This window comes from Mycoplasma feriruminatoris, assembly GCF_000327395.2.
GTDB classification, from domain to species: Bacteria; Bacillota_I; Bacilli_A; order Mycoplasmatales; family Mycoplasmataceae; genus Mycoplasma; species Mycoplasma feriruminatoris.
Window position 1 is genome coordinate 692,060 of sequence record NZ_CP091032.1, and the last position, 115,343, is coordinate 807,402.

The following is a 115,343-nucleotide window of genomic DNA, read 5'->3' on the forward strand; positions in this document are numbered from 1 at the left end:
AATACTTTTATATATTATTACATAAAAGTATCAATGTCAATATTTTAGTATAATTATTTTCTAATTCCTAATTTTTCAATAATTTCTTTATATCTGTTAACATCTTTTTTAACTAGATAATCTAAAAAGTGTCTTCTTTGAGCAACTTTTTTTAATAAAGTTCTTCTTGTAGGAATATCTTTTTTATGCATTTTTAAATGTTCAGTTAGATTTGAAATTTCAGCAGTTAAAATAGCAATTTGAACTTCTGCTAATCCAGTGTTTTTTTCATCTCCACCAAATTCTTTAATTAATGCTAATTTTTGTTCTTTAGAAACCATGTTTTCTCCTTGTGTAGTGTTTAAATGTCTATCAAAGGCATATTTGAGAAAGAATAATGTCTCTGGTAAACTACTAACTTTTAAATATTATCATAAATCAATTAATTTGTCTTGATAATAAAATGTTTTTTAAAAAAAGATAAAACTTGCAAAAATACAAAATAATTTTGAGATTTTTATAAAATACATTTGGAAAGTTTAAATATAAAAATGAAAAAAGCTGCTATTTTTTTAATACCAACTTTATCATTATTATTAGTAGGCTGTAATCCAAATAGAACAACAACAAATAAAAATAAATCAAATATAACAGCTAATGATCATATTAATGATAAAAATAACTCAAACACTACTAATAAATCAGATACTAATTCAAATATAACTAATGTTATTTATCCAAAAATTACAAAAGATAAAAATCAAGCTGAAAATAATATTAATAAATCAGATACTAGTAAAAAACCTTTAGATAATAATAAAAAACCTGGATTTTCTAATCTATTAAATGACGATATTAATAACAATCATAATGAACCTAAAATAACAACCGAGCAAAACAATAAGTTTCAAGTTTCAAACACTTCTTATAACCTATCTAGTCTTATAAATTCAAAGTCACTTTCAAATAATAATATTAATTTAACTAATTATCAAGATATAAATTACATAGATTTAGATCAGTTTTTTGATTTACTTAAAGATATATTAGATATTAATGAAAAACCTTTAGATATAACTTATAACAATAACTCATACAAACTAACTAAACAACTAATAAAACAAGCTAATAAAAACATAATAACTATTAAATTAATTAATAATTATGAATCAAATAATAATTCTAAAGCTAATGATTTTAAATTAGAAGAATTTATTTCATTTGATTATTTTAATCAAAAAGTAACTATTTCTAGTGTTAATTTTTATAATTTAATAAACCCTTATTTTGATGAAGATAAATTACAATATCATATTTCTAAAAAACTAGAATCAAAACCTTTAGTTATTGATTTAAATAAATATAATATTTTTATTTTTAATAAAAACGATAATTTTTATTTACCTTTAATTGTTTTAAATCAAATCTTTTTAGCTGAAAGTGAAAGACAACTTTACTTTAATCAAAAAGAAGTATTTTTATTTGAATCTTATGATGTTTATGATTATCACAGTAATAACACTAAAACAAAACTAAAATCTAATAAACAATACACTGAAATACCAAAGAATCTAAAAGAGTTTCAATATAACTATTTATGATTTTTATTAGATAATTTTTATCCTATAAAACTAGAAAAAAATAAGTCTTATAAAACTTATTTAGATAAGTATAAAACTAATTTATTAAAAGATAATTTAGAGCATTTTAAAACAACTAATTTAATAATAAGAGATCTAAATGATATACATACTAAAGTTTTATTACAACCACCTATTTATGATCTAAAAACTAGTGATAGTGATCTATTAGTAGATGATTCAAATAGAACTGACAGAGTTGCTAAGTTTAGAGAATATGAAAGAGAATTAATTAGATTAAACGGTAATCTAACTGAACGAGATGTCAGATATACAAATGATAAAAAAACAGCAATTATTAAAATTGATATTTTTACAAGAGATACAATAAGTGGTGTTAAAAAACAACTTGAAGAAATTAAAAGTAAAAAAGAAGTTAAAAATGTTGTTTTTGATTTAACTTTAAATCGTGGTGGAAGTGTTCCAGCAACTTATATAATACTAGGATTTTTAACAGATCAAATTTTTAAATATCATAAATTATACCCAAATACTAACGATAAAGAAATACTTGATATTAAATCTAAAATAGGTAAATATAACTTTAAATACTATATATTAAATTCACCAATTAATTATTCAGCAGGTAACACTTTTGCTTCAATTAGTAAAACTAATAAACTAGCAAAAATTATTGGATATCAATCTGCTGGAGGAGCTAGTGAAGTTAGAGTAAGTATTTTACCAAATGGTATGATAATTAGAAAAAGTTCTTTATATACTTTAACTGATGATAAGTGAAATTCTTATGAATTTGGAGCTAAGCCTGATATAGAATTTGATAAAACTAAAGGCTATGATTTTAAAAAATTATTTGATTTAAACTACATTCAAACTATTATAAACAATGATCAAAAAACACAATAGGAGCTAATATGAAATTGTTTTTACCAACTTTATTTTTATTATCAAATTCAATAACTCCTAGTTTAGCAAATAGTGTAAATGTAGTCAATAGTCAAAGAACAAATCTTAGTACAAAAGAATATAAATTAAACATTTTAGCCAAAGGTTTAGAAAGTAAGAAAGACAAAATATCTTTACACACTCATAAAGATGTTGGTTATGTTTCTATAAAGGAATTTTTAGATAGTATAGCTCCAATTATTAAGCGTGATAATGTAAAACACGAATATAAAAATGACAAAGCAACTATAATTTTAAACTCTACTTCTTTTTCTAACTTAAAAGTTGATTTTGATTACAAAACTCAAGATATTATAGTTTCAGATAATAATATCTTTATGGAACTTTTAAAAGACAAAGAACGTGGTGAAGAAAAACTAAATCTTGAGTTTAAAGGAGTAGTAAACGAAAATCCGATTAAGCAATTTAAATTCCATTTAAAAGATTATGGTATTGAAATGCTAAAAGATCAAAAAGATATTTACTTACCTATAGTTTTACTAAATCAAATCTTTTTAAGTGATTCAAATATTCAAGTGTATTTCAACCAAGATGAAGTTAATATTTTTAGATTTGCTGATTCATTGAAAGATTTTATAAGCATAGCAAATCTTAAAATGTCTAAAGCAGGTATGCAAAATGAAATACCAAAGAATTTAAAAGAATTTCAATATAAATATTTTTCATTTTTATTTGATCATTATTATGGTATTAAATTAAATAATAAATCATACAAAGAGTTTTTTAAAAAATATGAATCTAAGATTTTAGGTGTAAATGATAATCATTATTTAGCAACAAGACAAATAATAAACGATCTTGATGATCCACATTCAGCTTATGTTTTAGATGGATATTATAAGAAAATGAAAGATATTGAAAAAGTTCCTCTTATGAAGGATCCAAATAAACTTAGACACGAAAATTGAGATCACACTCTTCATTTACTAGCTAAACTTGATCCAAATAAAATTGAATATCAAAATAAGTTTATTTCAGGTGATACTTCTGTAATTTCATTTAAAGAATTTGAAGAAAATAGTGCTAAATACATTAAAAAGAGCTTAGAAGAAGCTCAAAGTAGAGGCATTAAAAACATCATTTTTAATGTAACTCAAAATGGTGGTGGGTTTATTGGTGCTGCTTATGAGATTATGGGATTTTTAACTGATAAACCTTTTAAAGTTTATAATTATAATCCACTTTCAAAAGAACAAAAAGTTGAAACTATAAAATCTAAATATAATAAGTTTAATTTTAATTATTATATTTTAACTTCACCTTATTCATTTTCAGCAGGAAATATTTTTCCTCAAATAGCAAAAGATAATAAAGTTGCTAAATTAATTGGTTATAAAACTTTTGGTGGAGCTAGTTCAATTGGATATTTTATTTTACCAACTGGAGATATTATTCAATTAAGTACTAACAACGTATTTACAAGTTCTAAGTTTAGAAGTCTAGAATTTGGTGTAAAACCAGATGTAATGTTAGAAGGTAGTGTAGAAACTAATGCAAAAGATTTATATGATAACAATAAACTTTTAGATCTAATTAAAAAAGCAGATAAGATCCCATTTGGAAACGATCCAGATTCAACTATTATTCCAAGTCCGACTTTACCAATAAAACCTGATGATAAGCCAAATTATTCAATTAAACCACAACCTATTTTATCTAAACTTATAAAAAATAAAAATCTAAAAATTTCAAAAAATGATCCAACAACTTTATTAATAAAACTTTTTGAAGATAATCCTGATATTAATTTTGATCAAGAACTAAGAATTAGTTTAAAAGATCCAAATAAAGCTATTATTTATTTAGAAAATAATCCTGAAGATAAAATCACTATAAACTTTTCAGTAGTTAAAGAAATGAATAATAAGTTAAATAAAACCAATCAAACTAGATTAATTCTTATTTTAGTTTCTTCATCATTATTAGCTATTATTGTTTTAGTTTCAGCAATCATTATTATTAAAAAATATAAAAATAAAAAATAGTACATACTTAATAATAGTGTGTACTATTTTAATTTCAAATCTATTCCTAATAATTCTTGAGCTTGATCTACTAGATTTTCTTCTAGTAGTTTTTTTATTTTTGTTGAAGAAATATCATTATCTCTTTTAAAAATAATTACATTTTCTTTACTAAAAGTTTTGATTAAATCATCTATTTTTCCTTGAGATAAATAACCAAAACTAAAATCTTGTCCTTCAACTATTTTAACTACATTTAATTTATTAACTAAAACATCAATAAATTGGTCTTTTGTTGTTTTAATTAAATTATCATCAACTTTAACATCAATAAAATAATCTAAATCAATTAGTTTGTTGTTAATAAAATCAAGTTTTTGTGTTTTAGTAGCTAAGGTGTTAAAAGTTTTGTTGTCTTTAATTTTTTTATCAAAAGACATTACTATACTAGTTAGATTTTCTTGTTTTGCTATTGTTATTACTGTGTTTATAATTTTTTGATGAAAAATATGAAAACCATCAAAATTACCTATAGTAATAATTGCTTTTTTAGTATTTAGTTTTTTTAGTTTATTAAAGGAGTCATTAATATATATCATTATTTAATCCTCCTCTTTTAATTTTAAAGATATTATTATCATATTTTTGATAAACTGCTAGAACATTATTTTTATCATCACTAATAAATACTAAATCATCACAAATATTATCTAAAACAATCTTTTTACCTTGTAATACATCTAAACTATTTTGATACTTAACTACTTTAAAATCATTAGTTTTAATAGCATCATTAATTGAAATTAAATTCTCTCAACTAACATTTTCAACATTAATTGCATCATCTAATTTAAAATTACCAGATAAAGTTCTATTTAGTTCAACTACATATCCAATCGTATTTAAATCTTTACAAATATCAACAGCTAAACTTCTTATATAAGTTCCTTTACTACACTTAACATCTAAACAAATCTCATAATTATTTTGATCATAATCTATTAAACTAGTTTTATAAATAGTTATTTTTCTACTTTTAATTTCTACATTCATATTAGTTAAAGCATATTCATATAATTTTTTACCATCAACTTTAATTGATGAATAAATTGGTGGAATTTGATCATAAGTATAGTTATTATATTTATTAATTACTTTTTTAACTTCATCTAAACTAATATTAAAAGGAGTTTGAGTTTGTATAATATTTCCTTCAGCATCATAACTATCAGTTAATGTAAATAGTTTGATTTTAACTTGATAAGCTTTATTTGCATTTAATAAATAATCACTTATTTTAGTAGCATTATTAACTAAACAAATTACAACTCCTGTTGCTAGTAAATCTAAAGTACCACAATGTCCAACTTTTTTAATATTTAATTTCTTTTTAACTTGATTAATTAATTTATAAGTTGAAATATTACTAGGTTTGTTTAAAATAAAAATCCCTGATTTTTGCATAATCTATTTCTATTTAAAAATCCAAGTATAAACTTGGAAATTTAATATTATTTATTTTTTTCTTCTTTTAAAATTTTATCAATTTGATTAGCTCTATCTAAACTAGTATCATAAACAAATGTTAATTCTGGAACTGTTCTTCAATCTAGTTTGCTTGCTAAAATCATTCTAATTTCTTTTAATTTATTTTCTAATTCTTCTTCAATAGTTTGAATTGTTAAATCTTCAGGAATTGGAATGAATTGATAAAAGATTTTAACATGACTATTATCAGCAGATAATCTTGTTTCTACAACTGAAACTGATTTTAAAACTTCACTTTTAATTTCACGTTGTAAAATTAAGTTCAATTCTCTTAAAAGTAGTGATTCTTTTTTCTTTTGAGTTTTTATATTTGCCATAAAATCCTCCTTTTGTTATTTAAATTATAACATTTTGTAAAATTATAACTTTTATAAAATATAACCTAGTTTTATTTTATATAAGAATTTATCTATAATAATAAATTGGCGCTATTTGTATAATATTAAAAAATAAAAAACTTGTTTAGTTTATAATTTAATTAATGTGAAAGGGTATAGTTATGTTACAAAAACCTAGAGGAACTCAAGACTTTTTTTTAGATGAAACTAGATTATGAAACAAAGTTGAAACTAAATTAAAAGAGATTTTAGACAAATTTAATTATGATGAAATTAGAACTCCAATGTTTGAAGCAAAAGAACTTTTTATAAGAAGTATTGGTTCAACTAGTGATATAGTTTCAAAAGAAATGTATGAATTTGTTGATAAAAAAAATCGTAGTCTAGTTTTAAAACCAGAAGGAACAGCTGGTGTTGTTAGAGCTGTTGTTGAGAACAAATTATATGCTGAAGAATATCTTCCTTTAAAAGTCTATTATATTAGTCCAATGTTTAGATATGAAAGACCACAAAAAGGAAGATATCGTCAATTTCATCAACTAGGAATCGAGGTTTTTGGGAGTGATTCAATTCAACAAGACTATGAAGTTTTAAATATTGCAACGCAAATTATTAATGAATTTAAACTAAACAAAAACATTAAAATTTATACTAATTTTTTAATTACTGGATCAAATAGAGAAGAATATATTTTAGAGTTAAAAAAATATTTATCAGATTATAAATTATGTAGTGATTGTAATATTAGATTAGAAAAAAATCCTTTAAGAGTTTTAGATTGTAAAATTGATGAAAAACAATTTAAAAACGTACCTAGTATGTCAGATTTTTTATCAGAAGAACAAAAAACTAGATATGAACAAACATTAGATTTATTTAAACAAATGAATATTACAACTATTCATGATGATAAATTAGTTAGAGGATTAGATTATTACACTGGTTTTATTTTTGAAATTAAATATTTAAATAATAATAGTGAACAAACAGTTATTGCTGGTGGTAGATATAACAATTTAGTTAATGAAATTGGAAATGTTAATTTAACAGCTTGTGGTTTTGGAATGGGATTAGAAAGATTTATAGACATTATAAAAGATCAAAATTCTACTTTAGTTAATCAAAAACAAAATATTGATCTTTATACAATTTGTATCGATGATAAAGCCATTAAATTAAATCAACAAATTTTAGAATTAACTAGATCAATTGGTTTAAAAGCTGATAGTAATTATTATCATTTATCACTAAAATCTGCTTTAAAAAAAGCTGATAAATTAAATCCAAAATATTTAATTATACTTGGAGCAAATGAAGCTTTATCTAATGAATTTATTATCAAAAATCAAGTTGATAAAACACAGATTAAAACAACATTAGCTAAATTTATTACTGATTTAAAATAAGGAGGATATATGAAAAGAACACATACTTGTGGTGAATTAACAATTAATAATGTTAATCAAGAAGTTATTCTACAAGGTTGAGTAAAAAAAATTAGAAAACTAGGAGCTATGGTTTTTATTGATCTAAAAGATCGTTATGGAGTTACTCAATTAGTTGTTGATCAAAATCATATTGATTTAATTAATAATGTTAAAAGTGAATATGTTATTGAAGTTAAAGGAATAGTTGTTAAAAGAAAATCAGTTAATAATGAACTAGTTACTGGTGAAATTGAAGTTATAATTAATGACCTTTTAATAATCAATAAATCTGAACTAACTCCTTTTGTTTTAGAAAATGATGTTAATGTTAATGAAGATACTAGATTAACTTATAGATATTTAGATCTAAGAAGACCAGTAATGCAAAACAATCTAATTACAAGAGCAAAAATTAATCATATAATTAGAAACTTTTTAACTAATTTAAACTTTTTAGAAGTTGAAACTCCTTATTTTGCAAAATCAACTCCAGAAGGTGCGCGTGACTTTTTAGTACCATCAAGACTAAATAAAAACAAGTTTTATGCTTTACCTCAATCACCACAATTATTTAAACAATTATTAATGATTTCTGGAATTGATAGATATTATCAAATTGTTAGATGTTTTAGAGATGAAGATTTAAGAATTGATCGTCAACCTGAATTTACTCAACTTGATTTAGAAATGAGTTTTGCTACAAGTGAAGATGTAATGCAAGTTAGTGAAGCTTTAATAAAAGAAGTTTTAAAGCAAGTAAAAAATTTTGAAATTAAAGAACCTTTATTAAGATTAAGCTATAAAGATGCAATTGATTTATATGGTAGTGATAAACCTGATCTAAGATATGATTTAAAAATTCATACTTTAAATGATATTTTTAGAGATACTAATATTAAGTTTTTAAATAATTCAAACGAATTTATTAGAGCTATTTGTATAGATGAACTATTATCAAAAAAACAATTAGAAGAACTAAATCAAGTAGCAAAACAATTTCACTTTAATTCAATTGCTTTTATTAAATTTGAAAACAACAATTGATCTGGTAGTTTAGCAAGCCAATTAACTGAAATTGAAAAAGAACAATTAATTAAGGAATTTAATATTAAAAATAAAGCAACAATTGTTTTAAATATTGGAAAATATGATTTAATTTCTCAATTAATGGGAGCAATTAGAATTAGTTTAGCTAAAATGTTTAATTTAGAAACTAAAAATGATTTTAAAGTATTATGAGTTGTTGATTTTCCATTATTTGAATTTAGTGAACAAGAAAATAGATATGTAGCTGCTCACCATCCATTTACAAGTCCAAAAGAAGAATGCTTAGCTGATTTTGATACTAATAAAAAAGATGCTTTAGCTTGTGCTTATGACTTAGTAATGAATGGATTTGAGATTGGCGGAGGAAGTCAACGTATTACTAATCCAGAAATTCAACAAAGAATGTTTGATGCAGTTGAATTAACAGAACAACAAGTTCAAACTAACTTTGGTTGATTTATGAATGCTTATAAATATGGTGCTCCTTATCATTCAGGAATTGCTTGAGGATTAGATAGAATTAGTATGATTTTAACTGATTCAAATTCAATTAGAGATGTAATTGCCTTTCCTAAAAACTCACTAGGAATTGATATGATGAGTAATGCTCCTGATTTAGTAAGTGATAAACAATTAGATGAATTAAATATTAAAACTATAAAAGAACAAAAGTAGGGTTAAAACCCTACTTTTTTTCCTCTCATATATTCATCAAAATGTAAATCTCAATCAATTTGTTGCATTCTTTTTGCAACATACAATTTGTTTTTAAAATCAAAAATTCCAACGTTTAATAATTGATCAAATTCTAATATTTCAACAACTAAAATTGCATAATAAATAAAAGTTTGTGATTGAATGATAAATTTAATAAACTCATTAGCTTTATCTAATTGATTTTCTATATATCAAAATCCATCATCATCAATTTCATCAATACAATCACTTAAAGTTTCATCAATATCATAAACATATTCAACAAACATTTTATTAGTATCAGATAAAATAGCTTCACTAATTAGTTCAATTAAATCACTTTTCATATATTCTAATTTGTCTGATGGATCAATTTTAATAAGATCATCTAAAATTATTTGCAAATATGATCTTAATAAAAGTACAAAAGTTTCTCTAATGTTTAAATCAACACCATACTCATCACAAAAGTTCGGATTATGTTTGTCTAAAACATCATAAAATAAAGAGAAATTATCAAAAAAAGATAGTAATTTTTGAAGTCTAATTACAATAATTTCATAAAAATCGCTTTGAATAATTTTTTTTAAATCTGCAACTACAAAATCTTTAGTAGTTTTTGATTCAATTCTATTAATTCATTTTCTAAAAGATTTTAGATCAGGTTTATTAATTCATTGTTGAATTGCTTTTTTAGAAAACTCAGATATTTTTTCTCCTGATTGTTGAGAAATTAAATAAAGTTCTTCAACAAATATTTTTAAAAAATTATCTTCATATTTAAACATTTTGATATCCTCTAATTACTATAATTTTAATCATCTATTTTTAAAATAGCAACAAAGGCTTCTTGTGGAACTTCTACAGTTCCAATTTCTTTCATTTTTTTCTTACCTTCTTTTTGTTTTTCTAATAATTTCTTTCTTCTAGATTTATCAGCAGCGTGTAATTTTCAAGTAACATCTTTTCTATAAGCTTTTATAGTTTCTCTTGAAATTACTTTATTTCCAATTGTAGCTTGAACTGGAACTTCAAAGTTTTGTCTTGGTATTAGTTCTTTTAGTTTTAAAGTTAAAGCACTTCCTCTTTGATAAGCAAATTTTTGATTTACTATCATTGAAAACGCATCAACCATTTCACCATTTAATTTAATATCCATTCTTACTAATTTTGATTCTCTATAACCAATTAATTCATATTCAAATGAAGCATAACCTTTAGAAATAGATTTTAATTTATTAAAAAAGTCAAAAATAATTTCAGCTAATGGCATTTGATAAACTAGAATTCGTCTATTATTATCAATTACTTCCATATTTTTATAAATTCCAAGTTTGTTTTGGCATAAATTCATCAAATCACCTATATATTCACTTGGAGTAGCTATTTTAATTTCTACAAAAGGTTCTTCAATTTTTGCTATTTTTTGAGCTTCAGGTAATAAGGCTGGATTATCTAATTCTATAACTTGTTTATTTGTTAAATGTACTTTATAAACTACACTTGGAGCTGTTGCAATTAATTCAAGATTATATTCTCTTTCTAATCTTTCTTGAATTACTTCCATATGTAATAATCCTAAAAAACCACATCTAAAACCAAATCCTAAAGCTTGACTAGTTTCAGGTTCATAAACTAAAGAAGAATCAGATAATTCAATTTTTTCTAAAGCTTCTTTAAAATCTTGATATTTGTTTGTATCAATTGGATAAATTCCACAATATACCATTGGTTTTAATTTTTTATAACCTTCTAAAGGTTTACTAGCTGGATTTATAACACTTGTAATAGTATCTCCAACATTAACATCTTTAATAGTTTTAATTGAAGCTGCAACTCAACCTACTTCTCCTGCTTCTAAAAAGTCTTTTTTAACAATTTTTGGAGTTTTTATTCCTAAAGATGTGACTTCATATTCAGCATTAGTTGCCATTAATTTAATTTTGTCTCCAACTTTTAGCATTCCTTGTTTTAGTCTAACTGACATTACAACACCTAAATACTTATCATAATAAGAATCAAAAATTAAAGCTTTTAAAGGAGCATCATCAATCGCATCACTTGGTGATGGAATTTTATCAACAATTACTTGTAAAACATCTTCAACATTTAATCCAGTTTTTGCTGAAATCAAAGGAGCATTACTACAATCAAGTCCAATAATTTCTTCTATTTGTTGTTTAACATGTTCAACATCAGCACTAGGTAAATCAATTTTATTAATTACTGGAATTACTTCTAAATTACTATCAATTGCTAAATAAACATTAGCTAGAGTTTGAGCTTCAACACCTTGAGAAGCATCAACAACTAAAATAGCACCTTCACATGCAGCTAAACTTCTTGAAACTTCATAAGTAAAATCAACATGACCTGGAGTATCAATTAAATTAAAAATATAATCTTGATTATCTTTTGAATGATATTTTAATTGAACTGAGTTTAATTTGATTGTAATTCCTCTTTCTCTTTCAATATCCATTGAATCTAATAACTGATCTTGCATTTCTCTTTTTTCAACAGTATTTGTAAGTTCTAAAATACGATCAGCTAAAGTAGATTTACCGTGATCAATATGAGCAATAATACTAAAGTTTCTAATTTTAGATTTATCCATATAAACCTTTCTATTAAACATTTTGATGTTTATTAATAAAAGTAATTATTTGATTTTCTAACTGTTCGTTGCTAAACATTTTATTTTTTAGATCATTTATATAGTTTAATTGTACAAAATAATCTTTTTTTAAAAATAGCTTTAATAGTTTATGTGCTGATTTTAAATATTCTTTTTCTTCTTGATAATTATTATCATTAACAATTAATAAAATGGGTCGGTTTTTTCTAATTAAATTAATGTTTTTATTTGCATTAAAATACATTGTTTTATAAATATCTAATAAGCTAATAATTTCAAATTTTTTAGAAATAAAATCATCTTCTAAAAGATCTAAATATCTATTTAATTTATCTAATAAAAACTGGTTATCTTCATTATTAAATTCTTTTAAAAACTCTTGTGTGTAAGTATCTTGATATAAACTTAATGGTTTTTTATTTTTAGAAAATAACTTAATAAAAATTAGTTTAATCATTTGTTTAATAAGTTCTATTTTATTAAATTGAATATGATTAGATAAAATTAATCCATTAATAGTTTCAGAGTATTTAATACTATAAGCTTTACTAAAAACACAACCTGTTGAATGAGAAAACATAAAAATAGGTAACTTATATTGTTTTTTTATAAAATGATTTACTTCTTTAAGATCTTCAATAATAATTTTTGAATTATAATTAAAAATTGGTTTTTGATTTCTAATTGATAAAGAGTTTTGAATTGAATTACAAACAACTATAATTTGATGACTATTTAATAACTTAAAAAAACTTGCATAAAAATCAATTACATTTAAATTACTACTTATTATATGTAAAACAGCTATAGGTTTTTTTACTTTATCAAAAACATAAGTTTTTACTTGATGATTATCAATTGTTTGAATATCAATTTGTTTCATTTTAAACCTCTTTAAAAACAAATTCAAAACTAGCGTTTTTTGCTAACATATCAGCTAGATCATTATATTTATTATTAGTGTGTGATTTTACTCATTTAAATTCAACATCAACTTGGTTTTTATATTTATTAAAAAATTCTTTATATTCTTTTGTAAAGTCTAAATTAGCTTTTCATTGATCTAAAGCTCATTTACTTACTCCTTGATAATCATGACAAATAATAACTTTTGAAATTTTATTAGCTATACAAAACTTTATTGTTTGTTTAACTGCAATAACTTCACCAGCTACATTTCTTAAACTTGCTAGATCAGGATTATTAAATCTTTGACTTATATGAAACTCTCTATTTTTAAAAAAAATAACAACACCATATGAAAAAGTATTATCTGAAACATTAAAACTTCCATCAGTATAAGCTATACAACTATTTTTATCATCACTAATATTTAATAAATCATTATTATCATTTAAAAAATCTTTAGCTTCTTTTAAAGTAGAAAATGATTTATAAACAGCATTAGAATAATTTTCAACTTGAGCTTTTGCTTCAGATCAAGTTTTATAAATACCTGGTTTTAAACCTTTTTTAACAGCATAATACTTTTTTATCATATTAACCTTTTCTAATAAGCTCTTGCAAATAATACTTGTAAACAAGTATCTTTTTTACAATTAAAACATTTTCCTTGTACTTGTTTTTGATCAAAAGGAATACATCTTGAATTAGTTGCAGTTTTTGTTTTAATATCTTCTTCACATTCAATTCTTCCACAAAACGGAACTAAAACAAATCCTTGGTTTTGTTTTAAAATTTCTATATATTCTTCAATACTATTAGCTTTAAAAGTTCTATTTTTTCTATTTTCTAAAGCATTATTATAAAGTGTTTGATCATATTCTTTAATCATTTGATCAACAACTTTTTTTACATCATTATAATTAATTTTAATTTTATTTTCTTGTTGATCTCTTCTTGAAATAGTGATTTGATTATTTTCTAAATCACGTGGTCCTATTTCAATTCTAATTGGTATACCTTTAATTTCAGCTTCACTAATTTTAAATCCAAAAGTTTTATCAGAATTATCTACATTTATTCTATAATCAGATAATTGATCTTTAATAACATCAACAACTTGATCAATTTGTTCAGTGTTTTTAATTTGAATAATTTGAATTTGAATTGGAGCAATTTTGCTTGGTAAAACTAACCCATTATCATCACTATGAGTCATAATAATTGCACCAATTAATCTTGTTGAAACCCCTCAACTTGTTGAATAAGCATGCTCTAATTTATTTTCTTTATTTTGGAATTTAATATCATAAACTTTAGTAAAATTATTACCAAAAAAATGAGATGTTCCACATTGTAAAGCTTGTCCATCAAACATTAAAGATTCAATAGTATAAGTATCTTGTGCTCCTGCAAATTTTTCTTTTTCAGTTTTTTTACCACAAATTACAGGTAATAATAAAACTTCTTTTGCAAACTTTTCATACACATTTAAAATCTTTAAACAAAAGTCTTCAGCTTCATTATAAGAACTATGAACTGTATGTCCTTCTTGTCATAAAAACTCACTAGTTCTTAAAAAAGGACGAGTGGTTTTTTCTCATCTCATTACATTACATCATTGGTTATAAATTAAAGGTAAATCACGATAAGAATTAACTTCATTACTAAAATAATCCATCATCAAAACTTCACTAGTTGGTCTTATAAATAAATTTTCTTCTAATTTTTTATCACCAACTTTTGTAACTGTTGCAATTTCTGGAGAAAATCCATCAATATGTTCTTTTTCTTTATTAAATAATGATTCAGGAATTAATAATGGAAAATAAACATTATCAACGTTTAGTTTTTTAAATTCTTCATCTAAATATTTTTGAATTAATTCTCAAATTCTATATCCATAAGGTCTAAAAATCATAGTACCTTTTACAGCACCATAACTAGCTAATTTTGTATTTATAACAATATCTGTATATCATTGTGAAAAGTCAATATTTCGTGGAGTTATTTTATCTAGTTGCTTTTTCATTATCGTTATTACTTTCTATTTGTTCAACTTTACTATCGTTTTTATAATATATTCTAATTGAATCGTTTAATAATGTTTTTCTAAGATATTCTTCTGCTTTTTTATATAATTCATAATCTCTAAACAAGATTCATTCAATACATTCTATTTGAATAGCTTCATTAATAAATACCATAGATAAAGATTTATCAAAAACTCAGTCTTTTTTAGTTCTTGTATATAAAGTATTTGGATTAATAGCTATTGTTAAAAATTCTTCACTTTTAACATCTGTATCTTTAATTCATTTTCAAAATTGTGCTCTTGATGAAGCATCAAATTCTAAACCAATTGAATAGTCTTTTTGTTGATATGATCAAACATAATATTTTTCATTTGCTTTTAATTTAATGTGTTTTGCTGGACAAATTCCATATTGTAAAATATTTAGTCAATTTTTTGAATTTGTATAAAATAAAAAATATTGAATGTCTTGTTTTTTTATAAGGTCTAAAACGTTTTTCTTTTCGTTTTCTTTAGTAATAAAAAAAGGATATAAAATATTTTCAAAATAATTTTGTTGAATTAAATCTTTATCAGATTTTCAAAACATTAATTTTGATCAAAAAGGTTTTTTTTCTTTTGATTTGTTATTAATATTTTTATCTACTTTTTTATTCATTACTACTCCAATTTATTATCTTTATATATTATATATTGTTTTAAATTGTTTAAATTAAAAGTTAAATCATCAAGTATTAAAACAAAAATAAAAAAGACTACCTAAGTAGTCTGTTAATTTCAAATGGCGGGTTAAGAGGGACTCGAACCCTCGCGCCGGAGACCGACCTAACACCTTAGCAGGGTGTCCTCTTCACCAACTTGAGTATTAACCCATAAGTAATACTTTTTAATTATACACAAAAATATAAATAAATTGAATTAGATTTACTAAACCAATAATTTTTTACAAATAAAAAAACTACTTATCAAATATAAATAGACAATAAAAGAAAATAGCTGTTTGATAAGTTAGTTTAATTAATGTTTATTTTTATATTAATATTTAGTATTACTTTGTTTTTAGTTTTTAGCAGCTCCAACTAGTAGTAAAATACCTGGAATTAATCCTGCTCAAAATAAAGCAAATATACCAGTTGCAATCACTAGTCCTTTATTATTTCTTAAACTTGGTACTAAACATAAAATTGAAAGAATAAAAGTAGCAATTGTTGCTGGAATTGTTAGATAGAATAAAAATCAAACATAAATAATTAAAATAGGAAATACTACAATAATTCCAATAATTGATAAAATAGCACCAACTAAAACTAATGTATTTGTTTTTTGGTTCATAATTTTCTCCTTTCTATTTGCTAGATATTTACAACCAAATATCTAAATTTATATTTCGATTATAAAAAAAAAAAAAAACTATACTTTGCGTGCACGTTGAAATTTTTTAAAAATTTGCTTATACAAAATTTTTTAAAAAATTAGATTACTTATTTAAAATTTTTTTCTATTTATTATATGAAAGTAAATTTGTTAAACTAGTAATCTTAGAAAGTAAAAGAATAAAATTAAGATAATAGAAGGGAGATATAATGGATAATATTTTTAAAAAAGATTACATTTTTTTAAATGTTGATCTTAAAACTAAGCAAGAAGTATTTGAATTTATTGGATCAAAAGCTAAAGAATTAGAAATAGTTACTAGCAAAAAAGCTTTAGTTGATGGTTTTAAATTACGTGAAAAAGAAGGCACAACTGGTTTTGAAGACGGATTTGCAATACCTCATCCAAAAGACGTTAAGCAAATTAAAAAAGCTGCTGTATTTGTTTTAAAATTCAAAAATCCTATCGAATGAAATTCATTAGATAATCAACCAATTCAAATTGCTATAGCTTTATTAACACCAAGTTCAACTGAACAAAATAATTCACATTTAACTTTATTAAGTAAAGTTGCTGTTAAATTAACTGATCAAGAATTTAAAATTAAATTAAAACAAGCAAAAACTGAAAAAGAAATACTAGATATTTTAAATTTTGAAAAACAATCTAATCAAATAAAACAAGAAACTATTGATAAACAAATTGATCAAGAATCTAATAATAAATTAAAAATAGTTGCCATTACTTCATGTACTGTAGGTATTGCTCATACTTATATGGCTGAAGAAAAATTACTACAAATTGCACCAAAATTAAACTATGAAATTAGAGTTGAAACTCAAGGTTCAAAAGGAATCGGAACTCCTTTAACTAGTAAAGAAATTAAAGAAGCAGATGTAGTTTTAATTGCAACTGATACAGCTGTTGATTTAACTAGATTTATTGGTAAGAAAATTTATAAAACTAAGGTATCTAATGCTATTAAAGATCCAGAAAAAACTATTAATGATGCATTAAAACTAGGTGTTATTCATAATTCTTCAAATCAAGAATTTGAAACAAAAAATGTTAAAAATCAAGATAAAGTTGGAGTATTACAACATATATTAGCTGGTATTTCATATATGGTTCCAATTATTATACTTGGTGGTATTTGTTTAGCTGTTTCACTAGGTTTAGCAAAAGCAATTTATGGAGCTGATGCCGCACCTAAAGGATTTTTAAAATATCTTGAAGCAATTGGTGGAGCTTCATTTACTTTAATGATTGCAATACTAGGAGGATTTATAGCAAATTCAATTGGTGGAAGAGCAGCTATTGCTCCTGCTATGGTTGGTTCATTTATTGGAAACGATCCAAAAAACTTTGCTAATTGAATTCCAGGACTAGGTCAAATTCAAACTCCAATGGGATTTATTGGAGCTATCATTGCAGGATTAGTTGTTGGTTATTTTGTAAGATGAGTTAATACTTGAAAAGTACCAAAAACTTTAGCTCCAGCTATGCCAATATTTTTCATTCCTTTAGTTGGTGGTATTGGAATTTCATTTATCTTTATTTTTGTACTGGGTGCTCCAATTGGATTTATAATGAATCATGTTTCAACATGAATTAAAAACGTTTATACTAGTCAAACTAGTATATGAATTGGATTAGCTTTAGGAATCATACTTGGAGCTATGGCTGGATTTGATATGGGAGGACCAATTAATAAAATTGCCTTTGTAACTTGTTCAGCATTAATTACTGAAAAAATTTATGAACCAATGGGAGCAATGGCTGCTGCTATTCCAGTTGCTCCATTAGGTATGGGATTAACAACTTTATTATTTAAAAAATTCTTTAATTCAACTGAAAGACAACTAGGAGTTGCTGCTCTGATTATGGGAAGTATTGGAATTTCAGAGGGTGCTATTCCATTTGCAATAAGAGATCCAAGACGTGCAATTTTATGTAATGTTTTAGGTTCAGCTGTTGCTGGTGGAGTTGCTGGAGCTTTAAAAGTTCAAGACTTTGCAGCTCATGGTGGACCTATTGTTTGAGTTTTAGGAGCTGTTCCTTATGGTATTCAATCATTTTATTTCTTTATAGCTGTTCTAATAGGAGTAATTGTTACAACTTTAGTTTATGGATTTTGAATGATTCAAGAAAGTGGGAAACTTGGTTCAGTTAGAGAAGCTTATGTTTGAAGTTTAATCGAAACTAAAAAAGCTAAAAATGAGTTTATATCTGATAAAAAACAAGAAATTAATATTATTAAAAACAATACTAAAAATAAAAATCTAACACAAGAACAATTAGATCAAATTCAAAATATTAATAATCAAATAACTACTTATATTAGTGAATACAAAAACAAATTAAAACAACTAAAAGAAAGTTATTTAAAACTAAATAAAGAAGAAAAAGTCTTTATGAATAATAAAAAATCAGAAATTAATAACTATAAAAAGCAAACTCATACTAAATATAGTCAACAAATTTCTGATTTAAAACAAAATACTAATTTAGAAGCAAAACAACTTCATAAAAATATTAAGGACTTAAAAACTAAAGAAAAACAAGATATTATCGATTATTCAAAAACACTAAGAAGTGAATTTAGTAATAAGTTTAAAATAATAAACAGTTTATAGAAAATAATGAGAAAAAGACTTTTATTTTGAAAGTCTTTTTTAGTTCTTAAAGTGAATTTAGGAAATTTCAAATGTTAGTCTCTTCTTTTTCATAATTAGTTACCACTTTATCATATTCATTAAATAAATCTTCATCTTCTGATTTAACTTTATCTTTTGATTGCAAATCAGATAAACTTGAATATTTTGCTATACTACTATATAAAGCTGTTACTCTTCTAATTAATGATGACAATTCACTCTGATCTCCAGAATTTAGTTTATTTAGTTTTTCTACATTAGAATAAAAGAACCCATAAAGTTTTTCACCATACTTTTTAATAGCATTGAAATTTGTATTTTTATCTCTTTTAGGTATGTATTTAACTTTTTCTTTTGTTTCTCCACCCAACATCATTTTTTCTTGGTTTTTTTGTTTTATCTGTCCGTGTTCACTTTTATTTTCACCATTTACTTTATTTCCATTTTTTGATTCATTAGATCCTTCAATTGTTTGATTTTCTATTTTTTTATTTTTTGTTATATTATCTTTATTATTTTTAGATTCAAGACTATTAGATTTTTCTGATCTACTATTCATTTGAATAGATGTTTTGCACGCAATTACTAAAAAACTAGTTGTAGTAATTAAACTAATAGAACCTATTATACTCATTATTTTTTTCATATAATATCCTTCTGTTGTTTTAGTTATTAAAAATAAATATTTTAGAATATATTAAGAATTTTAAAATAACTAATTCAATTTATTTATACTTTTTAAAAAGTTATGTTTTTACATAATTAAATAGATACTAGTTCACTTTTTTGCAGTTGATACAAAAAACTTCCTATAAATAGGGAGTTTCTAATTGCTATTAAATCTTTTATTATTACTTTAACAATTTTAAAATTTTATCCTTTGCTCTTTCATAATCATTGACTATTTTATCTCACTGTTGTTCTAATTTACTAATAAAATCAGAATCTAAAGTTCCTTTTTTTTCTTCTTTTAATTTAGCTTCAAATTCATTAAAGCTTGAAAATTGTTTTAATTGCCCATATGCCTTTAGTAACTCAGTAGCAGGAGCTAAAATATTAGCATTTTCTTCACTATCATTTTCTTGTAGTTTATCCATAGATGATTCCAAAATATTTGTTAATTCTTCTCCATATTTTTTAATTAATTCAATATTCTCTTCACTTTTTCTTTTTGCTTGTTTTTCATCTTGCCCAGGTTCATCACCTTGTGGTTGCTCATCTATTGAACTAGAAACATCGCTTTCATTGCTTTTGTTTCTTCCGTTATTTTCAACATTATCGCGCTCTAAAGAATTATCATTTTTAGATTCATCACTTTGCATTTTAGGTTCATGATTTTCCTTATATTTTGCGTTATCTTTATCATAATTTTGTGTTTCAGGTTGTTTTTCTTCTTTAGACTCTACTTCAGGTTGCTTTTCAGTATTAGACTTCTCTTCTTTAGGCTCTTCTAATTTCTGTTTTAATTCAATCGGCATTTTACATGCAACTACAGTAATCCCAGTTGTAGCAATTAATCCAATAGAACCTAGAATGGTTACTAACTTTTTCATTTTTCTCCTATTTTTTAATTTTTATAATCTAATGCAACAATGTTTGAAATTTTTCAATAAGAATTATTTTCATCATTTGTTAGTGTTACTTCAAAACGGTTTCCAACTTTTTTGCTAATCTCATTTTCTGAAGTTAAATTTCTAATTAGATGATATTTAATTTCTTTATCACTGCTTTTAATTAATTGAGTTTTTCAAGAATCTTTTTTATAATAAACTCCTGCTTTTTGATATTCTAAGTTTTTTAAAATAGATACTTGGTTTTGTAAAGTAAAGTTTATAATTGCAAAAATTGTAATTACTGCATCTCTATTTTCGTTAGCTAAATTATAATTTTCATCATTTATAGTTATTCCACCAACTAAAGTACCTAAAGCATATCCAATAGTATTTTTAATATATTGAACTTTATTTAAATCAATACCTAGTAATAAGTGTAATGGTGAATATGAAAAATCATTTTTAATTAGGTTTAGATCAATCTCTTTTTCAATACCATCACCAAGTTTTAAAACAACTGATTTTCAGTTATAAAATGAATCTTCAGGTCTATTTCTAGGATTTTCATCATTATTATGATTAAAAGAATCTAAATCATCATATAAAGCTTTTATTAGGTTTTTATTTTCTTCTTTTTTACCATTTGAATAAGTTATATCAACTTTAGAACTTAGTGCTTTTAAAAAGTATCCAATTGAATATAAATCAAAAGTTAATGATTTATTAGGATTATGTTTATTAAATTCATTAATATATTTACTAATAATTTGTAATAATTCTAAAATAGTTAAATTTTCTAAGTTTTCTATACCTAAGTGTTTTAAAACAACATCAGGAAGTTTGATTTTAAGATTTTTAATATCGTTAAGACTTTTAAATAATGAATCTTTAGAAATAATCTTTTCTGAATAATTAGCAAGTGCACTTTTTATTTGATCAACACTTCTTATTTTATTTTCTTTATCAAATCTAACTAATCTAATTACTGGAAGTAATAATTCATTATCATTTGCTTGATTATTTTTTGGAAATAAGAACTCAGCTAATCTAGTTGTAAACTCCTTCATAAAGTTGGTTTTACTAGTATCTTGTAAGTAAAGATTTGAAATTAAATCATAGTTTAGTTGAGTATTAACACTTTGATATTTTTTAGGTAAATATGTAGTTAATTTTTTAATGTAATCATCAAATTCTTTTAAAAAGTTTTTGGTGTTTTTAATAAAACCAAATTCTTTTAATAAATCTAAAATATTTTGTAAAGGTTTAACCCCATCTTCTACATTTTTAATAAATCTACCTAATCCAAAAGAATTTAATAAATTTTTTAAAGGATCTAATTGGTTTGGTAAATTGATAATTCCATATATACCTTTAATGTTTGCTATATGCTTTAAGAAAGTAACTCTTAAATCAATGTTTAACAATTTTTCATCACTAAAAATTTCATGACCAAATTTTATAAGTTTTGAAATTTCATCAAAATTATCTTTAAATCCAATCTTAGAATCTATATCTCTACGTAGAATATGTTTTAAAAAATTAAAGCTATCAGAACTAGTAGCAGAAATAGAATTTCCTATTTGCTTAAATAAATCAAAAATTCTTCCAACTAATCCATTTTTACCAAAAATATAAATGTTAGCATCTACATAATAAAAATTTGTAATTCATCCTGCTGTATAAATTTGTACATTTAATTTATTGTAGTCTTCAGTGTTGTGAATATAGCCAAAATGAACAGAGTTAGAAAATTTATTAACATTTTTATTCAGGAATGACTTAATGTAATTAGTTATTTTATTTCTTAATTCATACATATTATCTTTTATGTATGTTTCTAATCCTTCAATTGCTTCTCTAATTAATGTATTTGCTCTTAGAATCGTTCTTTGTAAAGCATTAATAATATCTAAAATAAGACTACTTGTTCCAATGTTATTTGGTAACGTTTTATGATCGAAATATACTTTTGTTTTATCTGCTCTTTTAAATAAGAAATCTAATAATCTAGTTGCATATTTTTGATTTTCTAAAACTTTAGTAAATCCATTAATTAATAAAGAAAAATCTAATTTATTATTAACTAAAGCACTAAATTTTTTATTTTCAATTTTTTGATTTAATAACTCACTTGGATCTTTTAGTTCTTCATTAACTACATAATACATTGCAAAATATAGTTCTGATTGAATATATCTAAATAAGTTATCAGCGATTTTTAAATAATCAAATTTAAATAACTCATCTTTTACTTTAGTAAAAATAGTTTTAAACTTATCTATTATTTCAATTTTAGAATCATTTTTAACTTTTTGTCATTCATCTAAAACTGTAGTTTTAACTTTTTGTATAAAAAATTCACTTACATCATTTGCAAAATGATCTTCATTATGATGACTATGATATTCACCAGTTAGACTACTTGATATCAAGTTAATGTTTTTATTAAAAGCTTGTTTAATTGTTAAATTTTTATAATAATCTTTTTCTACTTTTTTAGTTGAAAAAATCTTTGATAAAAGATTAATTAAAGATTGATTATTATTAATAAAATTAACAACACCTTTTAAAATATTATTATCTTTTATTTGCTTTAAGTTATTTTCATTTTTTAAAACTTGAGATTGAAATAAAGATAAACCTAAAGAAGCAAAACTTGGAGAAAATCCATTTAAAAAATCTTCTGAAGACTTAGTTAAAGCAGTAATTTTATCAATATTTTTTGGAACAAATTCTCCGTTTTTTAAATCAGTAATATCAACTAAATTCTTTTTATTATCTCTATATTGTAGTTTTAAATCTTTTTCAATAACATCAATTGATTTACCAAAATAAGTTCTATAAATATCTGAAATTTTGCTTTTTAAAGTTGTATTAGTTTTATCTGGTTTTCAAATAAAATCTTTTCCAAATTCTTGTTCTAAATATTGTTCACTTAATTTTTGATTAACATAATCTTCATTTAAATCTTCAACATTTTTTAAAATTTTACTTTTAGCTAAATAAGAACTAGCATCAATATAACTTTGAATTTTATTTAAATAATTTTGTTTTGAAGAATCAACATAAGACTTAACAAAAAATAAAAATCCGCTAATAAATGCAAAAACCACTATTAAACCAATTACTCACGGCTTTGCTTTTTTAACAGATTTTTTCATACAACCTCAATACAAAAAGTGCTTTTTGTTGATATTTTATTAATAAACATTTTTTTATCAATACTTGACTTTTAAATTATTTATATTTATACTTATTACCTTTTATTTTTTGTTTTTATTTTTAATTAAAAAAATCATTTTTGGTATTTTCATTTCTAAAAAATATCTATAAAATTTAGTCGATATAAATAAATTAGGTATGGAACAAATAGATGAGTAATTTATTTTTAATGCTTAAACAGGGTTTAAAATGAATCTTAAAATTTAAATTACAATTAATTATTATTATTTTTTTAACTTTTATAGCTTCAAGTATTTTAACAATTTCTTTTACAACTAATAAACGTTTAAAAACAACATATGACCAAATAGTTAACAATTCTAAAATTAAAAAATTTGATTCAACTTATCAAATTGTAGTTGGAAATAAAGCAAAACCTGAAAATGGTGATCCTTTATTTGTTCCAATTTTTGATTTTATAGATAAACAGTTTACTGGGTTTAATGATGATGGTTTTAATAACTTTAATTTGTATTTTAATAAGTTTTATGGTTCTGAAACTTTACTAACTAAAGTTATACAATCAGATGAATTTAAAAAAATCTGAACTGATAATAAAAACTTATTTTTAAAAGATCAAAAAGATGAAGAAGTTTCTAAAACTCAAGAAAACTTTGATTTTAATATTAATGACTTATTATTTAGTACAATGGTTGATTTATTAACTAAAAATGATAAAGCAATTAGTAATACAGTTATTAGTAAATATACTAAAACTAATCCTAATTGATACAAACACTTTTTAAAAGATAATAAACCTTATACTTGATTAGAATTTCTAAAAAATAAAGAACTAATTAATAAATTAGAAAAACAACATCCTGAAGAACTAAAAACATACTATTATTCTTATTATGCTTTTGAGTCTTTTTCTCAATATTTATTTAAAACAATTAGAACTTTTATAAGACACGAAAAGTGAGAAAAACACAAAGATAATATAGCTAAAATAGTTTATGAATTTTTATTTGGAATTAAATTTGAAGATACTTTAACTTATGATTTAAGAAATAATTATTTAACTTCAGATCAAAATAAATACACTACTCATTTTAATAAAACAGTTTCAAAAGCTGAGTTTGATAAAATGATATTTTTAAATCAAAATAAAGAAGATAGTTTTTATAACGATATTATTGAAAAAGGTTTTAAGGGAATTTTAAGACCTTTAATCGTTTATACAAATCAAGAAAATAACAATGTTAATATTGAAAAAGTACTTCAATATAGTGAAACAAATGAATTAAGAGGATTTTTATCAGGTTCTAATGTTTATACTCAAGATGTTGAAAAATTACCTGAAATTTTTAAAAACAATGAGTTTGTTGATTTATTAGTTTTAAATACAAATCCTTTTTTAAATATTTCAAATAAAGCTTCTGGTTTTTTTACTAATAATACTGATATTAGTAAATCTACAACTACAGATTTTATGATAACTGCTGCTTTTTTAACTCATCATAAATTAGTTGCTTCTGCTAATGGGTATGATTTATATATAAGACCTGAAGTTATTTTTAATGATCCAATTACTAAAAAAACTTTTAGAATAGTTAATATTTCAGATCAAAATCATACTAATTATTTAGTTTTAAATGGTAATAATTCAATAAATGCAAGTCAAGTTACTATTAGTAGACAATTTGCTAAAGCTAATAAAATTAAAATTGGATCAAGTCTTAATTTAGGTCAAGCTGTTGGTTTAGTAGTTTCAGGATATGCTGTTGATACTTATTCATTTTTCCCAACTTCAGATCCAAATGTACCTTTACCAAAATCTGATTCTGGTGGATTAATTTATGCTAATAATAAAACAATTAATCAAATAATTGGACAACAAACTGATCCAAGTAATAATGACCAAACTACAATTTATAACTTCTTTTTAATTAAAAAAGATAAGAATGCTAATTTAAATAACCTTTATTTAGATCACTTTTCAAAATCAAATAAAATTAGAGAAAACATTCAAGCTTATAATAATCAAAATAAAGCTAATACTTTTTATAAAACATTAAGTTTTAATGAATCTTGATATTCTTTAAACTGAACTTTATATCAAAAAATTACATTTTATTATTCACTAGCTACTTTTTTAACAGCTGGTTTAATTGCTATGATCTCAGCATTAGCTGTATTTGTTGGTGTAATTAAATCAATTCAATCAAATGCAAAACAAATCGGGATTTTAAAAGCTAATGGAGTGTTTAATAAAACTATTGCTATTTCATATATTTGATATGCAATAATTTTAGTTTTAATTCCAATTCCAATAGGTTGAATGTTTGGAACAATGCTTCAAGTACCTTTTGTAAATATTTTTAAAGATTATTTTAGTTTACAAGTTGAACAAATTGCTTTTGATTGAATTTCAATTTTAATTAGTATTTTTATATTTGGAATTTTAATTGGATTATTTTCATTTATTGTTGCTTTATTTAATATTAATAAACCAGTATTAGAAGTAATTAATCATACTAAAAAATGATCAAAACCTAAAGTTACTGACTGATTAAAAAAACATTTATTTAAAAAGATTAAGTTTAATACTTTATTAATGTTAAAACTAACTGAATCTGGTAAAAAACCGTTTAGTTTATTATTAGTTTTATTATTTATAGCTACTTTATTTGTTTCTATTGGAATTGCTATTCCTTCAATTGCTATTCATACTAAAAATACTTATTTTAAAAACATTAATTATAATAACGAGTATCAAATTTTTAATAATGTTACAAATACTCCACTAGGAAAAGACACAATCAATCTTTGAAATGGACATGAAAATTTAGATTCTACTTATAAAACCATAAAAACTAGTCATCAAGATATTAGTTATTATGATGATCCAAATAGTTATACTTTATCAGTTTCAAATTCTTCAATTCTACCAACTTTAATTTATAAAATAAATGATAATAAAGCTGAAATTCTAACTCCTTATAAGTCATTTGTTAAAAGTTATATAAATAGTGGAATTTCTGATTTATATACTAATTTATTAGATTGAACTGTTTATCAGTTAAGTATTGCAAATAGTAGAAGTATTTCAATTGGAACTATTGAACAATTATATGCTTATATTTTAAATGATGCAGATCTAAACAAACACTTTCAAACTGATAAAGCAAAACTTGATTTTTTAAATATTACAACTCAACCTTTAACTCAATTTGTTTCAAGAATTTTAGAAGTTGTTTTTGATAATAAAGTTCAAAAAAATACTCAATGAAAAGAAAAAATTTTAAATTTAGTTTTAGGTTATGCACCTTCATTTATTAAATCTTATCTAACAACTGATTCAAGAAAAACGCAACTAGCTTTTGGGTTTCAATCTCAAAATGTTATTAGTCAAAAAGACCAACTAGCAACTGTGTTTAGTCCTTATTCTAATAACAATAAAACTAATTATCAAATTTTAGGATTAGATAAAACTCAAAACACTTTTAAAATAGATGATAGTTTAAAAAACCAAGTGTTTTTATCAAATAGTGATATTCAAAATATTTATCAAATAATTAATTCACCATATACAAATAAAGGTTCTGATTTAAAGTCAAGTATAAATAATAAAACACTTTATAATAGAAAAACAAATACATTAATTATTCCAACTATTTTAAATCAAACATTAAATAATAATATAAAAAATAATTCAAATATTTTAAATAATATTAGTTCTTATAATTCTCAATTAATGTATAAAACTAAATCAAATGATTTTAAAGTTTTACCAAAACAAGCTTGATTATATGATGATACTGATTATTTACAAACTAAATATGTAACTAAACATTCTAATTGAATAGACAAACCAATAAGAAGTATTAATGATCAAAATAATTATTCTTCTTATAATTATGAAGTAGTTGAAAATAATAATACTAAACATTATTATTTAAATCCTTACAATTTAGATGTTAATAACTTTACTCAAAAACAAGTAATAGATTTATGATCTGATAAATTAGAAAATAGTAACGATTTAAGTATTGAAAAACAAGTTGATAATATTGTTGAAAATTCTCCAATATTTGGTGATTTTGTAATTAATAAAAATGGAGAAATTATTAAATCATTTTTAAGACCTTATTATCAATTAAGAAACTTAAAACTATTTATTCCAATTTCAAATGAAATTAGTTGAGAAGATTTTGCAAAATATGCTTTAGGTTGAGGAAATAACAAAGAACCAAATGATGATTGAAAAGATAATTTAGATAAAACTGATGAAAAAACTAGAGAATACATTCAACCAGCATTAAAAAAACTAAAAATAGAACAAGTTCCACTTTCAGTTAGAAATGCTTGAAACTCGGTTTTATCAGATCAAAATATTAAAGAATATTTAGAAATTAGACCATATGATTTTTCAATTGAACAAGAAAGAAGAATTGACAGACGTCATGTGTATTTCCAATTTACACCAGGTTATGAAAAAATTAAAGGTGTTATAAAATCATCACCAACAACAGCTTTAAATGATTTAATTTTAAATGGTAGTGCTTTATTTTATAGAAGAGCATTAGGTAAAAGACAAAATGTACCAGCTATTTTAAAATCAGAAAATAGTAAAGTTAGTTATGTTAATAAAGATTTAAAAATAAAACTAGAAAATATTGCAACTAGTGATATTTATGGAAAATCTTATGCAATTATTGATTCAGATATAGCTAATATGATTTATGGATATGATATTAGTAGATCAATAAATTATGATTACAAACCTTTTGATACTTCTAAAATTATTACTAAAAATCAATTATTTAACACTTATAACACTACAACTTGACAAAAACATAACACTATTGATCCTTGAAGAAATAGTTATTTAAAAACTAAAAATGTTTTTGATTATTCACCACATTATTATTACAATACGATTTTTTCAAACACTTCTGAACCTTTAACAATCACAAGTTCAGTTTCAATTATTCCTGAAAAAAGACTAGGTTTAGCAATTATTGATTTATTGAATTTAAGTGATTATAAAACAGCAATTTCTAATGTTAATTTTATAAATCAAACTAAACAATTAATTGATCAATTAACTAAAACTTCAATTTATATTGCAATTATTATAATTACAGCAATCAGTTTATCTGCTTCACTTTTAATTATGTTAATTACTGGTATTTATATAGGTCAGTATGAATCATTTATGATTATGTTAAGAAGTATGGGATATACTAATAGTCGAACTGTTTGATATGTTTTAGGAATTACTAAAATCTTTAATATTCTAGTAATACTATTAACAATATGTAGTATTTTTCTACCAATTATGCTTTTAAATAAACTTCTTGTAGTTAATAATATTTCTATACCAATATCAGTGCAATGGTGAGCTTTATTAATTTGTATAACTTTAGTTTTATTTTCATTTTTTGTTTCAATTTGAATTTCAACTAAAAAAGTTAGAAACACTAAATTAAGTGAAATTTTAAATAATTCAGAATAATAAAAACAAGATGAATTTCATCTTGTTTTTTTATATTAAATAAAACTTTTAATATATAAAGGATTTAATTGATTATCATCATTAATTTTAATAAAGTGATTTTTTAAATCTAAATAGTGTTTTATATAGTCAAATTCATATTCTTTTATTAAACTAAAATCTTGATATTGATTAATTAAATTATTAATTTGATCTTGATCAATTAAACTAATATCTACTAATTGTTTAGCATTATTATAAACACTTACATAATACTTATTACTTCTTGCATCAATACATGAAATTATTTTATTTAATCCAGCTTGATATAATAAAGAATTTATAATAAATACATCAAAATTATTATTTAGAACTTTTAAAGTTTTAACTATAGTTAATCCAACTCTAACTCCAGTATAACTACCAGGACCAATAGTTAAATAAAAAGCCTTAAGATCATTTATAGTTAAATTGTTTTTTTCTAAAAATTCTTTTAGTTTTAAAATAGCAATATCTGAAAGTTTTTTATTATTTAAAATAATTAAAGAATCAATAATTTGATTATTCTTTTCTAAAATATAAATTAGTTTTCAATTAGTAGTATCTATAAATAAGTTCATTTTATTCTCCTATAAAAAATAAACGTTGGTTTTCATCTATAATTTTAATTTCAATAATTAACTTATTTATAGTATTTAGGTCTAAATCTAAATTTTCATATCATTCAATAATATTTAAACCATCTAAAAACTCATCTAAATACATTTCAATTTCACTATCATTATTTAATCTATAAGCATCCATATGATTAATTTTTAGATCATCTATAAAATATTGATTCATAATTACAAAACTAGGAGAAGTGATATTTTCTTTTATATCAAATTGTTCTAGTAAAGCTTTTGTAAAAGTAGTTTTACCTGCTCCTAAATCTCCTTTTAATAAAATATAAAAAGGAATTTTTTGGTTTTGAATGACTTTTTTAATCTTTTTTGCTAATTTATAGGTTTGTTCTAAATTATTGACTTTGACTTTCATATAAAACCTCATTTATTTTAATTATAAAACTGTTTTTTAAAACAATTATTAGTAATTATCTATTATATTGGTTATTTTGTAAAACTTTTTTCTAATACTTTAATAGGAGATGATAAAAATGTTTTTAGCTTTATTAGCAAGTATGAATTTAACTAATATAGAACATAATTTACAACCTTATAATAGAATACAAAATTTTAGATCTGAATTTAATGCAATTGAACAAATTAATTTAAATAAAACAATAATTGCATCAGATAACCCTAATACAAATAGCGATCATAATTTTTATGTATGTAGAAATTCAGCTAATTTTTATAATGAAAGTGTAAAAAGCCATATTTTTAAAGGTTTTAATTTTAAATTATCAGATGAATATATTTCATTTATTAAAGATGGATTAAAACTAGAAATTAGTTTAACTATAAACTTAGAATTTATAAATAATAAAGATGAAATTTTTAATAATAAATATGATCTAGTTTTTTATTTATCAAATAATAGTTTTACAAATCAAAGTTCAAAAGATGTTGTTTGAAAAAATGTAAGATATCAAAATAAAGATAAAACTATTACAGATTATATTGATACTAGAAATCATTGAGAATTTACTTTTAATAATCATTCATATTGATTTGACATAAAACATGTTTTTAATAAAAAGCATAATTTTAGATTCACTGATTTTAAAAGTTTAAATAGTTTTCATTCACTAAAATATAGTATTGATAAAATGAAATATCGTTTTTATACTCCAATTTCTTTATATGAACCAATAAAAAATCTTAACTTTAATATTAATAAAGATGATGTAAGTATTGATGATATTAAAAAACAAATTTATTTACAACAAACTAATTTAAAAAACTCTGAATTCTATAAGAAAAACAAAGTTTTATGAGATGGATTATATGATAATTTAAAACTAGAAATTCAAGAAGAAAAGAAATTTAAACGTTTTGTTTGAGATGATAAAATCAATGTTAAAATCAGTTTGCCTGTAAAACAAAAGTATAAAAAATATTTAAAAGATATTTATTTTATAGCTAATTATAATAAAAAATATGATCTAAATTGATTGATTGAAATAGATGAATTAGAAATTAATAAAACTGATTTAAAAAATATTAGTAGACACTTTGGTGATTTAAACTTATTATTTTTAACAGCACTTGATACTGAAATTAAAGATAACATATTAACTATTAAACCTAAAAAAGAATATGAACATAAATTTTATAATCAAAAACAAGTTGTTTTAAAATTTAAAGATAAAAATACTGATTTAACAAATTCTAATAATAATTCAAGTTCTAATAACCAAATAAATTCAAATACAATTAATCAAAATCAACAAATACAATCTCAAAATAATACTACTAATCAAATAAATAATTCTATTACAAATAATCTAATTTATAAGAATCCTTATTTGTATATAAGTATTGCTATAGGCTCAATTTTTCTAATTTGTTTATTGTTTTTATTAAATAAAATTATGATAAAACGTTTGAATAAGCAAAGAAAAAGTAGTTAGGTGATAAAATAAAATTCATAGGTAAGTTTATGAAAATCAAAGCAATAGGTCTATCAGAAAAAGGAAATTTTAGAAAAGAAAATCAAGATTATTTAAACTATTATAAAAATAGTGACGGTTCATTTTTAGCAATTATTTGTGATGGTATGGGTGGTCATAAGCACGGAGAAATTGCTTCAAAATTAGCAGTAAATACATTTGTTGATCTTTTTAAACAAAGTAGTTTTGATAAAAAAGAAAGTAAAGAAATTTTTTCATGATTAGAAAATAGTATTTCATATATTATTAATTTTATGAAAAAATATGTTGAAAATTTTATAGAAGCAAAAGATATGGGAACTACATTATCAGCTATTTTAATAGCAAATAATAATGCTCATATTATTAATATTGGAGATTCTAGAATTTATCATTTAAAAGATCAAAATTTCAATCAAGTTACAATTGATCAAAATTTAATGAACTCTAATTATGATATGCAAAAAATTAAACAACAAGCACAAAAATACTATGGAACTAGATTTAATGAAAATACTTATTGAAAAAGTTTAACAAGTGCTTTAGGACCTGCTAAAAAATTAAAAATTGATAGTTACTTTTTAAAAGATAGTAATGGTTTATTTTGTTTAACAACTGATGGTATACATGATTTTATTGATTCAAAAACATTTAAAGATTATTTAGATTTAAAATCTTCACTAAGAACTAAGGCAAAAAAACATCATTAAATATTCTATTAATAATTTATCAACAGATAATTTATCAATAATTTTATTAGAGGTTTTATAATGCAAAAGAATAAAAAAGATCTAGGAATAAACAAAGAAGAATTATTAAATCAAGTTGTAAATAATAGATACAAATTAGTTAAGTATTTAAACTCTGGTGCTTTTGCTGTTGTATTTAAAGCTTTAGATTTAGATGCTTCTGTTTTAGAAAAAAAAGACGTTTATGTTGCTGTAAAAATTATTTTAAAAGCAAAAAATAAAAACATTGAAGCAATTAAAAAACGTTTATTTTTAGAAACTAATACTTTTGCTAAATTATCATTTACAAAAAACATCGTTAAAATGAAAGATGTTTTTAGTTGACAAAACTATTATGTAATTGTAATGGAACTTATTGAAGGTGCTGATTTAAGTAAAAAATTTAATGCATATAATAACGTTTTATCTAATAGAGAATTTATTTACTATTTTTTACAAATCACTAAAGGTTTAAAAGAAATTCATGACAATAACATTATTCATAGAGATGTTAAACCAGCAAATATTTTAATTACAAATGACTCAAAAGTAAGAATTTCTGATTTTGGAATTTCTAAGATTAAAAGTATTATTTTAGATGATGATCAAAATCATATTTCTCCTGGAACTCCAAGATACACAGCTCCTGAACAATTTTTAAATTTTGAATCAAGAAAAGATGCTTTTTATTTTGAATCAGATATTTACTCAATTGGTGTAATTATGTATGAGTTTTTAACTGGTAGTATGTTGTATTTAAATTATGGAGCAAATCATACTAATTCAAAAGAAAAAGAACGTACTAATTTTCAACAGCACATTTTAAAAGATATTACTAGACCAAGAGAAATTAATCCAAGTATCTCTCAAGCTTTAGAAAATATTATAATGAAATGTTTAGCTAAAGATTATAAAAATAGATATCATACTTTTGATCAAATCATTCAAGATTTAGAACAAGCAAAAAAAGAACCAGATACTAATCTTGATTTTCCTAATATGTGATGAGAAGATGAAAAATCATTAAATATTAAAAATAACAACACTTTAAAATATCAATATTTTTTTAAAAATACAAATTATAGATATTTTTTATTTTGAATAGTAATAGTTATGAGTTTATTTATTATGTTTTTAATAGCATTAATTTTGAAATAAGGTGAGTAAATGCAAGGAATTTTAGTTAAAAAAGATAGTAATGAAAGTTATGTCTTTTGTCAAAACAATATATATAAAGTATATGTTAAAGGTAATTTAAAAAAAGGATTAAAACCTAAAGTTGGAGATATTGTTGAGTTTAGTATTCTAGATGATGGTAATGGATATATTCAAGAAATTAAACCAAGAAAAAACAGTTTAGATAGACCAAAAATCGCTAATGTTGATCAGGTTTTAATTGTAACTGCTTTATATGAACCTTTATTTTCATCATTTTTATTAAACAAATACATTATGATGTTAGAGACTTTAAAAATTAAACCTATTTTAATTTTTACTAAAATCGATTTATTAGAAAAAACATCTTATTATCAAGAAGTTATGCATAAAATAGAGTGATATCAAAAAATGCATTACCAAGTTTTAATTATTAATAACAAAGATAATTTAGAAAATAAAAAAGCTCTTATTGATAAACTAAAACAACTTTTAGAAAATAAAATTAGTGTTTTTACTGGTCAAACTGGTGCTGGTAAATCTACTACTTTAAATAACTTTTTAGATATTAATAAACAAATTAAAACTAATGAAATTTCAAAAAAATTAAATAGAGGAAAACATACTACAACTAGTATTCAACTTTATAATTTAGAAAATAATATTTTTATAGCTGATACTCCAGGATTTTCAGCATTTGATTTAGATAATATTGACATTGAACATATTTTATATTCTTGAGAAACATTTATTCCTTTTTTAAATAAATGTAAGTTTGTTGATTGTACTCATACTCATGAAGTTAAATGTGAAGTAAAAAAAGCTGTAGCTGAGCACTTACTACCAACATTCATTTATAATGATTATGTAAAAGTATATGAAGAATTAAAACAAAGTAGAAAGAATAAATATTAAAATGAAAAAATATATTATCGCTCCATCAGTACTATCAGCTAACTTTATGGATCTAAAAAATGAATTAGAATTATGTAAAAAAAATAATATTAATTGAATTCATTATGATGTTATGGATTTTGATTTTGTTCCAAATTTAACTTTTGGTTCTAAGATATTACACGATATTAAAAAAAATATAGACATTAATGTTGATGTGCATTTTATGGTTAGTGTTAAAACTAATCAATTTGAAGACTTTTTTTTAGATTATATAAAAGCAAAACCTCAAATGATGACAATGCATATTGAATCTTTAAAAGATAAAAATACAATCAATAAATTTATTGATTTATGTAAACAAAATAATATTTTAGCTTCTTTAGCAATTTCACCAAAAACTGATGTTAGTCAAGTTTATCCATTTTTAGAACAACTTGATAATGTGTTAGTTATGAGTGTAGAACCTGGATTTGGTGGTCAAAAATTCATTTCATCTAGTTTAGAAAAAATTCAAATTTTAGATCAATTAAGAAAACAAAAAAAATACAAATACACTATTGAAGTTGATGGTGGTATTAATGAACAAACTTCAGTTTTAGTAAAACAAGCTGGAGTTGATATGATAGTTGCTGGTAGTTATTTATTTGGTAGTGATGATTTTAAAAAAAGAGCAGAAGGGTTATTTAATGAATTATAAAAATATTGTAATTGTTACTGCAAAAACAAATCTAAACTTAGAAGCTTTTAATAACGAACAAAATTATATTATTGGAGTTGAAAGAGGTTGTTTAGATTTAATTAATAGAAATATTAAAATTGATTATGCAATTGGAGATTTTGATAAAGTAACTGAACAAGAATTAGAACTAATCAAATCAAAAGTTAAAAATGTTGAAATTTGAAGTAGTGAAAAAGATTATTTTGATGGTGAATTAGCAATTTTACAAGGTAGAAAAGTAAGTAAAGATGCTCAAATTATTTTTATAGCTAATGCTACAAAAAGATATGATAAAAACTATTCTATTTTTCATTTTATTTTTAAATATAATCTTAAATTTATTAATGATGATTCAATTTTATTTTTATTTGATAAAGGAACAAATGTATTAAAATTTGATGATTATCAAGATTATACTTATGTTAGTTTTATTTCAAAAGATAATACAAATATTACAATTAAAGGACTTAAATATGAATGTGAAAATTTAAGTTTATCTTCTTATAGTAATTCTTGTTTATCTAATGCTTTTATACCTTATCAAAATGGAATTATCACATCAAATAATCCAATAATTTGCATATTAACAAAATAATTATTTACATTGCCTCACTAGAGGCATTTTCTAACTTTATAGTTTTTTTATAATGTTAAAATAATATATAGTTATTAAGGAGATATATGAAAAAACAATTAAATCCTAAATATGATCATTTTCAAGTTGAACAAAATAAATATCAATACTGATTAGATAAAAATTTATTCAAAGCTGATGTTAATTCTAAAAAACCTAAATTTTCTATAATTTTACCTCCACCAAATGTTACTGGTAAATTACATATTGGTCATGCATGAGATACTAGTTTACAAGATGCAATTATTAGATTTAAAAAACTAACTGGATATGATACTTTATTTTTACCAGGAATGGATCATTCTGGAATTAGTACTCAAGTAAAAGTTGAAGCAAAATTAAAACAACAAGGTATTGATAAAAATAAAATAGGTAGAGAAAAGTTTTTAATAGAAGCTTGAAAATGAAAAGAAGAATATGCAAATATCATTAGAGAACAATGAGCTAAATTAGGATTAAGTTTAGATTATTCAACTGAAAAATTTACTTTAGATGAAGATATTAATCAAATAGTAAAAGAAATTTTTGTTAAGTTTTATAATGATCAAATTATTTATAAAGGAAAACAAATTGTTAACTGAGATCCAGAACAAAAAACTGCTATTTCTAATGTTGAAGTAATTTATAAAGAAACTCAAAGTAAAATGTATTATTTTAAATACATGTTAGAAGATTCAAATGAATTTTTAACTGTTGCAACTACTAGACCTGAAACTATGTTTGCTGATCAATGTTTAGTTGTTAATCCAAATGATACAAGATATCAAAAATACATTAATAAAAAAGTTATTAATCCAGTTAATAAACAAATTATTCCAATTATAAGTGATGAATATGTTGATATAGAATTTGGAACTGGGGTTATGAAATGTACTCCAGCTCATGATTTAAATGACTATCATTTAGGAATCAAACATAATTTAGATATGCCAATTTGTTTAAATATTGATGGTACAGTTAATCAGTTAGGTAAAAAATATCAAGGTTTAGATCGATTTGTTGCAAGAAAACAAATAGTAGAAAACGCTATTAAAGAAAATTTATTTGTAAAACAAGAAGACATAATTAATCAAGTTGGATTTAGTGAAAGATCAAATGCTATAGTTGAACCTTATTTATCAGATCAATGATTTGTAAAAATGGACAAATTTAAAGATATGGTAATTAATTTACAAAATTCAGATAATAGAATTAATTTTTATCCAAATAGATTTAGTGATGTTTTAAATAGATGAATGACTGATGCTCATGATTGATGTATTAGTAGACAATTATGATGAGGTCATCAAATTCCTTGTTGATATCATAAAAAAACAAATCAAATGTATGTTGGAATAAATCCACCAAGTGATATAGAAAATTGAACTCAAGATCAAGATGTTTTAGATACTTGATTTTCTTCAGGACTTTGAGCATTTTCAACACTTTTAAACAACAAAGGTTTTGAAAGTGATTATTTTAAAAACTATTTTCCAACTAGTGTTTTAGTGACTGGTTATGATATTATTTTCTTCTGAGTTGCTAGAATGATTTTTCAAACTTTAGAATATACTAAACAAATTCCATTTAAAGAAGTTTTAATTCACGGACTAGTCAGAGATGAATTAAATAGAAAAATGTCTAAATCACTAGGTAATGGAATTGATCCAATGGATGTTATTAAAAATAATGGATGTGATTCTTTAAGATTATTTTTATTAACAAATTCAACTCCAGGTCAAGATATTAGATATTCAAATGAAAAGATCTTAGCTAGTTGAAACTTTATTAATAAGTTATGAAATGCAAGTAGATATGTATTTTTAAACTTAGATGATGATTTTAAATTTGACCCTAATTTTTATAAAACTGATTTAGAAATTACAAATCAATGAATTTTAACTGAACTAAGTAAAACTCAAGAATATGTTTATCAAAAAATGAATAAATATGAATTTAGTTTAGCTGGAAATCATTTATGAGATTTTGTATGAAATAAATATTGTTCTTGATATATTGAATTTAGTAAAGTTAATTTAAATAATGATAAATTTAACAAACAAACTAAGCAAACTTTATTTTATGTATTAAAAGAAATTTTAGTTATGCTTCATCCTTTAATTCCTTTTGTCAGTGAAGAAATTTATTTAAAAATGGATTTAAAAGAATCAATTTTATTAGAACAATGAACTAATTTAAATTCTAATTATGATACTAGTTTTATTGATGATGTTATTAAAATGATTACAAGTATAAGAGAGTTTAAACACACAAAAAACATTAAAAATGATATTAAATTAATTGCAAATATATCAAATACTAATCAAAAACATACAACAACTTTTAATAAACATTTTGATCAAATTAATAGTTTTTTAACTAACTTTTGTAATACTAGTTTAACTAATAATTTAATAAAAAATAAAACTAGCTTATCAATTGATGAATACTTTATTGAAATTTCAAATGATTCATTTATTAATAAAGATGATTTAATTAAAGAATTAGAAACAAAACAAATGCAATTAACTAATGAAGTGTTAAGAAGTGAAAAAATCTTAAATAATTCTGAGTTTATTAAAAAAGCAAAAGCTGAAAAAATTGAACAAGAAAAAGCTAAATATCAAACTTATAAAGACCAACTTCAAGCAATAAAACAAAAATTAGAAGATTTAAAAAACAATTAAAATCTCTCTTATGAGAGATTTTTTATTATTGTTCTAAAATTTTGATAGTTAGCTATTTTCTATAAAAACAAGTATCTAAGATATAATTAAATTAGTTAGGAAATATTATGAAATATAGTTTTATAACAAACAAGTATGAAGAATCAAGTGATATTTTAGATGAATTATTAACCATATTAAAAGATACTAAATTTAAAAGAGATGACAAACAACCAGATATTTGTTTTGTAGTTGGGGGAGATGGTACTTTTTTATATGCTGTTCATAAATATCAATCTATTTTAGACAAATTGATTTTTATTCCAATTAAATTTGGTGGAATTGGGTTTTATACTAATAAAAACAGAGTTGATGATTTAAAACAAATTGATCTACATAACATTATCGAACAACCAAACATTACTGAATTAGGATTAATTGAAGTTAATTATGATGATAAAAAAGTTTATGCAATTAATGAGATTAAAATCACTAATCAAGTAAGACCTTTAAGTTTAGATATTTTTATTAATAATGAATTTTTAGAACAATTTAAAGGAACAGGGTTAGTATTTTCAACTCCAAGTGGTTCTACTGGATTTATGAAATCAGCAAATGGAGCTATTATTTATCCTGTTGTTTCATTATTTGAAATGCAAGAGTTAATGCCGATTTCAACTAACAAATTTAGAACTTTAAACGCTCCAATCATTTTTTCAGACAATGAGCATATTACTTTAAAATTAAAAGATCTAACTAATGTTACATTAAGTGCTGATACTTATGAATATGAATTTAAACAAACTGAACTTTTAATTAAACTAAGTAGGAAAAAAATTAAATTATTAAATTTAAATAAGGACAAATTTAACAAAATCAAAATTTTAAGAGATATTTTTGTTTTAAATGATAAGACAAAAGACTAAATAGGAGAGATATGAAACCATTAGTTGTAATTACTGGAGCAAGTTCTGGAATTGGACTAGCTTGTGCTAAATATTTTGCTGATAAAAATTATCCCTTATTAATACTTGCAAGAAGAAAAGAAATATTAGATAATTTAAATTTACCAAACACAATAACAGCTAGAGTTGATGTTAGAGATTTTAATCAATTAAATGAAGCTGTTAAACATGCTGAAAGTGTTTATGGACCTGTTGATTTATTAATTAATAATGCTGGAATTATGCCAATGGATCAATATGTTGATCAAAGTTTAGAAGATAAATATAATACATTAGATGTCAATATTAAAGGTGTAATTAATGGAATGGATGCTGTTTTACCAAGTATGTTAAAACAAAATCATGGAACAATAGTAAATATTTCTAGTGCTGCTGGAAGATATACTTATTCAGATCATTCTGTTTATAATGGTTCAAAATTTGCAGTTAATGCTATTACCGAACAAGTTAGAAGAGAATTAAGTGATACAAATATTAGATTTAGTTTAATTGAACCAGCAATTGTTGATACTAATTTATTATCAACAACTAAAAATCAAAGTATTTTAGATAGTTATTTAGCAAGAAAAAATAGTTTAAATGGTGGATTAAAACCAGAACAATTAGCAGAAGTTATTTATTATATTTATTCATTACCTCAAGATGTAGTGATTCCTGAACTAATGATTTCTCATACTAATCAAAAAGTTTAATCTAGTTTAACCTAGAAAAATATTCTAAATCAATTCAAATATATATTATTAGTTTTATAATATATATTAGTTTTTTAATGGCTTGTTTTATTTAGAATAATATAAATTGAAAGGATAATAGAATGCCAGATATTAAATTTACTGCTCTTGGTGGTCAGGATGAAAGAGGAAAAAATCTATACGTTTTAGAAATAGATAATGACTTTTTCATTCTAGATGCTGGAGTTAAGTACCCTGAAAAAGACATTTTAGGAATTGATACAGTGATTCCTAAATTTGACTATATTAAACAAAATAAAAAGAAAATAAAAGGGATTTTTTTAACAAATCCTAGTGCTTATAATATGGGAGCTATACCATATTTATTAAAAGAAATTGAAGCTCCAATTTATTGTAATGAAATCACAGAATTAATTGCAAAAATTAAGTTTCAAAAATTAAGAGTAAAAAATAAAGATCACATTTTAAAAGTTGTTCACGATAAAGATATTTTAAAAATAGGAAATACAAAAGTTGAAATTTTTAGAACAACTTCATCTTCACCACAATCATTTGGATATGTGTTTCACACTGATTTAGGTTCAATTGTTTATGCTGGTGATTATATTATTGATGGAAAAGAACAATCTTATTTTTCAACTGATTATACTCATTTATCTCAAATTGCAAAAAATGGGGTTTTAGCTTTAATTAGTGATGCTGAATTTGCTTCAAGAAGAGATTTTACTGTACCAAATCATAAAATTGATAAATATATTCTTGCTCCATTTAAAGAAAAAAATACTAAAATCATTGTTGCTATTTTTGAAGAAGATATTCATAAATTAGGTCAAATCTGTATGGCTGCAAAAGAAAATAATAGAAGAATAGCAGTTTATGGAAGAACAATGGATGCGGTTTTAAGATCTAATTTAATTCATGAAGATCTAGTTATAAAACCTGAAGATCTAATGTCAATTCAAGAATATGTAAATTCAGATAATGGAGTTTTAATAATTTCTGGAACTGGTGATGATCTTTATTCAAAACTTGCAAAGATAGCTACTTCAAATGATAGTTTAGTTGAATTTACAGAAAAAGATTTAATCATTTTAACAAATACTCCAGTTGCAGGAGTTGAAAAGCGTCATGCTCAAATTCTAGATGAATTAGCTAGAACTGATGCTAGATTATTAGCTTTAAGTGATAAAAATATTTGATCAATGAGAGCTAGTTATGAAGATATTAAAATGTTAACTTCAATTTTAAATCCAAAATATTTTATTCCAGTTAAAGCTTTATATAAAGACTTTTTAAGTGCTGAAAAAGCTGCAATTGAAGCTGGTGTTGATAATCAAAATATTGGAATTATTGATAATGGTGAAATTTTAAAATTATCAAAAAATCATTTAGCAATTTCAGAATATAGTGCTGAACATGGAAATGTTTATGTTGATGGTTCAGGAATTGGTGATGTTGGATCAATTGTTTTAAATGAAAGAAAACAATTAGCAACTGATGGAGTAATTATAGTTGGGGCAACTATTGATACTAGAAATAAAGAATTAATTTCTCTAATCGATACTCAAATGCGTGGGGTTTTATATATTCAAGAAGATAATCCTATTTTTAAAATATTACAAAGAGAAGTTACAAATTTAATTTTAGAAGGACAAGCTTTATATAAAAAAGAGCCTAAAAAATACGATCTTAACGAGATCAAAAAAGATATAACAGCAAGAATCAAACAATTAATAAAACAAGAATCAGGAAAAACACCAATCGTTTTAGTAATTATTAACGAATCAGATGGAAAAGGTTATATTCCTAGAAACAGCAAAAGAAGATACAATAACAATAACAAAAATACTAGAGCTAAAAGAGATAAATCATAAGTTAGGTTTATCTTTTTTTTATGAAATTTTATTTATATTTTAAGTAAATTATTTTCTAAAATTACCTGCTATATAATAGAGTTGTATTAATATAGAAAAATGGTACAAAATTGTGAATGACGAAAAGAAAATGTCGTTAAAAAAATTCATTTGAATGGGTTTTAACTACACAGTCGGTGTTGGGTTTATTGGTAATTTAGCAATTTTTTCTAATATTAAAGTTCAAGAAGAAATCAATCAACAATCTACGGGATTACATATTTTTTGAATTTTTGGATTATTAGGATTTATTGCTTCAATTTGTGCATTAGCGTTTGCAAAACTTTCTACTATTCATAAATCAGATAATAATGGTGGAACTTATTTATATGCAAGAACTTCTTTTGGAAGATTTATAGGTCTAATGGTTGCATTTGTTCAATACGTAATGTTGCCATTTATTATTGCATCTCAAATTTGAGGTTTTTTAAAAGCCTTTTTAATAACTGATTTATCGAGGACTTAATTGAGGATTTGATAAAATACCAGGTCTTGGAAATTGAAGTTCTTTAGTTTTAGATATTTTAGGAATTATCATTTATTTTGCATTTGCTCTAGTTATTTTTGGTGGAATGAAATGATTTAAAAAAATAGCAAATTACTCATCAGCTGTTAAATGAGCAACTTCTTGTGTTTTAATTTTAGCTGGTATTGTAATGGCTTTTATGAATGGTTCATCAAATTATCAAATGTGAAATCATGATTATAATGAATCAATAAAAGGTTTAAGTTTTAATGCTTTTTCAAAAGCGTTTGTTTCTTGTTTTTTCTTCTTTTCAGGGTTTGAATCATTTGCAACAGCTGGAAAAAATATTAAAGATCCAGAAAAGAATCTATCAAAAGGAATTATGATAGTAATGCTAGTTTCTTCAGTATTTTATATTGTAGTTATGGCAATCTTTTTTGCAGCAGTTAATCCAAAACAAGGATTTAGTCAAAACATGACAACTGGTTTATGAAATATGGCACCAATTAATCAAGTTAAATGGTTATCTATTTTAGGTATTGCTATTATGTTTATTTCTCAAATTGCTTTAAGAGCAAATACTTCAGTACAAAACGCTTTATACGGTGGAACAATGCTTCAACCAATGGCTGTTGAAGGATTTATTTCTGAAAAATATAATGAATTAAACAAAGATAACATACCTGCAAAAGCTTCTTTATTAAACACTTATGTAATTTTAATAGTAACTGTAGTTTGATTAATTATTCCAGATATTATTTATGGCTTTCAACCACAAGGAACTAAACTAATCTTTAACATAGGCCAATTAACTGAAGCTTCAAGTGCTATTATTATTTCTTTATATATTATTAGTGTTTTAGCTTTATTAAAAATAGCAATTCAAAAATATATCAAACTACATATTTGAGAATGAATCAGTTTTAGTTTTGCTTTAATTTTATTAGTTGTGTTATTCTTTTATCACTATTATTCATTATTTGATGTAATAGTTAGATATGCAAAACATGCTGGACCTGGTTTAGAAGATTTAATTGGAGCTATTGTTGAGTTATTATTTGTAATAATTTCACTAGCATTTGCCATTATTTGATACTTTACTTATTATAAGAAAAAACTAAATCAAAGATTATCAACACTTGAGGGTAGAAAATTACAAGATACATTAGATGATGAATTTGTTTTAATAAATACACAAAAACCTTTTATAAAACAAAAATAGCTAATTCTTTAAATAGTAATTAGCTATTTTTTTATAATTTAATTAAAATAATAAAGAGAGAAATGTATGAAGAAGTTAACAAAAGAACAAGGTTTTAATTCTAAATTATTTATAATTTATAAAACTGATTTTAAAAAAACTAAAACTATTTGTTTTATTATGCTAGTGTTTTTAGTTATTAGTATGTTTAGACTAACATTAATAGGACAATTTTTTGATGATATTTTCTTTTCTTTTTTATTTGGGTGATTTAAATATTTAGTTTATTTTCTACTTTTTATTATTAATTTTTGTTTATTTAAAAAAATATTAATTGCATTTAGAGTAAAACAATTTATTATAACTAGTTTTTTTATAATGTTTTTAACTAGTTTTTTAACTTTAAACTTTATAGTTTATCAATTTATAAATAATCAAACTATATCAAATGATTTTAAAATTTATGCTTTATGACAAAATGATATTATATTACAAATTACTAAATTTTATAATTATCACTGATATGATAAATCAATATTTTTAATAGATTTTAAAAACTGGGTTAATTACTTTTTTAATACTAGTACTTATTTTAATGTTTATTTAATGGGTGGGTTTATTTCTTATTTATTTTGTGGTGTTATTTGATATATCACTTTACCTGCTGCTTATTTAACATTAATAGTTTTAATAATTATCTTTTTAATATGAATCACTACTTCAGATCCATTCTATTTATTAAAAAACAAAACTAATAAAAACACAAATTTAACTACAAATAGAGCTAATTTAAATAATAGAACAATAGTAAATAATTCTAATAAAAATAAAGAATTAGTAATTTTTGAAAACAAACTAGATGATAATTTAGAACAACCTATTTATAGAAATAAAGAATATAATCTAATCACTAATTTAGAAAATATTTTTTTAAGTAGTGATTTTATTGATAAAATGCTTTTTTTAAAACTAGAACAAACTAACTTTAATAAAGAAGAAATCTTTACAAAAGAACAAAAAACAAATATTACTGATCAATTTAAACAAAATCATAAATCAGGAATTTTAACAGATAGCGAAATTAGTCCTTTTAAAAGAAATAAAGCTGTTAAAAAAATTAGTGATGATGAGTTTTTTAATGAGTTATTTGAAGAAAAGTAGGATAAATTATGAGTTTAAAACAACAAGTTGACTTACTAACAAACAAACCAGGTTGCTATTTATTTTTAAATAAAGAAAAACAAGTAATATATGTTGGAAAAGCAAAAAATCTTAAAAAAAGAGTTAGTACATATTTTAATAAAGCTTATAATATTAAAACAACAAGACTAATTAGAGAAATAGCTGATTTAAAATATTTTATTGTTGATAATGAAAAAGAATCTTTATTATTAGAAAAAAATTTAATTAAAAAATATCATCCTAAATATAATGTTTTATTAAATGATGATAAGACATATCCTTATATTATAATTACTAATCAAAAAGATCCAATGTATAAATATGTTAGAAAATATGATAAAAAAGCATTAAAAAATTATGGTCCTTTACCAATTGGAAGTAATGCTAGAAATATTTTATTAACACTACAACGTTTATTTCCTTTAAGAATGTGTAAAGGAGATTTAAAAAAACCTTGTTTGTATTATCATTTAAACCAATGTTCTGGAGCTTGTTTTAAAGAAGTTGATCCTAGTTATTATGAAAATCAAATTAAACAAGTAGATAAGTTTTTTAAAGGTGATATTAATCAAGTAAAACAAACTTTAATTAATCAAATGCAAAAAGCTAGTGATAATTTACAATTTGAACAAGCAAAAAGAATTAAAGATCAAATTACTAGTTTAGATTTTATTACTGCAAAACAAAATGTAGATATTGTTACAAATAAAAATATTGATGTAGTTAATTATGAAATTAATCAAGACAAAATTTGTTTTGTGATGTTGTTTTATCGATTAGGTCAATTAACTTATAAAGATGAATATATTCAAGATTATGAAGGTCAAAATTTAAGTGAATTATTTAATAGTTATTTACAACAAATTTATCAAAAAAATATTTATCCTGATGTTTTATTAATTCCAAATGAAATAGAATTATTAGATTTAGATGAAAACTTATTAGAATTTAGTTCTTATAGTTTAGATAAACAAAATGATGTGTTTGTTAAATTAGCAAAACAAAATGCTATTGATAGCTTAAATAAATCTATTATTTCAAATAATATAAACAGTGGAGATGAAATTGAAATTTTAAATCAGTTACAACAAATTTCAAATGCATCTAAATATTTAAAACGTATTGAAATGTTTGATATTTCAAATATTTATAACCAATTCATTACTGGAGCTTGTATAGTTTATATTAATCGTAAACCAATTAGAAATGAGTTTAGAAAATATAATATAGATTCATCATATACTTCTGATTTTTCAAGAATGAAGTTTATGTTAGAAAAAAGATTTTTAAAAAAGATTAATCAAAAAGAAGAACTACCTGATCTAATTATTGTTGATGGTGGAATTATTCAAATTCATGCTGCTAAAGAAGTTTTAAATAAATTAAATTTAAATATTGATGTAATTGGCTTAAGTAAAGATGATCATCATAAAACAAGATATTTAATTGATGTATTTGAACAAACTATTGATATTAAAAACTTTAAAAAATTATTTAACTTTTTAACTAGTTTACAAATTAGAGTTGATGAGTATGCTAAATCTGGATTTAGAAAAAAATATCACAATCAATTAAATGACCAAGTACTTTTAATTAAAGGTGTTGGTAAGAAAACTAATTTAAAATTATATAAACATTTTAAAACAATAGATAATATTAAAAAAGCAGACTTTGAAGAATTAAATAAAGTTATTAATAATAAAAAAATTACTAATTTGATAATTAGTAATTTGAATAAATAGCTTTTTAGTACTTATTTTCAATTTATTTTTTAGATTTGATATATTAATAATAAAATACTTTATTAGTAAATAGATATTAATTAGTCTTTATTATATAATTAGTAAGTTATAAGGAGAAAGTCATGTCAAAAGAAATTATTTTAACTCAAGAAGGATTAGAAGAATTAAAAGTTGAGCTTAAAAATTTATTAGAAGTTGTAAGACCAAAAGTTATTGAAGAACTAGTTGAAGCACGTAACCAAGGAGATTTAAGTGAAAATGCTGATTATGATGCTGCTAGAAACAGACAAGCTGAAGTTGAAGCAAGAATTAAAGAAGTTGAAACTTTAATTAATAGAGCTAAAGTTATTGATGATTCTAAAGCTCATTCAACTGGTGAAGTTAAAATTGGATCAACTGTTGAATTTATTTCAAGTTTAGATCACAAAGTAAAAGAAATCAAAATTGTTGGTGCGATTGAAGCTGATCCTTTTTCTAATCTAATTTCTAATGAATCGCCAATTGCAAAAGCTATAATTGGTAAAAAAGTTAATACTACTGTTGAAATTAAAGACATTATAAAACCATACAAAATCACAATTAAAAGTATTAAATAATATAGCTATTGTTTTGCAATAGCTTTTTTTATAGAAAGTAAATAAATATGAAACCATTAGTTGTAATTACTGGAGCAAGTTCTGGAATTGGACTAGCTTGTGCAAAATATTTTTCAAATAAAAATCACCCTTTATTAATTCTTGCAAGAAGAAAAGAAATATTAGATGATTTAAATTTACCAAACACAATAACAGCTAGAGTTGATGTTAGAGATTTTAATCAACTAAATGAAGCTATTAAACAAGCTGAAAGTATATATGGACCTGTTGATCTATTAATTAATAATGCTGGAATTATGATTCTAGATAAATATCAAGATCAAAAACTAGAAGATAAATATAATATGATCGATATCAATATTAAAGGTGTAATTAATGGAATGGATGCTGTTTTAAAAAGTATGTTAAAACAAAATCGTGGAACTATAGTTAATATTTCTAGTGTTGCAGCAAGATATACTTATACTGATCATTCTGTTTATTGTGGATCAAAATATGCAGTAAATGCAATTACTGAACAAGTAAGAAAAGAATTAAGCAATACAAATATTAGATTTACTTTGATTGAACCAGCAATTGTAAATACTAATTTATTAAATAGTACAACAAATAAGCAAGTTAAAGATGATTATCAAAAATCAATTGATGAAATTAATGGTGGATTAAAACCTGAACAAATTGCTCAAACTATTTATTATGTTTATTCATTACCTCAAGATGTAATGATACCTGAATTAATGATTGCTCATACTAATGAATCTGAAGTTTAATTACAATCTATTAATAAACTCTTTTATTAATAAATTAAATGAACGATTAAATTCATTTTCTAAAATACAAAAATAAATAATTTTTAAAAAATCTAACTCTTTAAGTTTTTTAGTTTTAAATAATCTAGTTACATATTTATTTGTTCATCTAACAAACTCACTAGAATTAAATAACTCATTTTTAATATTTTCACTATATAAATCTTTTAAATTAGATTTATATTCATTTGGAATTAGTTTTAACACTTCAATAGTAAATCTTTGAAATTTATCGTTTAAAGTTTTATTAGCGATGTTTAAAACTAGTTCTTTTTTATTTAAAATTTCATCATCATTTAACTGATTGTAAAAATCAATCATAGTTAAAATAGCAAAATTCATACCAACTAATTTCATATAATTTCTAATTTGATTTTGAAATTTAGCTAGTAGTTTTTTATTAGTTAAAATGTGATTTAATTTTGGATTTAAAAAATGTAAGTAATTATTAGTTGATCTGAAAAACTTATCTAAACTCACTTCTTGAATCATATTAAAATCAAGATAATCATTTGGATTTACATTAAAATGAGTAATGAATTTTTTTAGCTTAAAAACTAGTTTATTTATCTTTTTATATCATCAAGGGTTAATGTGAGTATATGATTCTAAGTCTTTAGATTTTAGTTCTCTTAGTTTATAAATTTCAATCATTTCTTATGCTCTTTTCTATATTATATATTAAAATAAAATGTTGCTAGTAATGTATAATTAAGGTAGTTTAAAGGAGTTTTTTTATGAATAAAAATGAGATTTTTGACACTGATTTTTTTGAATCAGGTTTAGCTTACATTTTAACTAATTTAGATTTTATTCAAGAAGAATTAGAACAAGAAAATTTACAAACAGATCTAATAGAAAAATTAATAGCTGATTTTGAAGTAGTTAATGAATATGACCAATGAGATTTACTAACTAATAATTTATTACAAGCTGAAAATGAAATTTTAAACCAAATTTTACAAATTAAAGATTCAACAAAATTTCATTTACTAAGTAGTTATTTTTTAGCAAAACATCTAGCTATTTATTTAAAATCAAATAGTTTTTTAATAGAAAAAATTGAACAATTAGAAACTAATTATATTGATAATTTAACAGATGAAAAAAAAGAAGAATTTATTAATAATATAAAACAAGAAGTTTTAAAAAACAACTCAGAAATTTATAAACAAAACGAAGAAATTTATAAAGATTTATTTGATAAAAAAGCTGAATTTAAAAAAATTTATCAATTATTAATTAAAGAAACTGAATTTGAAGATTTTAGTTATGCTAATGAACTATTATTTAACATGTTAGATAATTATACAAAATTTGATAATAAAGAGGATTTATTAAAATTAGAAATTTTAACTAATGCACAAAGCTTAATTGATTTTATTACCTTTTATGAATCTAGTTTATTTGATGATGAAGAAGAATAAAAATGTCTAGTAAAGTAATTACAATAATAATTTTTATAGTAATATATTTAGTATTTTTATTAATAACTTTTATATTAGCTTATTTATATCAAATCAAAAATAGAGATTTTATTCATTTTAACAACAAATATTTAGAAGATTGAAATAAATATAAATTAGAAAATAAAGATTCTAATTTAAGTGAAATTGAATTTGAATATGAACTACCAGAAAACGAAATTGGATTATTTCAAAAAGAACTTTTAATATCAAAAACAAATGAAAAAACACCTGATTATAAAGATTATTTTGATGATGATTATTTAGTTTTAAAAAAGAGTTTAAGTTTATATCAAACTACAAGTTATCATTTTGAACCAACAAAATTATATTTAACTAATTTACATTTAGTAATTGATGATAACGATCAGTTTTATAAGTATAAAATTGATGAAATTAAAAGTTGTAGTATTTGTGTAATTAAAGATAAAAATCTTTTAGAAAAAGGCTGTGTTATAAAAATAAAAGACCAAAGTCTTACAATTTTAGGTGATGTTTTTCTACTAGTATTAGTTATTAAAAAACTAAAAAAGGAGTTTTAATATGCAAGATAATTTTATTTCTTATATTATTTTATTTTCTTCAGTTATTTTATCAAGCATTGGATCTTTTATTGTTAATTTTTATTGATGAAATAAAGTTAAAAAAACTTATAACCAAATAAAAGATGAATATCTAGAATATAATTTTGATAAAAAAGGTTTTTATAAAATCAAACTAGTTAACATTTTAACTTTTGCGATATCACTTTTTGTTATAATATTTATTACAATTTTAAAACTAACAAATTTATTAAATCAAGCTTTTTTATATGAAACAATTGCTATATTTATGATTATTTGTCAATATATTTTATTTGTAGTTTTATTGGTTTTAACAAATCAGTTAATAGTAATTAAAACTGAAAAATATCTAGTTTTAGTTAATAGAATAGTTGAATTAAGATCTATTTTTCAAATTCATATTACAAAACATTTTATAAGAGTAGTTTATATTAGTGTCCATAGTAGAAAATATAGATTATGAATTTATAAAAAAAATGATTTAGATAAATGATTTGAAACAAATTTTAAAGAGTTAGTAAAGAAAGGATAAAGATGATAAAACAAGCTAGTTTTATAACTTCAGCATCAAATAAAAGTAACTGAATAGATGATGATATTAGTGAAATTTGTTTAATAGGTAGAAGTAATGTTGGAAAATCTAGTTTTATTAACTCTTTAACAAATAATAACAAACTAGCAAAAATCTCAAATACACCTGGAAAAACTAGATTATTAAACTTTTTTGACATTAATAAAGGTGAGTATCGATTAGTGGATGCTCCAGGATATGGTTATGCAAAAGTAGATGATAATTTAAAAATTCAATTTGCTAAAATGATGGAAGAATATTTTATTAATCGTAAAAATTTAAAAGGTGTTTTTTTATTATTAGATCTTAGACATAAACCAAGTAATGATGATGTGATGATGTATCAATTTTTAAAGCATTATAATATTCCAGTTGTGATTATTGGTACTAAATTAGATAAATTAAAAAAAAGCGAATATGTTAAAAATGAAAAAATCATAAAAGAAACAATAAATTTTTACAAAGAAGATGAGTTTATAAAGATTTCTAATTTGAATAAGACTAATATTATAAAGTGTTATGAATTAATAGACAAACTTTTAGGGGGTAAATAGTTTTATATATGGATAATTTAGAACAAAAAACGATTCACGAAGTTCAAGAAATATTAAATACAAATATTAAAACTGGACTAACCAATCAAAATGCTAATGAATTATTAATTAAAAATGGTAGAAATGAATTAGCAAAAAATAAACAGACCCCAGCTATTTTAATCTTTTTAAAATCTTTAGTTCAACCAATTCAAATTGTTTTATTTATAGCAGCAATTATTTCAGTAGTTGCACCATTGATTTCATCAAAACATTTTGAAGTTAAGTTTGATGATTTTATTGATTTTATTGTAATTATGGGAGTTATTTTACTAGATGCTAGTTTAGAAACAGTTCAACAAATCAAAGCTAGAAAATCAGTTGATGCTTTAAAATCATTATCAAAACCTTCGGCTGTTGTTTTAAGAGATTCAATTGTTAAAGAAATTGATGCTAGTGAATTAGTGGTTGGTGATATTGTAATTCTAGAAGCTGGTAAATATGTTCCTGCTGATTTACGATTATTAGAATCTAGTGATTGTATGGTTGAAGAATCAATTTTAACTGGTGAATCAGTTCCTGTTGAAAAAAATACAAGACCAATAAAACATACAAACATTTTAGCTGATAAGAAAAATATTTGTTTTATGTCTACTTTTGTAACTTCAGGTCGAGCAGTTGGAGTAGTAATTAAAACTGGACTTAACACTGAAATTGGAAAAATTTCAAAAACAATTTCTGATAATGAAGAACAAGTAACACCTTTAGAAAAGAAAATGAATAGATTTAGTTATTTAATTTCTATTCTAGCTATTATTATCAGTATTTTTGTATTTTTAAGTTTTATAATTTCATCAAATAAAAGTAACTGAGCAACTTATTTAATGATTTCAATAACTTTAGCAATTGGAGTAATTCCAGAATCACTTTCAGCAATTGTTTCTATTGCTTTATCTTTTGCAACAAAAAGAATGGCAAAAAATAACGTTATTGTTAAAAAGTTAGAAAGTATTGAAACTTTAGGTTCTGTAAATGTAATTTGTACTGATAAAACTGGTACATTAACTCAAAATAAAATGGCTATTAAAAAGCTAATTTGAAATAATGAAATCATATTAGCTGATGAGTTTATAAATAAAACTGAAAATGAGCAAGCAAAAGATTTATTTTTAAAATCTTTAGTTCTACCAAATGATTCAATTACTGAAAATGATGAAAGAATTGGAGATCCAACTGAACTTGCATTAGTTGATTTTGCAGATCAAATAAAAATTGATGAACAAGAGTTTAGAAAAAAATATCCAAGAATTTTTGAAATTCCTTTTGATAGTGAAAGAAAATTAATGACAACTGTTAATGTTTTAGAAAATGAACAACAGTTTGTATTTACAAAAGGTGCTTTAGATCAAATATTAAAAAAATGTACTAAGATTTTTATTAATAATAAAATTGTTAAATTAACAAATACTCATAAAAAAGAAATTAAAAAATTATCAACATCATTAAGTGATGATGCTTTAAGAGTTTTAGGATTTGGTGTTAAACCAATTTTAGATGAAAGCCAAAAAACTGAAGAAGATTTAATTTTTATAGGTGCAGTTGGAATGATTGATCCTATAAGAAAAGAAGCTTTGATTGCTATTCAACAAGCAAAAGCAGCTGGTATTAAAACAATTATGATTACTGGAGATCATGCAATTACAGCTTTAGCAATAGCAAGAGATTTAGAATTAGCTTATACTCAATATGAAGTAATGTCTTCTGAAAAATTAGAACAATATACTGATCAAGAATTAGAAAGTGCAATTGATAATATTAAAATCTTTGCAAGAGTTAATCCAGAACATAAAGTAAGAATTGTTCAAGCTTTACAAAAAAAAGGATACATAGTTTCAATGACTGGAGATGGAGTTAATGATGCTCCAAGTTTAGCAATAGCAGATATTGGTGTTGCTATGGGTGTTAGTGGAACTGATGTTGCAAAACAAGCAGCAGATGTTATTTTAACTAATGACGATCTAAACACAATGATGGTTGGTGTTTTAGAAGGACGTAATGTTTATCAAAAAATAAGAAGAGCAATTGTTTTATTATTAGGATTTAACTTTGCAAATGTTATAAGTATTGTAATTATTTCTTTATTATTAAGAATTTCACCACTAACTGCTACAAATATTTTATTTATTAATCTTGTAGTTGATTCTTGTTTAGCTTTTGGAATTGGAATGAGTCCAATTGATAGAACACTTTTAAAAACTAAACCTCAACTAAGAAATAAAAGTATTTTAAATGAAATTATCTGACCTTTATTTAAAGTTGGTTTATCTTTATCAGCTGCTCAAATAATTTCATTTATTATTGGAATGTCAGTTACAAATCTTGATTATTATAATAGTTTAGATGGATATGTTAAAGCTAAAAATTGGTTCTTATTTATCAAACAAAATAATGGTGTTCTATTAAGTAATTTAGATAATATGCATGATTTTGTAGTATTTGGAAGAACTAGTATGTTTATTACAAGTATAATTGCTCCAATTCTATTTACTCATCTAATAAAACTTACAAATTGAAAAGACACTAAAAAAATTGATTGAACTATTTCAAAACCTTTAGTTTATGCATGTATTATAGCTTTATTAATTTCAATACTTGTCTTTTCAATACCAGTATTTAATTCAAAAGTATTTGGTTTAGCTGGTATTAATGATACAAAAACATATATTAATTGAACTTCTAAAAATATGTGAATTTTCTTTTCAAGTCTAGGATGTGCTTTAATTCCGTTTACATTTATTTTAATAACTGATGCTGTTGAATTTTATTCATATCATTTATCAAACAGAACTTGAGAAAAAAGACAAAAAATAATTAATCAAATTATTGATCAAGAGCAAAAAGAAAAACTAAAAGAAGATAAAAAAAATCAAGCGATGTAAGGCTTGATTTTTTATTTATTAACTAATTATTATGATTCTATAAAAGTTTTAATAACAAATTTTTTCTGTGGATAGAATTGTGATACTTGTTTATAAAAATCAATATGATCTTGTATGAATTGCATCTTTTTATTATGTAATTTAGTTAATCTATCTTTTCCAACAGAACCTTTTAAATTAGTTTTAGCTAATTGATGATTTTGTTTTTGAGTCTTTTTAAATTCAGATTTTAATTTTTTGTATTTAGTTTTATCTTCGTTTGTAATTTTTTGACTCATTTGTTTATTTTTAGCTACTAATTGGTTTAATGTTTCTAATTCATTTTTAAAATGTAACATTAGATCATTATAGTATTGTTTTTGTTTTTGAATTTCAGATTTATAGTTATTAATTCATTTATTTTTTAGATCAATAATAATTTGTTTTTTTTCTTTTTTATAACTAGTTTTGAATTCTTGTTTTGAAGTACTTGTATGTAGTAATTCATCTTTTTTAGTTTTAATAGTTTCTTCTTTTTCAGAAATAAACTTATTAAAACATTCAATAAATGTTTTTATATAAATAATTGATTTAACTCTAATAGTTTGTTTAATTTTACTAAAGAAAATGATTGTTTTTCATTGTCAGGCAAAACGACGTTTATTGTTTTGGAATAACTCAATTTCTTCTAATAAATATTGATGTTTTAAAGGTAAAGGTAAGTTATATATTTCAAAATAAGTAGTTCTTTTACTATGTCTAAACATATAACCACCTAATAATCCAGCTCCTGCATTTAATACAGCAGTTAGTACTAATAAAATAGCTAGATGCATATTTAACTGTCAAGTAGCATATTGAGTTGAGTTTTGAGTCAATACTTTAGCAGTTTGTCCACCACCTTGACCAAACATAGCAACTGGACCAAATGGGGTAGCTAAACCAACTCCTTGTTGAGTAAATCCGCGAACAATTTCATAACTATTTGAGTTAATCATAAATACTGATTGTTCTATATTTAAAATATTTTGACCATAAATAATTACTAAAACACCAGTAGCAGCAGCACCAATAAAGTTAGTTGTATAAACTGAAACAGGATTCATTGAAATAATATCTGCTTGAGATAATGGTTCTATTGCACATGCGATTGTTTGTTTTTTATCACCATATTTCATTCTTGCAAATAATACACCATTCATAAATGATGAACCCATAGCTGCAACACTACCTACAGCCATTGCTGAACCTTGAAGACCTAAACCAACTGCTAGAGCCATTGATGATAGTGGTGAAGTACCAACAACTGTTAAGAAACCTCCAACAACAATTGCCATTGGGATTGGTGATAAATTAATTGCAACTTCGATTGATGAACCTATTCCTTTTAGAAGTGGAGCAACAACATTAGCTCCAAATTTTGCTGTTAAAGCAGTTAAAGGAGCAATTATTAATAATGCAATAATTAAATCTAATCCATCAGGTGCATATTTTTGTAATAATACTAAAGCTCAATACATTGTATATCCAGCAACTAATCCAGCTAAAATATTAAATGCTCCAACTGTAGTTCTTAGATTCATTGCAAAACTTGGCATATATTGACTACTAAATATAGTTTTTAAAATATCTTTTTGTTCATTTATTACTAAATTAGATTTAATCTTTTCAAAAGTGTTTAACATTTCACCTTGTAAATTATTACCTTTTACTCATTCAGCAATAACTCTAATTGAATTGTCTTCAGATAATAATTTTTGACCATCAGTTGTAGTTGTATTTACTAAAGTTCTAGCGATTGATTTAGATATACCATCAACATCAACTGATAAACCTACTCCAAATACAGCAGTACCACATAGAATTGCAAATAGTGGATTTCCACCCATTAAAATAATTACAAGTATTGTACAAGCTGGAGCTGCTAAAGTTCCTGCTACACTACCAATAATTCTAGTAAAATCTCCAATTACTGGAATTCTTCCTAAAACTCAAAAGTTAAAAACTTCTATTAAAAAAGTAGCACAAACAGCTCCAGATAAACCAGACATTGCTCTTTTACCTTTAGGAACATAGTATGAAAAAATTGTAAAAAATACAAGTACTAACATTAATAATGATGTCCCTTTTAGAAAGGCAACAGCTTGCTGTCCAAACGATACTGATTGAGAAAATACTATAATGAAATTCACCTTTCTTTCTATAATTCTAATAATTTTTATTAATAAAAAAGAAATAAGACATTGCAAAAACATGTCTTATATGATATTAATTTTAAACTAGTTTATAGAAACTTTAAGCATATAAAAGGTGATTTTTTAAAGTTAATTTAACTAATTTAATAATTATAGAATTACTGGAGAAAAATTTTCTCAAAAATAAGGATCTCTACCATTTGTATTCTTTGGTCATCTTCATTTTGCAAATCATTTTAATTGGATATATTTTGGTCAAAAATCATATGTATCTGTAATGTTTCTAACATTTCAAGTGTTTAATGAACCATAAAATGAAGAATTTAAAAAAATATCTTTCATTGATAATACTTTTCAAACATCTCAAGCAGTTCAAGTAATTTTATAAGGAATCAAAGTTCCTAGTAGATCTTGATATACTGTTTTAGTTGCTTGTTTTGTTGAAAGATCTATTTTAATAGTTCCAACTCTACTAAACATTTCTTCCATATAAAGCACATTTGAAGTATCTCATTTTGAAATATCACCACAACAAAATGAAGAATTATAAAATGCTCTTTTCATATTTATTACATTTTTTGTATTTCAATCATTTAAGTTCATATTTACATTAGAATTTGAAAAAATACCTTCAATACTTATAACATCATCAATGATTCAATTCTCAATATTAATGATTTTTTTATTTTCATTCTTTTTAAAAGCATAAGATAAATCAGTTAAAAAGGATGGTATGTCTTTAGGAACTTGTTTTGTTGATTTTTTAAACGGTTCAATTTGGTATCTTTCATTATCATTGTAAAAAAATCCAATTCTTGTACAAACATCTCCATCATATCTAGCTTGTACTGGTCTTGTTTTTAAAAATTCATATACTGAACCTAGTTCATCAGCATCTGCTTTTAGTTTTTGATTTACTTGTTTTATTTCTTTTAGATCATTTTGGCTTTTTAAAGATTTGTTTGGTATTTTTTCTAAATAATTTTCTTGTTCTTTAATCTTTTTATTTTCTTGTTTTATTCTTTTTTTAAGTTTAGAAATTTGATTAATTATTAGATACTTCTTTTCTTCTAATTCTTTTTTCTTTTCAAAATAAGTACTAATATTAGCATCTAGTTTTTCTTTTTGTTCATTTAATTGTTTGGTTTTCTTAACCAAAATATCTAATTCAGTTTTTAGATTTTTATTATTTTTACTTAATTGCTCAATTTTTAGTTGAAGATCATTATTTTTAGTAATTAAATTATTTGATTCTTCTTCTTTTTGTTGTTGATCTAATAATAGTAATTTTAGTTCTTGAGTTTTGATTTTTATACCTTGTTCAACTTTTTTAATTTGTTGATCTAATTTCTTACTTTTTTCTAATTGTTTTTGATAAATAGAATTTATATTTTTAGTATTTTGTTCATTTTTTTTAATAGTTTGATTTATTTTTTCTAAATTAGTTTCTAGTTGTTTAGATTTAAAATCATTAGAAATAAACTCTTTTTGTTTTTTATCAACTTGGTTTTCTAATTGATCTTTTTGTGTATTTAGTTCATTTAGTTGTGCTTTAAATTTTGATTTTTGTATTTCTAATTCTTTTAAAGTTGCTTTATCTTTTTGATTATTTTTATTAGGTTTATTTATTTTATTTAAAGTTTGTTGATACTGATTTTCTAGTTTCTTAATATTTGTTAATAAACTTTCTAGTTTTTTACTTAGTTCAAGTATACTACTTTTCTTTTTACTAAATTCATTAAGTTGAGCTTGAATTTTGTTTTCTAATTCAATTTTTTGCTTATTTAAATTATCTTTACTAATTTTAAGATCATCTAACATACTTTTGAATTTATTAACTTCATAATCAGTTATATTTTTTAATTTGATAAGTTCTTGTTTTTTTGATTTATTTTCTAGAATTTCTGATTCAGTTTGTTTAATATTTTCTTTTAACTGATTAACTTGAATTTGAAGATCTTTTATTTTTTTAATATTTATATTTTTTTGATTAATAGTAGTGCTTAGTTGATTTTTAGTTTTATTAATTTGTTTTAGCAAAAATGAAATTTTTTCTTTTTCTTGTTTAGAAGCATCATCAATTAGAACAATTTGGGAGTTTAATTTATTAATTAGTTGATTTATACTATTCTTTTTATTAGTCAATAAGTTTAACTCTTCTTTTTTACTAGTTTTTTGTTCTTTTAAACTTATGATTTGTTGTTCAATTCTTTGAATTTCTTCAACTAGTAGTTGTTTTTCTAATTCAGTTTTATTAATTTGTTCATTGTACAAATTAACATTATTTTCTAAACTATTAATTTCACTTTTTAATTGTTCTAGTCTAATTAGTTGGCTTGATTCTTCTTCTTTTTTACTAATCCAAGCTATTAAAGTAGTAGTTGATAATAAACTAATCACTAGTGATGATAAAGTGTATAAAAGTTTTTTCATAATATTTACCTATTATTCATTCAATTATTCTAAAACGTGTGGAGGAACAAGATTTTCTCAAAAACTTGGTTCTCTACCTTTAGTATTTTGAGGTCATCTTTCTCTATAAAAATTACTTAATTCTATATAATGTGGGAAAAAGTCATAATCATCAGTTATTCCTGAAACATCTCAACTTTCTAATGATCCATTAAATCAAGATCTTGCAAATATGCCTTTCATTTTATTAACACCTGAAACATCTCAAGCAGTTCAACTTACTGTATAAGAAAGTTCATTTCTTGGAGCATCATGATATTTAACTCTTGATACTATTTTTGTTGAAATATCGTGACGTATATGACTTGAAACTCAACTAAATGTTTCTGACATATCTTTAACATTTGAAGTGTCTCATTCAGAAATATTTCCACAACAAAATGAAGAATTATAAAATGCTCTTTTCATATTTTTTATATTTTTTGTATTTCAGTTATTTAAATTAACATCATACATATAAGAATCAGCAAAAATTCCTTCGATACTTGTTACATTTTCAACATTTCATTTATCAAAATTTTTTACTCTGTAATTATTGTTTGCTTTAAATGCATAAGCTAAACTTCCAATAAAACTTGGTAAATCTTCAGGAACTTCAGTTGTATATTTGTCAAAAGTTTGAATTTGATAATCATTAATTTCATCATTAAAAAAGAATCCTATTTTAGTACATTTATAATTATCATATTCAGCATTAACCGTTCTTTTCTTTAAATATTCATATCTTGAATTTAGTTCGTTAATACTTGATTCTAATCTTTGATTTTCTTCTTTTAAATCTCTAATTCTGTTTTGTTTTTCTGAATGTTTATTTACTAATTCTTCTAACTGATTTTCTTTTTCTTTTATCTTTTGATTTTCTTCTTCTATTTGTTTATTAAGTTTAGAAATCTCACTTACTAGTTGATATTTCTTTTCTTCTAATTCTTTTTTCTTTTCAAAATAAGTGTTAATATCAGCATCTAGTTTTTCTTTTTGCTCATTTAACTCTTTAGTTTTTTTAGCTAATGAATCAAGTTGATTTTTTAGATCTAAATTAGTTTTTTGTCATTGATCAATTTGTTTTTCAACATCTATATTTTGATTTTTTAATGCTTCAACTTCTTTTTGTTTTTCATCTTTATTAAAAATTAGCCTTTTTAATTCATCTTCTTGAAGTTTTATACCTTGTTCAACTTTTTTGATTTGTTCTTGTAAATTGTTACTTTTTTCTAATTGTTTTTGATAATTTGAATTAATATCTTTAATGCTTTGATCTGCTTTTTTAATATTAGAGTTAATTGTTTCTAATTGAGTTTGTGCACTTTTAGCTTCACTATTTTTAGAAATAAATTCATTTTGTTTAGTATCAATTTGTTTTTGCAAATCATCTTTTTGTTTGTTTAATTCAGTCAACTGTTTTTCTGTATCAATTTTGTTTTTTTCTAGTTCTTTTATCTTTTCTTTATCAGTGCTATTTGTTTGTTTTAATTTATTTATTTCAACCTGATCTTTATTGTTTTTATATTCTAGTTTTTTAATTTTTTCTAGTAATTCTTTTCATTGAGATTGTAATTTAGATAAAGAATTGTCTTTCTCACTAGCTTTAGAAATTTCAGTTTGAATCTGTTCTTCTAACTTAGTTTTTTTATTAGTTAGTTCTGTTTTGTGTTTGTCTAATTGATCTAACATACTTTTTGATTTTTCTGATTCAATCTGAGATTCTTTTTGTAATTTATCTAACTCATCTTTTCTAGATCTACTTGCTAAAAGTTCTTTTTCTACTTTTTCAGTTTTTGTTTTTAATTCTTGAACTTGTGTTTCTAAACTTTTGATTTGTTCAATAGTAACATTTTTTTGTTTTGTAACATTTTGTAAATTAACTTTGACATCTTCAATTTGCTTAGTTAATGAAGCTATTTTTTCTTTATCTTTTTTACTAGTTTGATCAATAACAGCAATTTGAGAGTTTAATTTATCAATTTGTTGATTTATATTATTTTTTCTATTATTTAAAGTAATTAATTCCTCTTTTTTACTACTTTCTTGCTTTTTTAGTTCTTTAATTTCTTGTTCAATTTTATTAATTTCCTCAAGTAATTGTTGTTTTTCTAGTTCAGTTTTATTAATTTGTTCATTGTATTTATTAACATTATTTTCTAAACTATTAATTTCACTTTTTAATTGTTCTAATCTAGACAATTGTTTTGGTTGTTCATCTTTTTTACTACAAGCAATCAAGCTTGCAGTTGATAACACAGTCAATGTTAATGTTGTTAAAGCATATAAAAGTTTTTTCATACTAATTTACCTATTTATTTATAAGTTTATGCACGTTTCTAATATACATAAAGATTCAAAACCACAACTACAGGAATTGTCATTTTATTATTGGAGGAGTTGTAGGTTCTCCACCCTTAGTATTTTGTGGTCATCTAAGTCCATCTAATTTATCAGCACCTATATATCACGCAAAATGTTCATATTTATCCTCAATTCCTGAAACATCTCAAGTATTTATTGGTGAATACAAATGACTTTTTCAAATTAAATTCTTCATTCTTTTTACTTTTGAAACATCTCAAGCAGTTCACTTAACATCATATGAAAGTTCGTTTCTAGGTGGGTCAAGATAATGAATTTTTTTAGCTTGTTTTGTTGAAATATCAAGATCAATTCCATATCAAATATTTGAAAACATTTCACTCATGTCCTCTACATTTGAAGTGTTTCAATTAGAAATATCACCTAGATAAAAATATGAATTATAGAAAAGTTTTTTCATATTTTTAATATTTGATGTATTTCAATTTGTTAAATCCATCTTGTATAAATAAGCATCTAGAAACATTCCTTCAAGATTAGTTACATTTTTTAAATCTCATTTATCAAGATTAGTTATTTGGTAATGATGATTGCCTTTAAAAGAATAAGATAGGTTACTTATAAAAGTTGGTAAGTGTTCAGGAACTTCTTTTGTTGTTTTTCTAAATTCTTGAATTTGATATTCTTCAGTATCAGTGTTATAAAAAAATCCTATTTTAGTACATTTATCTCCATCATATTCAGCTTCAACTGTTTTGCTTTTTAAATATTCATATCTTGAATTTAGTTCGTTAATACTTGATTCTAATCTTTGGTTTTCTTCTTTTAAATCTCTAATTCTGTTTTGTTTTTCTGAATGTTTATTTACTAATTCTTCTAACTGATTTTCCTTTTCTTTTATCTTTTGATTTTCTTCTTCTATTTGTTTATTAAGTTTAGAAATTTCACTTACTAGTTGATATTTTTTATCTTCTAATTCTTTTTTCTTTTGAAAATAAGTGTTAATATCAGCATCAAGTTTTTCTTTTTGTTCATTTAACTCTTTAGTTTTTTTAGATAATGAATCAAGTTGATTTTTTAGATTTAAATTAGTTTTTTGTCATTGATCAATTTGTTTTTCAACATCTATATTTTGATTTTTTAATGCTTCAACTTCTTTTTGCTTTTCATCTTTATTAAAAATTAGCCTTTTTAATTCATCTTCTTGAAGTTTTATGCCTTGTTCAATATTTTTGATTTGTTCTTGTAATTGGTTACTTTTTTCTAATTCTTTTTGGTATTTTGTGCTAATTTCATTAATGCTTTGATCTGCTTTTTTAATATCAGAATTAATTGTTTCTAATTGAGATTGTGCACTTTTAGCTTGCTTACTTTTAGAAATAAATTCATTTTGTTTAGTATCAATTTGTTTTTGCAAATCATCTTTTTGTTTGTTTAATTTTGTTAATTCAGATTCAGTGCTAGCTTTGTTTTTTTCTAGTTCTTTTATCTTTTGATTATCATTATTATTTGCTTGTTTTAATTTATTTATTTCTTCTTGATTTTTATTGTTTGTATCTTCTAGCTTTTTGATTTTTTCTAGTAATTCTTTTCATTGAGATTGTAGTTGAGATAAAGAACTATCATTTTGACTAGCTTTAGAAATTTCAGCTTGAATTTGTTCTTCTAACTTAGTTTTTTGAGTAGTTAGATCTGTTTTTTCTTTATTTAATTGATCTAACATACTTTTTGATTTTTCTGATTCAATCTGAGATTCTTTTTGTAATTTATCTAACTCACCTTTTCTAGATCTATTGTCTAAAAGTTCTTTTTCTACTTTTTCAGTTTTTGTTTTTAATTCTTGAACTTGTGTTTCTAAACTTTTGATTTGTTCAATAGTAACATTTTTTTGTTTTGTAGCATTTTGTAAATTAACTTTGACATCTTCAATTTGCTTAGTTAATGAAGCTATTTTTTCTTTATCTTTTTTACTAGTTTGATCAATAACAGCAATTTGAGAGTTTAATTTATCAATTTGTTGATTTATATTATTTTTTCTATTATTTAAAGTAGTTAATTCTTCTTTTTTACTACTTTCTTGCTTTTTTAGTTCTTTAATTTCTTGTTCAATTTTATTAATTTCTTCAAGTAATTGTTGTCTTTCTAATTCAGTTTTATTAATTTGTTCATTGTATTTATTAACATTATTTTCTAAACTATTAATTTCACTTTTTAATTGTTCTAATCTAGACAATTGTTTTGGTTGTTCATCTTTTTTACTACAAGCAATCAAGCTTGCAGTTGATAACACAGTCAATGTTAATGTTGTTAAAGCATATAAAAGTTTTTTCATATCATTTTGCCCATATAGTTAAAATTTTTATTATGTTTTGTTATTATGTTTTGATTTTTTAAAGTGTTTTTTACTAAAAATACTAATTGTACTCTAATTAAAAATTAGAATAAATTAGTTTTTATTTGTATGAATTTTAGTTAGAAATAAGAATATGTGCTTATAATAAATTACTAAAACCTCATCCTCCATCTCAAAATCCCGGTTCTCTACCTTTAGTATTAGATGGTCAAGATCCTCTATTAATTTCTCAATATGCTATATAGTGTGGAAAGAAATCATACTCATCTTCTATTCCTGAAACATCTCAAGAACTTAATGATAAATTAGTATCAGTACTATTAAATAAATCTTTCATTCGTTTTACTTTTGAAACATCTCAAGCAGTTCATTTAACATCATATGAAAGTTCGTTTCTTGGTGGTTCATGGTATTTAACTCTTATAACTCTTTTTGTTTTAATATCTAAGTTAAATGAATATCAAATAGTAGAAAACATCTCACTCATATCTTCTAAACTTGTAATTTTTCAATCTGAAATATTACCGGCATTAAAGTAAGTATTACGAAACATTTTTTTCATATTTTTAACATTTGAGACATTTCAATTGTTTAAATCCATATCGTATAAATAAGCATCTACAAACATTCCTTCAAGATTAGTTACGTTTTTTAAATCTCATTTATCAAGATTAGTTATTTTATAATGATGATTACCTTTAAAACAATAAGATAAATCACCTATAAAAGTTGGTAGATGTTCAGGGACTTCTTTTGTTGTTTTTCTAAATTCTTGAATTTGATATTCTTCAGTATCAGTGTTATAAAAAAATCCTATTTTAGTACATTTATCACCATCATATTCAGCTTCAACTGTTTTGCTTTTTAAATATTCATATCTTGAATTTAATTCATTAATGCTTGATTCTAAACGTTGGTTTTCTTCTTTTAATTCTCTAATTCTATTTTGTTTATCTGAATATGTATTAGATAATTGTTCTAAGTCTCGTTCTTTTTGTTTTATTTTTCTTGATTCTAAAAAAATTTGTTTTTTAAAATCTGCAATTTGTTTAATTAATTGATATTTCTTTTCTTCTAATTCTTTTTTCTTTTCAAAATAAGTGTTAATATCAGCATCTAGTTTTTCTTTTTGTTCATTTAGTTCTTTATTTTTTTGAGTTAATATACTTAATTGATTTTTTAAACTTTCATTACTTTTTATTCACTCATCGATTTTGTGTTGAGCATTTGTATTTTCATTTTTTAAATCATCTGCTTGTTTTTGTTTGCCATTCTTTTCTTCAAGTAGTTTTTTTAACTCTTCATCTTGAACTTTAATACCCTTTTGAATATCGTGAATTTGCTTTTCAATTTGCTTACTTTTTTCTACTTGTTTTTGATGTAAATCATTAATTTCTTGAGTTTTTTGCTCAGTTTCTCTTACTTTTTTATTAATTTCATCTAGTTCTTGTTTAGCTTTTTTAGATTTTTCATCACTAGAAATAAATGAATCTTGTTTTTGTTTAATTTGTTTTTCTAATTCATCTTTTTTCTTGTTTAAATCATCTAACTCACTTCTAGTTTTGGTTTTCTCTTCTTCTAATTTTTTAATTTTTTCACTATCTTTTCCTTCCTTTCTTTTTAATGCTTCTATTTTTTGTTCATTTTGTTTGTCTTGTTCTTCTAGATCTTTAATCTCTCTTGCTAGTTTTTCTAATTCAGCTTGTAGTTTAGAATATGATTCATCTTTTTTACTAGATTCTGAAATTGTATATTCAATTTGTTTTTCTAAATTAGTTTTTTGTTCAATCAATTTGTCTTTGTCAGTTTTTGAACTATTTAACATTTCTTCAAACTTTTTAACTTCTGCTTCTGAATCTTTTTTGCTTTGGTCAAGTTGTTCTTTAGTTAATCTTTTTTCAGAAAGCTCTTTTTCTAACTGAGCTGTTTTAGTTTTTAATTCTTCAACTTGAGTTTCTAAATTTTTAATCTTTTCAATATTTACATTTTTTTGACTTGTAGCATTATCTAAATTTGTTTTTACTTCTTCAATTTGCTTAGTTAAAGAGGATATTTTTTCTTTGTCTTTTTTACTAGCTTCATCAATAGTAGCAATTTGAGAGTTTAATTTATTAATGTGTTGATCTATACTGTTTTTTTTATTTGTTAAAGAAATCAACTCTTCTTTTTTAGCAATTTCTTGTTTTTTTAAACTATTGATTTCTTTTTTATTTTTTCTATTTCTTCAAGTAATTGCTGTTTTTCTAATTCAGTTTTATTAATTTGTTCATTGTATTGATTAACATTATTTTCTAAACTATTAATTTCACTTTTTAATTGTTCTAATTTAGATAGTTGTTTTGGTTGATTATCATCTTTTTTACTACAAGCAACTAAACTTGCAGTTGAAAATACAGTCATTGTTAATGTTGTTAAAGCATATAAAAGTTTTTTCATACTAATTTACCTATTGATATCTGCTTAATTCTCTTACTCATCAACCTAGATCATCTTCTTTTCTTTTTAATGGTTCTTTTTGATCTTCTAGTTGTTTAATTTCTTCATCTGCTTTTGTTATTTGTTCTTTAGTTGAACTAATTTGTGATTCTAAATCTTTAAATCTAACTTCTTTTTCTTTAATTCTTTCAGTTAATGTATTAATTTCAGTTTCATGATTTTCAATATCACTAGTTATTTGATTATTTTGATTTTTTAGTGTTGTAATTTGTTCATTTAAATCATTGATTTGAGATTCTAAACTATTTTTTTGAGTAGTTAAATTAGCTATTTCTTGAGTTAATGAACTTTGTTGAATATTTAATTTTTGTAATTCTTTAGTTAGTTTTTCTTTTTGTTGTTTTGCTGAATTAATTAAGTTATCTAGTTGTTTAGTTTGAGTTGCTAAACTAGTAATTTTATTTTGGTTTTCACTACTAGTATTAGCTAGTAATTTTAATTTATTATCATTATCTGAATTACTATTAATTAATGTTTGTAAAGCTGAAGTTTGTTTTTCTAGTTCTTTAGTTTTATTATTTAGTTCATTTTGTTTAGTTTTAATTAGTTCAGAAAGTTTTTTTAGTTCAGATAAAACTTGTTTGTTTTTATTATTTAGTTCATTTAAATTATTTGTAAGTAAAGAATTATTATTAGTGATTTGTTCAATAGAATTTTGATTACTTTGTAAAGCTTTTGTTAATTTGTCAATTTCATTATTATTATTTTGATTATTATTAGTTAAAGTTGCTAATGTATTAGTAATTTGCTTGTTTTTAGCATTTAATTGTTCTAGTTTTTTATTATTATCATTAATTTGATTTTCTAAACTAGTAATTTGTTGTGATTTTAAACTAACTGAATTTCTAGTTTCATTAAGATTATTAGTTAGTTGGTTAAGTTGTTTTGTTAAATTAGTTTTTTGATTTTCTAGATCCAAAATAGTTTTTTTAGTATTTGTAATTTTAATATTATTGTTTTGAATTTGTTTTTCTAAATTAGAAATTTCAATTTTTAATTGGTTATTTTGATTAGTTGAATTAGTTAAAAGTTTTTTATTATTTTTTACTTGTTCATTTAAACTAGAAATTTGTATTTCTAATTTTTTAGTTTCATTATTAGTTTGATTAATTTGATTTAAGTTAGTATTTTTATTATTTTCTAGATTTGTAATTTGTTTAGAGTAGTTATTTTTTAAATTATTTAAATTAGTTAGTTTGTTTTGATTAGTTTTTAATAATTCATTATTTTTATTAATTTGTAATATTGCTTGTTTTTGTTGATTATCTAAACTAGTAATTCTAGTTTCTAGCTCTTTTAAACTAATCGTTTTTAAAACATTTTGATTTTGTTTAAATTCTTTAATTTGATTAATTTGGTTATTATGAATTGATTGTAAAGAAGTAATTTTATTATCTAGTTCTATTTTATAATCTTCTAATTGTTGTTCTAAATTAGTATTATTTGAAAAACTAAGTTTATCAAAGTTTCAAACAACTAAAAAACTAGTTGAAAATAACACTAATCCTAATGCTGATAATACTTTTAAAACTTTTTTAAAATTTAACTTTTTAGTATATAATTTTTTATTAATTTGGTTTAGGTTTTTGATTTGATCTAATGAATAATTTGGTAATAACTTTATAGCTTTTTTCATAATTAATCCTTTCTTATAATTCTGTTCATTATAGTATTAGGAATAAATTTTTAAAAGTGACCAAAATTTTTAAAAATTTTTTAAAAAGTTTTATAAAAATAAAAAAAACCTTAGTAATTTTTACTAAGGTTTAATTAAAATGAGTTATTTTAATAGTTTTTTAATAATAAGAAAAATAATAGCTAGACTAATTGTTAAACCAATTGCTCCTAGAACAAAATAGGCATCTTTTTTTTCACGTTCTTTTAGATTAGAAAATAAACTATTTAAGCTATTTGTTTCAGATTGATCATCTGATGTACTAGTTCTTTTTAAAGGTTGATCATCAAATGAAGATTCTAATCTAGGATCATAAGGTATAACTATAACACCAGTTGATTTATATGGACTTAATTTCCTAAGATGTTTATTAACAGCATCTTGAATATATTTATAATCAAAGAATTTTTGAGTCTCTTTAAATGGATCAAATCCAAGTTTTATATCTGGAGTTACTCCATATTCTAAACTATGATGAGTTTTATCAGTTAAAACATTATTACTACTTAATTGAACAATATCTCCAGTTGGTAGAATAGCTTGACTAATAGCTGAACCTCCACCTGCAGTTTTAAATCCAATTACTTTAGCAACATTATTATCTTTTACCATTTGAGGGAAAATATTTCCAGCTGAGAATGAGAATGGTGAAGTTAAAACATAGTAATTAAAGTCATATTTTTTGTATCTTGATTTAATAGTTTCAACTTTTTGTTCTTTTGTTAATGGATTGTATGAATATGATTTAAATGGTTTATCAGTCATGAATCCCATAATTTCATAAGCAGTACCTAAATATCCACCACTATTAAAGCTTACATCTAAAACAATGTTTTTAATTCCATCTCTTTTAGCTTGTCTTAAGGCTTGATCAATTTTAGCTGCTGAATCAGCTTCAAAGTTTTTAAATGAAATTACGCTTGTTTTTCTATCTGGAGTATAAACATTTTTATAGTTCAACTCTTTATCATAATAAGCTGATAATCTTCTTGCAATGTCTTTAAATCTATTTGATCTTGGTGTTGTTGTTTTTAAAACAGTTCTATTAATAGTTTCTAAATCTTTATTATAGTATCCAGTTACTAAATAAGATGAATGTAAATCATCTAATTGTTCAATTAAATATCTACTTGTTAGATAGTGAGTTGTGTTATCTGCTTTAATGTATTTTTCATATTTTTTAAATAGATCTTTATATGATGCATTTTTATCTAATTCAATTCCATAATAATGATCAAATAAGAATCCTAAATATTTGTATTGGAAATCTTTTAAACCTTCAGGAATATGATTTTCATTATTTAAATATGAATGTTTTAATTGTTTTAAGCGTTCAACATTTCTTAAAGTTTTACTATAAGCAAATAAGTTTACAGTTTGACCATTAAAGTATAATTGCACATTAGATTGATTTAAAAATAACTGGTTAATTAATACTAGTGGTAAATATAAATCATTTTGATCATTTAAAATATCAATTCCATACTTACTTAAATCAAAAACAAGATGTTTGTTTTTATTTAGAATTTGAGTATCTAAAAAATCAATATTTAAATCTTCTTCACCACGTCTATAAAATGTAAAAATGTCAGTAAAAAAGTCATTATCAGATACAGTAATTGTTTTGTTTTTACTATCAACTTCTAATTGGTAGTTTGTAGTTTTATTATTATTTGAATATTTACTAATTGAGTTTAAAGTAACTTTGTTGTTATTAAATTTGTAACTAATTTCTTTTTCTTTATAAAAATTAGCAGTTTGGTATGGTTTTACTCTAACTTTAGAAAAACTAACTAATCCATCTAAAGATTTTAAAAATTCTTTAACTCCAATATAAGCTACACCATTATGATGACGTAAATTAATTTTTGAATTTATACGAGTGTTATTAATTAGATTTACATAATCATATGACTTTAATCCAGAATCAGAATTAGATCTATAACTACTTAAAAACCTTTTGGTTGTTAAAAGATTATTATCAGTAGTTAGATTGTTAATAGCAGCTAAAGGTCCTAATATACTAATGGCGCTTAAACTTAAAAAGCCTAATTTTTTAACTAGTTTCATAATCTTTTCTCTCCTTTTTTTACTTTTTAAAAATTGTAGTCTAATTTTTTTCTTATTCAATAATTTATCGCACTTTTTAAATGCTTTTTAAACATAAAAAGTCGATAAAAAAACATTTATTTAAAAATGTTTTTTATTCTTGTACAAATTCTCCATTTTTATAAATAAATGTTTTAATATTATTATTTATGGTTTCTTCTAAAAGTTCATTTCAGTAAATGTTTTCTTCTAATTTAGTTGCTATATGTAATTTAGGTTTTATGATTGGATCTTTTGGAACAAACATACTACATACATCATCAAAAGGTAGAATTGAAGTTTCATAAGTATCTATAAATTTAGAAATTTTAATGATTTCTTCTTTATCATAAGTAATTACAGGTCTTAAAATAGCTAAATTACTTACTTCATTAATTACATTAATACTTTGTATAGTTTGACTTGCAACTTGACCTAAACTTTCACCAGTTATAATCGCTTGATTTTGATTTTTTTTAGCAATAATATTTGCTATTCTTATAAACATTCTTCTCATAATTGTAATCTTATAACTAGGATCAGTTAAATGCTGTAGTTCTTGTAATAACAAATTAAAATCACAAATATGTAATTTAAAATTAGATACATTATATTTAGCTAGTTTTTTTGCTAAATTAAAAACTTTATCTAGTGCTTGATATGAAGTATGAGGTGGAGTCATAAAATGTAAAAAATCTACTTGCATTCCTCTTTTTAAAGTTAAAAAAGCACTAACAGGAGAATCAATTCCTCCACTTAATAAACATAATCCTTTATCACTAATTCCAACTGGTAAACCTTTTAAACCATCAATTCTATTATCAAAAACATCAACATGATCTTTTTTAACTACTATTTCTATAACTAATTGAGGGTTATGTACATCAACTTGTAAATGTGTTGTGTTTTTTAAAATTTCACTAGCTAAAATTTGTTTTAATTCGATACTAGTATAATTAAATGATTTATCTTTTCTACTTACTTCTAGTTTAAAAGTTTTAGAATTTGAGTTTTTTGCTATATTTAAAACTGCATTTTTAATTTGATCTAGATCTTTATTTACATAATTAATAACTGAAATTGAATAAATTCCAAATACAGTTTTTAATTGATCTAAAACTTGATTTTCTAATTCATCTTTAATTTCTAAAGTTAATGAATTATGATCTTTTATAAACTTAATATCTTCTTTATTAAATTGTTTTAATTTAAATTTAATATTTGAAATTAACTTATCTATAAATTGAAATCTATTATTTCCTTTTAAAGTTAATTCTCCATATCTAACTAATATATATTTCATACTACACCTATAATTGATTTTTTCTAATTAGATGAATTGCTAAATTGATTACTTTTTTATAATCTTTTTCTTGATATTTATTAATAATTTCTAAAAATACATTATTATTTGATACATAAGCTAAACGTTTTGCAATATAAATAATTACTTGCTGAGCTATTTTATTAATAACAATAATTTGTTCAATACTTAAATGTAATTGTTCAACTTGTTCTAATTGATTATCTAATTGTTGATTTAAAATTAATAAAGCATCATAATCAGTTGAATAAGTATTAGCTTCTAGTTCTAAATTTTTATGTATAAAATTCATAATCAAAAACTTATTATTAATTAGTTCTTTATAATTACTTCAATTAATTATATTTTCATATTTTTTCATTACAACTTGACTAGTTAATAATAAAGTTTTAATGTTGTCATATTTAGTTTCTAGATCTCTTAAAACTAGTTGTTTATTTTTTAAAAGAGTTTTAATATCAACTAATTGAGAGTAATATTTTTTTAACTCTACTAAAACATTACTAATATAATTTACATAATCAACTAATAAACTATTTAATTGAATAAAATTAGAACTAATTTTTTCATATGATTTATTAAACTCATTTAATATTTGATCAAAACTAGTTTTAATTTGATCAAATTGAACTTTAATATCACTAATATCATTATTTAAATTACTATTAAAATTAATTAACTCTTCTGTTTTAATTAATTCAGTATTAAACGATAATAAAATAGTTTTTATGTTTTTTACATTAGTTTCAAATAAACTTAAAACTTGCTGATCATATTTTAAAATTACATCTAAGTTTTGGGTGTTTTTAATTAGTGATTCAACTATTAAAAATGCTTGATTAGTTTTACCGTGAAATAATAACTTTTCAACAGCTTGTTTTTTTTCTACAAATTGTTTTTCTAATAAATTAATTTGAGAAATAATTAACTGGTTATTTTTTTGATTTGATTCAACTTGAATTTTATTTTTAATTTCTTTAAGTTTAGAATCTAAAATTCCATTAAATTCTAAAAACTTAGTAATCTTATAATGATCATCTAAAAACTTAATATATTCAATAACATTATTACTTAAAAGATTTAACTTATTAAAAGCTTCTTTAAAATTACCAATTTTAATATAATATTCACATACGATCATTTTTTTAAATATTGTTTCTTGGTAATTTTCAATTACTTTTTTATCAACATTTAATTCATTATTTTCTTGTTCTTTTAAAACAATGTCAAAAAGATCGTTTATATGTTTTTGTAAAACAATGCGATAATCTCTTAATAAAAATTCAACATTAGTAACTTGTTGAGTTTCAGCATAAATTTTATTAACTTTTTGATAAATATTTTTACTTGTTTTATAAAGTTTACGAGTTCTATAAAAATTCTTAATGCTTAAAACTCTAAATAGAATTTTTTTAGAATAAGAATTTAAAGCAAAATGCTCTTTAGTTTGACTAATTAAAATATCTAATTCAACATTATAAATTTGATTATATTTAAATTTTCATATTTCTAAAGCTTTAGCTAGATTTTGATTATTTGAATTAGTTGCTATAAAGTTCATTCTAATTAAACGATTAGCTAAAGGATGTTTTAAAGTTTTTTCAATATTTAAAAAAGTGAGATGTAAATTTTTTAATGTATTTCTATAAACAAATAATTTAAAAATAGTAAAAAGACTACAAAAAAAAGCTAGTAAAAAAATAGTTAAAAAAACAATATTAGCTGCTTTAATTTCACCTAATTTTGAAATGATAATCATTGGTTCAAATCACATAATAGCTTTTCCTAAACAAAAATATTATACCAAAATAGACTAATAGATTATCTTATTGATATTTATATTAATATAGCTAAAAAAATAAGATATAATAAATAAGTTATTTACTATATTCTGCAGATAATTATAAATTAGCTGCTGTCTATAATTTTAAAAAAGTAAGTTTTAGCAGTAAAACTGAATAATAGACTGACTAGTTTAGGAATTATTTAAGATATTTTAATAACCATATTTAAATTAAGGAGAACATTATGTCAAGATTTACAGGATCAACATTTAAAAAGTCTCGTAGATTTGGTTTTTCAATTCTTGAAACTGGAAAAGAATTTAGCAAAGGTAAAAAAAGAGTAACTACACCAGGACAACATGGTAAAGAAAGAGCTAAAGTTAAAATTTCTGAATACGGTCAACAATTACAAGAAAAACAAAAAGTTAAATTTATGTATGGACTAAGCGAAAGACAATTTAGAAACACTTTTGCAAAAGCTAAAAAAATGCAAGGAATTTTAGGAACTAACTTTTTAGTTTTACTAGAATCAAGATTAGATAATATCGTTTATAGATTAGGATTTAGTGCTACTAGACAAGCTGCTAGACAATTAGTAAATCACGGTCACATTTTAGTAAATGGTAAAAAAGTAGATATTCCTTCATATCTATTAAGCGTTGGTGATGTTGTTGAAGTAAAATCATCAATGAAGAAAAATGAAAAAGTTCTTGAATCATTACAAAACAATGAAGCAACTTTAGAATTTGTTAAAGTTAACAAAAATGAAGTTAAAGGTGAATTTGTAAGACTTCCAGAAAGAACTGAATTAAGCAGTGAAATTAGTGAATCACTAATCGTTGAATGATACAACCGTTTAATCAAAAAATAATAATTAATATCATAATAAAAATCAAGCATAAGCTTGATTTTTTTATTCTTCTAATTTATTTAATTTTAAATTAATTAATTCTTCTTTAATTTCTTTTATACTTTTATTCATTGAACTATTAACTGCAGCTAAAATTGTTCCTTCAACTAAAGCAGCATCAACTACTTCAACTTTATTTTGTTTTTCATCATCTAGCATTTCAATTGCCATTTGAGCATTCATTAAAGCCGAACCTAAATCAAATAATAAAATAACTCCATCATTTGGATCTCAAGCTTTGTTTATTGCATCAATTATTAAATCAATATCAGTTCCAATTTGATTATCTTTAGTTCCACCTGCTGGAATGATTTTAACTTCATTTGCCATTTGTTTTGCTAGTTCAACAACACCATTAGCAACTTTATTACTATGTGAAATAACTACTATTCCTACCATTTTATTTCCTATATATTTTCACTAATGCATTTTAAAATTAAATAACTAGATTGAGCACCAGGATCTTTATGACCAATACTTCTTTGGCCTAAATAACTAGCTCTACCTTTTTTAGCAATTATATTTTTAGTTTCTTCAGCTTTTATATTAGCTAATTCAACTGCTTTATTAAAAATGTCTTTAACATTTTCATTTTTACTAATTAATTCTTTAATTAAATCACTAACTGGTTCTAAAACATCTATCATTGTTTTATCTCCAACATTAGCTTTACCACGTAATTTAATTCCATTAATTGCTTCTTCTAAACAAATAGAAAAATCATTAACATTCATTTCTGTTTTATTAGCTAAACTCATACTTGCTTTTAAAAAAGCAGTTCCATATAAAGGACCAGAAGCTCCACCAACATTAGAAATTAATACCATTGCTACTTTTTTTAACATACTTGCAATGTCAGTATATGTATTATTTTCTAGTTCTTCTTTTACTTTTAAAAATCCCCTAGACAAATTATGACCGTGATCACCATCACCAATTACTTGGTCTAGTTGTGTTAATTCTTCTTTGTTTATTTCAATAACTTCAGCCATTTTTAATAATATTTTTTTAACACCATCAATATTTAAACTCATTTCAATACCTCTTTTAATTATTAAAATATTTATTGAACATTTCATTTAAATTATATTAAAAAAACTATTTATAGTTTTACCTACAAATAGTTTTTTTGTTGTTTGTATATGTCTATTTTTTTATTTTTTAATTTACTACTAGATACTAACATACTAGTTTTAAAAGTGCAATAGGTTTTTAACAAAAAATAGCTCTAACTAAACTAGAGCTATTATTCCAATTATTAAAAATGTAATACTTAAAACAACACCTGTTAAATAACAGCATATTATAGTAAAGTTTATTCAAAACTTCTTATCGTTTTTACTAGAAGATTTTATAAAAAAGCTTTCTGATCATTCTTGTTGTTGTTTTAATTTTATTTTTCTGATAATAAAGATTGCTAGTATTAATAAAATTACTATAAAAATTGCAATTAGAATAAAACCAATTGCTCAATTTTTAGAAATTTCATTATTTAAAATAGTGACAAATAACTTATTTAACATCTATTTTAAAATAGCAACAACGTCACCTTTTTTAACTTCTCCCATTTTTACAATTTCTAAAGTTTTACCACCATTATTTGTAAAAATGACTGGAGATTTAATTGAAGGAACTTTTTTAGATACGGCTTTTAAATCAACAGTTACTAATTTATCACCGGCATTAACTTCTTGATCTTGAACTACATATGATTCAAAACCATGCCCATCTAGACTTACTGTATCTAAACCAATATGTAATAAAATTTCAATTCCGTTTTTAGTTTGAATTCCATAAGCATGTTTTGTTGGAAAAGCAGTTACTAATTTACCTGAAACTGGAGCAAAAAAATCATTTGATGTTGGATCAATTGCAAATCCATCACCTAACATTCTTTCTCTAAAAACTTCATCTTCAACTTCATCTAATGTAATGATTTTTCCATCACAAGGAGCTAAAACTTTTAAATTTTTATTAAAAAATCACATATTACACCTCTTTTTACTATTATCTTAATTTTAACATTTAAAACATATTAGTTGTTAATAAGATAACTAACTAGAAAATTAGTCTAAGTTTTGTAAAAATTCTTCAACAAGTTCACTTACTTGTTCATGAGTTTGACATTCTAAAGCTTTAGTAGCTAGATTCTTAGCTTTGTTAAATTCAATTTTACTCATAAGTGATCTAGCTTTTAAAACTGAAGTAGCACTCATTGAAAAAGCATCTAAATCTAAACCTAATAAAATTGGTAAGGCTTTACGATCTCCAGCCATTTCTCCACACATACCAACTCATTTATTATGTTTATGTGCACCATTTATTGTAAGTTGCACTAATCTTAATAAAGATGGGTTTAATGGTTGATATAAATATGAAACATTTTGATTCATTCTATCACTTGCAAATGAGTATTGAATTAAATCATTAGTTCCTATTGAAAAGAAATCTGCATATTGAGCAAATTGATCAGCTAATATAGCAGCTGATGGAATTTCAACCATCATTCCAATTTGCACTTGTTTATCGTATTTAATATTTTCTTTATCAAGTTCTAATTTACATTCTTCAACAAAAGCTTTAGCTTGTTTAAATTCATCAATTGTTGCTATCATTGGAAACATTATTCCTAATTTTCCAAATGCTGAAGCTCTTAGTAAAGCTCTAATTTGATCTTTAAAAATATCTTTTCTATCTAGAGTAAATCTAATTGCTCTATATCCTAAAAATGGATTCATTTCTTCATCAAATTTAAAGTAAGATAATTTTTTATCTCCACCAATATCTAAAGTACGAAACACTACTAGATGTTTAATTTGACTAACAACTTTTTTATAAGCTTCAAATTGTTCTTCTTCAGTTGGGAAATGATCATTATCCATATATAAAAATTCAGTTCTAAATAAACCAATTCCTTCAGCTCCTGAATCTAGAACTGATTGAATATCATTTGTTGATCCAATATTAGCTTCAATTAATTTTTTAACTTTATCTTTTGTTAAGCTTGGTTGATCTTTAAATTTTTTTAATTGTTTTTTTAATTCTAAATATTCTTTTACTTTAGCTTGATAATTTGTAATATCATCTTGATTTAAATCTCATTCAACAATTCCACATGAACCATCTAAAGCAATTAATTCATCATTTTTTACTAATTCAGTAATTTTTTTTAAACCTAAAACAGCTGGAATTTCTAAACTTCTAGCCATAATAGCAGCATGACTAGTTCTTCCACCAACATTAGTTAAAAAACCTTTAACAAATCTTTTATCTAATTGAGCTGTTTGACTTGGAGTTAAATCATCACTAATAATAATTACTTCAGTATCAATTGTTGATAAATCATGAATTTCTAATCCTAAAATATGATGAATAGTTCTTAAACTAACATCTTTAATATCTGCACTTCTTTCTTTAAAGTATGGATCTTCTAATTGACTAAACATTTCAAAATAATTATTAGATACAACAAAAAGTGCATATTCGGCATTTAGTTTTTCAGTTTTAATTAACTCAATAACTTCTTCTTTAATGGCTGGATCATTTGCAATATCTTGATGAGCATCAAAAATAGCTGCTTTTTCTTCACCTAGCTTTTCTAAAGTAATTTTTTGAATCTTTTTTAAATCACATATAGTTTGATCAATTGCTTTTTCTAGTTTAACAATTTCTTGATCAACATCTGAAATTAATTGCTTTTGAATATCAAGTTTGGTTTCTTTTATTATCAGAGCTTTTGCTAAAGAAATACCATCACTTGCTCCTATTCCTTTAATTTGTTTTGACATGCTTGTATCCTTACTATAAAATAAATAACTATATTAATTTTAATCTACTAAGATAAAAAAACAACTTTATAAACAATTTCATTTATAATAATCTAATTTTTATAAAATTCAATTTCTCTTAAAATTGTTGAAGATAAGCTTCTTTTATCAGCATCACTTACAAAATAAACTACTTCAATGTTTGGATCTAAACTTTTAAATCCATCATAATATTTAAGTTCATATTCAAAATCAGCTTGACTTCTTAACCCTCTAATTATAAAACTAGCATTTAATTTTTTTGCAATATTAGTAGTTAATTCATTTTCATTAATAATAATTTCAACATTTTTAAGATCTTTTGTTAGATTTTTAATGTTTTCTACTCTACTATTTAGATCTGGATCAAGTGATTTATTAACGTTTTTTGTAACAACAATATATAGCTTATCAAATAATAAACTAGCTTTTTTTAAAATGTTTAAATGTCCTTTGTGGAATGGATTAAAGCTTCCTGGATAAATTGCTGTTTTCATAATTTCTTTCTAATTAAAAATGTTTTTAAATAACTTAGTAGATTTTGATTTATCACTAAAACCATTAGGATATAGTTTTTGAAGATTTTCTCTAAATGATGATTTTTGATATTTATATTTAGTTTTATCAGTTCCATCAATTAAATTGTAAGCATAAATAACATTATCATTGGCTTTTATATTATCTGATTGTAAAAACGGAGCAATAGTAGCACTTTGTAATAAATCACCAAACTCAACATTTGATTTAACATTATTATAAATACCAATCATTTGACCAAACTCATTATAAGCTAATGAACCCGATGCTCCATAATATAAAGAAGAAAAATTAACATTATATTGATAACCATAAAAAGTAGCAAAAACACGATGTCAGTAGTTATCATGAATATTAAAATTTAACCCCCCCCCGACCTTCTCTTCAATTTCATTTGCAAATGCAAAAGTTTTTTTATTAACCATGGGATTTCTTCATCCAGAAGATAATGTAGAGGAATTTCTTTCTATAGGATTATTTTGCATTCAAAAAGATCAATATTGATTTTTTGGATAACCTGCAATATAGATATCTTTTGCATTATATAAATTTAAATTTTGTTTAGAATCACTTTGATCAAATAATGCTGAAACATAATCTGTAGTTAATAGATAGTTAGAGATTTTTTTATCTTGATTCGGTAAAATCTCTGCTTTATCTATCCTAGCTAAATATGAATCTAGGCCACGAATTGCACTTTCAACTCATTTTTTTAAAGTATAATCAGCCTTATTTAAATCTATATCTACTTCAAAAACTCCAAAATCTACCATTACTGGAATATCTTTTCTATCAAAAAAATCATTTCATGCAATTTTTTCATCTTCACTTAAATTATTTTTCTTTCATTCATAATATTCTGTAGCTTGTTTTAATAATGTAGAACTATGATGCTTAATAGTTTTTTTGTGCATAAAATCAACAGCACCAAACACTAATTTAGAATCCGAAAGTGCATCAGAATATTTGTCATCAGTTCAAAGATCACTTTTAGCATATGTTTCGAATTCTCTACTATTTAAATAATAATTAGTTACTTTATAATCATAATTTGGATTAGATTTATTATGAATGCTATTAAAATCTGTTACGTTATCAGCTTTTCCTATACCAATTCCAACTACTTTATTTCCTGAGGGATCATAATAATTAAATTTTTTATTTTGCTCTTCAGTTAATGAATTACTAAAATCAGCTAAAACATGTAAGTTAGTAGCAATAAATAATTTGTATTTATTTTGATTTTCATATTTATGATAATCTAATAATCAACCTGTTCCTGTTCCATTGCTTAACAAATCTCCGTTTTTTAACTTAACTAAAAACTTAATTGAAAAAGTTCTATCATAAAGTTCTTTATAGATCTCTTCAGCAGAAACTGTTTGAAATTTATTAACATAATCTGGATAACTATGTTGATTAGAAACATATCTTGATTCTAAAATTTTTAAAGTTGAGTTATCTATATCTTTTAAATCTTCAAAATCAAGATTTTTATCTTCAATTTTAAGTCTTTCTTCTTCTAATTTATTAATTAATTCATCAACAATATTTACTAATTCAGATAATTTTAATAAAGCTAAATGTGTTTTTATTTGATTTAAAATATCTAATTTATCTTTTTTATCAAAAGAACTAGTTGATTTTGACTCTAATTGATTTTTAACTTTATTAAATAACTTAATAGTTAATTCTAAATCAGTTTTTTTAATCTTTTTAAAATCAGTTTTATCAATTATTTTATTAACCTTAGATTTTAAATCTTTATCATCTAACTTTAAACTATCTAAAATAAAACTAAGTTGTTTAAAATAACTAACTATTTGATCTAAATTATTTCAATTTAATGAGACTTTAGAAGTATTACTTACACAACTTATAGTTACTAGTGATAAAAATAAAATAATGTTTAAAAAACTTAAATATCTTAATGATTTTTTCATTTATTAACTTTCTTTTTATAATATTAAAAACTTAGCCATTAAGCTAAGTTTTATTTTTCTATTTATTATATATTATTTTATTAGGTTTAAAGTATCTAAACAAATCATTTTTTCTTCATTTGTTCTAATAGCATAAACTGGAACTTGTGATTGTTTAGTTGAAATTAATTGATAATCTGAGTACTTAGTTTGGTTTTGTTGTTCATCAATTTGTAGATTTAATAATTTAACTTTTTTACAAATTAAATCTCTAATTACAAATGCGTTTTCACCAATTCCTGCAGTAAATACAACAGCATCGATATTATCTAAATAATTTGCATACTTAACTATGAAATCAGCAACAATTTGAACATATTTTTCAACAGCAATAATAGCGTTTTTATCACCTTTATTATATTGTTCTAAAACATCTCTCATGTCAGCTGAAATTTGACTTAAACCTAAAAGTCCTGATTGTTTATTTAAAGTTTGAGTAATTGAAAAGATATCTGAATTTGTTTGTTTTGCAATATATTCACAAATTGATACATCAATATCTCCACTTCTAGTTCCCATCATTAAACCAGCTAATGGAGTTAATCCCATTGAAGTATCATAAGATTTACCATCTTTAATACATGAAATACTTGCACCATTTCCTAAATGACAAACAATTAAGTTAAGATTTTCTTTTTTCTTATTTAAAATTTCTTCACATTTATTAACTATATATTCATAACTAATTCCGTGAAATCCATATTTTCTAACACCAAATTCTTCGTATCATTTATAAGGAACAGTGTATAAATAATTTACTTCTGGCATTGTTTGATGAAATGCTGTATCAAAACAAGCAACTAAACTAGCATTTGGCATTAGTTTTTTAACAGCTTTAATAGCAATAATAGCAGCTGGGTTATGAAGTGGAGCTAATTTAACACTATCTTGAATTTTTGCTAAAACTTCATCATCTATAATTGATGAATGTGAAATTTCTCCACCATGAACTACTCTAAACCCAACACCATTAATTTCATCAATATTTGATATAATTTTTAATTCAAGTAATTTGTTTAAAATCAATTGAATAGCATGTTCATGATCTGGAAGTTGATCTTCAAATTTATATTTTTGATCATTGTGTTCAAATTTTAAAAATCCATCAATTCCGATACGTTCTGCTAAACCATCTAATATTGGTTCAATTGTCTTAGAAGTATCAAATAATTTGAATTTAATTGAACTACTTCCTGAATTAATTACTAAAATCATTTAATTTTCTCCTTTAATAAGATAAGTGTAGTGTCATAATAGCTGTGTTTAAAACATCTATAAATGTAGCACCCCTACTTAAGTCATTAACTGGTTGATTTAATCCTAAAACAAAAGGACCAATTGCTTCAAATCCACCCATTCTTTGAGCAATCTTATAACCAATATTTCCGGCATTTATATCTGGAAAAACAAAGATATCTGGAGTTTGTTTAGTTAATAAGCAGTTTTTAAATTTCTTATCTCTAGTTTTTTTGTCAAAGGCTGCATCAAATTGAATTTCACCTTCACAAACATAATCTTTTTCTGTTGATTTTAAAATTTCAACTGCTTGATGAACTCTATCAACATCTTCACCTTTACCACTACCATTTGTTGAATAGCTTAATAATGCTGCTTCAACATTTTTTACATTTAAAGTTTTTGCAAAATCAACTGCCATTTGTGTGATTTCAACTAATTGTTGGCTTGTTGGTTTAATGTTTAAAGCACAATCAGTAAAAATGTAATTTTCATTTCCTTTAGACATAATAAAGATGCTGCTTGCAATATTATATCCAGGTTTTGTACCAATTATTTGTAGTGCTGGTCTAATAGTATCAGCTGTTGTATTGTTTAATCCAGATAACATACAATCAGCTTGATTTAACTTAACTAGCATAGCTCCAACATAATTTGGTAATTGCATTACTTGATGTGCAACTTCAATAGTTGCTTTACCTTTTCTAAGTTTTACAAATTCTTCTTCAAATTCTTTTGTATCAAATTGATCTAAACAAATAGTTTTGATTGATGAATTATTTTTAATTTCACTTGGAACTTGATCTAAAGATTTAAATAATAGAATAGGTGTTCCTAATTTTTCATCAACTAAAGTTTTAGCCACAGATTGAATTATTTCAGATTCACCTTCTGGAAAAACAATAGATTTTTTTTCTGATTTTAAAACTAGTTGATTTTTGATTTCTTCTAATGTATACATATTATTCTTCCTATAAATTAACTAAAAATGAATAGCTTTTCCTGTTTCTAGAGCTTCAGCTGCTTCTCCGATTGCTTCACTCATTGTTGGGTGTGGGTGAATTGTATTAGCAATTTCTGTAATAGTTCCCTCACACTCAATAACAGCAGTAATTTCTGAAATCATTTCAGTAGCTCTATTTCCGATAATATGTGCACCTAAAATAGTTTTGTATTTAGGTTCTACAATAATTTTTACAAATCCAGAAGTATCATCATCAGCTAAAGCTTTACCAATTGCTGAGAACGGGAACTTGAAGGCTTTGTATTCAATATTTTCTTGTTTTAATTGTTGTTCAGTTTTACCAATCATTGAAACTTCTGGATGAGTATAAATACATGATGGAACTTTGTTATAATCCATAACAATATCTTCAGCATGTTCTTTATTAGCTTTTTTAGCAATTCTATTAGCAGCAACAATAGCTCCTTTAACTGCAGTTTGAGCTAGCATAGCTTTACCAATAACATCACCAATTGCATAAACATTTTCTAAATTAGTTTCTTGGTATTCATTAACAACAATACCATTTCTTGGAGTTAATTCTAAACCGATGTTTTCAAATCCAGTTATTGAAGTCTTACGTCCAACTGATTCTAAAACGTATTCTCCTTTAATCATTTGATCTTTACCATCAATTTGATATACTACAGCTCCATCTTTAAATTCTTTAACACTAGCGTTTGTAATAACTTCAATGTTGTATCTGTTTTTTAACTCTTTAGTCATTGCATCAATAATATCTTTATCTAGCATTTCTAGAACAGTTGGTAGTCCTTGTAAAACAGTAACTTTTGTACCAAGACTTGCAAATAAACAGCTAAACTCAATACCAATAACTCCCCCACCAATTACAACTAAAGTTTCAGGAATTTTTGGTACTGATAAAATTCCAGTTGAATCAATAATGATTCCATCTTTTCTTCCTTGATCAAATCCTGGAAGTGGTAAGTGGTTAGGTGTTGATCCTGAAGCAATAACTAAATTATTTACTCTATAGTTTTTATTATTTACTGAAATTGTATTCTTATCTAAAGCAACTGCTTCACCTTTAATTTGAGTTACTTTATTTTTATCTAGTAGATATTTAACTCCACCTGTTAATTTTTTAACAACACCATTTTTTCTTTCTAGTGCTTGAGCTCAGTCAATAACTACATTTTCAGTGTTTTGTAAAACAATACCTAGTTCTTTAGCTTTATGCATTATATCATGATAAACATGAGAAGTTTTTAGTAATGTTTTTGTAGGAATACATCCAACATTTAAACAAACTCCACCATAGTATTGTTTTTCAATAATTAAAGTTTTTAATCCTAATTGAGCAGATTTAATAGCAGTTACATAACCACCAATTCCTGCACCAATTACACATACATCAAATGTATCTTCAATTTGTACATCAACTTTAGCTGGTTGTGGTTGTGGTTTTGGTCTTGGTGCTCTACTTGGTAGAACATCATTTGAAACAGGAGTAGCACCAACTACACTAGCATTTTCTTCTTCAGCTGGTTTTTCTTCTTTTTTACTTGGAGCAGCTACAGAAGGTGCTGGTGCATCAGAACTTCCATCATCAATTTCAATAACAACATCACCAACTTTAATTTCTTGACCAGTAGAGATATTAATTACTGCGATTTTTCCAGATACTGGAGAAGGAATTTCACTATTTACTTTATCGGTTTCAACAAAATATAAAGATTGACCCTCTTTAACAACGTCACCAACTTTAACTAAAACTTCAGCGACTGTTCCTTCTGTTAAACCTTCACCTATATCAGCAAATTTTACTTTAAACATATTTTATCCCTTCATTAATTACATAAACAATAAGACTGGTTTTGATAGATAGTCTTGTACTTTAATTAAAAATCTTCCAGCATCAGCCCCATCAATGATTCTGTGATCACAAGTCATTGATAATGGCATTATAAATCTTTTTTGTAATTCACCATTAATGTATAGTGGAGTTTGAGTCATTGTACCAACTCCTAAAATAGCAGCTTCTGGTGAGTTAATAATAGGAGTAGCATAATCTAATCCTACTGAACCAAAGTTTGAAACAGTAAATGTAGCTTCAGTCATTTCAGCTCTTGATAATTTACCTTCTTTAGCTTTGTTTGCTAATTCATTAATCTTAATTGCAATTTCAAATACACTTAAATGATCAGCACCTTTAATAACAGGAACCATTAATCCATTTGGAGTATCAACTGCAACTCCGATGTTAATGTTGTGCATAAATTGAATTTTGTTGTTTGCAAAATCACCTCTTACGTTAATATTTGGCATATCACGTAATGATTTAGCAACAGCTTTAATGATAAATGCTAAGTAAGTTAATTTAATTCCACTTGCTGCAGCATGATCTTTTAATTCAGTTCTCATCTTGTGAGTTTCAGTAATGTCAGTATTTTTCATACCAGTAAATGCAGCAATTTCAGTATGTGATTTTGTCATTGCTTTTACTGTAGCTTTTCTAATACCGTTCATTGGTACTTCATCTCAAGATAATGGAGCGCTTGGTTCAACAACTTTGATTGTTGGAGTTGGAGTAGGAGCTGGAGCAGGTGTTGGAGCAGGTGCTGGAGCAACAGATGGTGCAACAGCTGGTGCTGGTTGACTAGCAACTTGAGCTGATGAAGAATGATAGTTTTTAATATCAGCAACTAAAATTCTTTCATTTGGTCCTGTTGGAGTTACTAATGATAAATCAATATTTAAATCAGCTGCAACTTTTCTTGCTAAAGGTGTAGCTTTAATAGTACTTGATTTATTAACTGTAGTTGTTTGTTTTCTAACAATTACATCATTTGAAACAGGAGTAGCACCAACTACACTAGCGTTTTCTTCAACTACTTGAACTTTTGGTTCTTCTTTAGCTTCAGATTTTGGTTCACTAGATGAAGCAGAAGCTCCATCTTCAATTTCCATAACTACGTCTCCAACTTTAATTTCTTGTCCAGGTTTAATGTTAATTACTGCAATTTTTCCAGCAACTGGAGCAGGAATTTCACTGTTTACTTTATCAGTTTCAACAAAGTATAAAGATTGACCTTCTTTAACAGTATCTCCAACTTTTACTAAAACTTCAGCGACTGTTCCTTCTGTTAGACCTTCACCTATGTCAGCAAATTTAACTTTGAACATATCTTTTTCCTTTCTAAATATTTATTATTTAAAACTTAAAGTCTAACAATTGTTGCATTTTGACTAGAACTTTTTTAGGGTTTACTTGGAAGTAACCTTCTCCTCTATCATATGGAGTAACAACATCATAACCAGTACATCTTGATAAAGGTGCTTTTAAGTATTCAAAGCATTCTTCATTAACAGTTGCAATAATTTCAGCTGAAACTGAAAATGATTTAACTGCTTCATGTACAACTAAAAGTCTTCCAGTTTTTTTAACTGATTCAATTACCATGTTTTTATCTCATGGTTTAATAGAACGTAAGTCAATTAAATCAATAGTTGCATTTGGATGACTTTCTTTTAATAAGGCAATAGCTTTTTGACAATCAACAGTTTGAGCTCCATAAGTAACAACAGTTAAATCATTACCTTCTTGGATTTTATAACCTTCACCAATTGGAACAATGTAGTGTTCATCTGGAACTTCTTGTTTGAATGCTCTATATAGTTTTGTTGGTTCAACAACAATAACTGGGTCTGGTGAGTCAATTGCAGCTAAAATTAGTCCTTTTGTATCATATGGAGTTGATGGACAAACAATTTGAATTCCTGGAATGTGAGCAAACACAGCTTCTAAAGCTTCACTGTGGTGTTCTAGAGCACGAATACCTCCACCCATTGGTGTTCTAATTACCATTGGAGCAGTGTATTTTCCTCTAGTACGGTTTCTCATTCTTGAAATATTAGTCATAATGTTTTGTAATGATGCTAAACCTAGTCCTTGGAATTGTAATTCTACAACTGGTTTCATACCATTCATAGCCATTCCTAAACCAACTCCAGCAAACATTGCTTCACTAATTGGAGCGTTAAAACAACGATCATTTCCAAATTTAACAGCTAATCCTTGAGTAGCTCTGAAAACTCCACCTTCAGTTCCAACGTCTTCACCAAATACTACAACATTTGGATCACGTTGCATAGCGCAATCTAAAGCATCAGTTACAGCTTTAATATTATTAATAATTGCCATTAGTGGTGTCCTCCTTCTTTAGATTCTGGGTATTTTTCAAAGAATTCTTTAGCTTCTTTATATTGTTCTTCTAAGAAAAGATCCATTTTGTCATATTGGTATTTGAAAATGTCAATTAGATCATAGTTTTTGTTTTGTTCAACTCAAGCAAATTCATCAGCAACAAATTTATCTTGTTGAGCATCTAATTCAGCTTGTTGTTCATCAGATCAAACTTTTTTATCAATTAAATATTGTTTTAATCTGATTAGTGGGTCTAATTTAGCCATTTCTTCAAATTCACCTTTTGGACGGTAAACATCTGGGTTATCTGAAGATGAGTGAGCACCTAATCTATAAGTGTCACATTCAACTAAAACAGGACCATTTCCTTTTCTTGCGTATTCAACAACTTCTTTAAACACACCAATACATGCTAGATAGTCATTTCCATCAACAATAATTGAAGGAATACCTGAAGCAATACCTTTTACAGCAAAGTTAATTGATTTAGTTTGTTCACTTCTAGCTGTTGAAATAGCTCATTTGTTATTTTCAATAACAAAAATACATGGAACTTCATGAAGTTTAGCAAAGTTCATAGCTTCATAAGTTTCACCTTCACTTGATCCACCATCACCAGTAGTAGTTAAAACAACTCCTCCAGTTTTTCTGTATTTATCAGCAAAAGCGATTCCTGTAGCTTGTGTATATTGTGATCCAATAACAATGTTTGGTGGTAAACAGTTAACTCCTTCAGGAGATTTAGCACCTGCTTCATTTCCAATTCAATATAGCATAATGTTTCTTACTAATTGACCCATTGCTAATCAACCAGCATTATTTCTATATCCACTAACGAAATGATCAGTTTTTTTATTTAACGCATTAACATATGCAACCTCACAAGCTTCTTGTCCTGTTGAAGATAAGAATGATAGTAATCTTCCTTGACGTTGCATTGTGTTTTGGTAAATATCTTGTCTACGTGATAAGTTCATTATCTTATATGCTTCTAAAACTTCTTGATCAGAAATTTTTGGCATTAACTTAGGATTAATAACTTTTCCGTATTGATCTAAAACACAAACTTTTTCGTTTTTTAGAGGATCAAATTTTCCTAAATAAGTCATTTTGATAATCCTTTCTATTTTTTACTTATTAGTTTGTTTTGATTTTGATTTTATTAATTAAATAATAAGTTGGTGATATCATCACTTGTAAAATTCTTAGCAAAAATTGCTTCTAAGTCAAATTGATTTAAAACATTTTCAATGTCTTTTTTATTAAACTTAACTCCAATTAATTTTGCTTCTAATTCTTCAGTTCCTTGAGTTCCTAAAAAATCACCATAAATTTTAATGTTAGTAATAATTCCATCATTGACATCTAAGTTTAAGGTAATAAACCCTTTAGATTCAAGGTATTGTTTTTTAACTAGAGAAAATACAGTATTTTTTCCAAATGTTCAGTCTCATTGATCAAACTTAGATTCTTTTCTTGACTGAATGTATTGTTTTTCTTGATCAGTTAACTCAATTCATTTAATTTTTTCATTTTTTACATATGAACTAACTACATCATTAATAAAAGTATTTAAATCAATATCTATATTAATATCTTTGAAAAATTCTTTTATATTTCTAACTCTGGCAGGTTTTGATCTGATTTGTTGATGTTTTAGTTTTTCTGGATCAACAACTAAATATTTAGGCATTTTAGATAAATCAACATCAAATAATAATGTACCATGAACTAGTGTTTTTTCATTAGTTTTTAATTGAGCGTTTCCTGAAACTTTATAACCATCAATTACCATGTCATTTCTTCCAGAAAACATTGCATTAATATTTTTTTGATTTAAATAAGTAATAATAGGTTGCAACGCTTTTTGATAATCAACATCATCAGTTGAATTATCAACAATTAAAGAATAACAAACATTACCTAAATCTTGATAAACAGTTCCTCCACCTGTATTTCTTTTAACAATCTTAACGTTATCTTTTTGAGCAGCCTCTAAGTTAACTTCAGCAAAAGCGTTTTGATTTCTTCCAACTACTATAGTATTAGCATTTTGTCAGAAAAATACAATAGGGTCTTTTGCTTTATAGTGATAAGTTAAATATTCTTCGATTGCTAAATTCATTGCAGGATCGTGATACTTAGAAATCAACAAGTTAATCATGACTATTTTTCCTTTTTAAAGTAGTTTAGTCCTAAAACTTCTAAACCTGCTAATGAAATAAAGTTAAATGGTTTATTAAAGTGAGGTAAGAAGAAAATATCAACTAATGGTAATTCATCAATAGTTAGATCTTTTTGAATTCCTAAAGCTAACATGTACATAACTTCAGTATGGTTCTTTTCACTAGCTACTTGAGCTCCAATAATTTTTCTTGTATTTTTATCTCATACAACTTTAAATAGAACTTCATTAGCTGTTGACATAAATTCTGGTCTGTCTAAATCTTTAAAGTCGATAAAGTCAATGTCAAATCCCATTCTTTTTGCAGCTTCAACACTGATTCCAACACTTGCCATATGTAATCCAAATACTGAAATACCATTAGCTCCTGTAAATCCTGGAGATTTTAATCCGTTTCCTTTAATTACATTAAATGCAGCAATAACTCCGGTTCTAACAGCTGTTGTTGCTAATTGAATTGGAACGTGTTTGTTCATAGCTTTGTTATAAACTTGAGCGCAATCTCCAATTGCATAAATATCTGGGTTTGTAGTTTGCATAAAGTCATTTGTTACAATAGCTTTTCTATCATCTAAATCACAAATTCCTTCTAAAATTGATGATTGTGGTCTTACTCCAACTGAAAAGATTACATAATCAACATCAATGTTTCCTTTATCAGTTACAACTTGAGTTACTTTTCCGTTTTCACCTTTAAATTCAATAACTTTTGCACCTAAAGATAATTTAACTCCAGCTTTAGTCATTTTTTCTTGCATTAGATCAGTAAATTCTTGATCATAATAAACTGGCATAATTCTGTTAGCAACATCAATTAGAGTAACATCTTTTCCATATTCGTTAAATGCTTCAACTAATTCAACACCAATGTATCCTGCACCAACTACAGCGATTTTTTTATAGCTTTTATCTAAGTTGTGTTCTAGAATTTTTTTAGCGTGGTGGTAGTTTTTACAAATTTGAACACCTTCTAAATCGATTCCTGGAATTGGTGGAATTAAAGGTCATGTTCCTGTAGCTACAATTAATTTGTCATAATTATCAACTTTAATTTCACCTGTTTTTAAATCTTTAACACTAACAGTTTTGTTTTTATCATCAACTGAAAGTACTTCATGATTCATAAACACATTAACTCCTTCTGATCTTAAAATTTCAGGAGTTGCGTAAAATAACATATTTGGGTCTTTAACTTCACCTTTTACTCATAAAGCAATACCACATCCTAAAAATGAAATGGCATCATTTTTGTCATAAGTAGTAACTTCACAAGTTGGATCTAATCTTTTTAAAGTTCTAACAGCTGTTGTTCCAGCGTGGTTAGTACCTAGTACTATAACTTTCATTATTAAAAGCCCTTTCTTTTAAAGTTTTAAGTCTTGGTTTTTTATCTCATTTTTTAAGAACTATTCAATACAAATAGTCTATTGAATATTCTATTCTTATTTTAACTTATATAAAGTAAAATAACATACATAGCAAAAAATATTACTACATAAAATGCCTATTTTCTTTATAAAGACAATAAAAATCTTAAACTAGTAAATTTTTAAAATATATAAAATATAACCAACTCTATAATTTAACCACTAAAAACTATAAATTTAAACTAAAAACCTACTTGTATAGGTCAAAATATACAAGTTTTTTTAGCTTTTTAAACTAATTTTTTAATTGATTTGTTGATTTAAAAGACTGATTTATCTATAAAATAATACCTCTAATTTAACAAAAATTTAAGTTATTTTTATATATTAAACTGATAAAAAGGGTGTAATTTTGTTTAATAAATTACTTGTAAAAACAACTAAAATTCTTACTAAAAATAGTCTAAAAATGAAAAAATAAAAAACTTATTGATGTAAATTTTAAGAAATTTAAATAGATGTTTTTACTTATAATTTAGATTATTTTTTATTAATTGGAAATCTATTTTTTACGTTTTTTTGCATTTTTTAATCCAACTATTTTATTTATCATTAACACTAAAAAGATAATCTCATTTTTAATATTTACAAAATCACTAGCAACTCTATATAAGAAATATAAAATAATAAATATTTAGAATCAGAGAGTGTTTTGCAAACAGCGAAAAATCTTTGAAAACAGCAAGTTTTTACAATAAAACTTATCTATTTTTTAACTCAAATCTAACAAACATATCTATAAAAATACTTTAAAAATCTTAACTATATAAATAAAAAACTTGCAATAATTTATTGCAAGTTCTACTTAATTTTGATTATTTTTTATCTTTAATTTGTTGATTTAACATATTAATAAATTCATCAATTCAAACAGTTGTTTGTGATTCACTACCATATTTTCTATAAGTAATAGTTTGATTTTCAACTTCTTTATTTCCTAATACTAATTGGTATGGAATCTTTTTAGTTTGACCATCTCTTATTTTATAACTTAATCTTTCATCTCTTAAATCAATATGTGATCTAATAAATTCTTTTTTAAGTTTTTGATGAATTAAATTAGCATATTCTAAATTAGATTCACTAATAGGAATAATTTGTACTTGTTTTGGAGCTAATCATAAAGGTAAAACTCCTTTAGTTTGTTCTAATAAAGTTGCTATAAATCTTTCATAAGTTCCAATTAAACCACGGTGAATCATAATTGGACGAACTAATTTTTGATCTTTATCAATATAAGTTAAATCAAATTTATTTGGCATTAAAAAGTCAAGTTGAATAGTTGAAACTGTAATTTCATGATTTTGAGCAGTTTTAATTTGAATATCTAATTTAGGACCATAAAAAGCAGCATCTCCTATACGTTTTTCATAATTTAAACCTAAATCAATTAATACTTTTTCTAAACTAGATTCAGCTTTATCTCACATTTGATCATCTTTATAAAACTTAACTTTATCATCTGGATCTCTTAAACTTAAACTTAGATAAGCAATTTGAATATTAAAAGTTTCTAGTACTTCACTAATTAATTTATAAGTTGATCTAAACTCATCTTCAATTTGATCACTTCTTACAAAAATATGTGAATCAGTTAGTTTCATTCCTCTAACTCTTTCTAGTCCAGTTAAAGAACCACTTGATTCAAATCTATGTTGAATTGCATGTTCACAAATTCTTAAAGGTAGATCACGATAACTTCTTTGTTCTTGTTTATAAACTGCAATATGATGTGGACAATTCATAGGTCTTAAAATAAATTGTTCATCACTATTTTTTCCACCAGTAAAAGGTTGAAACATATCTTCACCATAATGATCTCAATGACCACTAGTTTTATATAGTTCAACTGTTCCAATTGGTGGAGTTTCTACTGGAATATAATCATATTCTCATTCTTTTTGTCTTAAATATTTTTCAATTTCATTTTTAACAATAAACCCGTTTGGTAATCATAAAGGTAATCCTGCTCCAACTAATTGATCAAATCCAAAAATATTTAATGTTTTATTAATTAAACGATGATCTCTACTTCTTCTATCTTCTAAAATAGCTTTTTTATTTTTTAATTCACTATTTGAACTACCAACTAATCCGTGAACTCTTTGTAACATAATATTATTCTTATCATTTAATCAATAAGAACCAGTTAATTGTTCAATTTCAATTACTTTAATAAAGTTAGGATTTAAAATTAAAGCTTTATTAATAACCATATAAAAATCATTAATACTATAAACTTTTACATAATTATATTTTTCATACATCTGTTTTGCTAAATATTTTAAATAATCATTATTTAAAACTTCTAAAGCTTGATCTAAATTAAAAATATGAGATTTAATTTCTAAATTAGAAGTTAAAAACTGATTAACATTAGCTTGAATATTTTTTAAATCATCTAAAACTAATCTAGGGTTTAGATCAAAAGTTGTAGAAAACTCCATTTCATCAGCATTATAAAAGTTTTCTACTTGACTAATTGGTTTAAAACTATTAATTGCATAACTTGTAATAAAAGCTGCAGTTAAGTTTAACATTAGTTCATATTCTTTACTTTTTATTGTAATTAGTTCTAAATCACAATCATTACTAATTAAATAATTAATATCAAATAATTGATCGTTGATTTTTGCTCCAATTACATTTTTTAAACCAATTTCTAAACTAATATCTTTAACTGAAATTGGATTATTATATTCTTTAATTGAACCATCTAATAATTTAATTTTCATATGTCTCCTTATATAAAAAAATCGCTCCTAACTTAGGAGCGATTTAACGCGGTACCATCCTAATTATGTAAAACTAAAAAGAATTACACATCTTAATTTTACTTATCGCGTAATCACGTAATACTTTTATATGGTAGTAATTTTAGCTATCCATGTTAACTTTCACCAACCGTTAACTCTCTGTACTGTCTTTACTAAAACCGTGTCCATAGTATTAATTAAATATTAAATTTATAATTTTATTTTATAGAATAATTCTAGATTTTATTAAATAACTTCTATTTCTTTTATTTCAGTGCTTCTTACAACTAAAACTTTTTCACCAGTTTTTGCTCCTCAAGATTTAGCAATTTCTGATAGTTTTTCAATATTATTATCTAAGTTATTTAAAGTATCAACTTTATTCATAAAAATTGAATGTCACACACCAAATGAAGTTCATAGTTTTTTATCTTGACTAACACCTAAAATTGTTACATTTGGTCTAAATTTAGAAATAGTTTTTAATAACTCACCTGTTTTTGATAAAACAATAGCATAGTTATATTCACCATCTTTTGTTTTAGTTGCTAATAAATCTGCAATTTCAGCTCTTGGTCCTGATGTTGAATTTCTTGCATTATCTAATTGTACTTGGTAATAAATTTTGTTGTAGAATTCAACTTCAGCTCTTTTATTAATTGTTGACATTGTATGAACTGTTAAAAATGGATAATCTCCAGCTGCTGATTCACCAGATAACATTGTAGCATCAGCTCCTAGTTCAGTTGCAAAATAAACATCAGTTACTTCAGCTCTAGTTGGTGATGGATTTTCTGTCATTGTTTCTAACATTTGAGTAGCAACAATTACTATTTTTCCTTTTTCTCTACATTTTCTGATGATAATTTTTTCTCAATAAGGTACATCATAATATGGAATTTCTAATCCTAAATCACCACGTGCAACCATTATTCCATCAGATTCATCAATAATTTCATCAATATTATCTAATCCAACTTGTGATTCAATTTTTGAAATAATTTGAATATTATCTGCATTAGCTTTATTTAGAATTGCTCTAATTTGACGAACATTTTCAGCAGTATTTACAAATGATGCTGCTATATAATCAACACCTTGTTCACATCCAAATAAAATGTCTTGTTCATCTTTTTCAGATAGAAAAGGAATAGAAAAATCAATTCCTGGTAAATTAACACGTTTATTTGTTTTTACAATGTGGTGATTAAATGCAGTTGCTTTAATAATTTGTGGTTCAACTGAATCAACAGTTAATTCTAATTTACCATCATCAATTAAAATTACATCTCCAGGTTTTAAATCAACTGACATATCATATGCAACAGTCATTTCACCTTGAACACATTCTTTATTTAAATAAGAATCATTATCAGTATAAATAGTAATAGTTTGACCTTTTACTACTTCTTGTTTATTATCTTTAAATTTTCCTAATCTAATTTCAGGACCTTTAGTATCTAAGATTATAGAAATTGGTTTGTTTAAAGCTTTAGAGATTTTTTTAGCAGCTTTAATTCTATAACCATGTTCTTCATAACTACCGTGTGAGAAATTTAAACGAATAGTTGTCATTCCATTATTAAATAATTCTTTAATAGCTTCTGCAGAGTGAGTTGAAGGACCAATTGTTGTAATTACTTTAGTGCGTTTCATTCTCTTTTGTAATGTTTCTCTAGTCATATATCTCCTTAATTACTACTCATTTTAATTATATTTTATTAATTAATTTCAATAGTTAATATTAGAATTTATTTACTAAAATATCCATTAATTTCTCTTAAATGTCTAATGAAAGGTTTTTTGTCTTCTTTTTTCATATTTAAAGTTGAATCAATATCTCTAGCAACTAATTTGTTGTTTTCTAATCCGATAAATAACCCACCTTTACCTTCAGCTAGTTGTTCAACAGCAAACATACCAGCAGTAAATGCAATATATCTATCCATAGCAGTAGGTCTACCACCACGTTGAATATGTCCTAAAACAGTTGCCTTAGTTTCATAACCACTAATTTTTTGAATTCTTTCAGCAATTTCTTCAGCTGAAATTCCATATGATTTTTCAGAAACTAAAATAATTAAACTTTTTTTACCTAATAATCTAAATTGTTTTGCTTTTTGACCCATTTGTTCAATTGTTAATAGATCTTCAGCTGGTGAAAAGATTTCAGCTCCTGTAGCAACAGCTGTATAAGTTACTAAATCACCACAACCATTTCCCATAATTTCAACAACATCGGCTCTATTGTGAGATTGCATTGTATCTCTAATTCTATCAACAGCTTCAACAATTGTATTTAATGCAGTGTGAAAACCAATAGTATAATCAGTTGAAGAAATATCATTATCAATAGTTCCAGGTAACCCAATACAATTAATACCCATTTCAGTTAATCTTTGAGCACCCATATAACTACCATCTCCACCAATTACAACTAAAGCTTCAATACCTGCTTTTTTTAAATTAGCTACTGCTTTTTGTCTTACTTCTAATTCTTTAAATTCTGGTAGTCTTGCTGAACCTAAATAAGTTCCACCTCTTGAAAGAATATCTAAAGTCTTTTCAACGTTTAATTTTTCAAATCAACCATTTACTAATCCTTTATATCCATCATTAATTCCATAAACTTCTATTCCTTTTGAAGCAGCTGTTTTAACTACTCCAGCAATGGCATTATTCATTCCAGGAGCATCTCCACCAGAAGTTAGGATTCCAATTTTTTTTACCATTAGATATAAACCTCTTTCTAAAAAAAACACATTAACATAAATTTAATTATATAACAAAAAAAGTATACCTTTATTTCTAAAGATATACTTTCATTGTATTTTGTAAATTGCCATTCATCATTTTCTAATAAGTCAAAATAAATAAGTAATTTAGACTAATAAAATATAAAATATTAGTATAGATGAGAAAGGAGAAAAAACTAAATTACTATTTGAAATTTTAAACTTACTTAAATAAACCAAGATGGCTTACTTTTTTTATAGACTTAAATAATAGTAAACAAATTAAGTTTTTTTTCAAGTAATTTTTATAAAATTTTAAATTTTTTAAAAAAGACATTATGAGACAGACAAAAGTTGATATTTGCATCATTGGTGGTGGAATCATTGGTAGTTCTGTTGCAAGAGAATTAGCTAAATTTGACAAAAAAATTGTTGTTTTAGAAGCTAATCCAAGACTTGCACTAGAAACAAGTAGTCATAACTCAGGACTAGTTCATGGTGGGTTTGATCCAAGACCAGAAACACTAAATGCAAAATTAAATGTTTTAGGAAAAAAACGTTATGAAGATTGAATTAAAGAAATGGATTTTCCATATTTAAGAATTAATTCAACAGTTGTAGCATTTAATGAAGAAGAAATGAAACACGTTCATATGTTATATGATAGAGGTTTAACTAATGGATTAGATCCAAAAGAATTAGAAATCATTGATGCTAAAGAACTTCAAAAACGTGAACCAAATATTAATAAACAAGCAGTTGGTGCTTTAGTATGTAATTCATCAATTGCAATTGATCCTATTGTTTTAACTTCAACACTTATGAGAAATGCAATCAAAAATGGTGTTGAACTAAAAGTTAATTCAAAAGTAGTAGATATTAAAAAAGTTGATGGTCTATTTGAAATTAAAACTTCAAAAGATGAAGTAATTAAAGCAGAAGTGATCGTAAATGCTGCTGGACATTATGCTGATATTATTGCTCAAATGGCTGGATATCCAGACTTTAAATTAACTACAAGAAGAGGAGAATACCGTATTTTAGATAAATCTGAAGCAGGTATTGTAAATTCTGTAGTATTTATGGTTCCAACTATTCACGGAAAAGGAGTAATTGTTGCTCCAATGCTAGATGGAAGAGTAATGGTAGGTCCAACTGCTTTAGAAGGAGTTCCAAAAGAAGATACTTTACTTGTAACTCAAGAACAATATGAAAATATTGGAAAAATTGGTAAACATTTAATTCCAAATATTAATATGGATAAAACTTGTACGGTTTATGCTGGATCAAGACCTATTGATATTGAAACTAATGACTTTGTAATTAAACCAGCAAAAGCTGATAAGAAATTTATTAACGTTGCTGGAATGAAATCACCAGCTATTGCATCAGCTCCAGCTATTGCAGATATGGTTTGTGATTTAGTAAAAGATGCCTTTGATAAATTAGATAAAAAAGCTAACTGGCAACCAAAAGAAGAAGCTATTCTTCCATGAAAATAGTTTAAGGAGAATAACTATGACAGATAACAAAAAATACATTCTAACTCTAGATGAAGGAACAACAAGTGCAAGAGCTTTAATTACTGATAAACAAGGAAATATTATTGCTGTTGAACAATCAGAATTTACTCAATACTTTCCAAAAGAAGGATGAGTAGAACATGATGCTATTGAAATTTGAAACACTCAACGTTCTGCATTAGTACAAGTTTTAAATAAATCTGGAATTAGTCCTGATCAAATTGAAGCAATTGGAATTACTAACCAACGTGAAACTGCTGTAATTTGAAATAAAGAAACTGGATTACCAATTTATAATGCAATAGTATGACAAGATCAAAGAACAGCTGATTATTGTCAATCATTTGATAGTAAAACATTAGAAATGGTAAAAGAAAGATCTGGATTAATCATTAACCCATACTTTTCAGGAACTAAAGTAAAATGAATTCTAGATAATGTTCCAAACGCAAGACAACTAGCTAGTGAAGGAAAATTAATGTTTGGAACAATTAATACTTGATTAATTTATCGTCTAACAGGTGGAGAAGTATTTGTAACAGATCATACAAACGCACAAAGAACTTTACTATACAATATTCACACTAATGATTGAGATGATGAATTATTAAAATTATTTGATATTCCAAGAAATATTCTTCCAGAAATTAAATCATGTAGTGAAGTATATGGATATACATTTAAAGGTCTATTTTCTAAAGGAAATGAACAAAGAATCAAAATTGCATCATCAATTGGTGATCAACAAAGTGCATTATTTGGTCAATTATGTTTAGAAAAAGGTCAAGTAAAAGTAACTTATGGAACTGGATGCTTTATTTTAACAAACACTGGTGAAGAAATTGTTAAATCAAATCATGGATTATTAACAACTGTTGCATATTCATTTAAAGATAAAGTGTATTATGCTTTAGAAGGTTCAGTAATGATTGCTGGAGCTGCTGTTCAATGATTAAGAGATAATCTAAGAATTGTTTATAATGCTATTGAAACAGAATGATATGCTGGTCAAGTTAAAGATGATAGAAGAGTTTATGTAGTTCCTTCATTTACTGGACTAGGTTCTCCATATTGAGATTCATTCTCACGTGGTGCTATTTTTGGACTAGATAGAGGAACTAGACGTGAACATATTGTAAGAGCAACTTTAGAAGCTATTGCATATCAGGCAAACGATGTTGTTGATGCAATGGGAAAAGATATGAAAAAACCTATTGAAATCTTTAAAGTTGATGGTGGAGCTGCAAATAATAAATTCTTAATGCAATTCCAATCAAACATTTCTCAATCTAAAGTTATTAAACCAACAAACGTAGAAACTACTGCTATGGGAGCTGCATTTATGGCAGGATTAGCTGTTGGATATTGAAAAGATGTTGAAGAATTAAAAAACACTTACAAAGTTCATTTTGAACTAACTCCAGAACTAAGTAAGCCAGAAGTTGACAAACTAATTAAGGGTTGAAAGGTTGCAGTTCAAAGAACATTAAATTGAGTAGAAGCAATTGATTAATTGAAATCAAAATAAAATAGAAAATAATAATGAGAGGATAACATGTTACAACAGATTATTTTAACAGAGTTATTTGGGACTGCATTATTAGTTCTTTTAGGTAACGGTATTGTAGCAAACGTTGTTTTAAAAGGAACTAAAGGACAAAATGCAGGTTGAATATCAATAACAGCTGGTTGAGGATTTGCAGTGTTTATCGCTGCTGGAATTTCAGTTGGATTAGGTGGTGTTGCTCATCTAAACCCAGCAGTAACAATTATGTTTGCAATACAAGCAGCAGATAAAACATTTGGATTTGGAGCCGATGCTTTAACAAAAATGTCAGGTGTTGGATTATTCTTTATTGTATTAATCGTACAATTTATTGGAGCAATGCTTGGTTCAATCTTTGTAGATTTACTTTACTGAAAACACATTTTATCAACAAAAACAGATAATGATTTTCAACCTAGAGTATTAGCTATTCACTCAACAGGAGCAACTAATAGAGCACCTATTTTAAACTTCTTAATGGAATTTGTAGGAACTGTAGTTTTATTAGTAGGTATTTGAGGATTAACTGCTACTAAATCTTCAGTATTTGAATCAGTTGGTCCATTAGCTGTTGGTTTATTAGTATTTGGAATTGGTCTATCATTAGGTGGAACAACTGGATATGCAATTAACCCTGCTCGTGATTTAGGTCCAAGATTGGTTCACACATTCTTACCATTAAAAGATAAAGGTTCATCAGAATGATCATATTCATGAATCCCAGGACTAGGACCAGTAGCTGCTGCAGTATTTATTGGATTAATTGCAATGGCTGTAAAAACTGCTTAGTAATTAACCAAAAGAAAAGCTCATCAATGAGCTTTTTTATTATTATCATTTTCAATCATCTAGTTTAGTTGTATCACAAACTGCAACATAAGGTAGATTTCTAATTTTTTCTTGATAATCTAATCCATAACCTATAACAAAACAAGGTTCAATTGTAAAACATACTCAATCAGCAGCTAAATCAATTTTTCTACCACTAGGTTTATCTAGCATAGTTAAAATTTTAACGCTTTTAGCACCTTTGTTTAATAAATAATCTTTAACATATTTTAAAGTAAATCCAGTATCAATAATATCTTCAACAATTAAAACATCACGATCTTTAACATCAGTATTTAAATCTAAAGTAATTTTTGGAGCTGAATTAGTACCAGTTGTACCTTGATATGATGAAACTACCATAAAATCCATTTCCATTGTTAAATCACAAACCATACAAAAATCTGTATAAAAAGGTACACAACCTTTTAATAAACCAACAACTAATAAACTGTTATCTTTTAATTGTTTATCTTTATAATAACTTTCAATTTCTTTAGCAATTTGTTTAGTTCTTTTTTGAATTTCTTCTCTTGTAAATAAAACTTGTTTTACTAATGGGTGTATTTTATGCATAGCTTCTATAATTTCCTACTTTCTAAATATAATTCTAAGATTAGTTGTGCTGCTAAACTATCTTTGTATTTTTTTTGTTTTTCTCTAGTTAGATTAGCTTGAATTAAAATATTTCTAGCTATTTTTGTAGTTCTTCTTTCATCTATTCTAATAATTTGATCTTTATTAAAACTAGAGTACATATCTAAAAACATTTCAATAACATAATCTACCATTTCAGCACGTTCTCCAATTGTATTATTCATATTTTTTGGATAACCAACAACAATAACACTTGGATCATATTTTTTTAAATAAGGTTCTAGTTGTTTTAAGCCTTGATTAAAGTCATATTCTTCAAATCTAATAGTATCTATACTTGAAGCAATAACTCCACTACTATAAGCTAAACCAATAGTTTTACTGCCAATATCTAGTGCAATAATACTTTTTGACATACTAAATAAAAAATTTGCCTTTCTTTTGATTAATTATTAAAATGGTTGTAAATATTGTAAATGATAATAACATAGAAAAAACAACATCGGTTAAAAAATGTTTATTTAATACAATTCTTGACATAGCAACAATTATAATAACTAATCAATAAAAACTCATTTGTAAATAAAACTTTTTATCAGTTTTATTAAACAATAATAAGATAAATAATAAAGTTGATGCTGAATAAGTATGACCTGAAGGAAATGAGTTATGCTCTCATGAAAATCATTTAACTTCTCATCAGTTTCTATAAATTGCTAAGTTAATAGGTCTAGGTCTATTAAATACTAGTTTTAAAATATTTACTAAGATTAATACACTTATAATAGTTATTAAAACTACAATAGCTTTATAAATAGTTAAATCTAAATCATCAATTAGATCAGTTTTTAAATTAAAATAATAAACTAAACTACTTATTATTAATAAACATAATAAATTACTAATAACTGAATAAACTATACCTTGTTTTTCATAAATAAAATTAAAAATAAAAAACCCTAAAGGAATAATAAAATAAATGATATTTTCTACTATTTTATTAATTTTAATTTTATTTTTTAACTTTAAACTTTTTATTAGATAAACTAAAGCTATTGTTAAAGGAATACTTGGAATAACAACTCCAAAATTAGATACAAATATTGCTAGATTTAAATCTTTAGGTCTATTAAAACTAGCTATTTTAAAATCATAAATACTACCAAGAATAAATAAACTTACTAAAATAATAAAAACAAAACCTGTAAATATATAATAATGATTAATTCTATTTTTCATGTAGTTATTTTAACAAAATAAAAAAGAGTCGCTAGACTCTTTTTAGAAATTATTCTAATTACTATTATTAAATTATTATTTATTTAAATTGTAAAATGCTTCTAATCCATCATAAACAGCATTTGTTCCAAGTTCAGATTCAATTTGTAATAATCTATTGTATTTTGCAATTCTATCACTTCTTGACATTGATCCGGTTTTAATTTGTCCTGTGTTAAATGCAACTGCTAAATCAGCAATAGTTGTATCTTCAGTTTCTCCAGATCTATGTGAAACTACAGCAGTTCATCCAGCTTTTTGAGTCATTGTAATTGCTTCAACAGTTTCTGATAAAGTTCCAATTTGGTTTAATTTAATTAAAGTTGAATTTGCAGCTTTTTTGCTAATTCCTTGTTTAATGAATTTAGGGTTAGTTGTAAATAAATCATCTCCAACAATTTGAACTTTATTTCCAATTTGTTGAGTTAATTTAGCAAATCCTTCTCAATCAGTTTCAGCTAATCCATCTTCAATTGAAATAATTGGGTATTTATCAACTAGTTTTTCTAAATATGAAATCATTTCATCTGTTGATAATGATCATTCTTGACCAGTTACTTTTTCAATCTTTTTAAAGTGGTATTTTTTATCTTCAAAATATAATTCAGATGAAGCACAATCCATTGCGATCATAATTCCATCTTTTCCAGGAACATATCCAGCTTTTTTAATAGCTTCAACTAGTAAGTCTAATGCAATTTCAGCAGGAGTTTTTGCTTTAAATGAAGCTAAATCATGTTTTTCATATGCTCATTCAAAGTTAGGTGCAAATCCACCTTCATCTCCAACTGCAGTAATATCTTTTTTAGATTTTAATAATGATTTTAAAGCTTGGAAAGTTTCAGAAGATCATCTTAAAGCTTCACTAAATGATTTTGCTCCAACTGGCATAATCATAAATTCTTGAAAGTCAATAGCTGAATCAGCGTGTTCTCCACCGTTAATAACATTTAACATAGGAACAGGTAATTTTTTAGCTTGAACTCCACCTAAATATCTGTATAATGGAATGTCTAATTCACTAGCAGCAGCTTTTGCAACAGCTAAAGAAACAGCTAAAATTCCATTTGCTCCTAATTTAGTTTTAAATTCGGTTCCATCTAAATCTAGCATTATTTTATCAACTGTTAATTGGTCTAAAGCATCAACTCCAATTAATTCAGGAGCGATTTTTTCATTAACATTTTTAACTGCTTTTAATACACCTTTACCATTGTAACGAGATTTATCTCCATCTCTTAATTCTAAAGCTTCATTAACTCCAGTTGAAGCACCAGAAGGAGCTTTTGCACAACCATATCCACCAAATTCAGTTCAAACTTCAACTTCAACTGTAGGTGTTCCTCTTGAATCTAGAATTTCACGAGCGAAAATTCTTTCTATTCTTGACATAAATATCCCTTTCTGAAAAATAATTTCTAATACAAAAATTATTATATTACATAATGAATGCTTATTGTTGAATTTATAGGAAATGGGTATTACCTTAATTAATTGATTTATTCTACTAAAAAGATTGGTTTAGTTTTAACAGAGTATTTCTAAAATTATTTTTTAAATTTTGGTCTTAATTCTTCTTTGTCCTGAATACCTGAATATTTATCAAAATTATTTAAATAAAATGCCTTAGGAACAGATCATTTACTTAAATCTCTTTTGAAATTTTCTGCGTCAAAAAACATATAATTCATATCTTCTACATTTCTAGTATCTCATCCAGAAATATCCTGATTAAATTTTTTAGCTCCATAAAAGGTTTGGTACATATTTTTTATATTTGATGTGTTTCAAAATTCAATACCATCAATTTTTTCATTTTCATTATCCTTAAATGCACCCTCTAAGCTTGTAATATTTCTAGGAAGAATTTTTGGAACCTTTTTAACATTTTTTGGAATTTTTTTCAATTTAATTCCACCTTTATTACCTGATTCTTTTTCAAATCCTAAAATAAAGATTTCATTAGGGTTATTGGGATTAAATACATGTGGAGAATCTTTTTTATTTATTCCATCTCAATATTTATAATATTCTTGGATAAAATCTTTCTCATCTTCTATACTAGAAAAAATATTATTATTAGAACCAAAATTATTATGTGCCAGATTTCCTTTTTCTACTTCATTTTGTGGTTGATCACCTTGTGACATATCTTTTTTAGATTCAGGAGTTTTATTTTCTTCTTCTTTTATTTTAGAATCAGGTTTATTTGTCAATTGTTTTATCTTTTTATCTGACGTATTAATTTTACAAGATGCAACTAGAATAGTACTTGTAGCTATTAAAGTAAAAGAAGTTAATGTTGTTAAAATTTTTTTCATAATATACCTTTGATTAATAAAAAATGATTATTTTTTATTTCCAAACTTATCTTTGTTTTTCTAATTATATCTAGGTTATAACTTCAAAACTTAGTTCATATTATTAATTGTTAACATATGTTTATTTATTAATAAATGGTGGTCATAAGTCTTTTTGATTTTCAAAACCAGAATATCTCCCGAAATTACTTTGATAAGGTGTCTTTTTTACATCTCATTTACTTAAATTCTTGCTAAAAGATTCTGCAAAAGCAAACATATAATTCATATTTTCCACTTTACTAGTTTTTCACTTAGAAATATCTGTATTAAATTTTTTTGCTCCAAAAAAAGTTTGGTACATATTTTTTATATTAGATGTGTTTCAAGATTCTATACCATCTATAATTTCATTAACATTATTCTTGAACGCTCCTTCTAAACTAGTAACTTTAGTAGGAATTCATTTTGGGACTTTATTTACATTAGTTGGAATTTCTTTTAATTTGTATTCTTCCTTATTGTTTTTCTTTTCTTTTGAAAACCCTAGAAGTAGAATCTCATTCGGATCTTCAGGATTTATAACATGTTCTGCTTCTCCATTTTTCCCATCCTCTAATCATTTGCTATATCCATAAATAAACGATCTTTCATCTTCTGTACTAGACAAAACATTGTTTTTATTATGCTCATTAGGTTGAGTTTGGTTTGAACCATTTTCTCTTTGTTTTCCTGGTTGATCACCTTGTGGCATTTCATTCATATGTTTAGGGGTTTTAGGGTTATTTTTTTCTTTATTATGATTGATATTAGGCATTTCATTTGGTTTTTCTATCTTGTTTTTTAGTGAATTTGTTTTACAAGACACAACTAAAACACTACTTGTAGCTATTAAACTAAAAGAAGTTAACATTGTTAGGATTTTTTTCATATAACCATTCCTACTTTTAATAATGTATTTCTTAATCTATTATTTGGTTTTAATTCAATTTATATTTTTTTAAATAGAACTTTAGTTCTATTTTTCTTATATATTATGCTTGAAAATTTTTACATTGAAAAGTATTTTTTTACATTCTTGTTTGCACTTAATTTTTAAATAAAACTTAATTATTTTTAAACTAAAAAATTGTTAATAAAATATCAATGTAATAAAATAAATATATTGCTTTATAAGAGGTGTTAAGATGAATAATCAAAAAATAATAAATATAGCTGTTATTGCTCACGTTGATGCAGGAAAATCTACACTTGTTGATGCTTTATTAAAACAAAGTAATGTGTTTAGACAAAACCAAGAAGTAGTTGAACAAGTAATGGATTCAAATGATCAAGAAAGAGAAAGAGGAATTACAATTTATTCTAAAAACTGTTCAATTACTTATAAAGATATCAAAATTAATATAGTTGATACTCCAGGACATGCTGATTTTTCAAGTGAAGTTGAAAGAATTATGAAAACAGTTGATACTGTAATTTTATTAGTTGATTCAAGTGAAGGACCAATGCCTCAAACTCGATTTGTTTTACAAAAAGCTTTAGAAATCGGATTAAAACCAATTTTATTTATTAATAAAATAGATAAAAAAGATCAAAGAAGTTTAGAAGTAGTTGAAGAAGTAATTGAATTATTTTTAGAATTAAACGCAACAGATGAGCAATTAGACTTTACAACTTTATATGGAATTGCAAAAAACGGAATTGCTCAATATAGTTTAGATGAAAAAAGCAATGACTTAACACCTTTATTTGAAACACTAGTAAAACAAGTTGGTTCATATCCAGTTGAATTATCAGAAAATAATTTAGTAATGCAAGTTTCAAGTTTAGCTTATGATAGTTTTATTGGAAGAATTGGAATTGGAAGAATTTTTGAAGGAAGTATTAAAGAAAATCAAACTGTAAGTATTGTTAAAAATGATAGAACTGTTAAGCAAGGAAAAATCGCTAAATTAATGGTATATCAAGGTTTAAATAGAGTACCAGTTAAACAAGCATTTGCAGGAGATATTATTACATTTGCAGGAATTGAAGATATATCAATTGGAGATACTGTTAATGAATTAAATGTTATTAAACCTTTAAAACCAATTCATATTGAAGAACCAACAATGTCTATGAACTTTTTAGTTAATACTTCACCATTTGCTGGAAAAGTTGGTAAATTCGTAACTTCAAGAAATATTAAAGAACGTTTAGAAAAAGAAGTTGAAGTTAATGTTGGTTTAAGAATTGAACCTTTAATTAATTCTGAAATTGAAGGATTTAAAGTTTTAGGACGTGGGGAATTACATATTTCTGTTTTAATTGAAGCTATGAGAAGAGAAGGTTTTGAATTAGCAATTTCAAAACCAGAAGTAATTTTTCACCGCAACGCAATGACTGGAGATCTTTTAGAACCAATTGAAAAAGTAATTATTAATACACCAACTGAATATTCTGGAACTATAATCAATAAATTAAATCAAAGAAAAGGAATTATGTTAGACATGGATTCTGATGGTATTAGAGATAAAATAACTTATTCTATACCTTTAAGAGGTTTAATTGGATTTAGATCTGAATTTACAAATGATACTCACGGTGAAGGAATAATGGTTAAAAGTAGTAGTGGGTATGAATTATATAAAGGTGAAATTACTTCAAGACAAAATGGAGTTTTAGTTTCAATGGCTAATGGTAAAAGTCTACCTTATGCTTTAAATAATTTAGAAGAACGTGGAGTTTTATTTATAGGTCCTCAAGTTGATGTTTATGAAGGAATGATCATAGGTCAACATTCAAGAGATAATGATTTATATGTTAATCCAACAACAGCAAAAAAACTAACTAACACAAGAGCTAGTGGAACTGATGATGCTGTTAAACTAACACCATTTAGAAAAATGAGTCTAGAAGAAGCTTTAGAATATATTGCAAGTGATGAATTAGTTGAAATTACTCCAACTGATATTAGATTAAGAAAACGTTGATTAACTCAAGCAGAACAAAAACAACACAGAAACGATAAATACTAGTTTCTAGTGTTGTTTTTTTAATTTACAAATATAAAATCCATCAGTATTTTCTTCAAAACCAAAGATTTGTTGTTCAAAAACTTTAACCATATTTTTATGTTTATTTAAAAACTTATTAATTTGATTTTGATTTTCGTTTTGATTAATTGTACAAGTTGAATAAACCATTTCTCCATTGGTTTTTAAATTATAATAAGCTGATTCTAATAATTCAGATTGTAATTGAATGATGCTTTTAACTTGTTTTTGATCAAATCTTAATTTAATTTCTGGCTTTCTTTTAAACACTCCAAATCCTGAACAAGGAGCATCTAATAAAATATAATCAAACTCTTGTTTTTGTTTAATATCTCTAGCATCCATATTAGTTAAACTAATATTTAAACAATTTAAACGTAAAATATTTTCTTTAATTAATCTGATTTTAGATTCACTTAATTCATTTCCAATAATAGAACCAGTGTTATTCATAATCATTGATAAATGAGTTAGTTTACCACCAGGCGCACTACACATATCTAAAACTTTTGTATTTAAACTTGGGTTTAGAATTTGACTTACTAAAATTGAAGCTTTATCTTGAATAGTGATTAAACCATTTTTATATAAATCAGAATTAATAATAGTTTTATTTGCAACTAAACAATTATTAGTATTAGTTTTTTCTAATAAATAAATATCTTTATATTGATTAAATAATTGATCTGTAGTTATTTTTAAAGTATTTACTCTAATATAAAGTTTTGGTATTTGATGATTATTTATAACTATTTTATTAACAATTTGCTTGTCATATTGTTTAATTAACATTAAATAAAGTTCATAAGAAAAAGAATGAATAATACATAATTCTAAATCTTTATTATCTAAATTAATTTCTAAATATTTATTTTTAAAACGTAAAAACTTATTTAAAATAGCATTAATAAAATTAGCTGATTTTTGATTAATTGTTTTTGCTAAATTAACAGTTTCATTAACAATTGCATAATTTGGAATATTATCTAAATAAATCATTTGATATAAACCAATTAATAAAATGATTTGTAATTCTTTTTTTGTTTTTTTAAGATCAATTAATCTAGTTAATAAATAATCTAAATGAATCTTATTACTAATGATTCCATGTACTAAATTAAAAACAAAATCTTTTTCTAATTGATCTATATCTAATTTACTAACTTTATTTAATAAAACATTAGAATAAGCTTTATTTATAAAGACTTTTTTTAAAATATCAAAAGCTAGAGATCTAGAATTCATCATTATTGTAATGTTTTTGTTCAACACTAAAGAAATTAATCTTAAACATTAATTTTTGAATTTTAAAATCAACAAAATCTTTATCTAATAACTTAGAAAAATCACCATGTCCTAGAACTTTGTGATATACCTTTTTAGTTAGTAATTTAATTAAATAAGTTTCAGCATCGAAATTTTTTGCTTTATGTTTTTCTTCTTCGTTTTTTGCTAATAACTTAACATTAGTTTCTCAATTATTAACAAAATACATATATTTTTCTTTTACAATTTGTTCAACTATTTTTTCTAATCTTTCATAAACAGTAGGACCAGTAATATCAGTTAGTCCTTCTAAATGTAAAACATCAGTAATTTTTGCAACAGCATTAGCAACATTATCATTTTCAATTACATATTGATAATTATGTTTTAATGGAATTTCTAATAAAGCCTTGTCTAATCGAGCTTTTATTTTATCTTCTTCTTCAGTTTGTCTTCCTCTAATTCTATTAGCTAGTTCAGTTAAATTAGGAGGCATTAAAAAAATAGATAAAACATTAGCTTCTTTATTTAAAACTTGAGTAGCTCCATCAACTTCAATTTCTAAAATAACATTATTGCCTTTTTCTAGTTCTTGTTCAACATATTTTCTAGGAGTTCCATAAGAATTTCCAACAAAATGTGCATATTCAATTAGTTCATCATTAACAATAGCTTTTGCAAATTCTTCATTAGAAACAAAAAAATAATTTACTCCATCAACTTCACCATTTCTAGGTTTTCTTGTTGTCATTGAAACTGAATATCTTAAACGTAAATCAGGGTTTTTTAAAAGTTTATCATTAACAGATCCTTTTCCAACTCCACTAGGTCCTGAAATTATAATCATCTTACCTTTTTTCATTTTTATTTTTCCAATCTAAATATGTATAAATACTTTTTGTTATAGTCTTTAAACTTTAATAAACTTAGATCTTTTATTTTATCTAAATCTAAAATCTGGTTTGTTTCACTAATTATAATTGCTCAATCGTTTAATATATTGTTTTTAGTTAAAAAATCAAAAACTACATAATAATAATCAATTTCTTTAAATGGTGGATCTAAATAAACTAGATCAACTTTTTGATGTTGAATTTTTAATAAATTTAATAAATCTAAATAATCTTTTTGATATAAAACATAATCACTAGTAGGTATTTTTTTTAAATTAGAAGAAATAATTTTATTAGCATCTTTACTTAAATCATTAATAATTGCAAATTTAATTCCTCTACTTAATCCTTCAATAGATAAAGAACCAGATCCAGAAAATAAATCTAAACTTATCTTGTTTTCATAAATAAAATAATTACTAATAATATTAAACATATCTTCTTTAATTCTTGTTAATGTTGGTCTTGTTAGAGATGAATCTAGAGTTTGTAATTTCATCTTTTTATATTTACCAGAAATAATATGCATAATTACTCCAATCATTTATATTTAATTATAACAAATCTATTTTGCTATAATATGGATATAATGGAGTAGTAAAATGGATAAAAGTTATTTATTACAAGATCAAATTCATTCAAATAGTTGATTAGTTAAAGATCATAAAAAAGAAATTATTAGAACTAAATCAATTAAATTAGATAATCCTGAAAATTTAAGTAATGAAGATGAATTAGTTATGAAAAAACTAATTGATTTTGTTACTTTTAGTCAAGATGAAAATAATAACAATGTTAATAATAAAGATTATTTACGACCAGCTGTTGGATTAGCAGCTCCTCAAATTGGTGTTAATAAAGATATGTTTTATGTGAGATTTCAATTAGAAAATCATCAAATAGAACAATATGCAATGATTAATACAAAACTAGTTTCTTATTCAACTCAAATTGCTTGTTTAAAAAATGGAGAAGGTTGTTTAAGTGTTGATAATGATCATTTAGGTCTAGTTCCTAGATGTTATAAAATTGTAGTTTCTGGTTATGATTGATTAACAAAAAAATATATCACTTTAACTTTAAGAAATTATCAAGCTATAGTATTTCAACATGAAATGGATCATAATATTGGAGTTTTATATTATGATCATATTAATAAACAAGATCCATTATTTAAAAAAGATGATTGAATTCTTATTGAATAAATTTAAGTGTAATTTAGTTGCATTAGATTAGATGAATATATATAATATTACTGTTTAAGAAAGAAGCACTCGCTCACCATTAACTATTAGTGAAATGGTAATAACTTTTTATTTTAGTTATATGCAAAAAGTGTGCTTTCTAATTCTTTAATGGCACATTTTTTTATGTTAAGGAGAACTGGATGGAAAACAGAAACAGAAATTCAAGACCAATAAAAAATCAAGATCCTATTAATGAGTTCATAAGAGCTCATCAAGTACTAGTTATTGATGAAGACAAACAAAATCTAGGAGTTATGTCAAAAAGACAAGCCTTAGAAATAGCAAAATCAAAAAACTTAGATTTATATCAAGTTGGAGTACAACCTGATGGTACTGTAATAACTAGAATTGTAAATTATGGTAAGTTAAAATACGAACAACAAAAAAAATCTAAAGAAGCTAAAAAACACCAAACAAAAATTGAAAATAAAGAAATTAGAATTACAGTAAACATTGGTAAACACGATTTAGAAACTAAAGCTAGAAAAGCAAAAGAGTTTTTAGAAGAAGGAAGTCGTGTTAAAGTTTCTCTAAAATTTAGAGGAAGAGAAGTTGTTTATCTTGATTTAGGACAACAAACATTAAATAATTTTTTAGAATTAGTTAGTGATGTTGGGAAAATGGAAAAAGAAGCTAAGTTAAATGGTAAATTCCTAGATATGTATATTGTGCCTAAGAAAAATTAGTTAAGAACAAAGGAGATATTAGATTATGCCAAAAATGAAAACTAAAAAGTCTTTAGCTAAACGTGTTACTGTTAAATCAAATGGAACACTAAAAAGAGCTAAAGCTTATAGATCACACCGTGCAACAGGTAAAACTACTAAGCAAAAAAGACAATTACAAAAAGCAACAATTATTAGCAAAGTAGATATGAAAAATCTAAAAGGGCTATTACAATAATAGGAAGGTAATAATAACATGGCAAGAGTTAAATTTGGAAAAGTAACTAGAGCAAGAAGAAAACGTTGAATTAAACGTGCTAAAGGATATTTTGGAACTAAAAAATCATCATTTAAAAAAGCACATGAACAAGTTGTTCGTTCAATGGCTTATGCATTTATTGGACGTAAAGAAAGAAAACGTGACTTTAGATCATTATGAATCGTTCGTATTAATGCAGCAGTTAGACCAGAAGGATTATCATATTCAACATTTATGCACGGTTTAAAATTAGCTAACATTAATATTAATAGAAAAATGTTATCAGAACTAGCTATTAACAATAGTGAAGAATTCAAACAAATCGTTGAACAAGCTAAAAAAGCTTTAAATAAATAATTAATAAATTAATCTCTTTTAAAGAGATTTTTTTATGTAATTTAATATAGTTTTAGATAATAAAAATATTAAATTTTTAATTGATTTATAGTAAAAAATTATTTATTATTTATTATTGGCAAAAACTTTTTTATTACCATTTAATAGTAAAATTAATATACGTAAAAATGAAAAAAGGAGGACAAACATGCTAAAAATAATTGATCAACCAATTAAATTTTTGACATCTTGATTAGAAATTATGTTTGTTCTTTCTCAAATTAATGAAATTGTTTTAGAAACTGAAAGTCTCTCCCTTAAGTAGAAGTCAGATGACTTCTTTTGTTGTTTAGAATTCTAATCTTTTTACAATAAATTAAGGAGAAAAATGGAAAATAATATATTAGAATTACGTAACGTTACTAAAGAATACGACGGACAAGTTGTATTAAAAGGTATCAGTTTTAACGTTAAAGAAGGTGAATTTATCACCTTACTAGGACCATCTGGTTGTGGTAAAACTACTATTTTAAAAATTATTGGTGGATCACAAAATCCAAATAGTGGTGAAATTTTATTTGAAGATAAAAACTTAATTCCTATTCCAATTAATAAACGTCAATTTAACACTATTTTTCAATCATATGCTTTATTTCCACATTTAAATGTTTTTGATAATGTTGCTTTTGGATTAACTATTAAAAAAACTAAAAAAGATATTATTGAACGTGAAGTAATGCGTCAAATTCGTCAAGTTGGTTTAGAAGGCTATGAAAATAAAAAGATTGATGAACTTTCTGGTGGGCAAAAACAAAGAGTTGCTATTGCTAGAGCTTTAGTTATGAAACCAAAAGTTTTATTATTAGATGAACCTATGGCTGCTTTAGATGTTAAGCTAAGAAAAACTATGCAAGAAGAATTAAAGCGTCTACAACAAGATATTGGAATTACTTTTATTATGGTTAGTCACGATCAAGAAGAAGCTTTAAGTATGAGTGATCGTATTGTTGTTATGAACCAAGGAACAATTCAACAAATTGGAACTCCTGAAGAAATTTATAATGAACCAGAAAATGCATGAGTTGCTAACTTTATTGGTAGTTCAAATATTATTACTGATGGAGTGTTTGTTGAAGATCATAAAATTAAATTTGATGGTAAAGTTTTTGAATGTACAGATACTAACTTTGGTGAAAATGAATCATCAATTGATATTATTATAAGACCTGAAGATATTATTATTAAAAACCCAAATAATGGATTTTTTAATGCAAAAGTTATTAAAACAACATTTAAAGGAATTCATTGAGAAGTAGTTGTTGAAACAAGTAGAAAAAGACAATGAATTATTCATACAATTAATGAATATGATATCGATCAACAAGTTTCAATTAAATGAAAACCAGCCAATGTTCATGTTATGTGAAAAGAGGTTGATAATTAATGGAAACTAAAAACGTTAAAGATAATAATGTTATAGAAAATAAGATTATCAATCAAGATGAATTAGAACAAGTTATTGAAACTATTGAAAAACAAAAAAAACGTGAATCAGCTAGATTAAAAGTCAAAGATGTTAATCAATATTTATCTAAAACAAAACTATTTCATTTTACAAAAGATAAAATTTGACCAATTCTAGCTCCATTTATTTTAGTGATGTCTATTTTAGTAATCCTACCTTTAGTTTCAATCTTGATTTATGCTTTTATTCAACCAGCTGATGGGATAACATTATTCAAAATTTCATTTGATAAATTTGCTAAATTATTCACAAGTAATGGAATTTTATACTCATTATTTTTATCAATTTTATACGCAATTGTTGCTGGAATTTTATGTGTTTTAATTGGTTATCCAATTGCTTTAATGATGGCACAAATGAGATCAAAAATTCTAGCAAGAAATATGTGAGTAATCGTAACAATGCCTATGTGAATTTCTATGCTTTTAAAAGTATTAGGACTTCAAACATTATTCTACTTACTAGCTGATTTTGCAATTGGTACACCTATTGCAATTATTATTGGTATGACTTATATGTTTTTACCTTTTGCAATTGCTCCAATTTATGATTCACTAGAATCAAGAAGAACTGATTTAGAAGAAGCAGCTTTAGATTTAGGTGCTTCTAAATTTAAAACATTTTGATCAGTTACTTTAAGATCATCAATGCCAGGAGTTTTAACTGCTTTTAGTTTAGTTTTAGTTCAAGCTGCAACTAGTTTGATTGTTGTTCATTATATGGGTGGGGGACGTATTTATTTAGTTTCTGCTGCTATTGAATCTTATTTTTTCCAAGGAAATGACTTTGGATATGGTGCTGCTGTTTCAGTAGTATTAGCTATTTTAGTATTTGGTTTAATGGTTGTTATGAAACTAGTAAGTAATAGATTTGAAATGAAAGGAAATAAAAGAAAATGAAAAAACTCTTAAAAAGAAGTTATTTTGCTCTTGTTTTACTATTCATTTATGCTCCCATTTTAGCTATGTTAGTATTTTCATTTAATAATGGAGATACAACTATTAAATGAACACATGCTAGTTTTAGTTGATATGAATCATTTTTTAAAAATTCACCTTTTATAAAATCAATTATTACTTCATTATTTGTTGCTGTGATTTCAACTGCAATTTCACTAGTAATTGGAACTTTAGCTGCAATTGGATTAAGTAGAGTTAATAGAGTTACTAGAAACAAATGAGTTTCAATAGCAAATATTCCTTTAATTAATGCTGATGTTATTACTGCAGTTTCATTAATGATCATCTTTTTAATTATGGGATTAAGATTTGGATTATTAACTTTAATTATGGCTCATATTTCATTTAACGTTCCATATGTTTTAGTTACAGTTATGCCTAGATTAAAAAAAATAGACCCAAGTTTAATTGATGCTAGTTATGATTTAGGTGCAAAAAATCATCAAGTAATGTTTAAAGTAATATTACCTATTTTAAAACCAGCTATTATTACTGCTGCTGCTATTGCTTTTGCAATGAGTTTTGATGATTTTATTATTTCTTATTTTACTGGTGGTATGCAAACTAATGTGTCAACATTTATTTATACTGCTAAAAAAACTAGACCATTTATTTTTGTTTTTGGTACTTGTTTAGTTGTTGTTATTGCTTTATCAATTATTACTTGAAATGCAATTAATTTAATTAAACAATCTCGTTTAGAAACTAAACAAAAACTAATTAATAATAGTTATAGATTAAAAACTGTTTCTAAATTAAATAAAGAATTAAATGAGTTAAAAGAAATTTTAAAAACTAAAACTATAGTTAAAAAATCTCACAGTCTTTCTTTATGAATTAAATACTTTATTTTAAAAACTAAGATTTATTTTTATAAACTAAAAAGTCTAGATAAAAAGATTTCAAAACTACAATGAAAACAATATAAGTTAAAATCAAAAATTCAAAAAGAAGAAAGATATTATTCAAGATTAAAAAAATCTGAAAAGAAATTAAAACAATTAATTAAACAATTTAGTAGTGAAAAAGATGTTAAAAAAGCAGCTAAATTAAGTTTACAAATTGAAACTTTACAAGAAAAAGTTGAGTTTTTAAAAGATCAACTTGAAGTAATTAAAGAACGTGAACAAACTGCTAATTTAAAAGTTAAAAAACTACAAAATAAAATTAAATTATTAAAACAAGATTTATCTGAAGAAGTAAATCCTTCTAAAAAAACAATTAATTGATACAATAAAAAAATTAAATACTTTGAAGAGTGAATTATTGAACTTG

The 115,343-nt window shown here is 23.9% G+C and carries 93 protein-coding genes and 1 tRNA gene (1 of these 94 cut by a window edge); 39 read left to right on the top strand and 55 right to left on the bottom strand.

Annotation, left to right across the window (positions count from 1 at the left end; genetic code table 4):
- Positions 1–53: 53 nt before the first annotated feature.
- Positions 54–320 (bottom strand): 30S ribosomal protein S15, encoded by a 267-nt coding sequence (gene rpsO, locus D500_RS03030; protein ID WP_008364482.1) that lies wholly within the window; start codon positions 318–320, stop codon positions 54–56.
- 210 nt (positions 321–530) lie between these two features.
- On the opposite strand from rpsO, the gene D500_RS03035 reads away from it, so the two are divergent.
- Complete coding sequence (locus D500_RS03035) at positions 531–2,486, top strand: S41 family peptidase (RefSeq protein ID WP_008364481.1); 1,956 nt, start codon at positions 531–533, stop codon at positions 2,484–2,486.
- A gap of 8 nt (positions 2,487–2,494) precedes the next feature.
- Positions 2,495–4,531: a S41 family peptidase gene (locus tag D500_RS03040; protein WP_008364479.1), complete on the top strand. Its 2,037-nt coding sequence runs from the start codon at positions 2,495–2,497 to the stop codon at positions 4,529–4,531.
- A gap of 23 nt (positions 4,532–4,554) precedes the next feature.
- On the opposite strand, the gene D500_RS03045 is transcribed toward D500_RS03040, so the two are convergent.
- The 3 genes from D500_RS03045 to rbfA are packed head-to-tail and all read right to left on the bottom strand — an operon-like array spanning position 4,555 to position 6,375.
- Positions 4,555–5,109, bottom strand: a complete 555-nt coding sequence (locus D500_RS03045; protein WP_008364478.1) for a nucleotidyl transferase family protein — start codon at positions 5,107–5,109, stop codon at positions 4,555–4,557.
- Positions 5,096–5,974 (bottom strand): tRNA pseudouridine(55) synthase TruB, encoded by an 879-nt coding sequence (gene truB, locus D500_RS03050; protein WP_008364477.1) that lies wholly within the window; start codon positions 5,972–5,974, stop codon positions 5,096–5,098. Before truB ends, D500_RS03045 begins: the two co-directional genes overlap by 14 nt.
- Positions 5,975–6,021: 47 nt before the next feature.
- Positions 6,022–6,375 carry a 30S ribosome-binding factor RbfA gene (rbfA, locus tag D500_RS03055; protein ID WP_008364476.1) on the bottom strand — a complete coding sequence of 118 codons (354 nt, stop codon included), beginning with the start codon at positions 6,373–6,375 and terminating at the stop codon, positions 6,022–6,024.
- Positions 6,376–6,557: 182 nt separating this feature from the next.
- Here rbfA and hisS point away from each other — a divergent pair, with 182 nt between their 5' ends.
- Complete coding sequence (hisS, locus tag D500_RS03060) at positions 6,558–7,802, top strand: histidine--tRNA ligase (RefSeq protein WP_008364475.1); 1,245 nt, start codon at positions 6,558–6,560, stop codon at positions 7,800–7,802.
- A 9-nt stretch (positions 7,803–7,811) separates the two neighbouring features.
- On the top strand, positions 7,812–9,545 hold the full coding sequence (gene aspS, locus D500_RS03065; RefSeq protein WP_008364474.1) for an aspartate--tRNA ligase: 1,734 nt from the start codon (positions 7,812–7,814) through the stop codon (positions 9,543–9,545).
- A 2-nt stretch (positions 9,546–9,547) separates the two neighbouring features.
- On the opposite strand, the gene D500_RS03070 is transcribed toward aspS, so the two are convergent.
- From D500_RS03070 to D500_RS03105, 8 genes are all read right to left on the bottom strand, one after another.
- Positions 9,548–10,354, bottom strand: coding sequence for a hypothetical protein (locus D500_RS03070; protein ID WP_008364473.1), 807 nt, complete (start codon positions 10,352–10,354; stop codon positions 9,548–9,550).
- Positions 10,355–10,380: 26 nt separating this feature from the next.
- Entirely contained in the window at positions 10,381–12,183 is a 1,803-nt protein-coding gene (gene lepA / locus D500_RS03075) for a translation elongation factor 4 (RefSeq protein WP_008364471.1), read from the bottom strand.
- Between the two features lie 13 nt (positions 12,184–12,196).
- Positions 12,197–13,087: a serine aminopeptidase domain-containing protein gene (locus tag D500_RS03080; protein WP_008364470.1), complete on the bottom strand. Its 891-nt coding sequence runs from the start codon at positions 13,085–13,087 to the stop codon at positions 12,197–12,199.
- Position 13,088: 1 nt separating this feature from the next.
- A complete protein-coding gene (locus D500_RS03085; RefSeq protein ID WP_008364469.1) occupies positions 13,089–13,703 on the bottom strand; it encodes a ribonuclease H1 domain-containing protein in 615 nt (204 codons plus the stop codon).
- An 11-nt stretch (positions 13,704–13,714) separates the two neighbouring features.
- Positions 13,715–15,139, bottom strand: a complete 1,425-nt coding sequence (gene proS, locus D500_RS03090) for a proline--tRNA ligase (protein ID WP_008364468.1) — start codon at positions 15,137–15,139, stop codon at positions 13,715–13,717.
- Positions 15,120–15,800 carry a hypothetical protein gene (locus D500_RS03095; RefSeq protein ID WP_008364467.1) on the bottom strand — a complete coding sequence of 227 codons (681 nt, stop codon included), beginning with the start codon at positions 15,798–15,800 and terminating at the stop codon, positions 15,120–15,122. Before D500_RS03095 ends, proS begins: the two co-directional genes overlap by 20 nt.
- 124 nt (positions 15,801–15,924) lie before the next feature.
- Positions 15,925–16,014, bottom strand: a tRNA-Ser gene (locus D500_RS03100).
- Between the two features lie 187 nt (positions 16,015–16,201).
- Positions 16,202–16,474: a hypothetical protein gene (locus D500_RS03105; RefSeq protein ID WP_008364466.1), complete on the bottom strand. Its 273-nt coding sequence runs from the start codon at positions 16,472–16,474 to the stop codon at positions 16,202–16,204.
- Between the two features lie 251 nt (positions 16,475–16,725).
- Between D500_RS03105 and D500_RS03110 the strand changes: the two genes are divergently transcribed.
- The gene (locus tag D500_RS03110; RefSeq protein WP_008364465.1) at positions 16,726–19,152 is read left to right on the top strand and encodes a PTS fructose transporter subunit IIABC; all 2,427 of its coding nucleotides are present in this window, start codon (positions 16,726–16,728) and stop codon (positions 19,150–19,152) included.
- Positions 19,153–19,198: 46 nt separating this feature from the next.
- Here D500_RS03110 and D500_RS03115 read toward each other — a convergent pair whose 3' ends face one another.
- The 3 genes from D500_RS03115 to D500_RS03125 form a co-directional block, all read right to left on the bottom strand.
- Complete coding sequence (locus D500_RS03115) at positions 19,199–19,819, bottom strand: lipoprotein (RefSeq protein WP_008364464.1); 621 nt, start codon at positions 19,817–19,819, stop codon at positions 19,199–19,201.
- Positions 19,820–20,024: 205 nt separating this feature from the next.
- Positions 20,025–20,726 (bottom strand): lipoprotein, encoded by a 702-nt coding sequence (locus tag D500_RS03120; protein ID WP_008364462.1) that lies wholly within the window; start codon positions 20,724–20,726, stop codon positions 20,025–20,027.
- Positions 20,727–20,740: 14 nt separating this feature from the next.
- Positions 20,741–23,887, bottom strand: a complete 3,147-nt coding sequence (locus tag D500_RS03125; RefSeq protein WP_008364461.1) for an STREFT protein — start codon at positions 23,885–23,887, stop codon at positions 20,741–20,743.
- 212 nt (positions 23,888–24,099) lie between these two features.
- Here D500_RS03125 and D500_RS03130 point away from each other — a divergent pair, with 212 nt between their 5' ends.
- Positions 24,100–29,409, top strand: coding sequence for an ABC transporter permease (locus tag D500_RS03130; RefSeq protein WP_008364460.1), 5,310 nt, complete (start codon positions 24,100–24,102; stop codon positions 29,407–29,409).
- A gap of 35 nt (positions 29,410–29,444) precedes the next feature.
- Here D500_RS03130 and tsaB read toward each other — a convergent pair whose 3' ends face one another.
- Both tsaB and tsaE read right to left on the bottom strand, forming a co-directional pair.
- Positions 29,445–30,008: a tRNA (adenosine(37)-N6)-threonylcarbamoyltransferase complex dimerization subunit type 1 TsaB gene (gene tsaB, locus D500_RS03135; protein WP_008364459.1), complete on the bottom strand. Its 564-nt coding sequence runs from the start codon at positions 30,006–30,008 to the stop codon at positions 29,445–29,447.
- A 1-nt stretch (position 30,009) separates the two neighbouring features.
- On the bottom strand, positions 30,010–30,426 hold the full coding sequence (gene tsaE, locus D500_RS03140; protein ID WP_008364458.1) for a tRNA (adenosine(37)-N6)-threonylcarbamoyltransferase complex ATPase subunit type 1 TsaE: 417 nt from the start codon (positions 30,424–30,426) through the stop codon (positions 30,010–30,012).
- A 118-nt stretch (positions 30,427–30,544) separates the two neighbouring features.
- Between tsaE and D500_RS03145 the strand changes: the two genes are divergently transcribed.
- The 16 genes from D500_RS03145 (at position 30,545) to D500_RS03220 (ending at position 48,285) form a co-directional block, all read left to right on the top strand.
- On the top strand, positions 30,545–31,963 hold the full coding sequence (locus D500_RS03145; protein WP_008364456.1) for a hypothetical protein: 1,419 nt from the start codon (positions 30,545–30,547) through the stop codon (positions 31,961–31,963).
- 29 nt (positions 31,964–31,992) lie between these two features.
- On the top strand, positions 31,993–32,691 hold the full coding sequence (locus D500_RS03150) for a PP2C family protein-serine/threonine phosphatase (RefSeq protein WP_008364455.1): 699 nt from the start codon (positions 31,993–31,995) through the stop codon (positions 32,689–32,691).
- Positions 32,692–32,751: 60 nt separating this feature from the next.
- On the top strand, positions 32,752–33,867 hold the full coding sequence (locus D500_RS03155) for a serine/threonine-protein kinase (protein ID WP_008364454.1): 1,116 nt from the start codon (positions 32,752–32,754) through the stop codon (positions 33,865–33,867).
- A 9-nt stretch (positions 33,868–33,876) separates the two neighbouring features.
- On the top strand, positions 33,877–34,779 hold the full coding sequence (gene rsgA, locus D500_RS03160; protein ID WP_008364453.1) for a ribosome small subunit-dependent GTPase A: 903 nt from the start codon (positions 33,877–33,879) through the stop codon (positions 34,777–34,779).
- Position 34,780: 1 nt separating this feature from the next.
- The gene (gene rpe / locus D500_RS03165) at positions 34,781–35,458 is read left to right on the top strand and encodes a ribulose-phosphate 3-epimerase (protein WP_008364452.1); all 678 of its coding nucleotides are present in this window, start codon (positions 34,781–34,783) and stop codon (positions 35,456–35,458) included.
- Positions 35,448–36,074 carry a thiamine diphosphokinase gene (locus D500_RS03170; RefSeq protein ID WP_008364451.1) on the top strand — a complete coding sequence of 209 codons (627 nt, stop codon included), beginning with the start codon at positions 35,448–35,450 and terminating at the stop codon, positions 36,072–36,074. The genes rpe and D500_RS03170 overlap by 11 nt, the downstream gene beginning before the upstream one ends.
- An 86-nt stretch (positions 36,075–36,160) precedes the next feature.
- Positions 36,161–38,779, top strand: a complete 2,619-nt coding sequence (locus D500_RS03175; RefSeq protein WP_008364449.1) for a valine--tRNA ligase — start codon at positions 36,161–36,163, stop codon at positions 38,777–38,779.
- Positions 38,780–38,886: 107 nt separating this feature from the next.
- The gene (locus D500_RS03180) at positions 38,887–39,684 is read left to right on the top strand and encodes a diacylglycerol kinase catalytic domain-containing protein (RefSeq protein ID WP_008364447.1); all 798 of its coding nucleotides are present in this window, start codon (positions 38,887–38,889) and stop codon (positions 39,682–39,684) included.
- Positions 39,685–39,695: 11 nt separating this feature from the next.
- Complete coding sequence (locus D500_RS03185) at positions 39,696–40,415, top strand: SDR family oxidoreductase (RefSeq protein WP_008364446.1); 720 nt, start codon at positions 39,696–39,698, stop codon at positions 40,413–40,415.
- A gap of 122 nt (positions 40,416–40,537) precedes the next feature.
- A complete protein-coding gene (locus D500_RS03190; RefSeq protein WP_008364445.1) occupies positions 40,538–42,289 on the top strand; it encodes a ribonuclease J in 1,752 nt (583 codons plus the stop codon).
- 112 nt (positions 42,290–42,401) lie between these two features.
- Positions 42,402–42,794 (top strand): APC family permease, encoded by a 393-nt coding sequence (locus D500_RS03195; RefSeq protein WP_230197114.1) that lies wholly within the window; start codon positions 42,402–42,404, stop codon positions 42,792–42,794.
- 106 nt (positions 42,795–42,900) lie between these two features.
- Positions 42,901–44,016 carry an amino acid permease gene (locus D500_RS03200; protein ID WP_008364443.1) on the top strand — a complete coding sequence of 372 codons (1,116 nt, stop codon included), beginning with the start codon at positions 42,901–42,903 and terminating at the stop codon, positions 44,014–44,016.
- A 66-nt stretch (positions 44,017–44,082) separates the two neighbouring features.
- Positions 44,083–45,156, top strand: coding sequence for a hypothetical protein (locus D500_RS03205; protein ID WP_008364442.1), 1,074 nt, complete (start codon positions 44,083–44,085; stop codon positions 45,154–45,156).
- A gap of 8 nt (positions 45,157–45,164) precedes the next feature.
- On the top strand, positions 45,165–46,919 hold the full coding sequence (uvrC, locus tag D500_RS03210; RefSeq protein WP_008364440.1) for an excinuclease ABC subunit UvrC: 1,755 nt from the start codon (positions 45,165–45,167) through the stop codon (positions 46,917–46,919).
- A gap of 122 nt (positions 46,920–47,041) precedes the next feature.
- Positions 47,042–47,515, top strand: a complete 474-nt coding sequence (gene greA, locus D500_RS03215; RefSeq protein ID WP_008364439.1) for a transcription elongation factor GreA — start codon at positions 47,042–47,044, stop codon at positions 47,513–47,515.
- 47 nt (positions 47,516–47,562) lie between these two features.
- Positions 47,563–48,285 (top strand): SDR family oxidoreductase, encoded by a 723-nt coding sequence (locus D500_RS03220; protein ID WP_008364438.1) that lies wholly within the window; start codon positions 47,563–47,565, stop codon positions 48,283–48,285.
- Here the strand turns inward: D500_RS03220 and D500_RS03225 are convergent, their stop codons facing one another.
- Entirely contained in the window at positions 48,286–48,978 is a 693-nt protein-coding gene (locus D500_RS03225; RefSeq protein WP_008364437.1) for a hypothetical protein, read from the bottom strand. It lies immediately after the preceding gene.
- Positions 48,979–49,061: 83 nt separating this feature from the next.
- Here D500_RS03225 and D500_RS03230 point away from each other — a divergent pair, with 83 nt between their 5' ends.
- Genes D500_RS03230 through D500_RS03250 form a run of 5 tightly spaced genes read left to right on the top strand, consistent with a single transcriptional unit; the run spans position 49,062 to position 54,396 of the window.
- The gene (locus D500_RS03230) at positions 49,062–49,751 is read left to right on the top strand and encodes a hypothetical protein (protein WP_008364436.1); all 690 of its coding nucleotides are present in this window, start codon (positions 49,062–49,064) and stop codon (positions 49,749–49,751) included.
- Positions 49,752–49,753: 2 nt separating this feature from the next.
- Positions 49,754–50,332 carry a hypothetical protein gene (locus D500_RS03235; protein WP_008364435.1) on the top strand — a complete coding sequence of 193 codons (579 nt, stop codon included), beginning with the start codon at positions 49,754–49,756 and terminating at the stop codon, positions 50,330–50,332.
- Position 50,333: 1 nt separating this feature from the next.
- The gene (locus tag D500_RS03240) at positions 50,334–50,885 is read left to right on the top strand and encodes a hypothetical protein (protein WP_008364434.1); all 552 of its coding nucleotides are present in this window, start codon (positions 50,334–50,336) and stop codon (positions 50,883–50,885) included.
- Positions 50,886–50,887: 2 nt separating this feature from the next.
- Positions 50,888–51,478, top strand: a complete 591-nt coding sequence (yihA, locus tag D500_RS03245; protein ID WP_008364433.1) for a ribosome biogenesis GTP-binding protein YihA/YsxC — start codon at positions 50,888–50,890, stop codon at positions 51,476–51,478.
- Positions 51,479–51,486: 8 nt separating this feature from the next.
- Positions 51,487–54,396: a cation-translocating P-type ATPase gene (locus tag D500_RS03250; protein WP_008364431.1), complete on the top strand. Its 2,910-nt coding sequence runs from the start codon at positions 51,487–51,489 to the stop codon at positions 54,394–54,396.
- A 29-nt stretch (positions 54,397–54,425) separates the two neighbouring features.
- Here D500_RS03250 and D500_RS03255 read toward each other — a convergent pair whose 3' ends face one another.
- The 10 genes from D500_RS03255 to D500_RS03300 form a co-directional block, all read right to left on the bottom strand.
- Entirely contained in the window at positions 54,426–56,567 is a 2,142-nt protein-coding gene (locus tag D500_RS03255) for a PTS sugar transporter subunit IIC (protein ID WP_195886735.1), read from the bottom strand.
- A gap of 153 nt (positions 56,568–56,720) precedes the next feature.
- Positions 56,721–59,003, bottom strand: coding sequence for a BspA family leucine-rich repeat surface protein (locus D500_RS03260; protein WP_008364429.1), 2,283 nt, complete (start codon positions 59,001–59,003; stop codon positions 56,721–56,723).
- A 24-nt stretch (positions 59,004–59,027) separates the two neighbouring features.
- Positions 59,028–61,322: a BspA family leucine-rich repeat surface protein gene (locus D500_RS03265; RefSeq protein ID WP_239759409.1), complete on the bottom strand. Its 2,295-nt coding sequence runs from the start codon at positions 61,320–61,322 to the stop codon at positions 59,028–59,030.
- Between the two features lie 67 nt (positions 61,323–61,389).
- The gene (locus tag D500_RS03270; RefSeq protein ID WP_239759411.1) at positions 61,390–63,678 is read right to left on the bottom strand and encodes a BspA family leucine-rich repeat surface protein; all 2,289 of its coding nucleotides are present in this window, start codon (positions 63,676–63,678) and stop codon (positions 61,390–61,392) included.
- Between the two features lie 160 nt (positions 63,679–63,838).
- The gene (locus tag D500_RS03275) at positions 63,839–65,857 is read right to left on the bottom strand and encodes a BspA family leucine-rich repeat surface protein (RefSeq protein ID WP_008363648.1); all 2,019 of its coding nucleotides are present in this window, start codon (positions 65,855–65,857) and stop codon (positions 63,839–63,841) included.
- Positions 65,858–65,886: 29 nt separating this feature from the next.
- Positions 65,887–66,135 carry a hypothetical protein gene (locus tag D500_RS03280; RefSeq protein ID WP_008363650.1) on the bottom strand — a complete coding sequence of 83 codons (249 nt, stop codon included), beginning with the start codon at positions 66,133–66,135 and terminating at the stop codon, positions 65,887–65,889.
- Between the two features lie 10 nt (positions 66,136–66,145).
- A complete protein-coding gene (locus tag D500_RS03285) occupies positions 66,146–67,831 on the bottom strand; it encodes a hypothetical protein (protein WP_008363652.1) in 1,686 nt (561 codons plus the stop codon).
- Between the two features lie 144 nt (positions 67,832–67,975).
- Positions 67,976–69,940 (bottom strand): S41 family peptidase, encoded by a 1,965-nt coding sequence (locus D500_RS03290; protein WP_008363654.1) that lies wholly within the window; start codon positions 69,938–69,940, stop codon positions 67,976–67,978.
- 133 nt (positions 69,941–70,073) lie between these two features.
- Positions 70,074–71,261, bottom strand: a complete 1,188-nt coding sequence (gene thiI, locus D500_RS03295; protein ID WP_008363656.1) for a tRNA uracil 4-sulfurtransferase ThiI — start codon at positions 71,259–71,261, stop codon at positions 70,074–70,076.
- Positions 71,262–71,268: 7 nt separating this feature from the next.
- Entirely contained in the window at positions 71,269–73,056 is a 1,788-nt protein-coding gene (locus D500_RS03300) for a hypothetical protein (protein WP_008363658.1), read from the bottom strand.
- Between the two features lie 254 nt (positions 73,057–73,310).
- Here D500_RS03300 and rpsD point away from each other — a divergent pair, with 254 nt between their 5' ends.
- Positions 73,311–73,937, top strand: coding sequence for a 30S ribosomal protein S4 (gene rpsD, locus D500_RS03305; RefSeq protein WP_008363661.1), 627 nt, complete (start codon positions 73,311–73,313; stop codon positions 73,935–73,937).
- A 42-nt stretch (positions 73,938–73,979) separates the two neighbouring features.
- On the opposite strand, the gene dhaM is transcribed toward rpsD, so the two are convergent.
- The 18 genes from dhaM to pfkA all read right to left on the bottom strand — a co-directional run bounded on the left by dhaM (position 73,980) and on the right by pfkA (position 95,808).
- On the bottom strand, positions 73,980–74,375 hold the full coding sequence (dhaM, locus tag D500_RS03310; protein WP_008363663.1) for a dihydroxyacetone kinase phosphoryl donor subunit DhaM: 396 nt from the start codon (positions 74,373–74,375) through the stop codon (positions 73,980–73,982).
- Positions 74,376–74,383: 8 nt separating this feature from the next.
- Positions 74,384–75,010 (bottom strand): dihydroxyacetone kinase subunit DhaL, encoded by a 627-nt coding sequence (gene dhaL / locus D500_RS03315; RefSeq protein WP_008363665.1) that lies wholly within the window; start codon positions 75,008–75,010, stop codon positions 74,384–74,386.
- Between the two features lie 198 nt (positions 75,011–75,208).
- Entirely contained in the window at positions 75,209–75,499 is a 291-nt protein-coding gene (locus D500_RS03320; RefSeq protein ID WP_008363667.1) for a B-cell receptor-associated 31-like family protein, read from the bottom strand.
- Entirely contained in the window at positions 75,500–75,964 is a 465-nt protein-coding gene (locus tag D500_RS03325) for a PTS sugar transporter subunit IIA (RefSeq protein WP_008363668.1), read from the bottom strand.
- 78 nt (positions 75,965–76,042) lie between these two features.
- Complete coding sequence (gene ptsP, locus D500_RS03330) at positions 76,043–77,764, bottom strand: phosphoenolpyruvate--protein phosphotransferase (RefSeq protein WP_008363671.1); 1,722 nt, start codon at positions 77,762–77,764, stop codon at positions 76,043–76,045.
- Between the two features lie 92 nt (positions 77,765–77,856).
- The gene (gene coaD, locus D500_RS03335; RefSeq protein ID WP_008363674.1) at positions 77,857–78,279 is read right to left on the bottom strand and encodes a pantetheine-phosphate adenylyltransferase; all 423 of its coding nucleotides are present in this window, start codon (positions 78,277–78,279) and stop codon (positions 77,857–77,859) included.
- Between the two features lie 9 nt (positions 78,280–78,288).
- A complete protein-coding gene (locus D500_RS03340) occupies positions 78,289–80,262 on the bottom strand; it encodes an MIP family Ig-specific serine endopeptidase (RefSeq protein ID WP_008363676.1) in 1,974 nt (657 codons plus the stop codon).
- Positions 80,263–80,334: 72 nt separating this feature from the next.
- The gene (locus D500_RS03345) at positions 80,335–81,516 is read right to left on the bottom strand and encodes an acetate kinase (RefSeq protein WP_008363677.1); all 1,182 of its coding nucleotides are present in this window, start codon (positions 81,514–81,516) and stop codon (positions 80,335–80,337) included.
- 13 nt (positions 81,517–81,529) lie between these two features.
- Positions 81,530–82,498 carry a phosphate acetyltransferase gene (gene pta, locus D500_RS03350; protein ID WP_008363680.1) on the bottom strand — a complete coding sequence of 323 codons (969 nt, stop codon included), beginning with the start codon at positions 82,496–82,498 and terminating at the stop codon, positions 81,530–81,532.
- Between the two features lie 21 nt (positions 82,499–82,519).
- Positions 82,520–84,337, bottom strand: coding sequence for a dihydrolipoyl dehydrogenase (gene lpdA, locus D500_RS03355; protein WP_008363683.1), 1,818 nt, complete (start codon positions 84,335–84,337; stop codon positions 82,520–82,522).
- A gap of 18 nt (positions 84,338–84,355) precedes the next feature.
- Complete coding sequence (locus tag D500_RS03360) at positions 84,356–85,687, bottom strand: dihydrolipoamide acetyltransferase family protein (protein WP_008363685.1); 1,332 nt, start codon at positions 85,685–85,687, stop codon at positions 84,356–84,358.
- 28 nt (positions 85,688–85,715) lie between these two features.
- The gene (locus D500_RS03365; RefSeq protein WP_008363688.1) at positions 85,716–86,705 is read right to left on the bottom strand and encodes an alpha-ketoacid dehydrogenase subunit beta; all 990 of its coding nucleotides are present in this window, start codon (positions 86,703–86,705) and stop codon (positions 85,716–85,718) included.
- Positions 86,705–87,817, bottom strand: a complete 1,113-nt coding sequence (pdhA, locus tag D500_RS03370) for a pyruvate dehydrogenase (acetyl-transferring) E1 component subunit alpha (RefSeq protein WP_008363689.1) — start codon at positions 87,815–87,817, stop codon at positions 86,705–86,707. Before pdhA ends, D500_RS03365 begins: the two co-directional genes overlap by 1 nt.
- 53 nt (positions 87,818–87,870) lie before the next feature.
- Entirely contained in the window at positions 87,871–88,872 is a 1,002-nt protein-coding gene (locus D500_RS03375) for a lipoate--protein ligase (protein ID WP_008363691.1), read from the bottom strand.
- 2 nt (positions 88,873–88,874) lie between these two features.
- A complete protein-coding gene (locus tag D500_RS03380; protein ID WP_008363693.1) occupies positions 88,875–90,239 on the bottom strand; it encodes an FAD-dependent oxidoreductase in 1,365 nt (454 codons plus the stop codon).
- A gap of 896 nt (positions 90,240–91,135) precedes the next feature.
- A complete protein-coding gene (gene thrS, locus D500_RS03385; RefSeq protein WP_008363695.1) occupies positions 91,136–93,055 on the bottom strand; it encodes a threonine--tRNA ligase in 1,920 nt (639 codons plus the stop codon).
- A gap of 267 nt (positions 93,056–93,322) precedes the next feature.
- Complete coding sequence (gene pyk, locus D500_RS03390) at positions 93,323–94,759, bottom strand: pyruvate kinase (protein WP_008363696.1); 1,437 nt, start codon at positions 94,757–94,759, stop codon at positions 93,323–93,325.
- Positions 94,760–94,827: 68 nt separating this feature from the next.
- Positions 94,828–95,808, bottom strand: a complete 981-nt coding sequence (pfkA, locus tag D500_RS03395; protein WP_008363698.1) for a 6-phosphofructokinase — start codon at positions 95,806–95,808, stop codon at positions 94,828–94,830.
- A 341-nt stretch (positions 95,809–96,149) separates the two neighbouring features.
- Between pfkA and glpO the strand changes: the two genes are divergently transcribed.
- Genes glpO through D500_RS03410 form a run of 3 tightly spaced genes read left to right on the top strand, consistent with a single transcriptional unit; the run spans position 96,150 to position 99,669 of the window.
- Positions 96,150–97,313: a type 2 glycerol-3-phosphate oxidase gene (gene glpO / locus D500_RS03400; RefSeq protein WP_008363700.1), complete on the top strand. Its 1,164-nt coding sequence runs from the start codon at positions 96,150–96,152 to the stop codon at positions 97,311–97,313.
- Between the two features lie 16 nt (positions 97,314–97,329).
- Entirely contained in the window at positions 97,330–98,847 is a 1,518-nt protein-coding gene (gene glpK / locus D500_RS03405; protein ID WP_008363702.1) for a glycerol kinase GlpK, read from the top strand.
- Between the two features lie 42 nt (positions 98,848–98,889).
- The gene (locus tag D500_RS03410; RefSeq protein WP_008363703.1) at positions 98,890–99,669 is read left to right on the top strand and encodes an MIP/aquaporin family protein; all 780 of its coding nucleotides are present in this window, start codon (positions 98,890–98,892) and stop codon (positions 99,667–99,669) included.
- 42 nt (positions 99,670–99,711) lie between these two features.
- Here D500_RS03410 and hpt read toward each other — a convergent pair whose 3' ends face one another.
- The 6 genes from hpt to D500_RS03440 all read right to left on the bottom strand — a co-directional run bounded on the left by hpt (position 99,712) and on the right by D500_RS03440 (position 104,814).
- The gene (gene hpt, locus D500_RS03415; protein ID WP_008363705.1) at positions 99,712–100,284 is read right to left on the bottom strand and encodes a hypoxanthine phosphoribosyltransferase; all 573 of its coding nucleotides are present in this window, start codon (positions 100,282–100,284) and stop codon (positions 99,712–99,714) included.
- A 5-nt stretch (positions 100,285–100,289) separates the two neighbouring features.
- Positions 100,290–100,721, bottom strand: coding sequence for a Holliday junction resolvase RuvX (gene ruvX / locus D500_RS03420; protein WP_008363707.1), 432 nt, complete (start codon positions 100,719–100,721; stop codon positions 100,290–100,292).
- Between the two features lies 1 nt (position 100,722).
- Positions 100,723–101,544, bottom strand: a complete 822-nt coding sequence (locus D500_RS03425; RefSeq protein ID WP_008363709.1) for a phosphatase PAP2 family protein — start codon at positions 101,542–101,544, stop codon at positions 100,723–100,725.
- Between the two features lie 75 nt (positions 101,545–101,619).
- Complete coding sequence (gene eno, locus D500_RS03430) at positions 101,620–102,975, bottom strand: phosphopyruvate hydratase (protein WP_008363711.1); 1,356 nt, start codon at positions 102,973–102,975, stop codon at positions 101,620–101,622.
- A gap of 155 nt (positions 102,976–103,130) precedes the next feature.
- A complete protein-coding gene (locus D500_RS03435) occupies positions 103,131–103,904 on the bottom strand; it encodes a BspA family leucine-rich repeat surface protein (RefSeq protein WP_008363713.1) in 774 nt (257 codons plus the stop codon).
- Positions 103,905–104,025: 121 nt separating this feature from the next.
- Positions 104,026–104,814: a BspA family leucine-rich repeat surface protein gene (locus D500_RS03440; RefSeq protein WP_008363716.1), complete on the bottom strand. Its 789-nt coding sequence runs from the start codon at positions 104,812–104,814 to the stop codon at positions 104,026–104,028.
- Positions 104,815–105,070: 256 nt separating this feature from the next.
- Here D500_RS03440 and typA point away from each other — a divergent pair, with 256 nt between their 5' ends.
- Complete coding sequence (gene typA / locus D500_RS03445; RefSeq protein WP_008363718.1) at positions 105,071–106,900, top strand: translational GTPase TypA; 1,830 nt, start codon at positions 105,071–105,073, stop codon at positions 106,898–106,900.
- Between the two features lie 3 nt (positions 106,901–106,903).
- Here the strand turns inward: typA and rsmB are convergent, their stop codons facing one another.
- The 3 genes from rsmB to rsmD are packed head-to-tail and all read right to left on the bottom strand — an operon-like array spanning position 106,904 to position 109,606.
- Positions 106,904–108,163 carry a 16S rRNA (cytosine(967)-C(5))-methyltransferase RsmB gene (gene rsmB, locus D500_RS03450; RefSeq protein ID WP_008363720.1) on the bottom strand — a complete coding sequence of 420 codons (1,260 nt, stop codon included), beginning with the start codon at positions 108,161–108,163 and terminating at the stop codon, positions 106,904–106,906.
- On the bottom strand, positions 108,153–109,046 hold the full coding sequence (gene gmk / locus D500_RS03455; RefSeq protein WP_008363722.1) for a guanylate kinase: 894 nt from the start codon (positions 109,044–109,046) through the stop codon (positions 108,153–108,155). The genes rsmB and gmk overlap by 11 nt, the downstream gene beginning before the upstream one ends.
- 2 nt (positions 109,047–109,048) lie before the next feature.
- Positions 109,049–109,606, bottom strand: coding sequence for a 16S rRNA (guanine(966)-N(2))-methyltransferase RsmD (rsmD, locus tag D500_RS03460; protein WP_008363725.1), 558 nt, complete (start codon positions 109,604–109,606; stop codon positions 109,049–109,051).
- 73 nt (positions 109,607–109,679) lie between these two features.
- On the opposite strand from rsmD, the gene def reads away from it, so the two are divergent.
- The 7 genes from def to potCD form a co-directional block, all read left to right on the top strand.
- A complete protein-coding gene (def, locus tag D500_RS03465; protein WP_008363726.1) occupies positions 109,680–110,282 on the top strand; it encodes a peptide deformylase in 603 nt (200 codons plus the stop codon).
- 182 nt (positions 110,283–110,464) lie between these two features.
- The gene (infC, locus tag D500_RS03470; protein ID WP_008363728.1) at positions 110,465–111,010 is read left to right on the top strand and encodes a translation initiation factor IF-3; all 546 of its coding nucleotides are present in this window, start codon (positions 110,465–110,467) and stop codon (positions 111,008–111,010) included.
- Between the two features lie 25 nt (positions 111,011–111,035).
- Positions 111,036–111,227, top strand: a complete 192-nt coding sequence (gene rpmI / locus D500_RS03475; RefSeq protein WP_008363730.1) for a 50S ribosomal protein L35 — start codon at positions 111,036–111,038, stop codon at positions 111,225–111,227.
- 18 nt (positions 111,228–111,245) lie between these two features.
- A complete protein-coding gene (rplT, locus tag D500_RS03480) occupies positions 111,246–111,605 on the top strand; it encodes a 50S ribosomal protein L20 (RefSeq protein WP_008363732.1) in 360 nt (119 codons plus the stop codon).
- 367 nt (positions 111,606–111,972) lie between these two features.
- On the top strand, positions 111,973–113,028 hold the full coding sequence (gene potA, locus D500_RS03485) for a spermidine/putrescine ABC transporter ATP-binding protein (protein ID WP_008363736.1): 1,056 nt from the start codon (positions 111,973–111,975) through the stop codon (positions 113,026–113,028).
- Positions 113,028–114,020: a spermidine/putrescine ABC transporter permease gene (gene potB, locus D500_RS03490; RefSeq protein ID WP_008363739.1), complete on the top strand. Its 993-nt coding sequence runs from the start codon at positions 113,028–113,030 to the stop codon at positions 114,018–114,020. The genes potA and potB overlap by 1 nt, the downstream gene beginning before the upstream one ends.
- Positions 114,005–115,343: the start of a spermidine/putrescine ABC transporter permease/substrate-binding protein gene (potCD, locus tag D500_RS03495; RefSeq protein WP_008363741.1), read on the top strand. Its footprint extends 1,790 nt past the window's final position; the window shows 1,339 of its 3,129 coding nt (coding positions 1–1,339); its start codon is at positions 114,005–114,007; the stop codon falls past the right edge of the window. Before potB ends, potCD begins: the two co-directional genes overlap by 16 nt.